Raw genomic sequence first — 115,343 nt, 5'->3', positions numbered from 1 at the left:
GAATCACCAGTCCGCGCTGGTAAACCGCCTGACCGCTATCGGTTAGATGCAGTTTGCGGCCCTCGCGCAGCAGTAAGGTGCAGCCGAGCTCCTCCTCCAGCTGGCGCAGCATTTTGCTGATGGTCGGCTGCGTCACGAACAGCTTCTCAGCGGCGCGGGTGAAGCTTTGCTGGCGCACCACCTCAGTGAAGTAGCGCAGGGCGCGCACATCCATAGACATTCCTTTTTGGCATAGTTTGAATAATTTTAATTCATTTCTTTCACAGTTTGCGGCGGATTTATACTGGTCACCTCAATTCTTCATCCAGGTAACAAGCAATGATGGCATTAAGTCCGCGCAGAACGGATCTCCTGCAACGTACGTTTGTTCCGCTGCAGCTGGTGCTGTATGTCGGTTTGTTTATTTTCAGCGACAGGCTGGTGAGCTGGCTGCATCTGCCGCTGCCCGCCAACGTGGTGGGCATGGTGCTGCTGCTGGTGTTGATCATGACGCGCATCGTGCCGCTGCGCTGGGTGAAAGCTGGCGCCAACTGGCTGCTGGCAGAAATGCTGCTGTTCTTTATTCCTGCGGTGGTAGCGGTAGTGAACTACAGCGATTTGCTGCGCAGTGAAGGCTGGCGCATCTGCGTGGTGATCGGCGTCAGTACCTTGCTGGTGCTGGCTTCGACGTCACTGGTGGTTGACCGTTTATATCGCTTCGAATTGGCGCGCGCCGCACGCAAGCAGGCGCATCATGAATGATCTGCTGATTAGTCTGCTGTGTCTGGCGTTCACGCTGCTGGTCTACTACCTCAACAAAATTCTTTATCGCCGCTGGCGCACGCTGCTGTTGATGCCGCTGGTATTGACGCCGCTGGTGCTGGTGGCGCTGTTGCTGCTCACTCACGTCAGCTGGAAAAATTACATCGCTGAAAGCCACTGGCTGATTTGGCTGCTTGGCCCGGCGACGCTGGCATTTGCCGTGCCGGTGTATGAGAACCTTGAGATCATCAAGCGTCACTGGCTGTCGCTGAGCGTGGGCGTGCTGACGGCCACGCTGGTGGCAGTATGCAGTTCGGTGTGGCTGGCGCGCTGGCTGACGTTACCGGAAACCATTCAGCGCAGCCTGGCGGTACGCTCAATCACCACGCCGTTTGCGCTGGCAGCCGCGCAGCCGATTGGCGGCCAGCCGGATCTGGTGGCGCTGTTTGTGGTGATCACCGGCGTGTTTGGTATGGCGGTGGGCGACGTGCTGTTTCTGCGTCTTGCCATCAAGCAGGGCGTGGCTAAAGGCGCCGGTTTTGGTGCTGCATCACATGGCGCAGGCACCGCGCGCGCGTATCAACTCGGCCAGCAGGAAGGCGTGGTGTCGAGCCTGGTGATGATGCTGTCTGGCGTCGTCACCGTCATTCTCGCGCCGCTGTTAAGCCACTTACTGTGGGTATCGTAATCCGCTGGTTTTGAGTCATTGCTCATACTGCCACCCCATCGCTTTGCTTATTGTTTGCCCGCTTAAACGATAAGGAAGCGATAAATGAAAAGTCAGTATTTTGCAATGGGGCTCCTGTTGGCCTCCGCTGGGGTAACTGCTCAGGAAATCGGCGTGAAGGGGGGCAGTGATTTCTTTGCGGCCGCCATCAACAGCCAAAAAACCGCGCCAGGCCTGCAATATGGCGTGGAATACGTGAATGCTAAACATCAGTCAGAATTGCTGGACGCCAATCTGGGTTACGGCGTGGCTGTAGGCGCAATGCGCATTGTGCCGCGCGTCGGTTTGTTCTGGGCTGAATTGAACCACGATAAAACGTCCAGCTACGGCGTTAACGCGGGTATACGCGCGATGGCTCCACTGCCACAAGCGCGCCATACCTGGCTCTATCTCGATTTCAGCATGGCGCCTAACTTCAGCACCTATAAGCTGGATCATCTGCATCAGTTTGAGGCCGGAGTTTACTACCAACCGGCCCACTGGTTAACGCTGAGTTCCGGTTACCGCTATCTCGGCAGTGGCTTGCACGAATATAAAACCCATCGTGCGATTGATGGTCTTTTTATCGGCGCAGCCTGGCGCTTCTAATCTGAAAAGTGGCCTTTAAGGGCCACTTTTTTCCCCGCCGTAATCCATTTTTACGTAAAGCTTTCCAAATAATGTTGTCTCTCGTCGCCAGGCTGGTACCCTTGCCGCCGAATTAATTGTCCTTCATGGAGTGGAATCACATGTTAAAGCAACTTGTTACTGGAAGCGTTTTGGGTCTGGCACTGCTGAGCAGCGGCGCACAGGCAATTGAGGGCAGTGTTGACGTGGGTGAGCATAGCACCAACCTGAACCTTGGCCTCGGCACCACTTCACCGGGCCTGTTCCTGAAAGGCAACTGGCTGCGCAGCGATCACGATGGCAGCACCTACGGTGCGGGCCTCGGCTATAACATCGACGTGGGTGATTTCCGCATTGCGCCTACCGCGAAAGCGCTGTTCACCCATCCGGAAGATGGTCGTGATGGCTTCACCGTGGCAGTCGGTGGCGCAGCGCAATACAGCTTCAACAGCATGTGGGGCCTGTACGGCGAATATTACTATGCGCCAGAAGCGTTCTCTGATCGTCTGGATAGCTACCAGGAAGCCTCAGGCGGCCTGAGCTTCACGCCGATTTCGCTGCTGAACCTGCGTGTGGGTTATCAGTATATTGAGCTGAACAACAAAGGCAGCCGCAAAGATAACGTACTGGTCGATGGCCCGTATGTTGGCGCATCACTACGTTTCTAATTGTTTAAATTAGAATGAAAAATGGCGGCCCAATGGGTCGCCATTTTTGTTTGGGTGCGGTCTGTCCCTCATCCCGGCCTTCTCCCGCAAGCGGGAGAAGGAGAAAACGCGCCGATCGGTTCCCTCTCCCATCTATGGGAGAGGGTTAGGGTGAGGGGAAGCCAGCACGGACTTAATGCGATTTCCCCTGCGAAATCCCAATCCCCGTCTGTGAGCGAATAAACTGCCCACGGAAGCGGGCACGTTCCTGGGCACCGCGTGCAGAATGGTCGGTAATTGAGAACAGCCAGATACCGATAAATGCCGCCAGCATTGAAAACAGCGCCGGATACTCATACGGATAGATCGGTTTCTCATGCCCGAGCACCTGCACCCAAATCGTCGGGCCAAGGATCATCAGCAGTACCGCAGTAACGAGTCCCAGCCAACCGCCCACCATCGCGCCGCGCGTGGTCAGTTTTGACCAGTACATCGACAGCAGAATAATCGGGAAGTTACAGCTGGCAGCAATCGAGAACGCCAAACCGACCATAAAGGCAATGTTCTGTTTCTCAAACAGAATCCCCAGCGCAATCGCCACCACACCTAACACCAGCACGGTGATCTTCGAGATGCGCAGTTCATCGCGTTCCGTCGCTTTACCTTCACGGATCACGCTGGCATAGAGATCGTGTGAAACTGCAGAAGCCCCCGCCAGCGTCAGACCTGCCACCACCGCCAGAATGGTGGCGAAGGCCACGGCCGAGATAAAGCCGAGGAACAGGCTGCCGCCGACCGCGTTCGCCAGATGCACCGCTGCCATGTTGGTGCCGCCGAGCAGCGCGCCGCTGGCGTCTTTAAAGGCTGGATTCGATCCCACCAGCAAAATCGCGCCGAAGCCAATAATAAAGGTCAGGAAGTAGAAATAGCCCATAAAGCCGGTGGCCCAGAACACGCTTTTACGTGCTTCACGCGCATCGGCCACGGTGAAGAAGCGCATCAGAATATGCGGCAAACCGGCGGTACCGAACATCAAGCCGAGACCCAATGACAACGCCGAGATGGGATCTTTCACCAGCCCGCCCGGCTGCATAATCGCCGCGCCTTTCGGGTGCACCGCCATCGCTTCGGTGAACAGCGTATTGAAGCTGAAGCCGGTGGCTTTCATCACCATAATCGCCATAAAGCTGGCACCAAATAGCAGCAGCACCGCTTTGATGATCTGCACCCAGGTGGTCGCCAGCATGCCGCCGAACAGCACGTACAGCACCATCAGAATCCCGACCATCACTACCGCGATATGGTAATCAAGGCCGAACAGCAGCTGAATCAGCTTACCGGCACCCACCATCTGCGCGATCAGATACAGCGCCACCACCACCAGCGAGCCGCAGGCTGACAGCGTGCGAATCGGTTTCTGCGCGAGGCGATAGGAGGCGACATCGGCGAAGGTGTAGCGCCCAAGGTTACGCAGACGTTCGGCAATCAAAAACAGGATCATCGGCCAGCCGACGAGGAAGCCGAGCGAGTAGATCAGCCCGTCGTAACCTGAGGTGTAAACCAGCGCAGAAATACCGAGGAAAGAGGCGGCGGACATAAAGTCACCGGCGATGGCGAGGCCATTCTGGAAACCGGTGATATTGCCGCCTGCAGTGTAGTAATCGCTGCGCGAGCGGGTGCGTTTCGAGGCCCAATAGGTGATGCCGAGCGTCGCCGCGACAAACACCACGAACATAATGATGGCTTCATAGTTAGTGGCTTGCCGTTGTACCGCGCCGGTAATGGCATCGGCGGCAAACACGCTGGCGGGCACGATGGCTAAAAATACCGAAAGCAGGCGCTTCATGATTTCACCTCGCTCAGGATCTGTTTGGTCAGACGATCAAACTCGCCGTTGGCGCGCCACACGTAGACGCCGGTCAGCACGAATGACATCACGATCAAACCGACACCAATCGGAATGCCGCGCGTAACGTTAGTGCCCGCGTGCAGTGGCGTACCGAGCCAGGCGGGCGCAAAAGCGATCAGCAGAATAAAGCCGATATAGAGCACCAGCATGATTACGCTGAGCAGCAGCGCAAACGCCTGGCGCTTATGCACCAATTCATGAAAGCGCGGATTATTCTCGACTTGTTGCCAGACTGCTTCCTGTTCAGGGGTTTCGTTCATCACATTTTCTCCAGAGGCAAGGCAGACAGATATCTCACGATAAAGTGATTTAACTGGCTGAATATTCTAGTTATATAAGTTGTGCGAACTCAGAAATACGTGGCATATAAGGGCGGCCAAATGGTCGCCCCTACAACAGAAGCCGGTTACGGCATGGTGATGGACTGTTTCTCCTCCAGCAATTTCTCTACCACGCCCGGATCGGCCAGCGTAGAGGTATCGCCGAGATTGCTGGTATCGCCCGTAGCGATTTTGCGCAGAATGCGGCGCATAATCTTGCCGGAGCGGGTTTTTGGCAGCGAGTCGGTCCAGTGCAGCACATCCGGCGTGGCAATCGGGCCAATCTCTTTACGCACCCAGTTACGCACTTCGGTATACAGCTCTGGCGACGGCTCTTCGCCGTGGTTAAGCGTGATATACGCATAGATTGCCTGGCCTTTGATGCTGTGCGGAATGCCCACCACCGCCGCTTCGGCAATCTTCGGATGCGACACCAGCGCCGATTCAATCTCGGCGGTGCCGAGACGGTGGCCGGAGACGTTCAGCACGTCATCGACGCGACCGGTGATCCAGTAATAACCCTCTTCATCACGGCGCGCGCCGTCACCGCTGAAGTAGCGATTTTTGAAGGTGGAGAAGTAGGTCTGTTCGAAACGATCGTGATCGCCATACAGCGTACGCGCCTGGCCTGGCCAGGAATCGACAATCACCAGGTTTCCTTCGGTGGCACCCTCGAGCGGATTGCCTTCGTTATCCACCAGCGCTGGCTGCACACCGAAGAACGGTTTAGTAGCGGAACCGGCTTTCAGTTCGGTCGCGCCCGGCAGCGGCGTGATCATGAAGCCGCCGGTTTCGGTTTGCCACCAGGTATCGACAATCGGGCAACGGCTGTCGCCAATCTTCTTGTAATACCACTCCCAGGCTTCCGGGTTGATCGGTTCACCCACCGAACCCATGATGCGCAGGCTGCTGCGATCGGTGCCTTCAATCGCTTTATCGCCTTCGGCCATCAGCGCGCGAATCGCGGTTGGCGCGGTATACAGCAGCGTCACCTTATGTTTATCTACCACTTCCGCCATGCGGCTCGGCTTCGGCCAGTTCGGCACGCCTTCAAACATCAGCGTGGTCGCGCCGCACGCCAGCGGACCGTAAATCAGATAGCTGTGGCCGGTGATCCAGCCGACGTCGGCGGTACACCAGTAAACATCATCAGGATGATAATCAAACACGTACTTAAAGGTGCTGGCGGCATATACCAGATAACCGCCGGTAGTGTGCAGCACGCCTTTCGGCTTGCCGGTGGAACCGGAGGTATAAAGGATAAACAGCGGATGTTCGGCATCGACGGCGACCGGTTCATGCTGATCGCTGGCCTTCGCCACTAAATCGTGCCACCACAGATCGCGGCCGTCACGCCAGCCGGTATCTTTACCGGTGCGCTTAAACACCACCACATTTTTCACCGTGGTGACGTTTGGATTGTTCAGGGCATCATCAACGTTTTTCTTCAGCGGGATACTGCGTCCGGCGCGTACGCCTTCATCGGCGGTAATGATCAGTTTGGCGTTGGAATCGACCACGCGTCCGGCGACCGCTTCCGGTGAGAAGCCACCGAAGATCACCGAGTGCACCGCGCCAATGCGCGCACAGGCCAGCATCGCAACGGCGGCTTCAGGCACCATCGGCATGTAGATCGCCACCACGTCGCCTTTCTTTACGCCCAGGCTGCCGAGCACATTGGCAAAGCGGCAGACGTCTGCATGCAGTTCGCGGAAGGTAATGGTTTTGCTTTCGCTGGCGTCGTCACCTTCCCAGATGATGGCGGGATGGTCGCCACGCGTGGCGAGATGGCGATCGAGGCAGTTCGCGGCGAGGTTCAGTGCGCCATCTTCATACCAGCGAATCGAAATATTGCCGGGGGCAAAGGAGGTATTTTTCACTTTGCTGTAAGGCTTAATCCAGTCGAGGATTTTGCCTTGCTCACACCAAAAGGTGTCGGGATCGTCAACCGATTGTTGATACAGCGCCGCATACTGATCGGCATTAATGAGAGCATTCGCTGCAATGGCAGCGGGTACGGGATGCTTGTGTATTTGGCTCATGGCTGACCTCCTTGAAGATGTTAATCATATGTCAATCAATGGTTAATTGAAGACTACGACAGGGCTTTGTTTCTGTTTTGTAGTCTGGATCACGACCTTTTATCACTGCCAAATCCCCGGCGAACGGCGGGCAAAAACGCCGCGCCAGCAGAGTGATCTTCTGCTTTAAGCCTAAGAGATCTCTGCCTCTGCTGTGCAAATAATCAGCAAACGCGCCGGGCTGCTTTTTGCGCAATATTGCATAGCTATGCTGAAACTTATCGAATTAACACTTTTCATAACAGCGAGTTATGGCCGTTAACCTTCGTCAGCATTTTATGCTACTAACCTGAATAAGATTTGCGCTATCGCGCCGGGGGTTGCATTTACTGTAGTGAAAATGGTACTTATCTCGGCCCTGTTCAGCAGGTATCAACTCAGACTGCATCACCCCGCAGGCGCAAAATGCCTGCACAGCTGTAACCGACGTAGTCATAAATAACCCTCTATTTTATCGGGCTTTTGCTCACTTCCCTGTGTGACATTTCTCCTGCACCTTCGCAGCAGAGCAAAGGGGTTTTTAACTGAGGAAATAACGCGTTATGAAAGGTTTTAAGTTCACCCTTGCATGGCAGATTTTAGTCGCGCTGATTCTGGGCGTGATTGTGGGAACCGTGCTGCATAATCAGCCCGACGATCGTGAATGGTTAATCACTAACATTCTGACGCCAGCGGGTGACATCTTTATTCATCTGATCAAGATGATTGTGGTACCGATTGTTATCTCCTCACTGATTGTCGGCATTGCTGGCGTGGGTGATGCGAAAAAGCTCGGACGTATTGGTGTTAAAACCATTATCTATTTTGAAGTGATCACCACCCTTGCCATTGTGGTCGGCATCACGCTGGCCAACGTATTCCAACCCGGCAGCGGCATTGATATGTCAACGCTGGCAACGGTGGACATCTCTAAATACGAAGCCACCACCGAAGCGGTTCAGGGTGCACCGCACGGTCTGGTCACCACCATTCTGTCGCTGATCCCACAGAACATCTTCGCCTCGCTGGTGAAGGGCGACATGCTGCCGATTATCTTCTTCTCGGTGCTGTTTGGTATGGGCCTGTCGGCGCTGCCATCGGAACATCGCGATCCGCTGGTCACGGTATTCCGTTCGATTTCCGAAACCATGTTTAAAGTGACGCACATGATCATGCGTTATGCGCCAGTCGGCGTGTTTGCGCTGATTGCGGTCACCATTGCGAACTTCGGTTTTGCGTCGCTCTATCCGCTCGCCAAGCTGGTGCTGCTGGTGTACGTGGCGATTCTGTTCTTTGCTTTCGTGGTGCTCGGCACGGTGGCGCGCTTCTGTAAGCTGCGCATTACCACGCTAATGCGCATTCTCAAAGATGAGCTGATTCTTGCCTATTCTACCTCCAGCTCAGAAACCGTGCTGCCGCGCATTATGCAGAAGATGGAAGCCTACGGTGCGCCGAAAGCCATCACCAGCTTCGTGGTGCCGACCGGTTACTCGTTCAACCTCGACGGTTCAACGCTGTATCAGAGCATCGCGGCGATCTTTATCGCCCAGCTGTATGGCATCGATCTGTCGCTGACCGACGAGATCATTCTGGTGCTGACGCTGATGGTGACCTCGAAAGGCATCGCTGGCGTGCCGGGCGTCTCCTTCGTGGTGCTGCTGGCAACGCTGGGCAGCGTGGGCATTCCGCTGGAAGGCCTGGCATTTATCGCTGGTGTCGATCGCATCATGGACATGGCGCGTACCGCGCTGAACGTGATCGGTAACGCGCTGGCGGTGCTGGTGATTGCGCGCTGGGAAGACCAGTTCGACACCAAACAAGCTGCCGCCTACGAGCAACAGCTGCGCACGCAAAGCGCCAGCTAATCTTCCAGGTGCGCATGAATGCGCACCCTACGAAAACCTCGCCATTCATGGCGACCGCTACGCACAGAAACCCGCTTCGGCGGGTTTTTTTATGTCCGCTGCGGCAAAAAACAAAAAAATCCCGCGCAGCAGAGGAATTAACAATTCTGTGTGATATATAGTTTTACGAATAAATTATTCTTACACAGGAGTGTCTCATGCAGATCGATCTGAGCCAGATGATCACCGAAGGTCGTAATCCCGCCAGCCACAACATTGATGAGCTGACCACCGAAGCGATGCTGCGGGTGATCAATGATGAAGACAAAAAAGTGGCGCTGGCGGTGGAAGCCATCGTGCCGCAGATTGCGCAGGTGGTGGATGCCATCACCCACGCCTTCAGCAAAGGCGGTCGCCTGATCTATTGCGGCGCAGGCACGTCGGGTCGTCTGGGGATTCTGGATGCCAGCGAATGTCCGCCGACCTTCGGCACGCCGCGCAGCCAGGTGGTTGGGCTGATTGCCGGCGGCCACACCGCGATTCTGCAGGCGGTGGAAAACGCCGAAGACAACGTGGAGCAGGGCGCGCAGGATCTGCGTGATATCAATCTCAACGCTAACGATGTGCTGGTCGGGATTGCCGCCAGCGGCCGCACGCCCTATGTATTGGGCGCGCTGGCGTATGCGCGTCAGCAAGGCGCATTTACCGCAGCGTTAACCTGTAATCCCAACAGCCCAATGTCGCAGGCCGCAGATGTGGCGCTGACCCCGGTGGTCGGCCCGGAAGTGGTCACCGGTTCTTCGCGCATGAAAGCTGGCACGGCGCAGAAGCTGGTGCTGAATATGCTCACCACCGGCGCGATGATTCGCAGCGGCAAGGTGTACGGCAATCTGATGGTCGATGTGGAAGCCACCAACCAGAAGCTGGTGCAGCGCCAGGTGAACATCGTCAAACAAGCCACCGACTGTGACGATGCTACCGCGCAGCAGGCGTTGGCGGCGAGTAATGGGCACTGTAAAACCGCGATTGTCATGGTGCTGGCGGGATTAACGGCCGATGAAGCAAAATCGCTGCTGAGTCAGAATCAGGGCTTCATTCGCAACGCTTTGCGTGACGCAGGAGCGCAATAATGGCGGCCATTACCGAAGATCTGGTGCGCGACATTTTGCTGGCGGTGGGCGGCGCCAATAATGTGGTGCAGTGCGGCAACTGCATGACGCGCCTGCGTCTGACACTAAACGATGCCGCGCGAGTGGATAGCGCCACACTCAAAACGCTGCCGGGCGTGCTGGGCGTGATCGACAGCGATGCGCAGCTGCAGATCGTGCTCGGTCCCGGTAAAGCGCAAACTGCAGCAGAGAAAATGCAGGCACTGCTTAATCAACAGGCGCCGGGCGATCTGCAGGCCATCGCCAGCGCGCAAAAGCAGCAGATGAAGGCAAAGCAGACCAGCGCATTGCACCGTTTTCTCTCCTGCTTCGCCACCATCTTTACGCCGCTGATCCCCGGTTTTATCGGTGCCGGCTTGCTGCTGGGTTTCGCCACGCTGATTGAGCAGATCTTCCACCTTAATCAGCCTGGCGATCATGCACGCTGGCTGGTGGATACCGTGGCGTACATGAAGGTGTTCGGCAAAGGGTTGTTCACCTTCCTGAGTATTTTGATTGGCTATAACGCGCAGAAAGCCTTTGGCGGTACCGGCGTCAACGGGGCCATTATCGCCTCGCTGTTTGTGCTCGGTTATATCCCTGACGCGAAGGTCGGTTATTACAGCGGGATGCAGGATTTCTTCGGCATGGTGATCGATCCGCGCGGCAATATTATTGGCGTGCTGCTGGCGGCAATATTTGGTGCCTGGGTTGAGAAACAACTGCGAAAAATCATTCCCGATAATCTCGATATGATCCTGACATCGTTGCTGACGTTATTAATTACCGGCGCGGTGACTTTCCTGGTGATTATGCCAATCGGCGGCGAATTATTTAAAGGCATGTCGTGGTTGTTCATTCATCTAAATAACAATCCGTTTGGTTGCGCTATTCTGGCCGGACTGTTTTTGATCGCGGTGATGTTTGGCATTCATCAAGGCTTTATTCCGGTCTATTTCGCGCTAATGGAAACCCAGGGCTTTAACTCGCTCTTCCCAATTCTGGCGATGGCCGGCGCCGGGCAGGTCGGCGCGTCACTGGCGTTATGGTGCAAAGCGGATAAAGACTCACTGCTGCGTAAACAGATCAAAGGCGCCATTGTGCCGGGCTTGCTCGGTGTCGGCGAACCACTGATTTATGGCGTCACGCTGCCGCGTCTGAAACCCTTTATCACCGCCTGTTTTGGCGGTGCGCTGGGCGGCTTCTTTATCGGGCTGGTGGCATGGCTGGGATTACCAGTGGGAATGAACACCGTGTTTGGCCCTTCAGGATTAGTCACATTGCCGCTAATGACCTCATCGCAGGGCATTTTTGCCGGCATGGCGGTGTATCTCGCCGGGCTGATCGTGGCGTGGATTGGCGGGTTCGTCTTTACCTGGTGGGGCGGCACCCGCAATGTGGATTTAAGTTAAGTGAAGTACGGATATCGACCAGGTCGGCATAAAGCGTGACCTGGTCTAACCGTGATCACGATCACGCTTTTAAACTCTCTCAAGTCGCTTAACCCGTCACAGCCACATTCACTGCTTAAGTACCGTTTGTAAGTAAAGCGTTAGCAAAAAATAAAGGTTTTATTAAGGAGATAGAAAGCCAGACCTAATATTTAAAATGGCCTCAAATTATTTAGAATATCCAACCTGCATCGCAATTAATTCCCCGAGATGACAATAGGTTACTCATAATTGTCTTTTGCACTCACCAGCGAAAAAGTCTATACCTAAAGCCAATTAATCTATAACAACAATTCCATCCCTTTTTTCACTGCACCGTATTTCTTCACACAGTTGTTCTCAAATTAGATTGCTACACGGGATTGGTCATTATCTGCCGCTTTATCCCCACGCGAAGAATTTAACGCTGTTGCAATAACAGCGCGGACGCTGCACGCCCACTGGAGGAAGTATGAGGTTTACATTAAATCCTATCGCATTAGGGATGTTGGCGGCGCAATTGCTGATCTATCCAGCAATGCAAAGTCAGGCTGTTACGTTGGGGACTTACACACCAGAAAATAATGACAACCAAACCGGTAAAATTACCGTTAGCAGCGGCAATGAAACTTTGACCGGCAATCAGGCATTCACGGCAGGAACGGATGGCGCGGTCACCACCACGCTCGGGCAAGTGGCGATCACCTCGGGATCGCAGTATCTCAATCAGGATCGCCTGGATCCCGGCCCGCAAAACTTTGCGATCACTACGCCCGATCCCGCAACCGGCACCAACAGCACATTCCAGGTATATAACTCCGCCAGTCTTGTCGCCTTAGCGCCCGTCACCAGTGCCACCAGCGTGCCGGATGTGCAGAACGTCAATGATGCGCAGTACATCGATGCGCGCATTGCGGATGTCACCGGCGGCACGCTGGATGTGAATATCGGCCAGGCGAATGCGCTCAGCAGCGCCAGCACCAACAGCTGGACCATGGCCGCCAAACAGACACAGCTATTTGATGTGAGCGGCACCGGCACGGTGAACTGGAACAGCAATAACCGCATCAGCTTTTTCGGTGCCACCGCCACGCCGGACGGCGCGGGATCGGCCACCAGCAGCTATCAGGTGCAAAACCTCGCCACCTATAACGGCGCATTCAGCGTGCAGACGCTGGATGGCAAAAGCACCAGCTTTACCGTCACCAACGCCAGCCAGCTGCAAAACTACAACAACTGGCTGATCGGTCAGCTGCAGGCGGGCAATCTTGATAAAACCCGTTATCTGCCTGAGTTCAATAAAGCTGTCACCTTCACCAATGCCAACATCGTCTACAACGTTAGCGCCACGCCGCCAGACGAGGTGACGCAGGCGATCGGCAATCGCATTGTGATCAATGCCAATGGCGCGGACGCGAGGGTCAATCTGGCGGCGGGTAAAACGCTGGAAGTGGTGGGCGCGACGGGCGGTGCGATCAAAGCCTCCAACGGCGCACAAGCGGTGATTGATGGCAAACTGGCGAGTCGCGGCAGCATCACCAATAACGGCACGGCGCTGGTGTTAACCGATAACAGCAGTGGAACCAATAATGGGGTAATTAACGGCGGCTTCCTCAATCGTCAGGATGGTACCGGCATTGGCTCGACCGGCTACGGTGCCAACGGCGTAGCCGTGCAAACCGGTAGCACCTTTAACAACAACGGCATCCTCAACCTCGCCACCACCGGCAGCAATTCACAGTATGGCGTGGCGGGCATCAATCTTGGCGTGTCCTCCACCGCCAATAACAGCGGCAATATCAACGTCGGCGTCAACGGTTCGAGCGCGCGCGGCACCGCGTCTGGCGTGTTACTGACCGACGCCACTTCCAGCTTCACCAATAACGCCAGCGGCAATATCTACATTGGTCGCGGACCGCAAAACAGCCTTGGTGAGGCGACGGCGGATACCGCGATGAACCAAAGCGGGTTGACCAGCGGTATCGCTCTGGTCGCCAACGGCAACGCGGTTAACAACGGCAACATTACCCTCGGCACGAGAACGCAGAACGCGGCGGGGATGTCAGCGACCGGTGCGAATAACGCCACCATGATCAACACCGGCGCCATCAATGTGAACGGTGCGGCTGCCACCATTCCGCGTGAAAACGTCGGCATGCTGGTGACCAACAGTGCCGGCAACATCAATAACGCGGGTACCATTAACCTGAATGGCGTGAACGGCACCGGCCTGAAAGTGCTGGCGACCAATGGCAACACCGCCAGCGCCACCTCAACCGGCACCATCAACGTGGCAGGCGGCGCCGATCCGGCCAGCGGCACGCGCAACTATGGCGTGTGGGTGGAAGGGCAAGGTGCAACCGGCACGGCGCAGGCCACCGTTGATGGCCCGATCAATCTCAGCGGCAATGGCGCGATCGGCGTGCATGCGCGCGGCAATTCTACGGTGACCGTGGATCCGGCTGCCGTGCCGACCTTTTCTAACGGCACCAATCAGATCGCCTTCTTTGCCTACGGCCCCAATGCGCTGATTAACGTGCTGGGCAACAATCCGTTTGATGTGACCACGCAGAACTCCACGCTGTTTCGTGTTGAGCAGGGCGCAGACTTCAACGGTAACGCCTTGTCGCTCACCGCGTCGGGTGCCGGTTCTACCGCCGTGCTCGGTAGCGGCGCAGGCACCGAAGTGAGCAGCGATGCGGCGGTGATCAACGTCAGCGGCAGCGGTGCCAATGGCATTACGGTGGAAGGGGGCGCAACGGGTGTTATTGATGCCGCAACCACCATGAATCTCACCGGTAGCAACGCAATTGGCGCGATCGTTGACGGACAAAAACACGATATCTTTGGCAGAAACAGCGGCTCGCCGGTGACCAGCACCCGCCTGAACTCTGCGGCGTCATTGAATGCGTCACAGAGTGGATTGACCGGTTACCTGGCCCGCAATCGCGCGCAGTTGACCAACAGCGGCGATATCACCTTCAGCGGCGCCAACGCCACCGGCATTCGCGTCGAGAGCGGTGCGACCGGCACCAACAGCGGCAATATCAACATCAACGATGGCGGCACCGGCATCGCGGTGAACAGCGGCAGCAGCACCTTTGCCACCACCGCCAATAACACCGGCACCATCAATGTTAATGGCGGCAGCACCACTAACCGCAGCCGAGGCGTCAGCGCCAGCGGCAATCGCGCGGTAGCCAACCTGAACGCTGGCACGCTGAATCTCAACGGCACCGGCGCGATTGGGGCGGAAGCGCTCAACGGCGCGCTGGTGAATATCGCCGCCGGTTCAGCGCCGGTATTCAATAACAGTGACCAAATTGCCTATCACGCGGCGGGCAGCGGATCGCGCATTAGCTCCGCCACCAATGCGTTAAATATCAACAGTAGCGGCTCAACCGGCTATCGCATTGATGACGGCGCGGCGCTGAGTTTCACCACGCCGACCACCCTCACCGCCAGCGCCAGCAACAGCACCGGCGCGATTATCTCCGGCAGCGGCAGCAGCCTGAATAGCAGCAACGCCAACTTCACCGCCAGCGGCCAGGGCAGCACGGCGATCCGTGCCGAAGGCGGTGCGAACGCCACGCTCGATAGCGGCAGCAGCATCAATCTTAGTGGCAGCAACGCGGTCGGCGTGCTGATTAATAATCTGCGTACCGATTTGAGCAACGCGCTGGATGGCACGTCAGCGGCCACCCGCGTTACCAGCAACGGCAATGTGAGCGGCGCGGGCAATGGCGCGATGGGTTTTGATGTCACTAACGGCGCAGAGCTGGTCAACAACGGCAATGTGAACCTCACCGGCAGCAACAATATTGGGATCCGTTCGCGCGCCGGCAGCACGCTGACCAACAACGGCGTGGTCAACGTAGCCAACGGCACCGGGCTGGATGTCTCCGGCAGCGGCAGCACGCTGGCGAAAGGCGGCACCATCAATGTCGATAACGGTATCGCGGGCGTGCGCATCAGCGACGGCGCGCAGCTGGCGCTTACCGGCAGCGACACGGTGATCACCACGCGCGGCAATGCGCACGGCATCCTGCTGGACAGCGGTGCGACCGCTCTCAGCGCCAGCGACGCCACGGTGAACGTGCTGGGCAGTGGCAACGGCATCGAAAACCGCGCCGAACTGAGCAACGTTGGTCTGAGCAATCTCACCATTAACGTCGGCGACGGCAACGGGATTCGCACCGCCGTGCCATTTGATCCGGCTTCGACGGTGACCACCAACGTCTCCGGCAGCGGCAGCGGCCTGAATATCGCCAATGCCGATGGTTCCACCACCCGCGGCGATCTGACGTTGGGGTCGGGCTATCAATTTAATGTTACCGGCGCAGGCGGCACCGGTATTCGCGCCAATACCACCGGCAATGTCACCACCGCTGCCAACGTCAATATCGACAATGCGGCGGGCGGATCGGCGCTGGTCTCCAGCACAGCGGGCACCATCGTCAATACCGGCAACTTCACCTCCAACAGCCTGACGGCGCCGGTGGTGGATCTGCGCAGCGGTAAAACCATCTTCGAGAACCTCGGCAACATCATCACCGCTAATCCACAAACCGTGGCGGTAGCGGGCAGCAACGCCGATGACGAAATTCTGCTGACCGAAGGCGCGGTGCAGGGCGATATCAATCCGGGCGGCGGATCGGATCGGTTCCGCTGGACGGGCGGAACGCTCAACGGCAGCCTGACCATGGGCAACGACAACAACAACACCGCTGAAGTGAGCAATGTCGATCTCGGCACCACCTACCATCTCACCAGCGGTAATGGCACCGGCAACACCTTGACCTTCAATCAGATTGGCGCGCGCGGCGGCAGCTTCAGCGCCGACGATCTCAGCAAAGGCGTTAATCTTGGCAGCGGCTGGAGCACCATCAACTTCGCCAATACCCAATGGACACTAACCGATAACCTGCAGCTGGCGCACAGCACCATCAATGTCGATGCGGATTCCACGCTGTATGCCGGCGATAACGTGCATCCGACGCTATCCGGCGGCACCGCCGATTCGCTGGTGGTGAACAACGCCGGTACGCTGGATCTCACCAACGGCGCGGGTTCACCGGGCAACACGCTGGATATCGCTGGATCGCTGGCGTCGAGCGGCGGCCAGCTCAATCTGGTCACTAACCTCAACCAGGGTGGTGCGCTAAGCAATCAGTTCACCGACCACATTAACGTCACCGGCAATGCCAGCGGTACCACGCTGGTGAATGTGAAACTGGCGGATGCCAGCACCGGCGCACTCACCGATCTCAATCAAAATGGAGGGGTAGAGGGCAACGAAGGGATCTCGCTGGCGCAGGTGGGCGGTAATGCCAGCGCCAACAGCTTCGCGTTGAAGGATGGCTATCTCGGTGCCGGGCCGTGGCAATATCGGCTCTACACCTTTGCACCGGGCAGCAGCGATCCTAACCAGCGTTTAGTCAGCGGCAGCGGCAATAACTATTGGGATTACCGTCTGGCGAACTACTACGTGTGTGAGGATAGCGCTAACTGTCAGCCGACCTTCGTCACCGATGCCTTTGGCACGCCGCAAAGCTACGATTCGCGTCCGGCGGTGGTGCCGCAGGTGCCATCTTATGTGTCGGCACCGGTTGGCCTGGCCTATTACACCTCGGCGATTATCGACGATCTGCATAAACGTCTTGGTGAACTGCGCCACGAGCAGACACGTCCGCAAGGCAACGGCGGCGAGATGTTCCTGCGCTATATCGGCTCGAACCTGAAGTACAAGAGCGATAAAAGTTTCCGCGACTTCGGTTATGACTTTGACCTCGATTACAGTGCGGTGCAGGTGGGCGGCAATCTGCTGCGACTCGATGGCGAGCAGGATAGCCTGCGCGGCGGTTTAGCCTATACGCGCGGTAATACGCGCATTCGTCCGCATGCGGCCGACGGTTACAGCAGCACCACTTTCGACAGCGACAGCCTGGCGTTTTACGGCACCTGGCAGCGTCAGAGCGGCTTCTATCTGGACGGTGTGTTGTCATTTGACTGGCATCGCGGCGAAACCGATATCGCCCGCACGCAAGAAGTTGCGAAGCTGAAAGGCCACGGCTGGACGGCATCGCTGGAGAGCGGCTATCCGTTTGCGTTGGGCGATGGCTACAAGCTTGAGCCGCAGGCGCAGCTAATGTACATGAAGCTGAATATGAATGATTTCACCGATAAAGACGGCAACAACGTGCGTTATGGCGACTATAACCAAACTATTGGTCGTCTCGGCGCGCGCCTCGACCGTACCTGGACCGACGACAGCAATCGTCAATACACCCCTTATCTGCGCGCGAACTACTACAAAGGTTGGGGCGGCAGCGCAGATACCTCGGTGTCATCGGAGGATAATCCGGCATTTGGCGCCACCTTCAGCAGCGGCAAGTTTGGACAGATGTGGGAAGTGGGCGCCGGCGGCACCGCAACCTTGCAGAAGGATGTGTCACTCTACGCCGAGGCGGATTATCGCAAAGAGATTGATGGTAATGGTGCCAAAGGGTGGCGGTATAACGTGGGGGTCCGCTGGCAATTCTGATTTCCCTGCGCCCTTTGCGCCGCAGGTGCGTTGGCTGCAACACAAATGGCTTTGAGACACTCCATTGCCGTTCGCCCTGCAGGTCTGATGAATGCGTTTAAATTAAAGATTGATTTGGTTTATTGTAAAACCCGGTTAATCGATGAGCTAAGTGAAAAAGTGTGAAAGCCGCTGCAAAGCGGCTTTTTTATTGCCCTGAATTTGAAACTGGTGCTAAAGCTCAAGCCGTACGATGCCGAAAAGATAAAAAAGTATTATCGATTGCTTCTTTTCGCCTGCGTATTGCAAGGACACACACATGCGTAACAACCAGCCCGTCACTCAGCGTGAATTCGCTTTTGACGATGACGCCACATTGATGTCGACTACCGATCTCAACAGCTACATCACCTATGCCAACGATGCCTTTATTGAAGTCAGTGGCTTCAGTCCAGAAGAGGTGAATGGCCAGCCACACAATATGGTGCGCCACCCGGATATGCCGCCGGAAGCCTTTGCCGATATGTGGGCGACCCTCAAACAGGGCGAGCCGTGGACGGCGCTAGTGAAAAACCGGCGTAAAAATGGCGATCACTATTGGGTGCGCGCCAACGCCATTCCGGTGGTGCGTGAAGGCAAGGTGCAGGGTTTTATGTCGGTGCGCACCAAGCCGTCGGTGGAGGAGGTTCGCCAGACCGAAGCGCTGTACCGCGACTTCCGCGAAGGGCGCGTCAAAGGACGCCGCTTCCATAAAGGCTTGATGGTCGGCACCGGCTGGCGTCGCCTGGGCTCGATCCTGAAAACTCTGCCGCTGCGCTGGCGCATCCGCTCAACCTTATTAACGCTGCTGCCGCTCTCGGTGATTGGCGTCTGGCTGCTGGGCCTTGCACCTCTTGCCGTTGGCTGCTTTGCCGGCGGCATGGCGGGCCTTTTACTGCTGGCGAGTCTGTGGCTGGAGCAGCAAATTTCACGTCCGATGGAGCGCATGTGCCGTCAGGCATTGAGCGTGGCGACCGGCGCCAGCCATAAAGTGGAGCAGATCGACCGCGTCGATGAGATTGGCGTGACGCTGCGCGCCATCGGCCAGCTTGGTCTGATGTTCCGCTGGCTGGTGGATGATGTCAGCGGCCAGGCGATCAACGTGCTGAGCGCCAGCGATGCCATTGCGCGCAGCAACGACGAATTGAGCCGCCGCACCGAACAAGCAGCGGCTAACGTGCAGCAAACCGCCGCCACCATGAACGAAATGACCGCCACGGTGAAGAGCAACACCGATACCGCCAAAGAGGTCAATGGGCTGTCGGAAAACACCAGTCATGCGGCGATCAAAGGCGGCGAAGTGATGCAGGAGATGGTGGGCATGATGGCGGAGATCGCCGACAGCTCGAAGCGCATCGCCAACATCACCAGCGTGATTGACGGTATCGCTTTTCAGACCAATATTCTGGCGCTTAACGCCGCAGTGGAAGCCGCGCGCGCCGGTGAGCAGGGCAAAGGCTTTGCGGTGGTGGCCGGTGAAGTGCGCAATCTCGCACAACGCAGCGCCAAAGCCGCCAGCGAAATCAAACATCTGGTGGAAACCAGCGCCAGCCGCGTGCAATCGGGCAGCGATCACGCCGATGCGGCTGGGCACACCATGCAGGAGATTGTCGATCAGGTGCAGAATGTCACTGCGCTGATCGCGCAAATCAGCGGCGCGACCGCCGAGCAGGCCATCGCGCTGACGCAGGTCAGCACAGCGGTGGAAGATCTCGACGATATCACCCATCGAAACGCCGCGCGCGTGGCGGAAAGCGCCGAAGCGTCCGGTCGCATGAAGCATCAGGCCAATCGTCTGGTGGAAGCGATCAGCGTGTTCCGTTAACGCATGTCGCGTTCGGCGCGCAGTGCGCCGGGTGGCGTGCCAACAATGCGTTTGAAGGCGCGGCTAAACGCCGCCAGCGAACCGTAACCGAGGTGGAAGGCAACGCTTTCCACCGCTTCGCCCTCGTTCACGATACGTTCCACCGCCAGCCGCATGCGCAGCTCGGTAAGATAGCGCAGCGGCGTCATGCCGGTTGCCGTCTGGAAGCGCGCGGCAAACACCGAGCGTGAGCTGCCGGATTCGCGCGCCAGCCGTTCCACCGTCCAATTTTCGCCGGGTGCGCGATGCATCGCCGCCATCGCCAGGCTGAGACGCGGATCGCGCAGCGCCTGCACCAGGCCGCTGCCTTTGCCGCAGCCGTTCTCCACCCAGCCCCGCACAATTTGCGCCGCCACCACATCCGCCAGCCGCGACAAAATCCCGGCGAAACCGGCTTTGCGCTGCCGCGTTTCGCGTTCCATCGCATCAAGAATCGGCTGAATTTCCGGATACTGCGCCAGCAGCGTACTCACCAGCATCACGTCGGGCATGGTGTGCACCAGCGGCTGCATGCCGCCCAGTTCAAACGCCATGCAGGCGCTGAACAGAATCACATCGCTGTTATCCGGGCAGAGTTCGGTGCTGTCGTCGATGGCGCAGACGCTGGCGCAAATCGGGCGGCTATTAAACGTCGAAATGGGTTCGCAAACGGCCTCTTCGCTGGAGATCAGCGCGTGCGGTTTGCCGTGCGGGATCAGCAGCGCATCGCCCGCCTGCAGCGGATAAATCACGCCTGACGCCGAGCGAATCAGTAACGATCCGCGCCCAACAAAATGCAGCTGCGCGCGACCAGGCGCGTCGTCATATTGCAGGCCAAAAGGCGCGTGCAGCGCGATACGCTGGTATTTGACGCCGTACAGGCGCATGCCCATTAGCAATTCACTGGTCAGATCTTCATAGCGACTCATACCAATCCCAGACGAATAATCAAAAAACAAAGTTTCTGCATCATAGATCGTCTGGTGATCAGTCACTATGCTTAACGCTAAATATTTTGTGATGGGGATCACAGATGAGCCTGGATACTGAAATAGTCGAAACACCGTTAGACGTGGATAAACCGGCGTGGGGCGCGGTGTTTGCCATGGCCTTTGGCGTGTTCGGCCTGATTACCGCAGAATTTCTGCCGGTTAGCTTGCTGACGCCGATCGCCGACACGCTGCGTATCAGCGAAGGGCAGGCGGGACAAACCGTGACCGTGACTGCGCTGGTGGCGCTGCTCACCAGCCTGGTGATTGGCAACGTGACGCGCCAGCTCGATCGTCGCGTGGTGATGCTGGCCTTTACGCTGCTGCTGATTGCCTCGGCGCTGTTGGTGGCTTTTGCCGAGAATCTGCCGATGATTCTGCTGGCCCGCGTGCTGCTGGGCGTGGCGATTGGCGGCTTCTGGACGCTCTCGACCGCGATTACCATGCGTCTGGTGCCGAGCGATCAGGTGCCGCGCGCGCTGTCCATCGTGTTTAGCGGTATTTCGCTGGCGACCATTATTGCTGCGCCGCTCGGCAGCTATCTGGGCGGCATTATTGGCTGGCGTAACATCTTCATTCTGACCGCTGCATTAGGCGTGCTGGCGCTGCTGTGGCAGTTCTTCACCTTGCCCGCGATGCCGCCGATTAATAAAGCGCGCAGCGGTGGCGTGCTGGATCTGCTGCGTAGAAGCGTGATGCGCTGGGGCATGCTGGCGGTGATCATGATGTTTACCGGCCACTTCGCCTTCTTTACTTATCTGCGTCCGTTCCTCGAAGGCAGCGCGCAGCTGAACGTCAATCAGCTGTCGCTGGTGCTGCTGGCGTTTGGCGTGGCGAACTTCTTCGGTACTTCGCTGGCAGGATATCTGGTGACGCGCAGCGTATCGCTGACATTAACCGCGATGGCGCTGGTGATGAGCGTGACCGCGCTGCTGCTGGTGAGCTTCGGCGAGGTGTCGTGGCTGGTCGCGGCGGGCGTGGCGCTGTGGGGCCTGGCGTTTGGTTCGATGCCAACCGGCTGGTCAACGTGGATATCCCGCGCGGTGCCGGACGATGCGGAATCAGGCGGCGGTTTGCTGGTCGCCACCATTCAGCTGGCGATCACCGCCGGTGCCGCAGCCGGCGGCTGGATGTTTGATCTGCAAGGCGCTGGCGGCGTGTTCCTCGCCAGCGGCGTGCTGATGCTGCTGGCGGCCATCACCATCTTCACCCGTGTTCGTCATCACGGCTGATGCGTCTGCAATCCGTAGCGGCGCAATTTATTGCGCGTCTTTGACCTTATATAAGGCAGAAAGGTGCGCGATTAATCGCGCCGCTACAGAGATGTGCGCTGTGCCTATCGCAGCCATATATCCTGCCTTTTAATTAAATGTCAGATTTTTAACCCTTTGCACAAAGGTTAATCCAAACGTGCTTTTTATGTTCAAAATATTCGAATGACAACGGCAAATCTCTCCGCTTTTTACTGATCAATTCTGCGCCTATTATATCTCTCAACAAGGCGATGACGCCTTACTCAATCAAACGTACATTAAGGAATTGACCATGAAAACCATCAAAACTTTTGCTGCTGTTGTTGCTCTGACCGTTCTGCCATTCGCTACCTTTGCGCAAAGCATCACTGCAACCGCTTCAACGCTGGATGGAGCAGAAGCGCAAATCGCTGCTCAGGCGCATGAAGCTGGTGCTTCGTATAAAGTGACCGAAGCCAACTTTAACAACGGCGTGCACATGACTGCGGAACTGACCAAATAAGTTGCATTAACGTTCTGTGCTGACAGGGTGCCTTCGGGCGCCCTGGCGGCGTTGGTAAGCCGATAAAATCCTGTCACTTTCCCTTCGAAATGATTACTATTCTCAAAAAGTAGCACCCTTCGTCGGCTCGCCTCGGGCTGTCTTTTTAACATTGGTTGTAATGTCGGGCTTTCACTTCACTGCCATCAGGCGGTGTTTTTGCTATGGAGAAGTTATGAAGGCGAATAAAAAATCGTGGGCGCTGCGTCCACTGCTGCTGGCAACAGCGCTGTTCTCAACCTCTGCGGTGATGGCGGCGGAGTCTCAGCCGTTGAACCAGGCGATCTCAAAAGGCGCTTACGAGTTGGCGTTCAGCAACAGCGATAATGCGCTGTTCCTGGCGACCGCGCAGAGTACCACCGACAAAAAAGGCGGCACCGTTTATCGTCTCGATCCGCAGGATCTGGCGGTAAAGCAAACCATCAACACCGATCTGCCGACCTTTGGCGCGGCGATCAACCAGAAAACCAACATTCTCTATTTCGGTAACACCCGCGATGCTGCACTGACTGCAGTGGATGCCACCAGCGGCAAGGTGATCAACACGCTGGTGCTGGATGGTCGTCAGCGCAGTGAAACCGTGCGTCCGCTGCAGCCGCGCCAGTTGGCGGTTGATCCGGCGACCAATCGCGTTTACATCACTGGCCTCGGTGAGCAGAGCGTGGTTTGGGTGGTGGATGGCAAAACCCTGCAACTGATCAGCACCGTGCCGAACACCGGCAAAATGGGCACCGGTTTAGCGATCGATTCTGCGGCGCAAAAACTGTACGTCACTAACTCCGATGGCGAACTGGTGACCATCAATACGCGCCTGAACGCGATTGAAAAGCGTCAGAAAATCGATGGCGACAACGATCACTTCTTCCTCAATATCTCGCTGGATACCAAAGGCCATCGCGCCTTCCTCAGCGACTCAAAACAACCGCAGGTGCTGGTGCTGGATACCCGCACCCAGCAGGTGATCCACAAGATCGATGTGCCGGAATCGCTGGCGGTATTGTTTAATGCCGATCGTGATGAGCTGTACGTCACGCACCGTAAAGCGGGCGAAATCAGTATCATCGACGCCAGCAGTTACAAAGTAAAACGCACGGTGAAAGCGCCGGGCCTGCCAAACAGCCTGGCGCTTTCCGCCGATGGCAAAACCCTGTTTGTCAGCATCAAGCAGCCGGGTTCACGCAAAGAACCACCAAAGAATCCAGATAGCGTGCTGCGTATCGCTTTATAAGCGGTAATAGTCTGAATTAAAGGGCGGCTTGTGCCGCCCTTTGCATTTCCGCACTTCGCTGCGCCTATTCTTTACGCACATACGCTACCTTGTAGGACGACAACACCAATGGAGAGGATGCAATGAGCCAGTTTTTTATGCATGAGAAAAACGATCTGGTTAACGAAGCCATCGAAGGGGTTTTGCTGAGTACGCCGTGGCACAACCTCAGTCGCCTCGATCTCGGTGATGAGATTCGCGTGGTGGTGCGTTCGGACTGGGATAAAAGCAAAGTGGCGCTGATCTCGGGCGGCGGTTCTGGCCATGAACCGGCGCATGCCGGATTTGTCGGCAAAGGCATGCTGACGGCGGCGGTTTGCGGCGATATTTTCGCCTCGCCGAGCGTCGATGCGGTGTTGAACGCCATTGTTAACGTCACCGGCGATGCCGGTTGCCTGCTGATTGTGAAGAACTATACCGGCGACCGTCTTAACTTCGGACTGGCGGCAGAGAAAGCCAAAAACCTCGGCTACAAAGTTGAGCTGGTGATGGTGCAGGATGATATCGCGCTGCCGGAAAACCCGCAGCCGCGCGGTATCGCCGGGACTGTGCTGGTGCACAAAATCGCTGGCTTTGCGGCGGAGCAGGGACAATCGCTGGATGAGGTCAAAGCGCTGGCACAGCGTGCGATTGATGCCATATCGTCCATTGGTTTGGCTTTCGCCACTTGTCATGTGCCGGGCGAAAAACGCGATGAGCGCGTCGAGCCCGGGCACAGCGAGCTCGGCATGGGCATTCACGGCGAGCCGGGTGTAATCACGCTGGATACGCAAGACAGCCGCCAAATCACCAGCATCATGACCGATAAACTGGCGCAGGCGCTGCCGGACGGCAAGCAAGCGCTGTTGCTGATCAACAATCTCGGTGGCTTCTCGCAGCTGGAGCTGGCGCTGTTAACGCGTGAAGTGTTGCAGTCGCCGCTGGCGGCACGCATCACGCATCTGCTGGGGCCGGCAACGCTGGTCAGCGCGCTGGATATGAAAGGTTTTTCGCTGACGCTGCTGGCGCTGGAGGAGCCGTTCCTTGAAGCGTTAAACGCGCCGGTTCAGGTGCTGGGTTGGGTGCCGGTGTATGACTTTGCGCCGATCAGCCTGCAACGTGCAGAGAAAATCGGCAGCGTGCTGGATTTTGATGCCTCTGAGAATGCGGAGGTGGCACGCATCGTCGCCAGCGTCACGCAGACGCTGATCGATCTGGAAAGCGAGCTGAACGCGCTGGATGCCAAAGTGGGCGATGGCGATACCGGCTCAACCTTTGCCGCCGGGGCGAAGAAAATTCAGCGCGGCCTGCAGGAAAAACAGCTGCCGCTGGATGAGCTGCCAACCTTGCTGGCGCTGATTGGCGAGCAGCTGGCGACGGTGATGGGGGGATCGAGCGGCGTGTTGATGTCAATTCTGTTCACCAGCGCCGGCCAGCAGCTGGAAGAGGGCAGCGCGCTGCCGCAGGCATTGATGCACGGGCTGGAGCGCATGAAACATTACGGCGGCGCGCAGCCGGGTCATCGTACGTTGGTGGATGCGCTGCAACCGGCGCTGGAAGCGTTAGTGGCGGGCGAGTCGCTGGCTGCGGCGGCAGAAGCGGCGCAGAAAGGCGCCGACGCCACTGCGCAGATGCAGAGCGCCAAAGCGGGGCGTTCCGCGTATCTGAACCAGCAGAGTCTGGATGGCGTGAAGGATCCGGGCGCGTACGCGATTGAGAAGGTGTTTGCGGTGCTGGCGGGTTAAACAGAGTGCGCCTGGCCCCTCACCCTCACCCTAACCCTCTCCCGCAAGCGGGAGAGGGGACTGACCGAGCACATATTTAACATTTGGCAGCGTCTCCCTCTTCCCGTGGGAGAGGGCCGGAGTGAGGGCACCAGACCGCACCGCACTACCACCTTACTCCGCGGCTTCGCGCATCATCTCTTCGTGTGGAATATCCTGCAAAATCTGCTCGAAACTGCGCAGACGTTTATAGATCGACATCAGCGTAATCAGCGTTGACCACGACGTGATCAAATACTGGAACGACGAGCGCACCTGATCAAACACATTGGTGATCTGGTTCAGCAGACCGAGCGTAATGGTACCCGCCACAATCGACGGGAACAGCACAAACAGCCCGAACACGTTATCCACCTGCAGATACATAATGCGGGTGATGTTGAAGTACAAATAGTGGAAATAGAGGCGGAAATAGTTCTGACGCACGCGGCTAAACAGCTCCTGCACCGTCGGCGGTGAGGCGCGTTCAGGATCGTCTTCGCCATATACCAGCTCTTTACGGTAGGCCGCTTCCACCCGCTGATTGCGGAACTCCAGCCCCGGCAGTTTAATCCCCACCAGCGCCAGCAGCGCGGTACCAAACAGCGACCACAGCAGCGCGGCAATCACCAATGCATACGGAATGCTGCCAAGAATGGGCACCTCTTTCACATGGTGCGACAGCGTGACCAGCACCGGCAGGAACGCCACCAGCGTCATAATCGCCTGAATAAAGTTGATGCCCCAATCCTGCAACGTGCCAGCGAAGCGCATGGTGTCTTCCTGTACACGCTGTGCCGCCCCCTCAACCAGACGCAGACGCTGCCAGTTGTGCATGTAGTAATTGTTCATCGCGGTACGCCAGCGGAATACCCAATGGCTGACGAAGAACGAGTTCATCACGCCAATCACTACCGCAATCAGCGCGATACCGAGAAACGCCAGCACTTGCACATAGAACTGGTGGATGGCGACGGAACCGGCTTTGGTCAGCGCCTGTTGAATCATGTCGTAGAACGGGCCGTACCAGGCGTTAACGCCCACGCCGACCTGCACGCCAAACCAGGTGACAAAGATGATCAGAATTGAACCCCAAACCGACCAGCGCTGCCACGGATGGTTATCAATCACGCGCCACGCCAGCGCAAAGAGGCCGGCAACGATCCAGTAATAGGCGTAAAACCACAGTTGGCTGATGTGAATAAAACGGCTGGCATTGGTTGGCAAGGGTTCGTGCATCGCCGCCTGTAGTGCAGGCCAGCGCGCCGGGAAATCACTGAAAAAGCCAAACCAGGCAAAAATCGCCAGCAAACTCCAAATCGCAGCTGAGCTGAAAAACAGCGTTGGCCGCGGAAAAAAGGACTTAAACATAGGCACTCCGCTGTTGTGTGTACGCTTTTATACCGCTTCAGACCTCTATCTGTCTGTTGTGGGTTGTATCTGACGATGTCAGTTTCGCCGCTGCGATGTAAAACGACAGCGGCAATTGTTAAGTAATTAGTGCGAATTTGTTTCTAACAACTAAATTATCCACAGCAATGGTGTTACAATATTTGCACTGTTACCGGTAACAGTGCTGCTGTATCCCTTAAGCTATCAATAAAAAAACAATACAACGCAACTACTTAACTTTCATGCCGCATTATATGTGGTACTGAGGCAATGTCATGTCAGAACAAAAAAATGGTCACACTCGCAGGGATTTTCTGCTGAGAACCATCACCCTGGCGCCGGCAATGGCGGTGGGCAGTACGGCGATGGGCGCACTGGTGGCACCAATGGCCGCTGGGGCAGCAGAACAAAACGCATCACCACAACAGGCGCGTAGCTACCAGCCCACCTGGTTCACCGCCGAAGAGTTTGCCTTTATCACTGCGGCCGTGGCGCGCCTGATCCCCAACGACGAACGCGGTCCTGGCGCACTGGAAGCCGGCGTGCCGGAATTTATCGATCGTCAAATGAACACGCCGTATGCCACCGGTAACAACTGGTACATGCAAGGTCCGTTCAATCCCGATCTGCCAAAAGAGTTAGGTTATCAGCTGCCGCTGGTGCCGCAGCAGATCTACCGTCTCGGCCTCGCCGATGCCGATGGCTGGAGCAAAAAACAGCATGGCAAAGTGTTTGCCGAGCTGACGGGCGAACAGCAAGACGCGCTGCTGACCGCGTTTGAAAGCGGCAGCGCCGAGTTCCCGCAGCTGCCGGCGAAAACCTTTTTCTCCTTCCTGCTGCAAAACACCCGCGAGGGTTATTTCAGCGATCCCATCCACGGCGGCAACCAGGGCATGGTGGGCTGGAAGCTGATTGGCTTCCCAGGCGCGCGCGCTGACTTTATGGATTGGGTGGAACGCGGTGAACGTTATCCGTTCCCGTCAGTGGATATTCGCGGGGAGAGGACGTAAGCGTGGCAAATGAATTGAAAAAAGTGGATGCGGTCGTCGTCGGTTTCGGCTGGGCGGGTGCCATCATGGCGAAAGAGCTGACCGAAGCGGGCCTGAATGTGGTGGCGCTGGAGCGCGGTCCGCATCGCGATACCTATCCGGATGGATCCTATCCGCAGTCGATCGATGAACTGACCTATAACATCCGCAAAAAGTTGTTCCAGGATTTGTCGAAAAGCACCGTAACGATTCGTCACGATGCCTCGCAAACCGCCGTACCTTATCGCCAGCTGGCGGCGTTTCTGCCCGGCACCGGCACCGGCGGTGCAGGTTTGCACTGGTCAGGCGTGCATTTCCGCGTTGACCCGGTAGAACTAAATCTGCGCAGCCATTACGAGCAGCGTTACGGTAAAAACTTCATTCCGGAAGGCATGACGATCCAGGATTTCGGCGTCAACTATGACGAGCTGGAACCCTTCTTCGATCAGGCCGAGAAAGTGTTCGGCACCTCGGGCAGCGCCTGGTCAATCAAAGGCAAACTGCTGGGCAAAGAGAAGGGCGGCAACCCGTACGCGCCAGATCGTTCCAGCGACTTCCCGCTGCCGGCGCAGAAGCGCACCTACTCGGCGCAGCTGTTCGCGCAAGCGGCGGAATCAGTGGGTTATCACCCTTATGATATGCCGTCGGCCAACACCTCAGGCCCCTACACCAACACCTACGGTGCACAGATGGGCCCGTGCAACTTCTGCGGTTTTTGCAGCGGTTACGCCTGCTACATGTATTCCAAAGCCTCGCCGAACGTCAATATCCTGCCCGCGCTGCGTCAGGAACCGAAGTTCGAGCTGCGCAACAACGCCTACGTGCTGCGCGTCAATCTGACCGACGATAAAAAGCGCGCCACCGGCGTGACCTATCTCGATGGTCAGGGCCGCGAAGTGGTGCAGCCTGCGGATCTGGTGATCCTGTCGGCGTTCCAGTTCCACAACGTGCATCTGATGCTGCTCTCCGGCATTGGCAAGCCGTATAACCCGATTTCCAACGAAGGTGTGGTTGGGCGTAACTTCGCCTATCAGAACATCTCGACGCTGAAAGCGCTGTTCGACAAAAACACCACCACCAACCCGTTTATCGGTGCCGGTGGCGCAGGTGTGGCGGTGGACGATTTCAACGCCGACAACTTCGATCACGGTCCGCACGGCTTCGTTGGCGGTTCGCCATTCTGGGTGAACCAGGCCGGTACCAAGCCGATCTCGGGTTTGCCAACGCCGAAAGGCACGCCAAACTGGGGCAGCCAGTGGAAATCTGCGGTCGCGGATACCTACAACCATCACATCTCGATGGATGCGCACGGCGCGCACCAGTCGTATCGCGCCAACTATCTCGATCTCGATCCGAACTACAAAGATGCCTATGGCCAGCCGCTGCTGCGTATGACCTTTGACTGGCAGGATAACGACATCAAGATGGCGCAGTTCATGATCGGTAAGATGCGCAAAATCACCGAAGCGATGAACCCGAAAATGATCATCGGCGGCGCGAAAGGGCCGGGCTCGCACTTCGACACCACCGTGTATCAAACCACGCACATGAGCGGCGGCGCGATCATGGGTGAAGATCCGAACACCAGCGCGGTGAACCGTTACCTGCAGAGTTGGGATGTGCCGAACGTGTTTGTGCCAGGTGCGTCGGCTTTCCCGCAGGGACTCGGCTACAACCCAACGGGCATGGTCGCCGCGTTGACCTATTGGTCAGCCAAAGCGATTCGTGAACAGTATCTGAAGAACCCCGGCCCGCTGGTACAGGCATAAGGAACACGGCGATGATCAAAAGCATTTTAGCCCTGTTTCTGGGCACCATGACGTTCGCCGCAGTGGCGGACGAAGCAGGTTCGGACGCGTTGGTGAAGCGCGGTGAGTATCTGGCGCGCGCGGGCGACTGCGTGGCCTGTCACAGCGCGCAGGGCGGCCAGCCGTTTGCCGGTGGACTGCCGATGGCGACGCCGATCGGCACCATTTACTCCACCAACATCACGCCGGATAAAGCCACCGGGATTGGTGACTACAGCTACGACGATTTCCAGAAAGCGGTGCGTCACGGCGTAGCGAAAAACGGCGACACGCTTTATCCGGCGATGCCGTATCCGTCTTACGCGGTGGTCAGCGATGACGACATGAAGGCGCTCTACGCCTACTTCATGCACGGCGTGCAGCCGGTGGCGCAGGCCAACAAAGAGAGCGACATTCCGTGGCCGCTGTCGATGCGCTGGCCGTTAGCCATCTGGCGCGGCATCTTCGCGCCGGATGTGAAAGCGTTCCAGCCGGCGGCACAGGAAGATCCGCAACTGGCACGCGGTCGCTATCTGGTGGAAGGTCTCGGTCACTGTGGCGCTTGCCATACGCCGCGTAGCATCACCATGCAGGAAAAAGCGCTCAACAATGGCGAAGGCAATAACTATCTCGCCGGCAGCAGCGCACCGATTGATGGCTGGACCGCCAGCAACCTGCGTGGCGATAACCGCGATGGCTTAGGCCGCTGGAGCGAAGAGGATCTCAGGCAGTTCCTGCGCTTTGGCCGCAACGATCACACTGCGGTGTTTGGTGGCATGACCGACGTGGTGCAGCACAGCCTGCAGTACCTGAGCGATGACGATATCAGCGCGATTGCTAAGTATCTGAAATCCCTAGGCGCGAAAGATCCGAATCAGGCAGTATTTAAGCAGGATGATGCGGTGTCTCAGGCGTTGTGGAAAGGTGACGACAGCCAGCCGGGCGCATCGACTTATGTCGATAGCTGCGCGGCGTGCCACAAAACCGACGGCAGCGGCTATCAGCGCTTCTATCCGGCGCTGCGCGGCAATCCGGTGGTGATGGCAGATGATCCGACCTCGCTGATTCACATCGTATTGGTCGGCGGCACTTTGCCTGGCGTGAAAGGCGCACCTACGGCGATCACCATGCCGGCGTTCGGCTGGCGTCTGAACGATCAGCAGGTGGCGGATGTGGTGAACTTTATCCGTGGCAGCTGGGGCAATGGCGTGAAGTCGAGCGTGTCGGCGAAAGATGTGGCCGAGTTGCGTAAAGACGAAACCGTGCAGCCAAAGCAGGGTAATGCGGATATTAAGGTGTTGGAAGGGCAGTAATATTAATGGAGGCCGGTATGGCCTCCATTTTTTAATCATGTACACTTATCAAAATATCCTCACTCCTTTAATATTATCTTACTTTAAGTATTTATGTAAAATTAAATGTGGTTTGTTTGATTTTTACATAATTAAATTTTTTATATATTGGTATGCTTTTTTTAATTTTGCGATAGTGAGGGATAATGTGAAGCGATTAACTTTGAGTATTGTTTTTTTATTATTATATTATTGATTGCTCTTCTTTTTTTAAGACCGTTCTGTTATTTTATTATTATGTGATTATTTAAAATCCTGACCTCAAGATGAGTTTATATAATTTGTTAACAAATTAACACAAGGAGTTGTTATGTTAAAATCTTATGATCCCACTCTGCCAGGTCTGGAAATTTGGGTAAACACGCCATATCAATACTGGAAAGGAAATTATATTGATGTAAAAAATGGTACCGTTGAGTTTACTATTAATGGAAAAACATTCCGGACCAAAGTTGCAGAAAACGGTGATTGGGAATTCCAGTTGCCTCTCCAACTGGCTGAAGGTGGACATAATGTTGCCATCCGTTTTTATGATGCAGCGGGTAATCGTGGTGATGTTTATCAATCACGCATCAATGTTGATCTCAGCGCACCGGATAAGCCTGGTATCACAAGTGTTATGGATGATGTGGGGAGTGTTAAGGGGCCAGTTGGAAATAAGGGATTTACTGATGACCCTAAGCCGACGATTTCTGGTTATGCCGAGCCAGACAGTATTGTTCGTGTATACAGCAATGGCATCTTATTGGGTAGTGTGCAGGCTGAGAAAAATGGCCAGTGGACAATGGAACCTAAATTGAGTGATGGTGAACACCGTATCTACATCACCGCTACCGATCGTTTTGGTCAAGTCAGTGAAGATTCTGATGTCTTCACGCTATTTATCAATGAACCCACCATCAATAAACCTCAATTGCTGGAGGTGTATGACAATTACGGCCAGGAAACCGGTGTCATCAAACATGGCGAAAATACAGATGATCTTCGTCCATCACTGAGTGGTAATGCGCCAGTTGGCGCCGAATCCGTACATATTTATGTTAATGGAAAGCGCGTAGGGATTGCTCCGGTTGAGAATGGAAAGTGGGATTGGGAAGCAAACTCAGATGTTCTGCACTATGGCAAAAACAGCATTACTCTGCGTTCGCAGAACAACCGAGGTGAATTAAGCCAGCCAACCGCAGCGTTTGACGTGATTGCAGTTGCCCCCACTACCGTGAAGATTGAGTATGCATGGGATAATTTCGGTAATTCGCAGGGCAAACTCGCTTCTGGTGCTGACACCGATGATTTTACGCCATCCTTTAGTGGCAGTGCTGAAGCTCACAGTATTGTCTACCTTCATGCGCGTCATCAAAATGGCAGCTGGTCCCTTAAAGGCAGTGCCGTAGCCGATGCAAACGGATTCTGGAATATTGAAGTAGCTGAGCTGACTAACGGCAATGGCGTGTATGATTTCCAGGCATCTAACTCAACGAGTTATAACGGTAAGAGTGGCGAATTCTCTCTCCAGATCAATGCATATGTGCAACCAGTCATTGATTCCGCCTACGACAATAATGGCTACGTTCAGGGCACTATCCAGAACGGTGGTCGTACCGACGATTTGACGCCAACCCTGAAAGGGCATGCCACTGCTAACAGTATTGTCTACATTCATACTAAACATGAAAAGGGCACCTGGGTGGTCAGCGGCAGTGCGAAGGTCAACGCTCAGGGAGAGTGGACATTTGATTTACCGCAGCTTTCCGCCTATGGCAACTACGATTTCGAGGCCTCCAGCAGCGCGACACGCGATCCAAAAGCAGCGACTTTCACGTTGTATGCGGGCCCGGACGTGCAGATTACGCCGGTCATTGATTCTGCCTACGACAATAATGGCTATCTTCAGGGCACCATCCAGAACGGCGGGCGTACCGACGATCTGACACCAACCCTGAAAGGGCATGCCTCTGCTGGCGCGATTGTCTACGTTCATACTAAACATGAAAACGGTACCTGGGTGGTCAGCGGCAGTGCCAAGGCCAACGCCCAGGGGGAGTGGACATTTGATTTACCTCAGCTGTCCGCCTACGGCAACTATAATTTCGAGGCCTCTGGCAGCGCGACACGCGATCCAAAAGCCGCGACTTTCACGCTGTATGCGGGCCCGGACGTGCAGATTCCACCGGTCATTGATTACCTCATCGACAACAACGGTCTGAGGCAGGGCACAATCGAGCATAATGGCCGAACCGATGACCTGACGCCAACTCTGAAAGGGCATGCCTCTGCGGGCGCAATTGTCTACATTCATGCCAAGCATGAAAGCGGCAAATGGTGGGTTAGCGGCAGTGCGAAAGCGGATGCCAAAGGTGAGTGGTCATATGATATGCCGCAACTGCCTAATTACGGCATCTACGATTTTCAGGCTTCGGGCAGCGTGACCCACGATCCCAAAGCCGCTACTTTCACGTTGTATGCGGCTCCTGATGCTCCGGTGATTGATTCCGTTTACGACAATATTGGCCTGATCAAGGGCACCATTGCGAACAGTGGACGTACCGACGACCTGAAGCCAACCCTGAAAGGCAGTGCCCCTGCTAACGATACCGTCTACGTTTATGCTAAGCATGAAAATGGCACATGGTGGATAAGTGGCAGCACGAAAGCCAACGCCAAAGGAGAGTGGGCATATGATATGCCGCAGTTGACTGCCTACGGCACCTACGCATTCCAGGTCTCTGGCCGTGAAGTACGCGATCCCAGCGCCAGCATTTTCTCGCTGTATGCCGCGCCTGATAGTTTGGTTGTTCCGGTCATTGTTTCTGCCCATGACAACAATGGTCTGCTCCAGGGCAGTGTTGAGAACGGTGGCCGGACTGACGATTTGACGCCGACCCTGAAAGGCTATACATCGGCTAACAGCACCGTTTACATTCATGCCAGGCATGACAACGGCACATGGTGGATCAGTGGCAGTGCGAAGGCTAATGCCAATGGCGAATGGACATTTAATGTGCCGCAGCTCACCGCATACGGCAGGCACGATTTCCAGGTATCCGGCAGCACGGTACGGGATCCTAAAGCGACTATTTTCACCTTTGACGCCAAACCCGATAGTTTTACATCCGAAATGAATGGCATTTCATACGATTACTCAGCTGACTTACTCGCTACCAGCAGCCAAAAATCGATTGTGAATATGGCTAATAGCACTGCTGGGAATACACTGAGTATTAATGTCAGTGACATCCTTAGCGCGGGTAGCAAAGATCTCTTTATTCAGGATGGCAAAACGCAAATGGTGGTGCACGGCAATAAAAATGATGTCATTAAGCTTGATGATTTGTTAGGCAATGGCATTGATGAAGGTGATTGGCATCGGCAGAAAGGAAATGTATCAGTGGCAGGCTTGAAATATCAGATATATACCCACGACGGCTTGGATGTTGAATTACTGGTAGAACAAGGCGTGAAAATCGATCTGGTTTAACCGCGTCTAATCATGGCGGCAATATTGGCCGCCATTTCTTTATTAGTCTTCAAATATTCTCCAAATCCATCCCACGGGTCTTCGGCCCGTAAATCCCCACCGACAGCATCACAATCAGCATGCTTAGCACGATAAAGGCGATCACGCCCTGGCTGCCGGCATACTGCAAAATAAGGCCAATCAAAATACTGCTGAACACCGTCGACAGGCGGCTAAACGAGTAGCAGAAACCCACCGCGCGGGCGCGAATGTGCGTCGGGAAAATCTCGGTCTGATAAGCGTGATAGCTGAAGGTTAGCCATGCATTGCTGTAAGTGATCAGGAAACCACAGATGATCATCAGCACCGGATGGGTCATAAACGCAAACAGCGTGCCGAACACCACCGTCATCAGCGATGAAAACACGATCTGCCATTTATTCTCGAGCTTATCGGCGTAGCGGCTGCAAATCAGCGAGCCGAGCGGGTAGGCCAGCGTAATGAAAAACGCATACAGCAGGCTGTGCGTGACGGTGGCGCCTTTGCCCGACAGCAGCGCCGGCAGCCAGTTGCCGAAGCCAAAAAAGCCGATCGCCTGAAAGAAGTTCATCACCACCAGCATCAGCGTGCGCTGGCGATAGGCCGGTGCCCAAATCTCGCTGAAACGCCCTTGCTTAGGTTGCTCAGGTGCGAACTGTCCCCCATCCCGGCCTTCCTCCGCAACAGGGGGAAGGGGAGAAGCGATACCACAGCGCTTTTCCATCGCACTCAGCACCTGATGCGCTTCCTGATGTCGTCCTTGTTGCGCCAGCCAGCGCGCCGATTCGGGCAGGTTTTTTCGAATCAGCCAGATCACCAGCGAGCAGACCGCACCGGCAAGCACCACCCAGCGCCAGCCTTCAAGACTGAGAATGGTTTGCGGCACCAGCCACCACGACATCAGCGCCACCGTCGGCACCGACAGAAACTGGATAAAGAAGGAGAAGGCGAACGCGCGGCTGCGCAGATGCGCCGGCACCCATTCGGAAAGATAGGTATCGATGGTCACCAGCTCGACGCCGAGGCCAATGCCGACCAGGAAGCGGAACAGGATAATCATCTCTGCGCTCTGCTGGAACGCCATCAGCAGCGAAAACGCGCCGTACCACGCCAGCGCGCACATAAAGGTCAGGCGGCGACCAAAACGGTCGGCGTAGGGCGCAAGCAAACTCGCGCCGACAAACAAACCGAGGAAGGTGGCCGAGGCAAATGCGGCCTGGTCGGCGATGCCGAACACGCCCGCAGAACCGGTATGAAACACGCCCGCCGCCACCAGGCCGGAGCTGATGTAGCCGGTTTCGAACAGATCGTAGAGCTCAAAGAAGCCGCCCAGCGCCAGCAGCGTGATAAAGCGCCAGAGACCGGCGGACGAGGGCAGCGCATCAATGCGCCCGGCTAAGGTGCGGCGATCCGCGCTCATGTGATCGTTCGCCATCCCTGTCGACGTGATGGTTGTCATTATTATGTATACCTCGGTGTTTGCAGAACCCGCTGACGGCTGAGATGGGTTTTAAAAATAATTAACCGTTAGCAAGCGAAGGAATAGCAGGATAATAAATTCGCTGAGAGTTGCCGAGAGGCGGGACGGTGACATTTTGGCAACATACGTTGCAGTTCACAGAAAAGTGATCGCCATCCGTGGCGCAGGCTTAGTGCAGGCTTGGGTAGACGCCGGGACCGATCGGTAAACCCAGCGCGTACCACGCCAGCAGCAGCACAATCCAGGTGGTGAAGAACACCAGCGGATAGGGGAAGATCAGCACGTAATAGGTGCCCAGTTGCGCATCTTTTTGATAACGCTGCAGGAAGCCGAGGAACAGCGGCAGGAACGGCGACATCGGTGCCAGCGGCAACACCGCAGAATCGGCGATGCGGAAGATCATCTGGGCAAACGCCGGATGGAAGCCAAGCAGCATAAACATCGGCACAAATACCGGCGCCAGAATCGACCAGATCGCCGATCCGCTGGCGATAAACATGCACAGGAACGCCGACAGGAACATCAGGCCCATAAACGCCGGTGCGCCGCTGATGCCCGCGCTCTCCAGCACATCGGTCAGGCCGATGGCCATAAACTTGCCCATGTTGCTCCAGTTGAAGAAGGCCACGAACTGCGACAGCGGAAACACCATCACAATAAAGCCCGCCATGCTCTTCATCGGATCCACCAGCAGCTGCGGGATATCATCCGCGCGGCGAATCTGCTTGGTTACCGCGCCATAGGCAATCGCCACCACAAAGAAGAACAGGATGATGATTGGCACAATGCCCTGAATAAACGGCGAGGGAATAATGCCGCCGGTTTTTGGATTGCGCAGCGGCGCGTGTTCCGGCACCACCAGCAGCGCCATCAGCGCGATAAACACCAGCGCGGCGATGCCGGCGGCTTTCAGGCCGCGATTCTCCAGCGCGGTGAGCGGCGGCAGACGATCGCTATTGCCGCCGTTCCACGCGGGCAGGCGCGGCTCGACAAACTTATCGGTTAGCAGCGCACCGGCGATGGTCAGCACAATCACCGAGCTGGCCATAAAGTACCAGTTGTCGATTACGCTAACGTGTACGGTGTCGCTCACCGCTTTGGCGGCTTCGCTACTGATGCCGGACAGCAGCACGTCGGTGGTGACAATCAGCAGGTTGGCGGTAAAACCGGACGCCACGCCCGCGATCGCCGCCATCAATCCCGCCACCGGATGACGTCCCACCGCGAGGAAGATCAGCGCGCCGAGCGGCGGCATTACTACCAGCGCGGCATCGGACGAAATGTGGCTGAAGAAGGCGATAAACAGCACCATGTAGCTGGCGTAGCGACGGCTCACGCGCGAAGCCATCTTCACCATCAGCGACTGCAGCAGGCCGACTTTTTCCGCCAGGCCAGCACCAATCACCAGCGCCAGAATCGATCCCAACGGCGTGAAGCCACTGAAGTTTTTGATGATATTGGGCAGGATCCATTGAATCCCTGCCACGCTCAGCAGGTTATTCACCCGCACCAGCTCGCCGTTGGCCGGGTTTTTCACCGCCACGTCGAGGCTGCTGAGCACGGCGGTGGCTACCATCAGCACCACAATCAAATAGACGAACAGTAAAAACGGGTTCGGCACTTTGTTGCCGACGCGTTCAATCCAGCTAAACAGCTTTCCAGGGCTGCGGTTCTCCGTTGTTATTTCCATGGCAGGTCCTCATCAGTCGTCTTATTGTGTTTGCAAGCCCGCTGAGGGCTATATTTTTTTATGTTTGGTCTTACAAATTTGCACATACCGTAGCGGCGCAATTCATTGCGCATTATCTGGATGGGCACGGAGCCGCCATTGATATGCGCGATGAATCGCGCCGCTACGAATGGTGCGGGTTGATGCTTTACGACGTTAACTTCGACGGTGTGACATCCGCTGGAATCGGGCAGACGTAAGGTTGCTCGCGGCGTACGCGCTGGAACTCGTCGCGGCAGCGCGCCAGCGCCGCGTCATCCTGCAGCAAGGTCAGCGCGGTGGCGGCCATCACTTTGGCGGCCAGACACATGCCTTTGTGCGCAATGGACGTGCGGCCCTGCGCCACCAGCTGCCAGGTGTGCAGCGGCGTGCCGAAGGCGAAGCAGGGCGCAAAGCATTGCGCGGTGGGCGTCACCCAACTCACATCGCCAACGTCGGTTGAGCCGTAAAGGATCTCGCGCGTCACTGCATAGGGCGCCACTTCATCCATCAAAATCTTGTCGCCCAGCGCCGCTGCCCAGGCAACGCCCGCTTCACCGCCGGTGCGCGCCGCATTGAGACGCGCGTTACGCAGATCGTCTTTGCTTAGCGTGGAGCGCATCTCGGCGGCAAACGCCTGTTCCGCTTGACTGTAGTCAGGCAAACCAAACTGATGCAAATAGCGCTCCATCACGCTTTCCAGTGCGCGATTCGGCACGTAATTGGAGCAGGCTTTATCGAAGCGCACCGTCATCTGCGTGTCGGTCATCAGCGCCGCGCCTTTGGCGATGTTGATGACGCGCTGATAGATATCCTGCGCTTGATCGAGCTGCGGCGCGCGAATCAGGTACAGCACTTCGGCATCGGCTTGCACCACATTGGGGGAGACGCCGCCGGCATTGGTCACCGCGTAGTGCAGACGCGCTTCCTGCACGATGTGCTCGCGCAGAAAGTTGGCGCCGGTGTTCATCAGCGTCACCGCATCCAGCGCGCTGCGCCCTAAATGCGGTGAGTTGGCCGCATGCGCCGCTACGCCTTTAAAGCGGAAGGCGGCCTGAATATTGGCCAGCGTGCTGAGGTTGAACATGCCGCTAAAACCTTCGGGATGCCAGGTCACCGCCGCGTCGACATCGTCGAACAAGCCTTCGCGCACCATAAAGGTTTTGCCGGAGCCACCTTCTTCGCCGGGACAGCCGTAAAAGCGCAGCGTGCCGCGCTGGCCGTGTTGCGCCCACCAGGCTTTGATGGCGAAAGCGGCGGCCAAACCGGCGGTGCCGAGCAGATTGTGTCCGCAGCCGTGGCCGTTGCCGTTTTCCACCAGCGGCTGTGGCGTGGCGCACCCCGATTGCTGGCTTAAACCGGCCAGCGCATCGAACTCGCCGAGAATGGCGATCACCGGTTTGCCGCTGCCAATGCTGGCGATAAACGCGGTATCGATGTTGCCGACGCCGCGCTCCACGCGAAAACCTTCTTGCTCCAGCGCATCGGCCAGCAGTGCGGAGGACTTTGTCTCTTCAAAACGGGTTTCCGGTATGTCCCAGATGGCATCGCTGAGGGCGGCAAAACGTGGCTGATTTTGATTGATGTAGCGATCTATAAATTCGCTGTGGCTCATCGCTGGCCTCCAAACTGTGCGTGATTGAGGGCCAGCGTCGCCAGCGTTTGCACCGCGGTCGCCATGATCGCTTCGTCAAAATCGAACTTCGCGTTGTGATGGCCCGCCGCCAGATCGCAGCCGAAAATCACGTAGGAGGATTGGCCGCCGCGCTGCTGCACGCGTTCCAGCATGTAAGTGGCATCTTCCGAGCCCGCCGCCTGCTGTTTCGTATCGACCACTGAGGTGAAAATGCCCAGCGCCTCGGCCTGCTGATGGATGAACGCCACCCACGGCGGGCTCGGTGTGCAGCTGCGCGCGCCGCCCATCAGCTTGACCTCATATTCCACGCCGTACATCGCTGCCGCACCGCCAATCACGCGCAGCGCCTGCTGATAGATATCATCGTTGACCTGATTGCTGACGCCGCGCGTTTCCACCTTCATCAGCGCGCAGTCGGGCACCACGTTGCGCCCGCTGCCCGCCTGCAATACGCCGACGTTGACGCGCGCCACACCGCCGCTGTGCTGCGGCAGGTTGTGCAGCGCCAGCGTGGCCTGCGCCGCCGCCAGCAGGGCGTTGCGGCCCTCTTCTGGTTTGCCGCCGGCGTGCGCGCCGACGCCGGTGAAACTGACGTCGAGTTTGGTGGTGGCGAGGAAGCTGTCGCTGCCACAAACGATTTCGCCGGCGGGCACGCCGGTACCAAGATGAATGGCGGTGAACAGATCGACATCATCCACCACGCCAGCGGCCACCATCGCCTTCGCACCGCGTACGCCTTCTTCCGCTGGCTGGAAAATGATTTTGATGGTGCCGCTCAGCTGCGCTTTCATCTCCATCAACACGCCCGCCAGTGCCAAACCGATGGTGGTGTGGCCGTCGTGACCGCAGGCGTGCATCATGCCGGGATTGCAGGAGGCAAAGCCTTCGCGCGTTGGCAGATGATCGGCGGCGCGGCTTTCGTTCTGATCGAGCGCATCCATATCCACGCGGAAACCCATTACCGGGCCGGGACGACCGGTTTCCAGTGTAGCGACCACGCCACAAAATCCGCCGGAGAAGTGTTTAATCCACTGCGGCAGCGCGCCTTGTTCCAGCGCGCGCGCTTCCTGCTGCGCCAGCACTTCATCAGAGGGCAATCCCATGCGCGAATCGGCATCGATCACCTCGCGGCCCAGCTTGAGTTGATAACCAAGACGATGCAGCTCTTCTGCCACCAGTGTGGCGGTGCGGAACTCCAGCCAGCCCGATTCGGCAAAGTGGTGCAGATCGCGTCGCCAGGCCTGCATCTGTGGGATGCGCGCGTTGACGAGGTCAGAAAGGGTTTTCATCGGCATTTCCTTTGTGTTGGTTTTTTATGCATTCATCCGAATCTACACATTGGTTTTGCCGCGCATAAGATGCGAATATCTTGCTACTGATAAACAACGGTTATCACCAAACTATGTCTGCGAACCTCAAACTTCATCAGCTGCGCGCTTTTGTTGCTGTGGCGCGTCAGGGCAGCATCCGCGCCGCCAGCCGCTTGTCCGGGCTTTCACAGCCTGCGCTGACCAAAGCGATCCAGGAACTGGAGCTGGCGCTGGGCGCGCGCCTGTTCGAGCGGCGACAGCAGGGCGTTACGCTGACTGATATCGGTGATAACTTTTTCAAGCATGCCAGCCTGGTGCTGGAAGAGTTGCGGGTGGCGCAGGAAGATATTCAGCAGCGGCTGGGATTGGCCGGCGGGCGCGTTAATATCGGCGTGGGTGGCAGTATTGCGCGCACCGTCATGCCGCAGGTGATCAATCAGTTTCATCGCGAATATCCGCTGGTCAAGGTGCGGATTGTTGAAGGTCAGCTGGTTTCGATGGTGCATGAACTGCGTCAGGGCGAGCTGGATTTCACCATCAATACCTACGATAAAAATCATCTCGATCAGGAGTTAGTTTTTGAACGGCTGATGGAGCGCGATTATCAGGTGGTGATGCGCAAAGGGCATCCGATGGCGCATGCGCGCACGCTGGCCGAGCTGCAACACTGCGACTGGACCATGCCGACACCGCAAGGGAGCTATTATCGGCTGCTACACGATCTGTTTGGCGAGCGCGGCATGGCGCCGAAAATCGTCGTCACCTGCGAGACCTTTATGGCCTGCACCAGCCTGGTGGCGCAGAGCGATTTCGTCAGCATTATTTCGCGCGACGTGATTGAAGATCCTACACACGGCGGCCAGCTGATTTCTCTCGTTCTCGACGAACCTTTACCGAAAGCCACTTTCTATCTTATCCAGCGCAAAGACACCGCGTTGACGCCGATGAGTGCCTACATGGCGCAGCTGTTCCGGCGCTACTGTCAGCAAAGGTAAGAGTGCGGCCCGGCTCGCAACCGATTAAATAATGCGCACTACACTTGCAGTGGACATTCCCTTTATGGAGAACAGACCATGCAAGTTACCCCGTATGTGTTTTACAGCGGTCGCTGCGAAGAGGCGATTGCCTTCTACCTCGATGCCACCGACGGCGAGCTGCTGTTCAAGATGACCTATGGCGATATGCCGGATGAAACGCCGGTGGAGGATGAAGGTTGTATCTCGGGCGTGAGCTTTTCGCCGGAGCAGATCATGCATGCCCATCTGCGTATCGGGCAGGGTGAATTGATGATGAGTGACGGCGCACCGCAGGCGGCGTATGGCGGTTTTGCCGTGAGTTTATCCACGCCGGATGAGGCGCAGGGCAAGCGTTGGTTTGATGCGTTGTCAGCGGGCGGTGAGGTGACGAAAAGCTGGGCGCCGACGTTTTGGGCTAATGGCTTTGGCATGTTGACCGATAAGTTCGGCGTGCCGTGGATGGTGAATGCGTATAAGCCGCAGATTTGAGTAGAGGGTGCGCGCTGGCCCTCACCCCAGCCCTCTCCCGCAAGCGGGAGAGGGAGTTGGTAGGGGCACGATCTGTTCCCTCTCCCACTTGTGGGAGAGGGTTAGGGAAACCAACTACTTAGAAGTTGTAACCCACCACCAAATAGTAACCCCAACCGGTTGATTTCACTTCAAACGGGCCGTTACCGAAGTTCAGCTCCTGGCCGTCAGCCCACTGGCCGCCGTTGTGGAAGTAACGCGCCACGGTAGAAACATGCCAGTGATCGTAGTTCAGCGACAGAATGTGGCTGGACGCAATCGAGTTGCTGGTGCGTGAACGATCGGACTTATCACGCAGATCTGAACCCCAGTCGAAGTTGGTGAAGCCGATATAGCTCAGCTTGCCGCCCCACAGATCGGTAATCGGCACAAAGTATTTCACCTTAAAGCGATAACCATCCCAGCTGTTTTCGTTCGCCGCACCGTAGTTTTCCCACTGGTATTTAGCGTAAACGTTCAGCGACAGGCCGATATCGCTGTGCGTATCGATGTCGGTGCCAAGACCCATGTACCAGGTGTTCTGACGGTTATCGCTGTTGCGACCCATGTCATAGATGTAGTTGTTAGCGAAGTACCACTCTTTAAACGGACCAAAAGAGAGATCGGTGCCGGTCAGCTTATCGATGGAGAAACGTGGCTCAATTTCCATGAACATCGGCGAACCGTGGTCGAACACGCCGTTAGCGTTGCTGTTGCCCACGCCGAAGAAGTTGGTCAGATCGAGGTAGCCATAGAAATCGAACCAATCCTTTTTGGCAAAGGCTTCATATTCCAGGTACACGTCGTTGTTGAACTGGGGTCCAAAACGGGTGTGGTAGCTGCCCACCACGTTCACGCTCTGATGCCACCAGTCAGAAACGTACTGCGGATCGCTGTCTGCTGCTTGTGCCGCACCAGTCCAGCTGCTGGCCAATAAGGCCCCTGCTATCAACGCTTTATATTTCATTATTGTTAACCACATGCTTTTGATCGCCGGGCCGTCGCCGCGATCGGGTGAAATTGATCCCAGGGGATGGGCAGTGAGTTGTCGTATCCGGTCTGCATCGCCAGATTTTCAAGCTTGCGTAATGTGCCTGTAACAGAGGCATAGAAAATAGATTTTGGTCACGTTTGTCAAAAAGTGTTGCAGTTTGATTCACTGGAAATGTGATCGCTATCACATTAATCCCGTGTAGCGAACGGAACCCCGCAACCGTTTACGTGTCGCGTACAGCAGGGAAAGTTATTGATGTAGGGAAAGGATGTAGCGGCGCGATTTATCGCGTTGTTTTGATGTCGCACCGTGCCCACAGCAACTTTGCGCAATAAATTGCGCCGCTACGGCACGGTGAAGTTTATGGCAATGTCACGCGTACCTGCAGGCCGGCAATCTGGCCCTGCGGATCGTGGCGGTTCGACAGCGCAACCTGCATCTGATGTTTCTGCGCCACGCTGCGCACAATCGATAAGCCCAGTCCGCTGCCTTGCGCCTGCACATCCGGCGAACGGGTGAAGCGGTCAAAGGCGCGCTCGATAAAGGATTCCGCCATGCCGGGACCGTTATCGACGATATCCACCACGGTGTGATTGCCGACGCGATGCAGCAGCACATCGACCAAACTGCCTTCCGGCGTATGCAGCATCGCATTGCCAATCAAGTTATCGAACAGGCTGCGCAGATCGGAGCGGCTGGCGTGCAGGCGATAGTGTGTGGTGCCGTTGAAGCCGATATCGATGCCGCGCTTATCCGCCACCACCATCAGCTGCTCAATGCTCTCTTTCAGCAGGTCGTCCAGTTCGATGCTTTCCACTGTGGCGACCACCGATTGATCTTCCTGACGCGAGATATTCAGCAGCTGCGTCACCAGATGGCGCGTGCGCGTCACGCCCGCTTCCAGCTGGTCAAACTGGCGGCTGGCTTCACCGGGTTGAATATGTTGCCGCAGATTCTCCAGCTGCAATGTCACGGCGGTGACCGGCGTGCGCAGCTCATGCGCCGCATCTTCAAGGAACTGGCGCTGCGATGACCATGCCGCGCGCAGTCTATCCAGCAAGGCGTTGTAAGCTGCCACCAGCGGCAGCACTTCATCCGGTAAACCATCAGGTGAAACGCTATGCGGATGCAGGGTTTCCTGCGCTGCGATATGGCGTGACGCCACGCGTAAATCGCGCGTAATAGCACGCACCACCAGCCATATCACAATCAGTGAGAGCGGCATCATCAGCACCAGCGGAATGATGGCGGAGAGCGCTCGCTTGACCATGATACTTTTCATGTAGCCGATATTGTGTAGTACCTGAATGTTGCCAATTTCACTGCCCAGCTCGCCGGGTCGCGTATAGACACGCCATTCGCAGTCGTCGCCACAGTCTCCGACTTTCAGATCGGTCCAGCCTTTTTTCAGCTGCAATGGCGCATGCAGGCCCGGCCAGGAGCTGGCGCGCAGATGATTGCTTTCGTCCCACAGCTGAACGATATAGGTGCTTTTCAGTTTCTCTTCATGCATCACCATCGGCATTAGGGCCGGCATACGTTGGCTGCTGGCCCACGCATCGGCGATCTTGGCGAGCTGGTCGTCTTTCATGGTGCCCATCATGTCGCCGTAGCAGTGATAGAAATACCAGGTGACGCCGCCAATCATCGCCAGATGCAGAATCACCAGCGTGGCGAGCAGCTTGTTACGCAGCGAGCGCATAAAGGTGAAAGGTTTCATATTGCCGGTACCCGCCAGCCAAGTCCGCGTACGTTGCGGATCACTTCGTTATCCAGTTTGCGACGCATTCCGTGGATCAGCACATCCACCGCGTTGCTGCTGACCTCTTCGCCCCAGCCGTAAATGCGGTTTTCTAACTGTTCGCGCGAAAGAATGGCGCCCGGCCGCTCCAGCAAGGCGTAGAGCAGGGCATATTCGCGTGCGGTGAGCTGTTCGCGCTGGCCTTTGTACAGCACTTCGCGCGTCATGATGTCGATCTGCACATCGCCGCTGCCGAGCAGAGAATCTGCTGCACCGTGGCGACGGCGGGTAATGGCGCGCATACGCGCCAGCACTTCTTGCAGATCAAAGGGTTTCAGCAAATAGTCGTCGGCGCCGCTGTCCAATCCCTGAATACGTTGCTGCACGGTATCGCGGGCGGTGAGCACCAGCACCGGCGTCATGTCGCCGCGCGTGCGCGCACGACGCAGCACCTGCAGGCCATCTTCACGCGGTAAGCCCAGATCCAGTAACACGCAGGTATAGCCGCCTTCAGCCCAGGCATTGCTGGCATACACGCCGTCGCGTACCCAATCCACCGACCAACCTGCCGCTTCCAGCGCTTGCTGCAGATTCGCGCCAATCATTTCGTCATCTTCTACCAGCAGCACACGCATGATGCCCTCCAACTTAACTGAACGCAGTGTAGCGACAGATAATTAGGCCAGAATTATACCCGTCTTCCCGCTTGCTAATTCTGCGCTAATTTTCTGCTAATTAAGGGATAAATTTAACGCGCTATTGTGGCGGCACTGGACATATTGCCAACGCAGGAGAATCCCATGAATCAGCGCGAATTTATCCGTAGTTTGCTGGACTGGATAGAGAATAACTTAGGGCACGATCTGCATCTGGATGAAGTTGCACGCCGCTCGGGATACTCCCGCTGGCATCTGCAACGTTTGTTCCGTCAGCACACCGGCTTTTCACTGGCCGAGTACATTCGCCAGCGCCGGTTAACCGAATCTGCGCTGACGCTGATTAACAGCGATGAGGCGATTTTGCAGGTGGCGATGAGTTACGGCTTCGATACGCAGCAGGCTTATACTCGCACCTTCAAAAACTACTTCATGGTGACGCCAGGCCAGCTGCGCCGCCAGCGTCGCGTCGAGCCGGATCGTTTATTGTTCCCATTGGCGATGGCGAGTTGATGTATGCCTATGCGCATCATTCGTAGCGGCGCAATTTATTGCGCAATATCTGGATGGGCTCGTTGCCATCATTGATAAGCGCGATGAATCGCGCCGCTACGAAATGTACGCTGATGGACTAATGACGCCTTTTGCTTTTAAGCTGCTGTTCTCACTCTCTTAACTGCCAGAGAACATGGATAACAGCGACAATCTCTCCGCCATGATGCTGTTTGCACGCGTCGTGGAACGGCAAAGCTTTAGCGAAGCCGCACGCACCTTAGGCGTCTCCAAATCGCACGTCAGCCGTGAAGTGGCGCGGCTGGAAGTGCGCCTCGGCATCAAGCTGTTGCAGCGCACCACGCGCAAAGTGGTGCTGACGGAGCTCGGCCAGGCTTACTATCCGTTCTGCGTGCGCATGCTGGAAGAGATGCATCGCGCCGACGCCTTTGTGCAGCAGGTACATCAACTGCCCGCAGGCAACGTACGCTTGCAGGCGCCGATCACCTATGGCTGTCAGTGCGTGGTGCCGACGCTGAATGACTTTATTCGCCGCCATATTCACATCAACGTCGATCTCGACCTCACCCCCAGCGATGACCCGCAACCCAGCGCCGACGTGGCGATTGTGATCCGCGCGCGTGCGCCCGACGCAGCCAATTATCGTGAACTCGCCAGCATTGATTGGGGCTTGTACGCCACGCCAGATTATCTGGCGGTGCATGCGCCCATCGATCATCCCGACCGCCTGATGCGTCACGACTTGCTGCTGTTTCACGGCCCGGCGCACACCGCCGCGCTGCCGTTTCGCCGTGATAAACAGCGCCTGGCGCTGGATGTGCACAGCCGTTTCCGCGCCAACAACAGCATGGCGCTGCTTAATGCCGCACTGGCGGGCACCGGCATCGCTTATCTGCCCGCTTATATGACGCAAGATGCCTTAGCGCGCGGCGAAATCCAGCAGGTGCTATCAGATTGGCAAATGGACCGCCTGCACAGCTATCTGTTGCTGAAAGAGCAGCCGCAACCCTCTTCGCCGGTCACCTTACTGTGCGATGCGTTAATCAACACCCTTGGCACAGCGTAATTGTTGTTATCTGGCAACAATGCTGCGCCGCCTGGCAATTATCCGCGCTACTCTATTTTGTGCGCAGCGTCACTGTTAGCCTGCTAAAAAAGCAAAAAACAGGGATATTACCATGCAGCAACCTCCACTCGCGTTAGCGCCCGAACAGCAACACTGGAAGCGAAATTTATGTGTCTGCGTGCTGGGTTCGTTCAGCACCATTGTGGCTATGACGCTGCTGTTGCCGTTTCTGCCGCTCTATGTGCAGCAACTTGGCGTGCAGGAACCGGCGGCGATTGCGCGCTGGTCGGGTGCGGCCTACGGCGCCACCTTCCTCAGCGCCGCCCTGACCGCGCCGTTATGGGGCAAACTGGCCGATCGCTATGGCCGCAAACTGATGCTGATCCGCGCCAGCCTCGGCATGGCGATTGCCATGTCGCTGATTGGTATGGCCACCGCGCCGTGGCAGCTGGTGGCGCTGCGTTTGCTGGCGGGTTTGCTCGGCGGCTACGCCTCGGGATCGACCATTCTGGTGGCGGCGCAAACGCCGAAAGAACAAACCGGCTGGGCGCTCGGCGTGTTGTCATCCGGCATTATGGCCGGCAACGTGGTGGGGCCGCTGCTGGGCGGCGTATTGCCGCCGCTGATTGGCATTCGTCACACCTTCTGGCTGACCGGCGCGGTGATTTTCCTCGCCTTCCTCGCAACCACCTTTTTGCTGAAAGAGGTGCCGCGCTCCTCTGGCAAGAAAACCCCACAGAAGATTGCTGACGATGCGAAGTCACTCAATTTGCCGGTGGTGCGGCTAATGTGGCTGTCGGGCATGCTGCTGATTTTCGCCAATATGTCGATTGAGCCGATCATCACGCTGTATATCGGCCAGTTTGTTAACGGCGATCACGCCATCACCGTCACCGCCGGATTGGTGATGGCCGCCGCCGCGCTCGGCAGTATTATTTCCGCGCCACGTCTGGGACGGCTGGCCGATCGCGTCGGGCATGGTCGTGTGCTGGTGTATGGGCTGATAGTCTGCGCGCTGCTGCTGATCCCGCAGGCGTTTATCCGCGAAGCGTGGCAATTAGTGGTGCTGCGTTTTCTGATGGGTATGGCGCTGGGTGGATTGATGCCGTGCGTCACCGCGCTGATTCGTTACAGCGTACCGCAGTCGCAGGTGGGCAAGATGCTGGGTTATTCAACTTCGGCGCAGTATGTCGGCCAGGTTTCAGGCCCGCTGTTCGGCGGCTTTATTGGCGGCGCGTTTGGTATGCGTCCGGTGTTTCTGGCGACCTGTGTGATCATGGCGCTGTGCGCATTGCTGAACGCGCGAGTGCTGCGTAAAACCTAACATGTAGGGCGCCATTCATGGCAACCGTTAAATATAAAAAAAGCGGGCCTAAGCCCGCTTTGTTATCTCAACGCGAAAACTTACTTCGCATCAGGCAGTGCATAAGCAATCACATAATCGCCCAGCTTGGTGCCAAACGAACCGTGACCACCGGCAGCGATAACAACGTACTGCTTGCCATCCACTTCATAGGTCATCGGCGTTGCCTGGCCGCCTGCTGGCAGACGTGCCTGCCACAGCATTTCACCGGTGTTGGTGTCGAATGCACGCAGGTAGTTATCTGCGGTAGCACCAATGAAGAACACGTTACCGGCGGTGGTGATTGGGCCGCCCAGCATTGGCATACCCATTTTGAACGGCAGTGGCACTGGCGCGCTATCGCGAACCGTACCAATGCGTTTTTTCCACACGGTTTCGTTGGTCTTCAGATCAACTGCGGAGACATAGCCCCACGCCGGTTGTTTACATGGCAGACCAAACGGTGACAGGAACGGATTCAGCTCCACGCCGTACGGTACGCCGTACTGTGGCTGGATACCGGTTTCGGTGCCTGAACCGCCTTTGTCGTCAGCCGGTGGCTCGATCGGGTTGCCCGGACCGCGCGGAACCAGCTTGGACACAAACGGCAGCGCCATTGGGTTAGCAATCGCAATCTGACGATGTGGGTCAACTGCGATACCGCCCCATTCGAACATGCCAAGGTTGCCTGGGAACACCAGCGTTCCTTGCTCAGACGGCGGGGTGAACGGACCTTCATAGCGCAGACGCTTGAAGATCACGCGGCATACCAGCTGGTCGTACATCGTCGCGCCCCACATGTCCTTGTCCGTCAGATTCTGTTTCGGACGGAAGGTCAGTTCGGAGTACGGCTGAGTAGGCGCAACGTGGTCACCTTTAGCGGCACCCTGTGGAACCGGAGTTTCCGGCGCAGGGACAACCGGCTCACCGGTACGACGATCCAGGACAAAAATGTTACCGGTTTTCGCCGGTGCATAAATCACCGGTACGGTTTTGCCATCTTTAGTCGTGATATCGGCCAGCGTCGGCTGCGACGGCAGGTCCATATCCCACAGATCGTGATGCACGGTCTGATACGACCACACCAGTTTACCGGTGGTGGCGTTCAGCGCCAGTACGCTGCTTGCATAACGTTCCTGCTCTGGTGTGCGGTTGCCGCCCCAGATATCTGGCGTTGACACACCCATCGGCAGGTAAACGATATCCAGTTTCGGATCGTACACCGCCGGTGCCCATGAGTTCGGTGAATTCATGGTGAAGCTGTGTTCGTCCGCTGGAATCGCGTTTGGATCTTTGGCACCCGGATCGAACACCCACAGCAGTTTACCGGTGTTAACGTCGAAGCCACGGATGGCGCCTGACGGCTCACGGGTAGAGTAGTTATCGGTGACCGCACCCGCGACCACGATGGTGGTGTCGGTGATGACCGGCGGCGACGTCGGCTCATACTGGCCTGGCGTCAATACCGGCTGCTTGTGCTGCAGATCCAGTTCACCGTTGTTGCCAAAGGCAGCACAACGTTCACCGGTTTCCGCATCCAGCGCGAACATGCGGCCATCATTCACCGGCAGGTAAATGCGGCGTGAGCACAGCGCAGGCTGAGTATTGGCCGCATCGGCCGCAGCAGGCACTTCGTGATAAGAAACGCCACGGCAGGTCACGTGCTGGAAGGTTGGATTCGGCTTCAGGCCCGGATCAAATTTCCACTTCTGCTTACCGGTTTTGGCATCCAGCGCAAACAGAATCTGGTGCGGTGAGCAGAGATACAGGGTGTCACGGATTTTGATTGGCGTGACTTCATCGGTGATTTCGCCCGGATCGTTTGGCGTCTTCAAATCGCCGGTCTGGAACTGCCAGGCAACCTGCAGCTCTTTAACGTTACCGGTGTTGATCTGCTTCAGCGGGGAGAAGCGGGTGCCTTGCTGGTCACGCGCATACGCCGGCCAGTCAGCATCAGCGATGTTGCTCAGCGGCTGTGCCTGCGGAGCATTGGCTGCTGTCGCTGGAATTTCACCGTTCAGCTCTTGCGGATCGTGGAATACCGCCCACGCCAGCACCAGTACGCTGGCAAGCAGCGCCACTGACAGCAGCGCCAGAGCGCCTTTGCCGGCATTATTCAGACCGCGATACACAAACGGCAGAATCAGCCAGATGCCGAAGATCACCAGCACATCGGTACGCGGTGCCAGCGCCCAGAAGTCGAAACCGACTTCCCACACGCCCCACACCAGCGTTGCCAACAGCAGCAATGCGTACAGCAGTAATGCTGAGCCGCTACGGCGCCACAGCAGAATAGCGGTGATCAACATGACCACACCGCCAATAACGTAGTACCAGGAACCACCAATGGCGGCTAACCAAACGCCACCAACCAGCATAAACGCGCCCGTCAGCAGTGCAAACAGCACTGTGAGAAAACGGATTACGCCAAAAGATGAGGAAGCTTTCCCCATAATATTGACCTCTTTCTTTGCCATTAAAAACTAAAAAGGAAACAACGCGTTGGGTTGCTTCCCGACATAGAGTACGAAATAACGAAACGGTTCGAGCGACGCTTTCCGTGCGGCGAGATGTTCCCTTTGCGTTAAATTTTATCTTAAAAACGTTAAAGGGTTTGATATTTTTAGTGCTTTGCACTCGTTGAAGGGAAGTACTGCGACATTTTATGAGGGAATAAAGGTGTTATGTCCGGTTAGATCGGGCCACAACACCTAAGAGCAACACATTGTGTAAACGTTTACCCTTCAAACAGCGTGCTGCTGGTGCGTTGTTCCTGCCAGCCGCTCAAATTAAGTTGCGCATAGTGCTCAGCGGGCAACGTTAACTGTGGCGTGCGTAATATTACTTCCACTTCTCTTTCACGACAGGATTCCAGCAGAAAAGGAAAGCTGAACTTGAGATAATTATCGTGAAAAAACTCGTCGGTCAGCGCAATACCGCTAAATGGAAACGCAGCGATATTCTTCCAGCAGGTGCCGGGCGGTGCCAAATCATAGAGCCAAAATGAGAAACGCTCTGCGGCCCTACGTAAAGCACTATCTTGCTGAACTAAATCGGCATAATTGATTGCCAGCTGTACATTCTCATCCTGCAGGCTGGAATAAATTTCCGGATCCTGTAAAAAACGCATAAGGTTATTTCCCGTTAACGGGATGATTATTAATTCGGGTGTATCCGGCAACTGATTATGCAGCGAAATTATGTTGCGTCCATTAAGTATTGCTGTGTTTTCCTGTTCGCAATGCATAAAGGGGGCTGAATAACACACGCCAGCTAGCGCCCCGTCGAAGCGATGGATGCGCTCAGTAACATAAGGATTATAAGAACTGTTTTCCATTTATCTCTGTGAATAAATTAATTAACTGGAGCGTCTTAATTATTATAAGGACGGCGGGATAATGAAATCTAAACACAGTCAATATAGATCGTTTTGTTTATCAAGATCACCTTTTTTTAACTGTCACTGATAGAGAGATATTAGGCGCCACGCAGGATGAATTAATCGACTATTGCCATATTGGGAAACTTTTGGATATTTTCATCTCATAACCATCAGCCTGCTAATATTAAGAGCTCCATGCTTAGCTAATTTTTGGATAAGCTTCTGTTTTTAAACAGCACGGCTAGCCATTGCCTGGCTCAGTAAGATGCCGCACTCTGTGGCCTGAAAAAATAAAGCGGAAGCCGCAACGTGGCTTTTCACCAGGTTGGTGCAACGACGCTAACCGATGTAATTGTTTAGGATGGGATAAAACTATGGGTTCTCGAGTCTCCGCAGCAGAGGATTCATTGCTGCGGCACAGGTCGTTTGTCGCCTTTTGGCTGGCGCGCACCTGTTCATCGTTTGGTTTTCAAATGTTTTCGGTCGCGGTCAGCTGGCAAATCTACGCGTTGACCCACAGCGCGATGGCGCTCGGCATGATCGGTCTGATGCAGTTTCTGCCTTCTGTACTGCTGGCGCTGCCCGCCGGGCATCTGGCCGATCAGCTTGACCGTCGTCGTATCGTATTGCTCGGACAATTTATTGAGTGGCTGGCGCTGCTGGGGCTGGTTGCGCTCACGCTGATGAACTGGGCGGGCAAGATCGAGATTTGGGGATTGGTGTTTCTGATCTCCGTCGCCAAGGCGCTTGAGTGGCCAGCGATTACCTCGATGCTGCCGGCGCTGGTGCCGCCACCGATTCTGGCGCGCGCCATGGCCGCCAGTTCGGTGGGCGGACAGGCGGCGGTGATTATCGGGCCAACGCTCGGTGGCTTTCTTTATGTCGCCGGTCCGGAAGTGGTGTATGGCGTCTCGGCGCTGTTCTATCTGTTCTCCATCGTGCTGGTGAGCCGACTGCGCTATGAGCGGCCGCCGCAGGCGCGCTTGCCGATGAATCTGCCGAACCTGTTTGCCGGCGTGCGCTTTATCCGCGATCGCAAAGATGTGCTCGGCGTGATTTCACTCGATCTGTTTGCCGTGCTGCTGGGCGGCGCCACCGCGCTGCTGCCGATCTTCGCGCAAGATATCCTGCATACCGGGCCGTGGGGCTTGGGTATCCTGCGCGGCGCGCCGTCGGTCGGTGCGCTGCTGGTTGGCGTGTGGCTGAGTCGTCACAAGCTGGAAAAGAACGTCGGCATGATCATGTTCGGCTCGGTGGCCGGTTTTGGCGTGGCGACGCTGGTGTTCGCGCTCTCCACGCAGCTGTGGCTGTCGGTGATCGCGCTGGCGGCATTGGGCGGCTTCGATATGGTCAGCATGGTGATTCGCGGCGCGCTGGTGCAACTCGATACGCCGGATGACATGCGTGGCCGCGTGAATGCGGTCAACGCCATCTTCATTAATACCTCGAATCAGCTCGGCGAGTTTGAGTCAGGTTTACTGGCGGCATGGATGGGCGCAGTGCCCGCGGCGGCGATTGGCGGCATCGGCACGCTGATCGTGGTGGGCGTGTGGATGACGATTTTCCCGCATCTGCGTAAGCGGCAGAAGCTGGAAAACGAAACCGTTACCTAACTTCAACATCGCGCGATGAATCGCGCCGCTACGGATTGTATAACGGTTTGTAGCGGCGCAATTTATTGCGCGTGTCTTACGCGTTTGCTGCTTTCCCCAGGTTGGCGTCAAATTTTTTCCAACTCTCCGTCATATCCACCACGGTTTTCGATTTTCGCGCTTCATCGATTTTGATCGCAGTGAGGCCCGCTTCCAGTGCGTCCACCACTGAAACCTTTAGCGGCGTTCCCTGTGTAATGTGTTTCACAATCTCTTCGGCCATCAGCGCATCTGCGCCGTAATGGCCGTCATAGGCATTGCCGTCATACTCGGTATCCACTTCGCGCGCACCGGTGCGCGCGTTGTGCACGCGGAAGTAATTACGCACGAAGTCACCTTCGGCCATGCCATCGGTGCCCATCACGCAGAAGCGGCGGAACTCATCCGGTACATTAAGGTTGGCGTGGAAGGCGAGGGTCGCGCCACCGGCATACTCAATCAGTGCGGTTTGGTAATCGACGATGTCGGCATCGCCGTCAAACACCGCATCGGTACTCGACCAGCCGCTCGGTTTAACGTGATACACCTCTGACTGCGCTGTTACCGCACCTTTAGGCGCGTGCTGCGGGGTGAAGTTTTTGCGTCCGCCAAAGCTGGCAACACGTACCGGACGCTCGCCGACCAAACCCTGGTAAAGATCGATATCGTGGCAGCATTTTTCCAGAATATACGGGCCGGCGTACTTCTCCAGACGACGCCAGTCGCGCTGGAAGAACGCACCGTGATACGGCTTGATGTGTTCGGTGGCTTCAATTGAGGTGATTTCGCCGAGGCGATTTTCATCACGCGCGGTGAGCAGGTCGCGATAGAGCGGCGAGTAACGCAATACCAAGCCGACCAGAATGCGCTCGTGACCATATTGCTGCACCAGCTGCGCCATCGCCATGGTCTGCTCTTCGTTGATCACCACCGGCTTCTCGGTGAACACCGTGTAGCCTGCTGCTAAGCCCTGACGAATGTGTTCAAGGTGCATAAAGTTCGGCGAACCCACCAGCAGCAGATCAAAGCCGCCGTGTTGCAGCAGCGCATCCACACTAGCAAACGCGGTGCCCGCGTCGATGCCAAAGCTGTGCAGATTCGGTAATCCCGCCGGAGCCGGATCGACATAACCCACCACGGAAAACGCTGTGTCGGCTTTGTTGAACTCTTTCACCACATGGGAAAGACGAAAGCCCAGACCAATAATGCCCACTTTCATATTGTACCCCTGAAGCCCGTTGCCTTTGAGCCGCCCGACCTGTCAGGCTGCTGATAATCTGACCGCTAACTTATTACGCCAGAAAAACTAATGTCAATCCGTGTGGCTGATCTCAATTGGTGAAAAATTGTTATTTATATGATTTATATATATTTTAATTAACTATACGGATTGCCTATTTATTTATTATTGCGATTTAAGTTTTTTTCCCCTATCTTTCGCACATCTATAAGCGTCATACCGTTTCGGGCTGGCAGGAGGAAGCGCGTGCAATCACTAATGCTGGGTATTGATGGCGGTGGTACGCACTGTCGTGGACGCCTGACCGACAGCGCCGGACGCCTGCTGGCGGAAGCCAAAGGCGGTCCCGCTAACGTCTGGTCGCAGTTTGATGCCGCCATCATGGCCATTGATCAGGTCATTGACGATCTGTTTACGCAGGCGAATTTACCCGCTGAAGCGCGCGACCGCACGGTGATCGTCGCCGGTTTGGCGGGCGCGAACGTCGCCTCGGTGCAAAGCCGTCTCGCCAGCTGGCAGCCACGCTGTCAGGCGCGCTATCTGTTTACCGATGTCGAAATCGCCTGTGCCGGTGCGCACGCTGGTGCGCCAGGCGCAGTGTTTATTATTGGCACCGGCAGCCAGGGCGCGGCCTGGGATGGCACGCACTTCACGCTGCTCGGCGGCTGGGGTTTTGCCCTGTCAGATGCCGGTTCGGGTGCGATTCTCGGCCAACGCGCGCTGCGGCTGACGCTGCTGGCGCACGAAGAGATTGTGCCCACCTCGGCGTTAACGCAGCGCATCATGGCAAGCTATCAAAACAGTCCGGAACAGCTGCTGATGTGGTCGAAACAGGCGACACCCGCTGATTGGGGCCGCGTGGTGCCTGAGGTGTTCGCTGCCGCGCAGCAGGGCGATGTGCACGGCACAGCGCTGGTGCAGCAATCCGCCGCGGATATCGTGCAGATGGTTCAGCCGCTGCTGGCGTGCAGCCACGGCAAGCTGGCTTTGATGGGCGGATTAGCCGCGCCCATTCAGGCGTGGCTACCGGCGGATATCGCCGCGCTGCTGGTGCCGCCCCAGGGCGATGCCCTAAGCGGTGCGCTTCGCCTGGCCACGCAGTTCAGCCTGACACTTCCCGCTTAACTTCAGATAAAGAGGCTCATGAGCGCTCCCAACGTAACCGCGCGCATTCTGCGGCTGATTGTCGAAAATGCGCCTATTAGTCAATCCGATCTCAAAGTGCGCAGCGGCCTGAGCATGTCGACGGTGTCGCAAGCCACCAATCGTCTGCTGACCGGCGGCATCGTGCAGGAGCTGGGGCTACGTCGCGTCTCGATGGGACGGCCCAAAACGCTGCTCGGCCTCAATCCGGATCACGCCAGCGTGGTGGGGATTCAGCTTAATGCCGAACGCAACCTGATGGTGCTGACCGATCTCAGCGGCAACATCATCGGCGAGCAGCAAATTCCTTCCGGCGCGATGACGCCCAAACAGCTCGGCGATGCGCTGGCGAAGTTTTTGCGTGGCGTTGAGGGCAAAAAGGTTGGGGCGATTGGTCTGGCGCTGTCGGGTTTGGTCGATGCCAGCAATGGCGTTTGCGTGCTGTCACGCGCGCTGGGCTGGGATAACGTGCCGATTGCCCGTCTGCTGGAAGAGCGCTTCTCGCTGCCGGTATTTATTGAAAATGACGCCAACGCGCTGGCGATGGCGGCGCTGGTGTTTGGTCAGCTCGGTCATGCGCAGTCGGCGGTGATAGCTACGTTCGGCAAAGGCATCGGCGCGGGGATTCTGCTCGATCGCCAGCTTTATCGTGGTCGTCACGGCAAAGCAGGGGAGATTGGCGTGTCGCTGCTGGGCGATGGTTCTGAGCGTCTGCTGGAGGATGTGGCGTCGTCGCAGGCGATTCTGCAGCGCGTGGTGGCCACCACCAAAGAAGAGGTGCCGCATACGCTGCGCGATCTCGATGCGCGTCCAACGCCGGAGGTGCTGAGCGCGCTGGCCGAGGCCGGGCAGCATTTGGGGATGTCGCTGGCGAATCTGTCGGTGGCTTACGATCCGGACGTGGTGTATCTGGCGATGGAGCCGCAAATGGCTTCGCGCATTCTGCTCGACCACGTTACGCAGAGTTTTCAGACCTACCGTTTGAAGCTGACGCCGCACATGACGCCGCTGCAGTTCCTTACGGAATCCAACCGCATGTGGGCGCAGGGCGCTGCCGGGTTTGCGGTGAATAAGCTGCTGGATTTGTTGGCCGCACAGGCTGATGAAGAGATCGCACCGCAATAATGAATAACGCGATAAATCCCCGCCCATTCTGTCGCGGCGCGATTTATCGCGCCGCGACGAAAAGATGCGGCTTTTACCTTATCTGAGTCGCAAACCCTGCTCATCAAACAATAAACAGTGCTCGGCACGCAGCTGATAACTCAGCCGCTCGCCCATCGCGTGTTCCGCCACGTTACGCTGCTCAATCACCAGCAGCTTCTCTTCGCCAATATCGAGATAGAGATAATTGGTGTGTCCCAGCATCTCGCTAAACGACAACTCGCCGCTAAAACTCAGGACATCATCGTTGCTGCTCACTGGCTGGAAATGCTCTGGACGTACGCCCAGCGTTATTTTCTGCCCTTCGCGGCACGACGCGGCGATCGGCAACGTAAGCTGATTAATGCCCAGCGCCGGCACGCGTAACTGCACCGCGCCCGGCGCGATCGCGGCCACTTCGGCAGTGAGGAAATTCATCTTCGGCGAGCCAATAAACCCGGCGACAAACAGGTTGTCGGGATCGCGATACAGCGCCATCGGTGCGCCGACCTGCTCAATGCGGCCCTGACGCAGCACCACGATGCGATCCGCCAGCGTCATCGCCTCCAGCTGATCGTGCGTCACGTAGATCATGGTGTTGCCCAGCGAAGCGTGCAGGCGAGCAATCTCGATGCGCATCTGCAAACGCAGCTCGGCATCGAGGTTCGACAGCGGCTCATCAAACAGAAAAATGCGCGGATGGCGGATTATCGCGCGGCCAATCGCCACACGTTGCCGCTGTCCGCCGGACAGCGCGCGCGGTAAGCGGTCAAGAAATTCGGTGAGATGCAGGCGCGCCGCAGTCTGTTTGATCGCCTGCTCAATTTCCGCTTTCGGGCGCTTCATCACTTCCAGCGGATAGGCCAGATTGCCGCGCACCGTCATGTTCGGGTAGAGCGCATAGGACTGAAACACCATGGCGATGCCGCGCTCGGTGGCGTGCTGATCGGTCATATCGGCGCCTTCAATCAGCAACTTACCGTCGGTGATCTCCTCCAGCCCGGCAATCATGCGCAGCAGCGTAGATTTCCCGCAGCCGGAAGGGCCGACAAACACCACGAATTCGCCGCTGTTAATGGTGAGATCGATGCCATGAATCACGTTTACATTTTCGTAGGACTTTTTAACGTTTTGCAGATGCAGGCTGGTCATGCGATGCCTCGAATCAGAGAAGTTGGCCCATATAAATGGCGTTGCTGCGCACAATCGGCGTGAAGCCAAGGCGCTGATAAAAGCCGCACACCTGCTCGTTTTGCAGACTGACGCCGAGATAAACGCCCGGCACGCCCGCGGCACGCAGATCGTGCAGCAGCTGTTCAATCAGCTTGCGGCCCCAGCCACCTTGCTGCGCGGCGGGTAACAGATTGATGTGCAGATGCGCAGGCCACTGCGTCACCAGCTGATCCGCTGCCGCATCGGGCTGATGAATCGCTTCCAGCACTTTGCTGTCGAGCGCCGCCTGCGGCGCGTAATCGCGATATAGCTGTTGCAGCTGTGGCCACCAATCAGTATTCAACTTTGCTTCGAAGGCGCGCGTATCGGGCGCGGCGACCGCGTAGCCGACTACCTCGCCGTGCTGTTCCAGCACATAAGCAAATTCGGGCGCAAAGCGCGCGTAGGGAATGACAAAGCGCAGGCCGGGCAGCGCGGGATCGGAGTAGAGCGCGCTGGCATCGGTGCCGGCATTGGCGGTCTCTAAGCAGATGCGCGACAAGGCGGGAAAATCTGCCTCGCTGGCGCGACGAATAACACCTTCAGCCGTCATGGTGGAGCCTCTGTGGTCAGGAGATGAACAGATTTTACGGTAAAGAAAGCCGACTTAGTTTTCAAGGTGTAATAATTGCGCTGGCGCACAAAGCTGATGCGAACTATAACCACAAAGCATGACTGGGCGGCTGACAAACTCACGCGCAACGCCGGTATGAGCGCTGGTTGAAAGCACATTGCCTTTCGCTTATCTATTGCTGTGATGATAACTATAGGATTTTCATATGCTCTATCAGTATGTTAAAGCAGCTTGCCTAGCTGAGTGATTTATACTGATGCTCAGGTTTTACTGCGCAACGCTGTCCGGTTTGCGCGCTGAATCGCAGCATCCTCTGCTGTTCTGGCGGCTTTTCTTCTTACTCTTTGCACTGTATCACAGAGCAAAAATTCCGCAGTGGTGATGTTTGACTTTCTTTTGTGAATAAAGTAAGTATGAATTATGTGCGTTGTCGCTGCTGAATCAACCTGCCGGGAATCGCAGGTGTCGAGATGAAGGGATGCCAGTCATCTGTTGGAGAAACCGAGCATGATGTGTGATTCAACCAATCGTCCTTCCCGTTTGCAAAGCTCACTGCGCACGGTGTCGCGTCTGGTCTCCGCCGGGATTCTGCTCGGTGCGACCATGGCAGCCGCGCAGGCCGTTACCCTGAATGAGTGGGACATTTACAACTATCCGCAGCAGACCGAAGCGGTGGATGAAGCGGTAAAAGCGTTCCAGCAAAAGAATCCGGGCATTGTGATTCAGCGTTCGGTGCACTCCTTCGAAGACACGCGCATTCCGCTTAAGCTGGCGCTGACCGCCGGTGACGGCCCGCAAATCGCCCAGGTGAATCAGGGCGGCGGCGATATGGGCTCGCTGGTGAAAGACAAGCTGCTGTGGCCGCTGGATGATTACGCCAAAACTTACGGCTGGACCACGCGCTTCCCGGATTCGATCCTGAAGCGTAACCGCTGGTCAGATAAACAAGATTTCGGCAGCGGCAAACTCTACGGCGTGGCGAGCCTCGGCGAGATGGTGGGTTTGTACTACAACAAAGCGCTGCTGGATAAAGCCGGTGTCGCGGTACCTAAAACCCTGCCGGAACTCGAACAGGCGATGGAGAAACTCAAAGCCGCCGGTACACCGCCGATGATGCTCGGCCTGCTCGACGGCAACATGGGCCAGCAGCTGCTCAGCACCTTGTGGGAAGCGCAGATTGAGAGCAGCGACCGGAAAAAACTCGACGATCTGATTTACGACGTGGGCGGCACGTTTAAAGACGACAAGCTGGTGAAAGCCGCCAATATGATGAAGGGCTGGAACGACAAAGGCTATCTGTTCCCCGGCTTCCAGGGCATTGGGCATGACGATGCGGCGACCCTGTTCCAGAATGGTCAGGCAGCGTTCCTGGTGAGCGGAACCTGGTATCTCGGCCAGTTTAAAGACAACAAAGATCTGCACTTCGCCGCGATGCCAGCGGGCGAGGGCGTGCAGCATCCACTGATGGTGGGCGGCACCGATCTGGCGTTCTCCATCACCAGCACCGCCAAAGACAAAGCGCAGCAGGATGCCGCAGCGAAGTTCATCGATTACATCGTCTCAGATGAGATGGCGAACCGCTGGCTGAAAGTGGGCTTCCTGCCGGCCGGCACCAGCAAAAATGCGCAGATTCCGGCGGATAACCCGCTGCTGGCAGAAGCGTATCAGGTGTGGGTGACGCTAAATGACAACGATGGTCTCGGCCATTATCTCGACTGGGCCACGCCAACCATGAACGCTGAGCTGAATCAGAATGTGCAGCTACTGCTGGCGGGACGTCAAACCGCCGACCAGATGGTGATCAACTTCGATAACAACTATCAACGTTACCTGAAAACCCTCAAGCACTGATGACGTACGGCCCGGCGCAAGTGGCCGGGCCGCGAACAGGCCCGCAAGCGAGTACGGTTATGTTGAATAAATCTGCCTGGCGCAATGCGCTCTATCTTCTGCCCGCGGTGCTGGTGTATGCGGTGTTTCTGCTGATGCCGCTGTTGGCCTCGTTAGGGATCAGCTTCACCGAATGGGATGGCACCTCGTGGCCGATTTTCATCGGCATGGGCAACTATCTGCGCATGTTCCAGGATCCGGTGTTCTGGGTGGCGCTCGGCAATAATGCCTTGCTGATGCTGTTCTACACGCTGTTTCCGATTGGCGTTGGACTGCTGCTGTGCAGCTTCCTGTATGAGACGCGCAATAACAAAGAGCGCAGCGTGCTGCGTATCCTCTTCTTCCTGCCGTACATCATGCCGATGGCGGTGCTCGGCGTGGTGTGGCGCTGGCTGTATAACCCGGCGTTTGGCCCTATCGATCAATTCCTGCGCGCCGTGGGTTTGCCGCAGCTGGCGAAGTCGTGGCTGGGTGATTTTACCTGGGCGCTACCCGCGGTCGGCTTTGTCGCCACCTGGTACTTCTTCGGTTTCTGCCTGGTGCTGTTTATGGCGGGCTTGCAACGCATGGATCCGTCGCTGCTGGAAGCGGCCGATCTCGATGGTTCATCACGCCGGCAGAAATTTATGCGCATTACGCTGCCGTCGCTGCGTCCGGAACTGCGTATCGCGCTGCTGCTGACGGTGATCGCCAGCTTGAAAGCCTTCGATCTGGTTTACGTGATGACGCAAGGCGGGCCGGGCACGTCCACTATGGTGACCAACATCTTTATGTATAAGCAGGGCTTTGACCTGCACTACTTCGGCTATGCCTCCGCCGTGGCGGTGTTCAGTATGCTGATTGTGTTAATGATCAACGGCTTAATTCATCTATGTCTACGGGAGCGTCACTGATGCGCGGCACGCCAACTGTCTCACGCGCGCTGATCTGGATTGTCGCGTTGATGACCATCCTGCCGTTTTTAATGGCGCTGATGACCTCGTTCAAAACCCAGATGGAGCTATTTCAGGGCGTGTTTACCTTGCCCTCGTCGCTCAATTTCAAAAACTACATCACCGCGTGGCAGCAGGGACATTTCAACGTCTACTTCATGAACTCGGTGCTGGTGGTGATTCCGGTGGTGATCTGCAGCATCCTGCTCGGCATTCTGGCGGGATTCGGTTTTGCCTGGCTGAAGATCCCCGGCAAAACGGTGGTTGCCGCGCTGCTGGGCCTTGGCATGGTGCTACCGAGTGAAGCCTTTATTATTCCGCTCTATCACGAGCTACGCTGGATGGGCCTTACCAATACCTATCTGGCGCTGATTCTGCCGCAAATTGCCTTGTCGCTGCCGTTTACCACGCTGATGATTGCCACCGCGTTGCAGCAGGTGCCGCGCGAGCTGGTGGAAGCGGCAGTGATGGATGGTGCCTCACGCCGCAAACTTCTCTGGGGCCTGCTGGTGCCGGCGATTTGGCCGACGCTGTCCACGCTGGCGCTGCTGCTGTTTATCTGGACGTGGAACGAGTTCCTTATCCCGCTAATTCTGGTGAATAAAGATGAGCTGCGCACCTTGCCGATCGGCATGATGTTTTTCCAGAACAAAAACACCATCGATATTCCGGTGCTGATGGCGGGCGCGATGATTGTCATCCTGCCGCTGGTGGCGGTGTTCCTGGTGTTCCAGCGCAAATTTATCAGCGGCGTCACCGAAGGCGCGGTGAAATAACCATCTTGTCCACCAGCAAAAGGTTTTGGTCATGCGGCGCGTGCTGCAATAGCGCATCGCCGCTATTCAGGAGAACCGCATGCACGTTTCACTGGCTGATTTCTACCCCATCGCCGATGGTGAAACGCTGGATACACACTGCTTCCAGCGCGCACTCAATCATCTGGCAACGCGCGGCGGCGGCACCTTATCAGTGCCGCCTGGCCGCTATCATCTCGGCACGCTAACGCTGGGTTCCAACATTAATCTGCATCTCGAAGCGGGCGCCACGTTGCTCGCCAGCTCACGCGTTGAGGATTATCAGCAGCAGCTGGCGCAGAGCCAGGCTGAACTGTCGCAGCATGTGCTGCTGTACGCCGTCGGGCAGCGCAATATCAGCATCAGTGGCAAAGGGGTGATCGACGGTAACGGCGATGCGTGGTTTGCTGCGGAAAAGGACGAGCAGGGTTATCGCCTGCCGCGTGCGCAGCGCCCGCGCATCGTGGTGTTTGAGGATTGCGAGCAGGTGACGCTGCAAGATTTCACCATCATTCAGGCGCCGATGTGGACGGTACATCTGGTGAGTTGCCGCCATGTACATGTCGACCATCTCACCATCAATAACAGCATGAGCATGCCGAACACCGATGCGCTGGATATCGACAGCTGTGAAGCGGTGTTTGTCAGCAACAGCTATCTGAGCGCGGCCGATGATGCCATCTGCATCAAAACCAGCCAAAAACCCGCGCATCTGCGACGTGCCGCGCGACAAATCATGATCAGCAACTGCCTGCTGCGTTCCTACAGCTGCGCGTTCAAAATTGGCACCGAAACCTTCGATGACGTGGAAGATGTCACCGTCTCCGGCTGCACCCTCTTTGATTCCAACCGCGCGATTGGCTTGCTGTCGCGCGATGGCGGCCAGTTCCGCCGTTTGCTGTTCAGCAATATCACGCTGGCCTGCCGTCACGCGCCGCCGTGCCATTGGGGTAAAGCCGATGCGCTGTTTGTTTCAGTGCGCGCGCGCGATCCGGCGATAGCGCCGGGCAGCATTGAGCAACTGCAATTCAGCAACGTCAGCGGTGTGATGGAAGGAGCAATTAACCTGCATGCGGAACAACCGGGACAGATCCGTGATGTGATGCTGGCGAATGTGCAGCTGCGGCAAGTGGTAGCAGCAGGTGCGGATCAAGGGCATTACGATGTGCGCCCGCCGTGTAACCCCGAATCGCCGACCGGTATGGGGTTGGACAATGCGTACAAACTGGATAGCGCATCGGGCTTAGCGTACGGTGTTGCCGCCTATCCGGATGGCTTGCCGGGCGTGTTTGCGCGCGGCGTGGAGAATCTGCAGCTGCATAACGTGGTGATTACGCGCCCGCAGCCGTTGCCCCACGGCTGGCATGCGGAAACAGTGCAGATTCTTTAGGGCACGCCTGGATGTTACAACGCAGCAGCGATAGCCGCGCCCAGCTCCTCGGTTGACGCGCGGCCGTCGAGCTCGCGCGTCAGGCTGTTGCCCGCCGCCAGCGTAAGCTCGATGGCATCCAACACCGCTGCGCCCGCTTCGGCGTAATCGAGGTGCTCCAGCATCATCGCGCCACTCCAAATCTGACCAATCGGGTTGGTCACCCCTTTACCCGCGCTGTCGGGTGCCGATCCAAAGGCGCTGTAATAAATGCGTTGATTTTGATTATTTGTAATCATATTTGATGCTTTGTGAGCAACATCAAACAAATTAAGCCCTTTTTAGCCTATAAAACGCCTCTAATATGCGTAAATTCATTCTTATTTGAGCGAAATGAATCATAAGCATAAGTGGGGTGGCGAAGTGCGTAGACACGGTGAATAACAACATCGGCCACCTCATCAACGGGACGCGTGAAGCCCAGCGCGTTCCACGACCCTACGTTATCGATGAGGCTGAAATGAAACAATTCTCTACAGAAGGGATGGTGATTATTGTCGGGATTGTCATTGCGTACATCCTGTTCACCACCTGGCTCACCTGGCGTCTGCGCAGTAAAAACAGCGGCGACTTTATGGCTGGCTCCAATGTGATGCCGGCATTTGTGGTGGGCGTGATGCTGATGTCGGAATACATCGGCGCCAAATCCACCATCGGTACGGCTCAGGCAGCTTTCGAAGATGGCTTTGCCGCTTCATGGTCGGTGATTGGTGCCGCTATCGGTTTCCCGCTGTTTGGTTTTTTGCTGGTAAAGCGCATCTACAATACCGGCAAAATCACCATCTCTGCGGCGATCGCTGAACGTTATGGCAACTCCACCAAAAACATCATCTCGCTAATCATGATCTATGCGCTATTGCTGGTTAACGTCGGTAACTACGTGAGCGGTGCGGCGGCGATCTCCACGGTGCTCAACCTCGATCTCACTACCGCTGCGGTGATCACCGCGATCGTCAGTACGTTCTATTTTATGTTCGGCGGCATGAAAGGCATCGCCTGGGTCACGCTGCTGCACAGCGGACTGAAATATATCGGTATTCTGATCATTCTCGGCGTGGCCCTGCACATGACCGGCGGCGTCAGCCCAATGATTAAAGAGATGCCGCATTTCTACTGGACGTGGGACGGCAACGTTGGCGGCAGCACTATTTTCGCCTGGATGATCGGTACTATCGGCTCGATCTTCTGTACGCAGTTTGTGATTCAGGCGATTGCCTCGACCAAAAGTGCCGAGTCCGCCAAACGTGCAACCTGGGTGGCGTTCTTCTTCTGCATGCCGATTGCCATTGCTATCGCGCTGATTGGCGTGGCGGCGAAATACCTGCATCCCGATATTAAAAGTCTCTACGCGCTGCCGGTGTTCCTGCAGGACATGAGTCCCTGGCTGGCGGGGATTGTCACCACCTCACTCGTGGCGTCGATCTTTGTCAGCGTCAGCACCGTAGCGCTGGCGATTGCCTCGCTGGTGGTAAAAGATTTCTACGTGCCCTATCGCAATCCGACACCGGAGCGCGAGTTCCGCATGACGCGCTGGCTGTCGCTGCTGATCGGTTTCCTGCCGCTGATTTTCGTGCTGTTCGTGCCGGAAGTGTTGAAGCTCTCCTTCTTCACCCGCGCTATTCGGCTGTCGATTTCAGTGGTGGCAATCATTGCCTTTTACCTGCCGTTCTTTAAAAGCACGCGCGGCGCCAATGCAGGCCTGATTGGTGCGTGTGTCATGACGTCAGTGTGGTATCTGCTCGGCGATCCATTAGGTATCAACAACATGTACGTGGCGTTGATCACGCCTGCGGTCATCATGGTGATTGACCGCCTGATCCCTTCAAGCCAAACCCATGTGAAAAAAGCCCCGAAATCTTCAATGCAAAACAGTGGAGCCTGAAATGAGTGATTTAACCCTTACCGTTGAACGCAGCGGTAACCTCCATCCGCACGCGCAGGATGCGCAACAGCTCACGGCGATGCTGCCTTCGGTCTGCCCGCAGAACCATGCGGCGAATCTGCTGCCGCTACCCAATGGCGACTTGCTGTGTGTGTGGTTTGGCGGCACGCAGGAAGGGATCGCCGATATTTCTGTGTGGTGCTCGCGGCTGAAAAGCGGCAGCACACAGTGGAGCGAGGCGGAAAAACTCTCAGACGATCCCACGCGATCGGAGCAAAATCCGCTGCTGTTCCTCGATCCCGAACAGGTGCTTTGGCTGCTGTGGACGGCGCAGAAATCCGGCAATCAGGACACAGCGATTGTGCGCTATCGTCAGTCACGCGATTTTGGCCGCAGCTGGGGGGCAATCGACACCTTGCTCGATCAGCCCGGCACCTTTATTCGCCAGCCGATTGTGGTGCTGCCAAACGGTAACTGGCTGCTGCCGGTGTTTTATTGCCGAACTCAGCCTGGCGTGAAATGGGTAGGTAACGATGATATCAGCGCGGTGAAAATCTCCAGTGATAAAGGCCAAAGCTGGCGCGATGTGGCGGTGCCAGACAGCCTGGGCTGCGTGCATATGAATATCACGTTGCTGCAGGATGGCAGCTTACTGGCGCTGTATCGCAGCCGCTGGGCCGATTTCATCTATCAAAGTCGTTCCACCGACGGCGGCGAAAGCTGGAGTGCGCCACTGGCGACTGACTTGCCAAACAACAACTCGTCGATTCAGGTCACGACATTGCACAACGGCCATCTGGCGCTGGTGTTTAATGCCATGAGCGCCAGAGATGCCAGCGAGCGCCGCTTATCGCTGTATGACGAAATTGAAGATGAAGAGGATGACGGCAATGTGGCGGTGGCGGCCGAGCCGCTGGTGCACAGCGGACGCACCGCGTTTTGGGGCGCACCCCGCGCGCCAATGACGCTGGCGATTTCCGCCGATGGCGGCAAAAGCTGGCCATGGCAGCGTAATCTCGACGAGGGCGACGGCTACTGCATGACCAATAATTCGCAGCAAAAGCTTAACCGCGAGTTCTCCTATCCGAGCATCAAACAAAGTGACGATGGCGCGCTGCATGTGGCTTACACCTATTTTCGTCAGGCGATTAAATATGTGCGCGTCGATGAAAGCTGGGTGAAAGGATGAGCAGGCAGCGACACGCGCTGGTGACGGGCGTCAGCTCTGGCATAGGCGCCGCCATCGCCGATCATCTGTTGCAACAAGGTTGGCAGGTGACCGGTTTTAGCCGCACGTCGGTGCAGAACGATCATCCAGCGTTCACCTCGGTCAGCGTGGATCTGTTGGATGCCAATCTGCTGAAGCAGGCGCTACTGGCGCTGCCGAAGGTGGATGCGCTGGTGCATGCCGCAGGCATGATGGCGGCTGCGCCGCTCGGTGAGCTGGATGAGAAGCAGAGCGCGCGTTTGTGGTACCTGCACGTGCAGGTGGCGGAGATAATGGCAAATGTCTTACAGCCGCAGATGACACAGGGCGATCGTATCTTGCTGGTTGGCAGCCGCACGTCACGCGGCGCGGCGAATCGCAGCCAGTACGTGAGCACCAAGGCGGCAATGGTGGGCATGGCACGCAGCTGGGCGGCGGAACTGGCACCCAAAGGCATCACGGTGAATGTGATTGCGCCGGGGGCGACGGAGACGCCCATGCTGCTGCAGCCCGGCCGCGCCAGTTCACCCCCAAAGCTGCCGCCGATGGGGCGCTATATCAAGCCACAGGAAGTGGCGGCGCTGGCAGGGTTTGTGCTGTCGCCTGCCGCCGATGCGATTACCGGGCAGGAGTTGGTGATCTGTGGTGGGGCGTCGTTGTAGTTTTTTCCCTCACCCTAACCCTCTCCCACAGGGAGAGGGAATTGAATAGTGCACCGACTAGCTCCCTCTCCCAGTGGGAGAGGGCTGGGGTGAGGGCAACAAGTCGCACCTAACCGCGCCGCAATCCCGCCACATCCACCTGCCACTGATGCAGCTTGTTATACAGCGCGGTGCGTGAAATCCCCAGCAGCTGCGCGGACTGGCGCAGGTTACCTTTTTGCTCACGCACCACCTGCATCACATGCTGGCGCTCATTCTCCTGCAGCGAGGTCAATTCGCTGGCGACAGGCGCGTTACGCTGCACCATCTCTTCCGGCAGATCGTGGCGCTCAATCTCCAACCCTTCACACAAATTCACCATGCGCTCGACCAGATTCTCCAGCTCACGCACGTTGCCGGGCCAGTGCCACGCCTGTAAACAGCGCATCGCCTCAGCGGAAAGCTGCGGCGCGATGCGCTTCAGCCGGGTGCAGAGCGCCTGAATAAAGGTATTCACCAGGCAGGGAATATCCTCCTGACGCTCGCGCAGCGGCGGGATCTCCAGCGAAATCACATTCAGACGATAGTAGAGATCGCGGCGGAATGCGCCTTTTTCCACCGCATCCAGCAGATTGCAGTGGGTAGCGGCGATGATGCGCACGTTGACCTTGATGGGATGGGCCGCGCCGATTCGCACCACTTCGCCCTCCTGCAGCACGCGCAGCAGGCTGGTTTGCGCCTCGAGCGGCATCTCGCCAATCTCATCAAGGAACAAGGTGCCGCCATCGGCCAGCTCAAATTTGCCTGCCGAGCCGCCGCGTCGCGATCCGGTAAAAGCGCCGTCGACATAGCCAAACAGTTCGCTCTGCACTAAATCACGTGGCAATGCGCCGCAGTTCAGCGCGATAAAGGCTTCCTGCTGGCGCGGGCTGGCGTTGTGAATCGCCTGCGCGAACAGCTCTTTACCGGTGCCGCTTTCGCCGGTTAATAATACCGTGCTGTCGCTGCGGCTGCTGGCGCGCGCTTTCTGAATCGCTTGCAGCACGCGCGGCGCGTGCCCGCGAATCATCTCAAAGGTGTAGCTGGCGCCGACGCCCATCACGCGGCGCGTAATGGCGCGGATACGTTGATTCTCGCGCAGCGACAGCACGCGGCCGCCGTCTGGCGCGGGCATCAGCGAAATAAGGCAGGAAAGGGGATGCACGCCATCCGGCATAAATTGCAGCTCGCGGTCATTGCAGAACGGCATGGTGAGCAGCGATCCGCCTTGCGGTTGCAGCAGCACGTCGATCGGTCCGGCGCTGGGATCGAGGCCGCTAAAGATCTGGCGCGCATAGCGATTCAGCGTTTTGATGCGACCGTGACGATCGCAGACGATCACGCCTTCGTTCAGGGTTTCGAGGATCGACTGCTGCTCGGCCAGCAAACGGCGCAGCATCAGCTGCTGACCAACCGCTTCCGCTGCCGCCTGCACCGTGCCGAGCGTATGCGCATTAAAGTTGTCAGGCGTGGCGGTAAGCGTGAGCACGCCAAGCAGCTGGCCGCTGGCATCGCGCACCGGTGCGGCAGCACATTGGCGATGGCGTTTGCGCAGATCCAGCTTCCAGTTTTCGCCGCTCAACACGTACACCAGCCGCTGCTCAATCAGGCAGCGCGCGGTGCAATTGGTGCCGAGCACTTCTTCGCGCAGGATGCTGCCGACCGGCGTCAGATCCGCGCCGCAGAAGTGCAGCGTCACGCCTTGCGCATCGGTCAGATTGATGTGGCCATCCGGGTTATACGCCAGCAGGTTTTCCATGATGCTGCGCGCCGCGAGGATCAACTCGGCATTGTGCTCAAGGATCGCCGCTAGTTCCGCAGCGGGTGGCGAGACATAGGCAAAGGTGGCGGGATCGATCGCGCGCTGCTGCGATCGCCGCCACGACTGCAAAATGCTGTGCCGCATCCAGCCGGGCTGTTCACCGCGTTCGAAGCTGTGCCAGCCCTGCCACAACAACGTATCCCATTCGCCCACCTCCGCGCTGTCCGGCAAGCTGAAGATCGGATCGCTTTCATCTTTAAACGGCAAACGCTCACTGGCACGCATGTGACACTCCTGAACAAGATGGAATGTACATTTTATTGACATGTGAAGTTGACATGTAAATTTTGTTGCCAGATTGTGAGCTATATCTGTGTTATGCCTCACATAAAGCGGCGGATTGCAGTTGGCATCGCCTTTGCACTACCGATTGCACATCCCTGCGCTCGAATGAGCACATCCAAAACAATAAGGAATAGGTCATGACATTTCATCTTAAGCCAGTACGCGTCGGCCTGATTGGCGCCGGTCGCATGGGCAGCTTCCACGCGGAAAATCTGGCCTGGCGCGTGCCGGGTGCGATCCTCGCAGCGGTGGCCGATCCGCAACCGGGCGCGGCCGACGCGCTGACCAATAAGCTCGGCGTCGCTAAAGCCTATAGCGATCTGCATGCGCTGCTGCAGGATCCCGAAATTGAGGCGGTGGCGATTGCCGCGCCAGCGCGCACGCACGCCGAATGGGTGATCGCTGCCGCCGAGGCGGGCAAACATGTGTTCTGTGAGAAGCCGATGGCGGTAACGCTGGAAGAGGCGGATCGCGCGATTGCTGCCGCGAAAGCGGCCGGCGTGGTGTTGCAGGTCGGTTTTAACCGCCGCTTTGATTCCGGCTTTGCTGCAGCGATCGCGGCGGTGAAAGCGGGTGAAAATGGCACCACGCAGCTGAGCCGATCGCTGACGCGCGATCCGGGCCTGCACGATCCTTCGCGCATCCCGCAGTGGACGATCTTCCTTGAAACCCTGATCCACGATTTCGACACGCTGCTGCACTTTAACCCTGGCGCGAAGCCGGTGGAAGTCTATGCGCTGGCCGATGCGCTGGTGCGTCCGGATTTCAAAGACAAAGGCTTGCTCGACACATCGGTGGTTACCATCCGCTTTGATAACGGCGCGATCGCCACCGCTGAAGCCAACTTCCAGGCGGTATACGGCTACGATGTGCGCGGCGAAGTGTTCGGCAGCAAAGGCATGCTGCAGGCGGGCCACATCAACGTTAACAACTGTGTGCGCTATCACCAGGATGGCATCGCGATTGAAACCTCACGCATGGATTCAGACCTGCTGCGCGAAGCCTATGTGGCGGAGATGGCCGAGTTTGCCCGCTGCATTCGCAGTGGCGAAACGCCGCGCGCTACCGGTGAAGATGCACGCAACGCGCTGGTAATCGCGCTGGCCTGTATCGACTCGGTGCAGCAGCAGCAACCCATCAAATTGGGAGGTCGCTAATGGCCGGTTATCAGCTGTCGGTATGTGCCGAAATGGTGTTTCTCGATCTGCCTTTTGTCGAGCGCGTGAAACGCATTCATGCACTGGGCTTTGGCGTCGAAATCTGGGGCTGGGCCAACAAAGATATCGATGCGCTGGCGGCGACCGGCGCGCGTTTCACCTCGATGACCGGCTACCTCAGCGGCAACCTGACCGATGATGATGAGATTCAGCAACTGCTGCAAAGTGCTGAAGCGTCGCTGGCGGTGGCCGAGCGGCTCAACTGTCCGGCGTTGAACCTGCACGGTACCGGACTGGATAACAAAGGTTTGCCGGTTAAACCGGTTGACGTGGTGACCGGCGCGATGTGGCTGAAAGCGGCCGACACGCTGCGCAAAGTGGCGCAGCTGGGCGAGCGCGCCGGACGCACCTTCACGCTGGAGAACCTTAACTTGCCGGTTGATCATCCCGGTACGCCGTTCGCGCTGGCGGCCGACACGCTGGCGCTGGTGGAAGCGGTTAAAAGCCCGGCGCTGAAGATGAACCTCGACCTGTATCACGCGCAGATTGGCGAAGGTAATTTGATCGAACTGATTCGTCGCTGTGGTTCGGCGATAGGTGAGATTCAGGTGGCCGATGTGCCGGGGCGTCAGCAGCCGGGCACCGGCGAGATTAACTATCGCGCCATCGCCCGTGCGCTACACGATGTTGGTTATCAGGGTACCGTGGCGCTGGAAGGCTGGGCCAGCGGCGAAAGCGGCGCCGCGCTGCAGCAGTTTCGCGATCACTTCACGCTTTAACGGTTCCACCGCCGGGTATTCGCCTGTTTGCCGGCGTTAACTTCATGAAATGAATAATAATATCTTAACCCTACAGGACTAACCCATGAACATCAGAAATGTGATGCTGTGCCTCTGCGCGCTGCTGCTCAGCCTGAGCGTGAGCGCTAAAACCTTCACCGTCGGCGTCGCGCTGGCTAACTTCGATCTCAACTTCGTCTCGATTCTGCGCACCCAGATGCAGGCAGAGCTGAAAGCTAACCAGCTCAATAGCCAGTTTGTTGATGCCAAAGGCGATGTCGCGCTGCAAGTGCAGCAGGTGGATGATTTTGTTAATCAGGGTGTCGATGCCATCATCCTCAATCCGGTGGACACTCAAGGCGTATTGCCAATGATTACCGCGGCGAAAAATGCCGGCATTCCGCTGATCTTCGTCAATCGTAAGCCAGAAGTGAAACTGCCAACCGACATGGCGTATGTTGGTTCAGACTCGGCGTTGGGCGGAGAAATGCAGATGGAAGCGCTGGCGAAGAAGATGAATTACAAAGGCAACGTGGCGATTTTGATGGGCGCGCTGTCGAATGAAGAAGCGCGTGAACGCACCCGCGCGGTGGAAGCCGTGATTGCCAAATACAAAGATATGAAGGTGATTGAAAAGCAGAGCGCCAAATGGCAGCGCAACGAAGCGGTGGATGTGGTATCGAGCTGGCTGCTGAATCAGCGCCCGATTGACGCTATCGCAGCGAATAATGATGAAATGGCGATTGGTGCCATCATGGCGCTCAACCAGGCGAAAAATGAGAAGATTTTGGTCGCCGGTATCGACGGCACGCCGGATGGTCAGCAGTTCGTGAAGAACGGCAAAATGACGCTGACCATTTTCCAGGACGCGAAAGGGCAGGCGACCGGCGCGGTGCAGGTGACCAAAGCGCTGCTGGAGAAGCAAAAAGTGCAGGAGTTCAACTGGATTCCGTATCAAACCATCACGCCTGAGAACTATGCGCAGTTCGCGGCGAAATAACATTTTTATTTACCAAAACTCTCCTGCTCGCAGGAGAGTTTTACGCTGGAAACCCGATTTATTCCTCCTCCACTTCGCTTTATTTGCCTAACTCTGACTGATAAACTCCGGCTGCAACCAGAATTGTCTCTGGTTAATGATTGCTCAGGCATGATGCATTAACAGAACGCATGCTTTCGACCGGAGAGAAGTGCAGGATGGATAAAGAGATTCTCAACACCATAAATTCTCAGCACCTTTTTCCCGCGCACAGCGACCGGCATATTTTTTTTGGTGTTGATGGTAAATTCATTGGCCACTCGCTGATTACCATCATGTCGATAATCAAGCATGCCAATGATGTTCGTTATCACTTTCATCTTATCTCTTCGGAAATATCTGCAGTTGATACTGCGCGTCTGGAAAAAATATTCGCTGGATCGCCACATGGGTTAACGCTGCATCATATTCAGGATAGTTTGTTTAGCGCGTTCCCTACCACAGAGTTGTTCACTCGCGCGACCTATTATCGTTTTCTCGCTCCGCTTATCTTGCCGCATGCCACTAAATTGCTTTATCTCGATGCCGATATAGTGTGTCTGAATCCTCTTGATGAATTATGGCAGATTGCCATGCCAGCTGACGTTATTGCCTTGGTGGTTGGCGAGATTGAGGCATTGCAACCGCAGTTGGCTGAAAAGGTGGGCTTGCGTGGAAAGCGCTATTTTAATGCCGGCATGATGCTGATTGATGTTCAAAAGTGGAACCGCGAGCAGATCAGTGAACGCGCTTTTAATTTGCTTAGCGAAAAGGGAAAACAATTCCAGTATCTCGATCAGGATGCGTTGAATACGTTGCTTGAGGATCGTGTGATATTTACGGAAACGCGCTTTAATACCATCAATATGCTCTCACACGATGATAGCGGTTATACACAGGATGTGCCGAAAAATACCTGCTTATTGCATTATGCGGGTGCCGATAAACCCTGGCAGCGGTGGAATCAACAGCACGTTGGCCATTACTATCGCGATCTTTATCAGATTTCACCATTAGCCGACGTCTCTTTTGAAACACCGAAAAACGCGCAACAAGCGAAGAGAATGTACAAATTTTTGTTCCGTAGTCATCAATGGATGCCGGCACTCTATTGGCGCATTAAGTATTTTAAAATGAGGTATTTTTGAGTGCAGACTTTACGTTTAAAGCCGCTGTTAACCGAAAGCAATATTTATCAGCTGTGCTTTCTGCTGTTAACCCTGGCATTTGCGACCTCGTTAGTTATCCCCGCATATCCTAAGAAAACATTCTATCTGGTGGGTTATTTAACGCTATTCTTTCTGCTGGCCCAGGGAATAAAAAGAAAATTCATTATCGATAAGAGTGCTTTCATCGTCGCTATTCCCATTCTATTATTGGGCATAGTCAGGGTAATATGGTCGCGTATTTATGCCGATGCCTATTTTAGCGATGTAGTGGATAACTATTTTCAGGGCGGTAAACTTTTCATTATCTCCGCTTTTGTCAGCTATTTTTTCATTGCGTGGCGTCACTGTTTGTCAGCGAAAGTCCTGCGCATTAGCGTGTGCTTGTTAATTTTTGGCTTGCTGCTGACGCTGGGCGCCGGCTGGTACGAACATGCTCAGACGCAGCAACGCATCAAATTACTCACAGATTCAGCCGGTACCGTTTCATACCTGATGACGGCGTTAGCATTAACTGCCCTGTTTATTGTGAATAAGGTGATAGTTCGCCGCCTTAATCAAATTCTGCTGTTCACCGCTATCTTTGTGGTGAATATGCTGCTGATGTTCCTCACTGAGTCACGTGCGGCGGTGTTGGTGCTGCCCGTTTTATACTTGCTCTGTTTTTATCTGGTTCATCGCTGGGCAGGAAAATATTCGCTGGTGATTTTAGTTCTTTGCATTGCGGGGGGGCTGTTCTTCATGCCCAGCTCCATTATGCATCGGTTGGACAACATCCAGAACGAAATAGACAGCTATCAGAAAAATAATGATACCTCAATTGGTGCGCGCTTCTCGATCTGGAAAAGTGGCTATCACAGCGTTTCCTGGTCGCTGCTGGGGCAAAGTCCGGATGACAGAACGGATAAAGCGCGCGTTTATATTAAAACCTATGAACGCGCTAATCCTGAGGCTTATAAAAATGTGATGTATCACTTGCACGATGATTTTTTAGAAACGCTTTCGCTGCAAGGTATCGCGGGTGCTGTCACCCTGATTCTTTTTTATGTGGGTTTAATTGTGGCGGCAATACGTCGTCGGGCATTGGATGTTGCGCTGCTTCCTGTTTCCATTTTTATATTCGGTTTGACTGATACCGTATGGATTCAAAGCAGTTCAGTGTTTATTCTGATGGCATCGATTATTATGAGCTATGCGCTGATGCAGCATAAGCCCCGAACGCATATCTAATATTTGTCAGGTCGCCATTGAAGGCGACCGATTTTCTCAACGCTTCAGTTCATTCTCCGCAATTTCATTCTCAGATATTTTTTCTTCAAACTAAATCTGACTTTACTGTCCAGCAAAAATGAAACGAAAGAGACGTTTTCAATCGCCTGCTTCACCACCTGTTTCTCATGTTCATCGTTAATCAGCGGATAAAACTTATGCGCCAGATTGATCCAGTGACAAGCGAGCAGGTTGCGGTAGCTTTCACCGAGCACATTATCCATCTGTTGCGTGGCTTTGATCAGCATCGATATTTTATCGGCATCCAGCGCGCTGGAGAGACTTTTTTCTCGTTTGAAATAGAGATACGGGCTCTGCTTCGCTAAAAATATCGTCTGACTGGCTTTCAGAATCGAGGGGAATAAATACGCATCTTCGTAGCAACTGAAGTCAGGGAAATGGTTATCTTCCAACAGCGAGCGTTTAATAAACTGACCGATAAAATGCGCCTGGATATCACGATGGATGAGGAATTTTTCAATCACCTGATGTTGCGACAAGGCGTTAACCTGCAAACCTTTCCACTGCTGTAGTTTGGTCTTCTTTTCATAAATTTCATTCAGCGGCGCCAGCAGAATATCGGGTTGTTGCGCCTGCAAAAACTGCACGATGTCAGCAAAAGAGTTCGGCAAAAGCTGATCGTCGCCATCCAGCATCGTGACAAAGTGGCCGCTGCATTTGCTGACGCCAAAATTTCTCACTTTGCCGATGTTACGGAACATCACGTCAAAAATTTTCACCTGGCTGAATGAAGCGGCAAAGCTGTGCAGCAACTCGCTGGTGTTATCTGTGGATGCGTCATTCACCAATACAACCTCGACCGCATCCTCAACGCCAGAGCAGGCCTTTTTGAGGCTGTTTAACGTCTCAACAATGTATTTTTCGCAATTGTGAGCCGTGACCAGGACGCTGAGAGTGCAAGGTGAATCCATAGTTAGCATCTATCCGTTAATGTTCTGAGAGCATTCATTGCTAACAAGTCTATCGCTTTCTACGCTGAAGGGAATGAAATTGTGTTGCATGGTTTAGGTAATCATACTCACAGCTCTGCGCGTCGTTAATCAGCACAACTAAACTTTCCTCCCGCCTTGCCGATGTTTTTTACCACTGAGTCCGTGCGCTTTGCCCCACGATTTTGGGGCTCTACGATCAACTTCTGGTGTGGAAAAATGTCATGATCGCAACGCCCTTGTCAGGCCCGGCGGCTTCGCCGGTGGAGATGGTTTCGCTCAAACGTATCGCACAGCGCGCGGATAGCCTGGCGGTGATCCTCAGTTGGGCGCTGTTGCCGATTGCACTTGGCGTTGGCTGGCTAAATGACAGCGTGCTGGTGGCGCTAATAGCGGGTTTGGTATTGGCGCTGCTGGCGACGTTTTTCGGCACCGCGCTGCGCGGTACGCTCACGTCGCGGCTGGTATTATCCGTGCTGTTAATCGGCTGGGCTGGGCTGCTAATTCAGGTTGGCGGTGGCGCAACCGAGTACCACTTCTCGGTGTTTGTGTTGATGTCGGCGCTGCTGGCGTGGCGAGATGTGCGCCCGTTATTGATGGGCGCGGCGGCGGCAGCCACGCATCATATGTTATTCAATTATCTGCAGGAAAATGATCTGTTTGGCGTGGTGGTGTTTCATCATCCCGGCTGGGACATGGTGTTTTTCCACGCGCTGTTTGTCGTGGTGCAAACCGCGATGCTGCTGGTGATTGCACGCCAGATGGCAGCGGATGCGCGCTCGGCCAGCGAAGTGGCGCAACTGGCGGCACACATTAATCAGCAAGCCGGTTATCTCACGCTGCGTGCCGATACTCAGCGGAGTGAAACGCCGTTCGCGCGCACCTTCAGTACTACGCTTGGGACCCTACACGGCACTTTGCATCAGGTCAGCGACGGCGTCGGTCAACTGCTGGCGGAATCCGACAGCATTCTGGAGCGCAACGCCGCGCTCTCGACGCGTACCGACGAGCAGGCGCAAGCGCTGGAAGTGGCGGCCAGCGCCATGAGCGAAATCAGTATCGCTGCCAGCTTAACCCGGGACAAAGCGCAAAGCGCGTGCGAGCTGGCGAGTGAAACCCGCGCGGTGGCGACGCGTGGTGAAGAGAATATCCAGTCGGCGATTCGCTCGATGGAGAAAATCAGCGAAGAGTCGAGAAGGGTGAAGATCATCCTGGAGCTGATCGACGGCATTGCGTTTCAGACCAACATTCTGTCGCTGAACGCCTCGGTGGAAGCGGCGCGTGCCGGTAATCAGGGACGCGGTTTTGCCGTGGTCGCCAGCGAAGTGCGTAATCTGGCGATGCGCAGCGAAAGTGCGGCACGCGAAATTCGTCAACTGATGGATGCCAGTTCCACCAGCACCGAACACGGCACCGTGCAGGTGGAGCATGCGGCGCAAACCATGCGCGAGATTCACAGCAGTATTAGCGGGTTATCGCAGCTGGTGACGGAACTGTCGGCGATGAGTGAGCAGCAGAATTTGAGCATTGAGCAGATTCAGCAGAGCATCAATAGCATTGATCACAGCGTGCATCATAACGTGCAGCACGTGGCCGAAACGCTGCAAGTGGCGCAGCAGCAACAGCAGCAGGCCAATGCGCTGAAGCAGGCGATTTCGTTATTTAAGTTGGGGTAAGCGTGACCTTTGCAAAGGTCGCCATGAATGGCGACCTTACGTTAATTACTCTACGCCATTAACCAGCAGCACGCGGTATTTCGCGCCTTTCAGGCGATGCGCTTTGGCTTCCTGATACGCCGGGCTGAAATACCAGCCTTTCGCCGCCTCAGCATCCGGGAATTCGAGCACCACCACGCCTTCCGCTTCCGGGCCTTCCAGCGTTTCCAGGGCGCCATAAAACGCCAACGGGGTGATGGGATGGTCGCCGCGCGCCTGTCCGGCTTTCTCGGCATACGCCGTCAGCTCGTCCTGGTCTAAGGTTTCGTCCTTAATAAACACCACATATGCAGCCATTATTTCTCTCCTCTCGCCTAGCGTTTGTCTTCAGTGTTGTTATCGAAATCGGCGGCATCATGGCGCTCCAGCAGCTGATCCTGCGGCTCGGCACCAAAAGCACGATTCACTTTACGCCCGCGAATCACCGCCGGACGCTCGGCAATCTCTTTCGCCCAGCGCACCACATTTTTGTACGACTGCACATCAAGGAATTCGCTGCCGCCATATTGGTTGTTCAGCACCAGATTGCCGTACCACGGCCAGGTGGCGATATCGGCGATGGTGTATTCGTCACCGGCGAGGAAGCGATGGTCGGCCAACTGACGATCCAGCACGTCCAGCTGACGTTTAGCTTCCAGCGTGAAGCGGTTGATGGCGTATTCGATTTTCTCGGGCGCATAGTGATAGAAGTGACCAAAGCCGCCGCCGAGATACGGTGCAGAACCTTGCAGCCAGAACAGCCAGTTCAGGGTTTCGGTGCGGCCTGCCAGCGAGGTCGGCAGGAAGTGACCGAACTTCTCGGCCAGATAGAGCAGGATATTGCCGGATTCAAATACGCGCTGCGGTGGCGTGACGGAATGGTCGCTCAGCGCCGGGATTTTCGAGTTCGGGTTTACATCGACAAAACCGCTGGAGAACTGATCGCCATCGCCGATACGGATCAGCCAGGCATCGTACTCGGCGTCTTTGGCACCCACCGCCAGTAACTCTTCCAGCAGGATAGTAATTTTCTGGCCGTTTGGCGTGCCGAGCGAGTATAGCTGCAGCGGATGTTTGCCGACCGGCAAGGTTTTGTCATGCGTCGGCCCGGCGGTTGGACGGTTGGTTTTCGCGCCGTTACCTTTGGCTTCCGGGTCCCAGGTCCAGACTTTCGCGGGCTGATACTGATGTTCCGACATAGTGGTTTCGCCTTGTTGTGATTGTATTTTTGCTGCTACTGAGTGTAGCAGCGCGTGATACAGGCGATTTAACCGCGCTGGCGGTGGGACGCAAAGTCCGATTATGTAAAGTTCTCTTGCGTAAACAGCATAAAGTCCACTCTACCAGGCTGATAGGTGTCGGGGATGTCGCCCTCTTCCAGATGCCGCAGCATCAGCGTTAAGGCAAGCTGAGCATGGCGCAGGGTGTTTTGATCGAGGGTGAGGTTCAGCACGCGATCCTGCAACAGTCGGCGTGTGGTGCTGTACAACTCGTGCGTGACGTACAGCACTTTACCGTCGAGACGATGACGCGCCAGCGCTTCGTGCACCTGTGTGTTGCCAATGCCGGTGTTATACAGCCCGACAATCGGCGGCGAGGCGGCCAGCGTTTTTTCTAACAGGCGGCTAATGCGTTCGCGCTCATCCTGACCGGCAAGAATCTCGCGCAGGCGCAGCTGCGGAAAGCGTTCGGCCAGCACCGCCTGAAAGCCCTCAATGCGCAGGCGGTGGGCAGCGTAATCCGCGCGTCCGCTCATCAACACCACTTCACCCGGCTGCGGCAGCATGCTGCCGAGCATCAAACCGGCGGTGCGCCCGGCTTTGTATTGATCGATACCGACGTGGCACAGCCGCGCGGCATCGGGCAGATCGGCGACCAGCGTGATCACCGGCACGCCGCGCGCTTTACAGGCGGCGAGCGCATCGTAGATCAGCGGGTTTTGATGGGCGAAGACGATCAGCGCATCCATCTTTTTACTGCTGGCGGTGATATGTGCGGCGAGTTTTTCCGGTGCATTTTCCGGGATCAGCGTGCGATGCAGACGCAGGCGGCGATAACCGAGCTGGTCGGCGAGTTTGGCAAAGTCTTGCGCTAATTGCTGGAAGAAGAAGGAGGCGTTGCCGCTGAGCAGCACTTCGATCTGCCACGGATGGCGATGCTCCTCGGGCAGAATGCGTTTTAAACCGGCGTCACGCGCTGCCTGCAGGATTTTTTTGCTCATGGCGGGCGATACGCCACCGCGATCGTTGAGTACCCGGTCAACCGTGGCGACACCGACGCCCAGTTGTTTTGCCAGCTCGGCCAGCGTCACTGCTTTCATGTTACGTGCATTCCAATAGGGCGGGCCCTCATCCTAACCTTCTCCCGCCAGCGGGAGAAGGGACCGATCGAGCAAGCCGCACCATCCCGTTCCCTCTCCCGGTGGGAGAGGGTTAGGGTGAGGGCATCAGCGCGCACTCAACTATCCCAACAGCTCACGCTCAATCAGTTCGCGGGTTTCCACCGCCTGATACTTCATCTTCTCCGGATAACCGAACAGCGCCGCTGAGATAATCGACTCGCCGCCAACCTTAAAGGTGCGGTTGGCAAAATTCATCTCGCGCAGTGCTTCAAACAGCGCATCGAAATTCACTTCGCCTTCCCCGACCGCCACGTGCTGGTGGATGGTGGCATCCACGCCTGGCGGGTTGACGATATAACGGCAGTGTTTGGTGTGGTTCATGGTATCGGCGATCAGCATATGTGAAAGATCATCGCCGGCGTAATGCAGCATGTTCTTCACATCGCCCACACCTTTGTCGTAATAGAAGGTGTGCGGTGCGCTGTAGATGTACTTCACGTTTTCGCTGCGGAATGACTTCACAATGTCTGCAGTTTCGTTGCTCTGCTCGCAGAAATCCCACGGATGCGCCTGAATCTCGACGCGGATGCCTTCACGTTCGATGATCGGCAGCAGCTCTTCCATCGAACGATAGAACATCTCTTCACAAATTTCTGGCTCGTTGGGATTGCCCGACAGCTCGGTGTTGATCACCTGCACGCCCATTTCGACGGCAATCTCGATCATGCGTTTCCAGTTCTTCACCGCCGCCTGACGACGCAGTTCATCCGGGCCGGACCAGCGATATACGGTAATGAACGAGGAGATCTCCAGCCCGGTGGCATTCAGCGCGTTTTTGTATTCGCGCATGATTTCACGGCTGGCTTTCGGATGTTTATAAAACGGGTTGATCTGCGGGTGCGGCGACTGCTCGATGTACTTGTAGCCCCATTCCGCCACCTGATGCACCATGCGCGTGATGCCGAGATCCCTGATTACATCCACATCAAAAGCGATTTTCATTGTTTTCTCCTGAGCGTTAAGCGGTGCGGACTTTGATGATGACCATACTGATCTTTTTACGCGCTTCATCACGTATTCTGATGTGAAACCATCAGCCGGACCGCTTTGAATACGCACATGAATATCAAACATTCATTCTGAATGGTATTAAGATGAAATGAGTTATTTCATTTTTGCGAGAGCGATCAAAATAATGAGAGATTCTCTATCACTCGAAGCCAATTACTGATGATTTCTGTGCGGGATGATTGGTGATTTACCGCAGGTTAGGGCATTATTTTTGATAATTTATTATCATATCATTCAGGAAGTAGCGCATGAGTAAAATCACCATGACCGCGATTGCCGCCGCCGCAGGTGTTGGCGTGGCGACCGTCGATCGCGTGTTAAACCGTCGTGCACCGGTGCGCGCCGCAACGGAGCAGAAGGTGCTGGAAGCCGCTAATCGCCTCGGTTATCGCATCGGCAATGTGCCGCTGCTGAGCGGCACCGCGCCAGCCGCCAGCGTGACGCTGCGCATGGGCTTTATCCTGCTGTCAAAATCCTACTCGTTCTATCATTCCCTCACTGATGCGCTACGCCAGCATACGCAGCCGTTTCATCCGGCAGGCAGCGAACCGCTTTTTACCTGGCACGACATTGATGATGTGGAAGCGGTGGTGGCCTCGCTGTATGCGCTGGCCGGGCAGGTGGATGCGATTGGCTTAGTCGCGCTGGACCACCCGCTGATTCGCCATGCGATAGAAAACATATCGCGTCAGGGCGTGCGGGTTTATGCGCTGTTTTCCAACTTTTCGCCGTGCGGTCACGCCGGTTATGTCGGTCTGGATAACCAGAAAGCCGGACGCACCGCCGCGTGGATTGCCACGCATCTGTTGCATCAGCCGGGTTCGGTCGGCGTGCTGGTGGGCGACCATCGCTTTATCTGTCAGGAGAGCAATGAGATCAGTTTCCGCTCCTATCTGCGTGAGCAGGACAGCGCGCGACGCGTGCTGGAGCCGCTGAAAACCAATGAATCGATTGATGGCGGCTACCGTTCCACGCGTCAGTTACTGGAAGAACATGCCGATTTGGCACTGATCTTCGCGCCTTGCGGCGGCATTGAGGGCGTGATTCATGCGTTGCGCCAGCAGCCGCAGCGTAAGGTGGCGTTGATATGTCATGGTCCGGTGAAAGAGGGCGAGCTGGCGCTGATTGATGGCACCATTACGGTGATGATCCGCAACCGCATCGACGAAATGGCCATGCGCCTGGCGCAGATGGTGCAGCAGCATCATGCGCAGCCGGGCGATCATTTCTCCCAGATCATCCTGCCGTTTGATATCGTCACGCGTGAAAACCTGTAGGCCGCGTCGTTGCTGTATTTGATATATTTCTATCATTTTAATGATGCGAAATACTATGATCGCTATCAAAAAATGAATGTTTCATGGTTGCTGATGATGAAATATTTATTTGATACTTGCGCCATCGACTACCGCAAGGAACGATCATGACTATCCATATTGCTAACGCGCCCTGTAGCTGGGGCGTTGATGACCCGAAAAATCCCTTCCTGCCGCCGTGGCAGAAAGTCCTGAGTGAAGCGTCGCAGGCCGGTTATAAAAGCATTGAGCTGGGCCCATGGAGCTATCTGCCGGTTGAGCCTGCCGAACTGCGTCAGCAGCTGGAAGCGCACGACTTGTCGCTGGTGGCGGGCACCATTTTTGATGATTTGGTGAGTGAAGCCAATTTCCCGGCGATGGTTGAACTGACGCACAACATCTGTCGTAACCTGTCTCTGGTACCGACCGCGACCAAAACCCATGCGGACAACAAGCCCGCACCTTATCTGGTGATTATCGACTTCGGTAATCCAGAACGCGCCAAATACGCCGGTCAATCCGCCAAGGCGCCGCGCCTGTCAGCTGAAGCGTGGCAGCGCATGATGCAGCACATCACCACGCTGAGCCAGATTGCCTGGAACGAATACGGCGTGCGTGCGGTGATCCATCCGCATGCCGGCGGATGCATTGAGTTCGCCGACGAGCTGCAACAGCTGGTGGAAGACATTCCGCATGAAGTCGCTGGTTTGTGCCTCGACACCGGCCATCTGTACTACTCCGGCATGGATCCGATTCCTTACCTCAGCCGCTACTGGGATCGCATCGATTATCTGCACTTTAAAGACGTTAACGATGCGGTATGGCGCGACGTGATTGCGCGCGGCGTCGATTTCTTTGCCGCCTGCGCAGAAGGCGTGATGTGCCCGATTGGCAAAGGGGCAATTGATTATCCAGCGGTGCGCGCCTTCCTGGCGGAGCGCAATTATCAGGGCTGGATCACCGTCGAGCAGGAGCGCGATCCGCGTGATGCCTACACCAGCCTGCGTGACGTCACCGCCAGCCTGCACTATTTGCAATCGGTCGGATTCTGAGGAGAACAACATGATCAACGGCATTAAGGCTCTGGATCGCTCGCTGCGCTGGGGCATGGTTGGCGGTGGCGGCACCAGCCAGATTGGTTACATTCACCGTTCGGCGGCCACGCGTGATAACAACTTCACGCTGCTGGCAGGCGCATTCGATATCAACGCCGAGCGCGGCCGCGCCTTTGGCACTTCGCTAGGTATCGAAGCCGATCGCTGCTACGCAGATTACGAAACCCTGTTTGCGGCAGAAGCGGCGCGTCCGGACGGCATCGAAGCGGTGTCGATCGCCACACCCAATAACACGCACTTCGCCATCTGCCGCGCCGCACTGAATGCGGGTCTCCATGTGGTGTGTGAGAAGCCGCTGTGCTTCACCGCTGCCGAGGCCGATGAGCTGGAACAGCTGTGTGCTGAGAAGAAGAAAATCATCGGTGTGACTTATGGTTACGCCGGACATCAGCTGATTCATCAGGCACGCGAAATGATTGCCGCAGGTTTGCTGGGTGAGATCCGCATCATCAACATGCAGTTCGCGCACGGCTTCCATAACGAAGCGGTTGAATTGCAGAACGAAAGCACCAAGTGGCGCGTCGATCCGCGCTTCGTCGGGCCGAGCTATGTGCTGGGCGATTTGGCGACACATCCGCTGTTTATCGCCGAAACCATGGTGCCGCATCTGCAGATCAAACGCCTGCTGTGCAGCCGCCAGAGCTTTGTCAAAACCCGTGCGCCGCTGGAGGATAACGCCTTCGTGATGATGGAGTACGACAACGGCGCAGTCGGCACTATGTGGGCATCGGCGGTGAACTGCGGTTCGATGCACGGCCAGAAGGTGCGGGTGATCGGTGAGAAAGCCAGCCTGGAGTGGTGGGATGAGCAGCCGAATCAGCTGCGCTATGAAGTGCAGGGCGAGCCGGTGCAGATTCTCGAGCGCGGCATGGGTTATCTGCATCCGAGTGCGCTGGCTGACGACCGTATTGGCGGCGGACATCCGGAAGGATTGTTTGAAGCCTGGTCCAATCTCTATCGCCGTTTTGCGCTGGCAATGGATGCCACCGATCGTAGCGATCAGGCATTCCTGAAAGACTTCTGGTATCCGGGCGCGCATGCCGGTTTGATGGGCGTGCGATGGGTGGAGCAGTGCGTGAAGTCTGCGGATGCGGGATCAGTGTGGGTGACGTGCTAAGGGGGCGGTAAAGAAAATGGGTCGGCATGTCCAGCCGACCCAAAATGAGCATACCGAATGACTTATCGCGTGCAAACAATGTAAACAGTAGGAGCTGTTGATTTTGAGGCGATATCTCCTACGGTGCCTAGGGTGGAATCGAAATTGCCTTTGAGGCCTTTCCAGCTATCACTCAATGCATACCAAGTGCTGATGAATCCACTTTGTGTTAACAGCGTTCTGGCTTCAACAAAGTCGCCGCCTTCCTGGGCAAATACGGCCAATTCTGCGGAACCAGCTAGATGGGCACCCATATTGTTACAAAAATCTCTCACCTCCTGAACAGGCGGTGTTACCCCAGTCGAGTCATAGGCAAGGGCAAGGTATTGATGATTGCCGGCTCTGTATACCGGAGTAATGGTCTGACTGATCGTTTTCTGAGAAGTGTTAGCCAGCAACGCTTGAACAGTGCCCTGTCTCTTATTGCTGTTCACATGCAAGCTATCAAGAGTGGCGGTCGCCGTACCTGTAGCATCAGTGAATGATTCGCTATCGATGCTACCAATATCGGTCGACCAGTTAACTTTGTAATTGGGTACCGCCTGATTTTGCGCATTTTTTACCACCACGCTAATCACTGGATTATCGCCACCAAAACCGTATACCGCGTTTTTAGAGGTTTGCATTGATGTAATCGTGGCGGTGGAGCTATCGACCACAAATTCGACTTCCGGTGCGGTAACTGGCGCGTTGGCTCCGACACTCACGCTGACAATCCCTTTGCCTGGTGCACCTGATTGCAAGGTATTATGCGATTTTCCCTCATCATCTGTGCGCTGTGTTTGCCCGTTAAGTTGGCCAAAGTTGGTGGTCCAGTTGATAAGCAGCCCTTTCACGGGATTGCCATAGCGATCTTTCACCAGTGCGGTATAGGTCGCTTTACTGGTGTTGTCCGCTGGAATTTGTCGTGCATCCACGGTCAGATCACCGGCGCTAAGGCTGGCGCTACTGGTCTCCGCCGTGAACTCCACCGCCGTCGCCGCCACCGCCGTGCCGCTACCCGGCTGCGCCGTGACGATAGCTGCTCCCAAAACCGTTGAGCTTAACGTTACCGTCGCCACGCCTGAGACGTTGGTTTTACTGCTATTCTGCGCCAGGTTGCCGCGGTCGGTGCTCCAGCTCACAGATAAATTGCTCAGCGGGTTGCCATAGGCATCCTTAATCGTTGCACTGTAAGTAATTTTCTCACCGCTATTCGCGATGGCGCTGACTTTGTCCGCCGTCACACCGCCATTGGCGATTTGTGCACTGGCGGTATCTGCCGTCACCGTCACTGGCGGTGCATTCACAGCCGCGCTGCTGTTGACGCGAGCGTTAACCTGCACGGTGCCTGCTAATGTGGCGGTGAGTGAGATAGTGGCCTCACCAGCGGTATTGGTGGTAGACGTCGTACCGCTCAGCGTTCCACCGCTGGTTGCCCAAGACACAGGCAGGTTGGCTACGGGGTTGCCGTGGGCGTCTTTCACTACGGCGCGGAAGATCGCCATGTCAAGAGTGCCCGCTGTGATGCTGGTTTTGTTTACCGTTAAATCACCGTCGCTGATGCTAGCCGAAGCGGCGTCAGCCTTGAAGTCAACCACCGGCGCATTAACCGCTGCGCGGCTGTTCACCACCGCCTTTACTTGCGCGTTACCTGCAGCCGTAGACGTTAACGTTATGGTTGCCTTACCGTCCGGACCAGTCACGCTGGCCGCACTGCTCAGCGTGCCGCGATCGCTACTCCATCCAACGGTTACGCCACTCACCAGGTTACCGGCGGCATCGATGACCCGTGCCGTATAAGACACGCTGTCGCTGCCGTTAGCCAGCGCGCTAGTTTTGTTGGCGGTGAGATCACCGCTGTCCAGACGGGCCGATGCCGCGTCGGCGACGATGTTTACCCTCGGTGCATTTGCCGGGTTGCCGTTGACCGCAGCGATGATCTGCGCCGACCCTACAGTGGTACCGGTGAAAGTAACCGTGGCCTCACCGTTGACGTTGGTGACAGACGTTGCATCGCTGAGTTTGCCAAGATTGCTGGTCCAGTTGACCTGCTGATGCGCCACTGGGTTGCCGTTAGCGTCTTTAACCACCGCCGTAAAGCGTGCTGCATCCGTGCCGCTACTCACAATGGTGGTTTTATCCACGGTCAAATCGCCGCTGCCGATTCGCGCGCTGCTGGCATCGGCGGCGAAAGTCACGAGGACGGCACTTAGCGCGGGTTTGCCAACCAGCGCTGCGCTTACACCCGCCTGGCCCATTTGGGTTGAGGTCAGCGTGACCTGGGTTTTGCCGTCTGGCCCTGTCACGCTTGTTGTCTGGCTAAGTGTTCCGAGTGAGGTCTGCCAGTTTACAACTTGTGCGGGCAGCGGGTTTCCGTTTTTGTCCTTCACAGTAATGGTGTAAGTCACGAGATCGCTGCCATCGGCCACGGCACTGGTTTTATCCACAATAAAGTCGCGCGCGTCGATGGTGGCGCTAGCGGCATCGGCGGTAAAGCTGATGACGGGTGCATCCACGGCGGCCTGCGTGCCAAGCTGTGCCTGTACCTGCACATCATGCGCCGCAGTATCTTTCAAGGTGACGATGGCAATACCGTTTTTGCCACTCTGACTCACAGCAGCACTCAATGCACCACCGTTACTGTGCCAGTTGAGCTTCACGCCCGGTACTGGATTGCCATTGGCATCCTTAATCAGCGCGCTGAAAGTGACAGAATCGCTACCATTGGCGATGGCAGTGGTTCGATCAACTGTAAGGTTACTCCTATCCAGTGCGGCGGTGGATGCGTCGGCAATGAAATTCGCCAGGGCGTTGGCGCTGCCGTTGGCGGTAGACGCGGTAACTGTAATGGTTTCTGCCGCGGTATCGGTAAAGGCGATTACCACCATGCCGTTGTCGTCGCTGATGGCCGTCAGGCTACTGCCTGCTGCGACTTGCGCGGAGCCACTCAATGCAAAGGTCACGGTCACACCCGCAACCGGGTTGCCCATGGCATCTGTCACGCGAGCTTCTGCGCGAGCAATGGCACTGCCGTTGGCCACTACATTATCCCGTGTCAGACGTAGATCGCCGTCAGCCACGGTGGCGCTACCGATGTCGCTAATTTGTTTAATGGTCAGCGGGCTCAGTTGCAGCGTATCGATGGTGGCGCTGAGTTTAACGTCTGCTGCACGCGTACCGGCGGTTAGCGTGGCGAGGTATTCGCCATTGCCTTTTTCTGTGACAGCACTCAACACCGGCGTCTTCGCGGCAGCGGTAGCCGCATGGGTGCTGGGGCGAGCACCAACACCGGCTTTCTCCGGGGCGTTGCTCAACTCGGTAGCACTTAGCGCGATGGACGCAGCCACATCGGTCACTGGCTGCTCGTTTTCATCGCGCAGCAGGATGCTGATCTGCGACGTGGCCTTACCGTCGGCAAGCAAAGTGGCAGGCGAGGCGCTCAGCGTGCTAGTGCTGGCATTTATCGCCGGGCTACTGACGTTGACCACAGTCGAGGAAACTTTCGAACGGTTATTACGTGTGTCTATGGCCACGCCGCTCAGGGTATAGCGGTTATGGCCGCCAGCGATAAAGCGCGGTAACACGATTTGGTATTGGTTGTTACCCAGGTCCTGAATGTGACCACCCGCAGCGACGATCTCGGCGTCGTTCCAGATAATTGATGCCAGACCGTACTTGCTGATGATCTTGTAATTCAGAGTCACGGTTTTACCGCTGCGACCATTGATTTCGGTCGGCAGGCCAAGTTGAATCAGCTCCTGTTTGCGATATTCCAGCACGATATTGTTATTACGCTCAACCAGCGCCATACGGTTAGCAGCTAAAGTGCGGTTTAGATTTACGGCGCTGGGATCGAGCTGGCTACTGAGCGTCTGACCCAATTGATAGTTGAACTGGAGGCCTAATTGGGATTCGCGCTGATGACCACTGGCTTTATGGTCCAGTGTGAACGACACCAATGGCACCGGGGTATAGCTCAAACCTGCGGTGAAGGCAGCAGGGTTACTTTGGCGCCTCTCTTTGCTGAACAATGCAACTTCGTCACCGTAGTATTTTTCGTACATAAAACGCCCGCCAATCGCCGGGTAGACGGGTAGCCAGGCCTCGGCCCGAAGGTCGAACCCGTTTGCCGGGCGAGCATCGTAGTCTTCAACATCTACAGAGTTGCGCCAGCTGCTCAGGCGATAATAACCATTTCCGGAAAGCTTGAGGTAGTCGCGCCAGGCTTCGGCACCAATGCCCATTCGTTTATGACTGCGACTGATGTTCTGGTCGTAAAAGGCGTTGTAGCCAAGCATCCAGCGGCTGGTGAAGTGGCGCTGGCCGAGACCGAAGTTACCAGTAAATTGACCGTCTTTATTGCGCAGGCCTTGTTGAGCGAAAAGTAGGCGGTCCGGCGTCTGATTGAGCGGTAACAGCAGGTCAAACGAGCCAGTCTGCGGCTTAAAGTGCTCATCCGTGCCAAGCTCGACGCGTGCGGTACCCCATTGTTTTAGCCATTCTTGCGCCTGGCCTACGGCGGCGCCAGTGACCTGCTGGCTGAGATAGCCGCTTAGGTTACCGGATTGATGCGCCTCAGCCAGTCCACTGGCCTGCTGGGCAGCGCTGCTGAGTGAGGTCTCTTCGCCCGGACGGATGGCGGCTTCAACAGATAATGCCCAAAAGGGGGTGAGTGCCATGCCCACCTGGACGGCAATCTGGGTAAAGATGAGCGGTCGCATCCAGCGGGATGAGGCATCGGCGCGTGACGCTGACGAACGTATGTTGTCCATAAAATTCTCGTGTTTTGGCTAAAAGGGGTCATGAAGTAGGTGAGGGGGAATTCTCACGCGGGGAGAAGTTGTTAGCGCTTGAGACGGGTCTTAAACCTTTTAAGTGATTTGAAAAAAGCAAGGCAGGAACGACTTGCGAGGAACAAGATTAAAAGGGGGATAGGACGAAAATACCGCTAGATGGACAACAACACATACGCTTACGAGGCGACCTGTAGATAGGCAAGTGTGTAAAGCGCTGGCTTGATGCGATATCAGTTCAGGCGTCATACTTGCCGTTTTTTTCACGCTTTACCTAAAAATTTGATGCCATTTTATCTTCGATTTCTCTGCGTTTTTACGCGCTTTTTGGCGCCTTTATGCGCTTTTATACCAGGCGTAGAACAATATTCCGTCTGCAACCAATAATCACACTCCTCATCATTAACCCAAAGCAATATAACAGTTTTATTTCTGTAATAGTTGAACCTGGCTTATAACTATTGTACAAATAAAAACCGTATTCATGCTGTCTTCCTGAAAATAAAGGGGCATCTTTGACGGTAATAGCAGAAAAAGAAGACATATCTTGGAGAAGTCGCATTTTGTCTCATTCGCATAAAATGCTGTCTTAGGTAATATTTTAGATCTTTAGATCGTTAAAATGCAAATGTTAAGTTTTTTATCCTAAAAAAAGATCTTAAAAAAGATCAAAGATCTGTAAATTAACCGTCGCGCTAATTTTTTTAGGGTTATATTTCAAATTAAGCACGAATAATCAAAAAAACTTTCAATAGGTTGAAAATTGTCATTTACTTAAAGCGGTCGAAGGGCTCCAACATTACTTCGATTAATGTTTTATCTGCTGTGGAAATGAAAGTTCATTGCTTGAGCAGAGACATTTTTTATGACGATTTTTGAGGCTTAATCATGAAAAGCAAGTTCGCAGTATTGGTTGCAATTACGGCTTCTCTTGGATTTATTGGCACGACAACTGCTGCTGATGGCACGATTAATTTCACGGGTACAATTACCGATAACGCTTGCACGGTGGATACTGGCTCTGCCAACCAAACCGTGAATCTGGGCACCGTTTCAAGCAAAACCTTCACCGGAGCCGGTGTCACCGCGGCACCGACTCGCTTCAACATTAATCTGACAAGTTGTCCTGCTGCGGTAACCTCGGCCAGCGTACGTTTCGATGGCGCAACCTCTGCGGGAAATAACCAAATCCTCGCTCTGAACTCAGGGCAAACTGCCACTAATGTGGGTGTCGCGCTGTATGAGCAAGACAGTTCCACTCTCATCCCTATCGCCAGCAAATCGGCTGATCGTCCAATCACGGCAGCCGGCCCTAATGTACTGACCTACATAGCGAAATATTACGCTACGGCCACGCCAGTTACTGCGGGTACAGCAAACTCCACGGCGACCTTCACCATTGCTTACAACTAAGTAGTTTCAGAGCCGCGTCATGCGGCTCTTTCTTTCGTCACGGAGAGAGATGGATGTTTAAAAAAAGTCTTTGGCCATTGGCCATGGCACTTTTGTGCCTGTCGCCTATGGCTCAGTCTGGTGTGCAGATTGGTGGCACACGCCTGGTTTATGACGGTAAAAACAAGCTGGCCGCGATAAGTGTGACTAATCCAGACGACCGTCCCTATTTGATTCAATCCTGGGTTAGCAGTCAGGAAGAGAGTGATACCGCTGATGACACTTTCATCACCACGCCCCCGCTCTTCCGCCTTGAGCCTCATAGCCAGAATTCGGTGCGCGTTATCTACAGTGGTCACACGTTGCCAGACGATCAGGAATCCGTGCACTGGTTGAATATCAAGATTATCCCGACGGTCAATCGTCAGGCCACTAACGATCTCGTTATCACCATTAAAAACAAAATGAAGTTATTTTACCGGCCCGCAGAGTTAAGCGGCGATCCCGCATTGGCTTTTACCAGGCTCAAATTTCGCCAGCGTGAGGGCAAACTCGCCGTGTTTAATCCCACGCCTTACAGCGTTTCGCTCTACGACCTGACCGTAAACGGTTCAACTATGACCAAACCGCCGATGGTGTTGCCTTCACAGGAAATCGTTCTTGGCCAAAAAGTGCACGTTGGCAATCCGGTGAGCTGGCGAGCGATTAATGATTTCGGCGGCATTACAGCAGAACAAACATTAAAAGTGGGCACCGATTAAAGGAGAGGGCCATGTCGATGAGACAAAATATACCTTTAACGCTGAGGCCTGCTTTTCAGCGCACCTTACTTAACATGGTAATACTGGCTGCAATACCCATTAATGATGTGGCTGCAGAGGATTATTTTGATCCTGACACGGTGGAACGACACAGCGGCCAGCGTGCAAATCTGGATCTTTCCACTTTTAGTCGCAGTGGGGGTCAAGCGGCGGGCGTTTACAACGCCGACGTTTACCTGAACGACAATTTTGTTGGATCAAAAAGCATACGCTTTGAACCCGGTGCGAAGGGTCTGCAGCCCCTATTAATGAAAGCCGATTTTATGCGGTGGGGCGTGAAAGAGAATGCCACACCCGCTTTCGTGAAAATCTCACCTGCGCAGGAAGTGACGAATATCGCTGCCATCATCCCGCAGGCGCAAACCCGCTTTGATTTAAACCAGCAACGCTTAAATGTCTCCATTCCACAAGAATATGTGCGACAAAACGCACAAGGGTATGTTGGCCCAGATGAGTGGGACGATGGTGTCAACGCGCTATTTATGAATTATGGCTATTCAGGTGCCAATAACTGGAGTGATTATCGTCAGGGAAGTGATAACAACGCGTATCTCAATTTGCGTAGCGGTATCAATCTCGGGGCCTGGCGCGCGCGCAATTACACCACCTATAGCCATAGTCAGGGTGATGATAAGTGGAACAGTATTAATACCTACGTTCAGCGTGACATCAAACCCTGGAAAAGCCAGCTGGTATTGGGAGAGAGCTATACACCCTCAGAGGTATTCGATAGCTTCCCCTTTCGCGGAGCTCAGCTCTACTCAGACGACAATATGCAGCCTGAAAGCTTGCGAGGATTCGCACCCGTTGTACGAGGCATTGCGCAGAGCAATGCGCAAGTTACCATTCGTCAGGACGGTAACATCATTTGGCAAGCCTATGTGCCACCCGGACCTTTCGCCATAAACGATCTTTATCCTACCTCGGCCAGTGGCGATCTTGAGGTGGTAATAAAAGAAGCGAATGGCAGCGTCCGACAGTTTGTTCAGCCATTTTCTGCGGTGCCTATCATGCAGCGTGAAGGGCGTTTCAAATATGCTTTCACGGCCGGGCAATATCGTTCAACCGGGGGATCGGCAAAAAAACCGGGCTTTATACAAGGCACAGGTATTTATGGTTTGCCTTATAGCTCAACCGTTTATGGTGGATCTATCCTGTCGGGTGATTACACGTCAGCATCGGTTGGTGTGGGGAAAGGTCTGGGGTTATTGGGTTCGATTTCGCTGGACGGAACATTCGCCAATGCTCGTTTAATGGAAGAAACTCATCGCGGTGGCTCATTTCGTTTTCAATATGCAAAAGATTTCGCAATGAGCGGCACCACTTTTACTCTGGCTGGCTACCGTTATTCCACCTCTGGTTATTACGATTTTAATGAAGCTAATGGCTATTACGCGAATACACTGCCGCCGGGTTTCCGGGGTAATCCCAACAACCGCAATGAAGTTGAACAAGCCCGACGCGAATGGCGAAACTGGCGTTATAGCCATAACAGACGCAGTAAATCCCAACTCAACGTTAATCAATCGTTGGGTGATTATGGCAGTCTTTTTCTCTCCGCTTACCAGCAACAATATTGGGGCGTGACAGAAAAGGAGCGCAGTTTGACGCTGGGCTATAACACCAGCTTCAACGCCATCAATTACTCCTTTAACTACAGCTATTCACAGACGCCGTTCTACACCAACCACGATCAAATTTTTTCGCTGGCGGTGCAGATTCCCTTTGACCGATTTTTACCCAAAAGCTGGCTGAACTTCTCGGGCAGCACCGACAATCGCGATAAAACCACTGGCGCGGTGGGGTTGTCAGGCACTGCACTGGCAGACAATAACCTGAGCTATAGCGTGCAGCAGGGTTACACCAATCAAGGGGTTGGCGCCAATGGCAATGCGTCAGTCAACTATAAAGCACGCTTTGGCGAATACCAGGCTGGCTATAACTACTCGCGGAATACCCGACAACTGAATTACGGCGCAACGGGCGGCATTGTGGTGCATCCCTATGGTGTGACTCTGAGCCAGCCGTTAGGTGACACCATGGCGTTAGTGCGCGCTGAAGACGCGGAAGCGGTTCGCGTGCTCAACCAAACCGGCGTGCTGACTGATGGCAGAGGTTATGCCGTCGTACCTAACGTAACACCTTATCGCCGCACCTCGCTTTCGCTTGATGCCAATTCGCTCGGCGATAACGTCGATCTGCTGAGTGACAGCCAAACAGTGGTGCCTACGCAGGGGGCCGTAGCATTAGCCAATTATCCCACGGTATCGGGGGCAAAAATGGTCGTCACCTTGCGTGGGCGTCAAGTGCCGTTCGGCGCACGTGCCAGCGTTGCCAACGGCGAAACCCTTTCGCATGGCATCGTTGATGACAAACAACATGTTTACCTCAGCGGCGTGCCCGCAGCGGGCGTGGTTAAGGTGAACTGGAAGGGCGGCGAATGTCAGGCTCCGTTTACGTTAGGAAAGGCTCAGTTTGGTGTCAATTCTGTGACGGCACAATGCCGCTAAAGGAAACATTTATGCGTTTATTTCTTTTATTACCGAGCATATTTTTTATTGGGTTGTACGTTAACTTTGCGCAGGCTTATACCTGTACTACCACCACAGCAGCGACAACAATTTCTCCACCTGCGATAGTGATTCAACGGGATTTACCGGTAGGATCGTTGATTGGCAGCCAGATCACCTCGGGTGCGGTGAACACGTTTAACTGTACTAACACGGCGCCGGCGTTGACTTACCAAAGTGTGGGCGTAAAAGGCACCGGTAACTATGTCACGACCATTGGAGGCAGACGAATTTACAGCACCAATATTGCGGGGATTGGCTTTGCTATCGGTGGCATTTCAGTGAACAACTGCAATAACTTTAGTGGCTGGGTTGATGGAACCAGTACGGGAGATGGTAATGCGAACAATAGGTTGCTGTGTTCGGTCAATGGCTTAATGGCGGGACAACCTCTGCGCGAGCAAGCGTTGCTGCAGTTCTATAAAACCGGACCAACCGGATCGGGGATGGTCACCGCGCAGCAGGCAGGATCGTTTATTTTGCATAACAACCAGGCGTTCTGGCATTCACCGGAATCAACTATTCTTATGAATGGTTTTAGTGTCACAACGCTGGCGTGTTCAGTCAGTAATACTGCCATCGCCGTGAATATGGGCAATGTGGATAAGCGTGCGTTCAGTGGGACGGGCAGTTCACCCGATGCCAGCTTTACGCGTAATTTTACCCTTCCGCTTAACTGTAATGCCGGCACCCGCATCAATGTGAAAATTGATGGAAATGCCCAAAACTCCGCCAATGGGGTATTAAATCTGACATCAGGTGCCAATACGGCAAGTGGAGTGGGCGTGCAGCTGCTGTTTAACAATGCGCCTGTGCAACTGGGCACTAATATTGTTGCCGGAACCTCGGCCAGCGCGGGGAATTATAACATTCCGCTTCAGGCGCGTTATTACCAAACGACCGCAACCATTACACCCGGCACAGCTAACAGTTCCGCGACTTTCACACTGACCTATCAATAAATAATCTTCCCCCTGGCGGGGGAAGATTGTCAGTGATGACTCACCGATAGATCACTTCAACAGCTTTAATATGACCCGATGATTGCACGCTGACATTGCCGAGTTGAAACGGCAGCGTCTGCTGTTGCTTATTGAATCTAATCTGACGCACTTTATCGACACCATTCTGGCTACATTGAACTGCGGCATGCTGGCTATTGGTCGTCGTCGTACAGGCAGGCTCAACTATCGCACCGGTAAAGGAAACGGTACCGCCCTCAGCCAGAACGGCTTGGGCAAATAGCAAACCAGAAAATAATACGAATGCTGTTTTCATCGGTCTTCTCCTGGTGGTGGCATAAAGAAGAACGACAAGTTAGGACCAAACTTTAATTAAAAATGGCGATAGTGAAAAAATATCCCCCTTAATGCGATCGCAGGTCGCTGAGGAAGCGCTGCGCGCGCGGGTGCTGCGGCTGGGTGAAGAACTGTTCTGGCTGTGATTTCTCCAGAATCTGTCCCTGGTCCATAAACCAGATGGTATCCGCCACCTCACGGGCAAAGTTCATTTCGTGGGTCACGCACATCATCGTCATCCCTTCCTGCGCCAGACCGCGCATCACTGACAATACTTCGCCGACCATCTCCGGATCGAGCGCCGAGGTCGGTTCATCGAACAGCATCACCGGCGGCTTCATCGCCAGCGCGCGGGCAATCGCCACGCGCTGCTGCTGGCCGCCGGAAAGCTGCGCCGGATAAGCATCGGCTTTATGCGCTAAGCCCACGCGCTCCAGCAATTCACCCGCCTGACGACGCGCTTCGCTGCGCTTTACGCCCAGTACTTTCATCGGCGACATCATGATGTTCTCGGCCACCGTCACATGCGGGAACAGGTTGAAGCTCTGAAACACAAAGCCGATGCGCGTGCGCAGCTGATTGAGGCGCGTGCTGCTGCCGTGAATATCGGTGCCATCAAACACAATCTGGCCGTCATCGATCGGTTCTAAACGGTTAACGGTGCGGATCAGCGTCGATTTGCCCGAGCCGGAAGGGCCGCACACTACCACCACTTCGCCGGGATTAATCTCGGCGCTCAGGTTGGTCAGCGCCTGATACGCGCCGTACCATTTATTAACCTGATTAAACATGATCATCGGTCCCATGCGGTTTCCTTATTGCGAAGAGGTTTTAGTCAGCATCACTGCGGGCGCCATGCTGGGCGTTGGCTGCGGTGCTTGACGACGTTTCTGCGCAATGTGCGCTTCGAGTTTATTGGCCAGCCAGGTGAGGCTGAAGCAGATGAGGTAATAGCTCAGCGCCACAATGGCGAACACCTGAAACGGTTTGGTCAGCAGCTGATTACTCACCTGATTGGCGGCAAAGGTCAGCTCCGGCACGTTAATCACATAGCCCAGCGTACTGTCTTTGATAATTGACACCAGCTGGCTAACCAGGCTGGGCAGGGTGTTGAACAGCGCCTGCGGCAGGATCACCAGACGCAAAGTTTTCAGATGGCTCATGCCGAGCGCGCGTGAGGCTTCGTATTGGCCGTGCGGCAGCGCCTGAATGCCGCCGCGCACGATCTCGGCGATATAGGCACTCTCATAAATCACCAGCGTACACAGCATGGTGGCGAAACCGCTGATGTTGTGGCCAATCAGCAGCGGCACACAGAAGTAGGTCCAGAACACCACCATCATTAGCGGGATGCCGCGCAGCAGGTAAACCCAGCCGGTGGCGGGCCAGCTCAGCCAGCGCCACGGCGACAGACGCGCCAGGCCCAGCAGCACACCAATCGGAAACGCCAGCAGCACCGCCAGCACCGAGATCAGCAGCGTACAGAGCACGCCGCCAATCGGACCGTTCGGGTATTGGCCCATCAACAGCAGCATGCCGTTGTCATGCAAAATGGTGAACATCTCAAACATCGCCATTACCTCGCATAGACGCGCTGGAAGCGGCGGGCCAGCAGTGCGCCAAGGCCCATCAGCAGCAGGGAGAAGAACAGATAGCCCACGGTCGCCACGATGTAGGATTCGAAGGTACGGAACGTTTGGTTCTCAATATCGCGCGTTACATAGGTGAGATCCGCCACGCCAATCACCATCGCCAGGCTGGTGTTTTTAAACAGCAGCACCGTGTGGTTGATCATCGCGGGCATCGCATTGCGAATGCCCTGCGGCAGAATAACGCCGTGCATGGCGCGCACGTAGCTCATGCCGAGTGCGCGCGCGGCTTCGTTCTGCCCGTCGGGAATGGCGCGCAGGCCGCTGCGGATATCTTCGGAGAAGTACGCCGCCTGACATAGACCCAGCGCGGTGAGGGAGAACAGGAACTCGGCGTTGTAGTTGTTGATCCACATCTGCAGCGCTTCCGGCAGCAGCGTAGGAATGGCGAAGTACCACATCATCAACTGGATCAGCGTCGGCACATTGCGGTGATAAGAGACATAGGCTTTGACCAGCCCAACCGCGATGCGGTTTTCAGTCAGGCGAATCACCACCAGCAGCAGCGCCAGCACCATCGCCAGCAGCCAGGCACCCAACGCCAGTTCAAGGGTGAACACCGTTCCGTCAACGATCATCTGGCCGTATTGGCCGGTTATCACACTGCTGAAATCGAGAGCCATTCTGTTACCTCATCTTCGCCTGCTACGCGCTGTGCTCGCCCGGTCGCATGGTGGAAAGACCGCCCGGCACCTGTAATGTCGGGGTGATTTCGATGTTGCCGATATTTACCGCCAGCGGTGCCGCGAGCGCGAAAGCAACGCAGTCGGCGATATCTTTGGCCTGCGGCAGTTCAAAGCCATCAATGAAGCGGCGGCGCGCCTCTTCGTGATCGCCTGACACGTTGCCGAAGATATCGGTGGCGACGCGGCCCGGACAGATTTCGGTGATGCGCACGCGCGCGCCGTAGCAATCGACGCGCAGCTGGCGCGAAAGGGCATGCACGCCGGCTTTGGTGGCGTGATACACCGAGTTGCCGTTGAAGTTGTAGATGGCAGCAATCGAGGTGATGTTGAAGACGTGGCCACGATCGCGCGCCACCATGCCCGGCACTAGCAAACGGCACAGATGCAGCACCGCGCGCAGATTGACGTCCACCTGGGTTTCAATCACGTTCTCGTCTGCATTGAGGATCGAGCCCGGATGCGACAGGCCAGCGTTATTCACCAGAATGTCGATTTCGAGATCCTGGCACAGCGCGGTCAGCGCCTTTATGTCACTGACATCCACCGCATGCGGAATACAGCCGGTACGATCGGCCAGCGCTGCCAGCTGCTCTTTACGGCGCGCCACCGCGTGCACGGTGATGCCCTCCTGGCACAAGCGCTCAACAATCGCTTCGCCCATTCCCGCCGATGCGCCGGTCACCAGCGCGGTTTTGTAATCTGAAAATGGCATCTGCCTCTCCTCGTTATGGCGTCTTTTGACTGTATGCAGTTATGCCGCAAGGGCATAAGACATAAAAATTTTGAGGCAATAAGCGCCCCTTATAACCCCGCAGGGCTGCCATTCATGGCGACTGAAACATCAACACGTCCTCGCCATACTCCACCGCAGACAAATGCTCTACCGCGAACGACTGCACCGTGCCGCTATCCGGGCTGATCACCGGCACATACAGCGGGCCAACCTGCACCAGCGCCACCACCGCACCGGCCTCGATGTGCTGGCCGGGCGCGACAAAATCCTGCGGACTATGCGGATGGCGGCGCAGCAGCGTGCCGGGCATCGGTGCGACGATGCGTTGCGGGATGAGGGGGTTTTCAGCGGCGGGAAGCGTGACAGGCGCGGGCGTGGCTGGCGTGGCGGCGAAGGTCAACCGCACTGACCAGTGCTTGCCATCGAGCGCCAGGCTGTTCAGCCCGGAGGATTGCATCTTGCGCGCCAGCGCACGCAGCGTCGGCAGCGGTATTGCGGTTTTATCCATGGAATTCCCGTCAAAGCGAAACACGCCCGCCTGAGCGGGCAAAATCGTAATCTAGCGCGTTCGAAATACGGGCAGTAAGAGGGTTTCGCTTTGCGGCAATAAGCGGGACTTATCCCACCAACGTCAAAGGATGATTCTCAACGTTGCGGCGCGACATCAGCGACAGCAGGATCGATTTCACCGCTTCAGCCGGCTGTGACAGCGGCAAGTGATCCGACATGCAGAACGACAGCGACACCTGCACATCCGGATCGACGATCTTCGCCATCCACGCATCGCCGCTTTTCAGCATCGCGCGCGCGGCGGATTCCGGCATGATGGTGGTGCCGAGACCGGCGCTCAGGGCGGCATTCAGCGTGGTTTGCGACTCGATCTCGCATTTCACGCGGTACTGCAGATTGTTGTGTACGAAGGCATCGTCGAGCACTTTGCGCATGATGTTGTAGACGCGCGGCAGGAACAGATCGTATTGCGCCACCTGCGCCAGCGGGATCTCTTTCACCGGTTGCGCGAGGCTGAACGGACAGACGAAGTAGAGATCCTCTTTCATCAGCGGCATAAAGCGCAGACCGTGAATGGTGCGGTGATCGTAAATTACCGCCATATCCATGCGACCATTCATGATCAGTTCGCTCAGCGTGGTGCCGAAGTTCTCATTGAAGTAGAGCACGATGCCGGGATGTTGCTGCTGCACTTCCATCATCAGCGGTAATGCGAGGTTTTGTGCCGCGGTGCCCGGCGCTAAGCCCACTGAGACGCTGCCGCTCAGTGACGCGCCGACCAGCTCAATGGCACTTTGTGCCTGCTCGCACTGGCGCAAAATCGCCTGCGCGTGGGAATAGAGCGTTTTCCCGGCTTCGGTCGGCGTTACGCCGCGCTTGGTACGAATGAGCAGTTGCTGATTCACTTCCCCTTCCAGCGTAGCCAGCTGCTGGCTCAGCGCGGGCTGGGCAATATGCAAAATATCGGCGGCCTGGGTCAGGCTGCCCACATCAACAATTTTAACAAAGTACTTCAGGCGACGAAGATTCATGAACGCTTCCTCCAACAGAACGCATAGCGGGTATCAAGCAAAGTTGATGCCAAATAAGCTTTCGCGAATGAACTCAGACAGGAGGGTAGAGCCACAGTGCCTCCTACGGCAGGTGCTGAGTTGGACAGTTGCCGAGACGGCGAGGCTAAAACAGCGACCTTTGCACTGGTATGGTGCGATTCACTCATTAGATTTGGCGATGATAGGAGTGAGTAAACGGGCGTTACGCGCTGTTAACCGGCACTCAAAGTAACACTCTATTAACATTGCGTCAGGCGCTAGCGCGTGACCTGCCGCGCATTTCCACATCAGGCTCGCCATCTTTATGGCGAAAGTGTGCGGTCGGTTCAGTCATCGCTTTGTGTTATATCACCACAACAAAGCACTATTAACCGCCGCTTCGGGCAAAAACCTATCCTCTGGTAAACGTCGTGTTTGCAGCTTGCTGCAAACCGTTCATGCTGACACTGAGCCAGGATTAACCCATGCCCGAGATAGCCGATCGATTAAAGAATGTGACCGTTTCTGCCTCCGTTGCCATGACCCAAAAGGCCCGCGATCTCGCGGCGCAGGGCATTGATGTGGTGGCGCTTTCTACCGGTGAACCCGATTTCCCCACGCCACCTCACGCGATTGAAGCCGCTTATGCCGCTGCGCGCGCCGGGGATACGCGCTATCCGCCCACCGACGGCACGCCGGCGCTGCGCAAAGCGATCCAGCTGAAGTTCAAACGCGATAATCAGCTCGATTACGACGTCAGCCAGATCCTCACCGCCGGCGGCGCTAAGCAGATCATTTTTAACGCGATCCTCGCGACCATCAATCCGGGCGATGAAGTGGTGATCCCGACGCCGTCGTGGATCAGCTATGCCGATATCGTCAGATTCGCTGGTGGCGTGCCGGTGGCGCTACCCTGCACGCAAGAGAACGGCTTCAAACCGCTGCCGGCCGATTTAGACGCCGTCATCACCGACAAAACCAAATGGCTGCTGCTCAATTACCCGAGCAATCCCACCGGTTCGGTGGCGAGCCAAGCGGAGCTGCACGCGCTGGGCGAGGTGCTACTGCGCCATCCGCAGGTGTGGATCATGACCGACGATATCTATGAACACCTGATTTATGACGATGTGCGTTTCTACACGCTGGCGCAGGTTGAGCCGCGCCTGGTTGACCGCGTGCTGACGGTGAACGGCGTGTCGAAAGCCTGGTCCATGACCGGCTGGCGATTGGGCTTCTGCGGCGGCCCGGCGCCGTTGATCAAAGCGATGAGCAACGTGAATACCCAGAACAGCGGCGGCGTTTGCACCTTAACGCAGGCCGCGGCGGTAGCGGTGCTGGAAGGCCCGCAGGATCTGCTGCAGGAGCGCGCGCGCATCTATCGCCAGCGCCGTGATTATGTACTGGAGCGCCTGACGTCGATTGATGGCCTGCGCTGTCACAAACCGCAGGGCGCATTTTATCTGTTTGTGAATATCGCGGGCTACATCGGCAAAACCAGCGCCGGTGGCAGATTGATCACCAACGATGCCGATTTTGTGCTGGCATTGATCGAAGAGCAGCACGTAGTGACGGTGCAGGGCGCGGCGTACGGCATGAGTCCATTTATCCGGTTGTCGTATGCCACGAGCATGGAGCGGTTAGAGACGGGATGCGATCGCATTGCGGCGTTTTGTGGTGGATGTGTTTGATTCATTGAAATAATTATCGCGCCGTTGCGGAGAGATGCAAAAACTGTAGCGGCGCAATTTATTGCGCGATAAATCGCGCCGCTACGTATCGGTGCGATGGATAAGCAGGCCGCTAATCAATGACCACCTCCGCCGCCGGGGCTACCTGATGGCCGCTGGCTTCGATTTCGCTGCGCACAATGGTGGCGAGCGCCAGGGAGCCTGGCGTGTCGCTGTGAACCAGAATCGAGCGCGCACGCACCGCAATCTCTTCACCCTCAATCGTCGTCACCGTGCCGTGCTGCAAAAACTGGCGCACGCGGGCGCGCAGCGCGCTTTCCTCGTTGATCACCGCACCGGCAATGCCGCGCGGCACCAGACGGCCTCGCGCGTCATAGGCGCGGTCAGCCAGAAACAGCGTCAGCGTTTTCAGGCCAGCCGCCTGCGCCGCGACTTCAATGATCGTATCGGGCTGGGCGAAGATGATCAGATCGTTATTAATGCGCGCCACTAACTCCATCACCTGTTGCGCCAGGGTGGCATCGCGGTTGACGATGTTGCCCATCGCGGCGTGGAAACTGAAGTGGGAAACGTGGGTGCCTTCCGCGCGGGCAATCGCCGTCAGCGCGCCGAGCTGATAGGCCACCTGCTGACAAATCTCTTCGGCGCTAAACGGCAGTTCACGGCGGCCAAAACCCTGGCGATCCGGCAAGCCGGGATGCGCGCCAATGCCCACGCCATGTGCCTTCGCCAGCCGCACCATGTTGGTCATGATCGCCGGATCGCCAGCGTGGAAACCGCAGGCGATATTGGCGGATGACACCACTTTCATTAGCGCGGCGTCATCGCACAACTGGTAAACGCCGAAGCCTTCGCCCATATCGGAATTCACATCAATCTTCATGTCTGGTTTCCTTGTGCGGATTAAACGGTAAGCGCTTTACGCAGTGGCTGGCAGCTGAAGCGCAAACGGCTCAGCCAGCGCGCCACTTCCTGTTCGATGGCGATCGCTTCATGCACATCGCTGTGGATCAGCTGGATCGACTGGCCCGGCAGCACTTGCCCAAGCCGCCACAGATCCTGCTCGATCACGCCAGCGATCTTCGGATAACCGCCGGCGGTATTGGCATCGCTTAGCTGGATGATCGGTTCACCACCCGGCGGCACCTGCACAATGCCGGGGATCAGCCCGTACGATCGCATCTCAACGGTTTCTGACGGGAAGATCGGATCGCCTGAAAGCCGATAGCCGGTGCGATTGCTTTGATTTGATACCTGCCAGGATTGCTGCCAGAAGCGCGCGGCATCGGCGGCAAACAGCGGGTATTCGCCGGAGGGAATGGCGCGCAGCTGAATGTCTCCGGCGCTGTTGCGGGGAAAAATGGCGTGTAATGCGCTGTTTGGCGGTTCAATGCCGATGCCGCTGTGTGGAAGTGCCGGGCCGCGATTTTCGCCGAGCGCCAGCCGATCGCCACGCTGCAGCGGACGTCCTTCAACGCCGCCGAAGCCACCGCGCAGCGCGGTACTGCGCGAGCCAAGCACCAGCGGCACATCAATGCCGCCAGCAACACACAGATAGCCACGCGCGCCGCTGCGTGGATAACGCAGTTCCAGCACTTGCCCGGCACGCACGCCGCAGCCCCACCACGGCGGCAGCGGCGTGCCATCCAGCGTGGCGCGGCAATCCGCGCCGGTCACCGCGATGCTGCTGTTTTGCAAAAATCGCACGCGGAACGGGAACAGCTGCACTTCAATTGCCGCCGCATTTTCGTCGTTGCCGAGGAGTAAATTACCGGCACGCAGCGCCAGCGGATCCATCGCACCGCTCACCGATACACCGATGTGGCGATAGTTGAAGCGACCTAAATCCTGCACCGTGTTGAGCGCACCGCTCTGTTCGATCTCAATCACAGCTCAATCCTCTGCGGCAGAAAACGGATGCGATCGCCCGGTGCCATCAGCGCGGGCGATGCGGCCAGCGGGTCAAACACCGCCAGCTCGGCAAAACCAATCGCGTTCCAGCCGTTCGGGCCGGTCAGCGCCGAAACGCCCGCCTGCGCGCCACCGATGGTGACGGTGCCTTTCAACATGCTAAGCGACGGCACTTTCTTGCGCGGTGTCGCCAGCAGCGGATCCAAGCCGTGCAGATAGCCGAAGCCCGGCGCGCTGCCCAATGCAAACACCGTGTATTCGCTTTGATGGTGCAGACGCACCACATCGCGGGGGCTCAAACCGGTATGGCGGCACACCGCCTCGAGATCGGTGGCGTGTTCACCGCCGTAATGCACCGGAATTTCAATCAGTTTGCCCTGCGGACTGATCGCCTGCGCCTGATCCCATGCGGCATGCAGCTGCATACGCACGGCGATTTCATCAGCTGGAATATGGCGGAACAGTACCAGCAGATTGGTGACGCCGGGGATCAGCGCTTCAATCGCTTCATCGGCATGCAGCAGGCGCGCCAGCGACCAGATGCGGCGCTGCGCCGGGAGATCGAAACCGCCTGGCGCTTCCACCAGCCACGCGCGTGCGCCGATGGTGGAGAGCTTGATAGCAGAGGAGCAAGCCAGCGCGGGAACGCTGGCAGGCTGGAGAGCAGAGTGCGACTTCACGGGCATGGTTATTCCAGCGGTTCAAATTTCAGACTGGAGAGCGGCTGTACGCGCTCTTCGCGCACCATTTTGTATTCGGTGTTGGGCCCAATCCACGTATCCCAGATTTTGTCGATGGTGCCGTCATCGTCCATCGCCTTCAGGCTGCTGTTGACGCTGGCCAGCAGCGCCGGTTCATCACGCTTCATGCCGACACCAATCGGCTCCAGCGCCATCGGTTCTTTGATCATCGCCAGATTGATGCCGTCTTTTTTTGCCTGCGAAATGGTTTTGATGCCGGTCATGGTGTTGGTGACGAAGCCCACCGATTTGTTCTGCTCCAGCGCGAGGAACGCGGAGGCTGAATCCTGGAAGGTCACCGCTTTGCCGCCTTTGATATGGATTGATTGCTCAGAAGTGGTGCCTTTGGTGGCGCTGATGCGTTTGCCCTTGAAATAGCTCAGCGGCTTGTCGGCCAGCGGTGCTTTGACCAGCAGCATCTCCCTGGCGACGTAATAGGGATCGCTGAATTGAATCTGGTTGCCGCGGGTTTTGGTGTAGGCCAGATTGGCGATCAGTACGTCGGCGCGGCCGGTAGCAATCACCGCAATACGCGCTTCCACCGAGGTGGGCACCAGCGTCAGTTTGACGTTCATCTGCTTCGCCAGCGCGTTACATAGATCGATATCCATGCCCGCCAACTGACGTGTTTTCGGATCCGGAGAAGAGAAGGGCGGCACGTCCGAATAGACCGCGCACTTTAGCTCGCCGCTGGATTTGATGTTGGCCATCATGTCGGCATGCGCAGCCGAAATAGCCAGCAGCGGCAGCAGTGCCAGCCCGATGGTGGTAGGTCTTTTCATGGTCATGTGAACTTCCTCAATGATGAATACCACGGCGTCACCGGGACGGAGCGCCTGCGTTCTCGCTTTTCTGGACTATATCGGCTTTGTTTTCAGGCGAAAAAGAGGGAAACCCTGTCGTGCAATAGCAAAAAAATATGGCTAAGCGGCGCATAAGTTCTTTCTATTCGGGCAGAGCAAAAAAGTGTTATCCAGCGCACACTTTTCTCGCCAGGCTGATTGCAAGTCCTCTCGGCAGTCCCGCCGATTGCATGTGGTAGAGAGAAGTGAAAAAGCATGAATGCCCGATTAGGCGTGTTACTGAAGATACTGGCCGCGCTGTGCGCCACCTTGATGCTGGCGTGTGTGAAGGGGCTGAACGGCACCCTTCCCACCGGCGAAGTGATTTTTTTCCGCAGTTTTATCGCGCTGTTGCCGCTGCTGATTTGGTTGAAAATGCAGGGCGACGTGCTGGAAAATCTCAAGACGCGTAACCTATCTGGTCACTTTATTCGTGGCTTCTCCGGCACCGGCGGCATGTATTTTAACTATCTGGCGCTGGTCTATATTTCGCTGGCCGATGCCACCGCGCTGAGCTATGCGGCGCCGCTGTTTACCGTAATCCTGGCGGCGATGCTGCTGAAAGAGCGGGTGCGGGTTTCGCGTTGGGTCGCCGTGGTGGTGGGATTATCCGGCATTTTGATCATGCTCTCTTCCAGCCTGAGCACCAGCGGCGCGCTGTTTTCCTATGGGGCCAGCAACGCGACGACGAGTATTGGTGTGGCATGTGCGTTGCTGGCGGCGCTGTGCTCCGCGACTTCTAACGTGCAAATTCGCTTCCTCAACGGCATCGAGAAGCCGGGCGCGATCGTGTTCTATTTCTCACTGATGACTACCGTAATTGGCCTGGCGACGGCGCTGTTTGGCTGGAGCAAACCCAGCGCGGTACAGCTGCTGTTGCTGGTGTGCTGCGGCCTGTTTGGCGGTCTGGCGCAGATTCTGGTGACGCTGAGCCTGCGTTACGCCGATGCGTCACTGCTGGCACCGTTCGATTACACCACGCTGGTGTGGTCGATGCTGATTGGTTATCTGTTCCTGAACAGCCTGCCGGGCAGCACCACCTTGCTGGGCGCATCGATTGTAGCGCTGGCCGGGATATTTGCGGTGTGGCGTGAGAATCGCCAGCGCAAACTGGCGATGGTGAGCAGTACGCCTTAGCGTTGCGCAATAATTTGCGCTGCGACAAATAGGTGTACGCATCCGTAGCGGCGCGATTTATCGCGCAATGAATTGCGCCGCTACACATAGGTGCACGCATCGGTAGCGGCGCGATTTATCGCGCGGTTTTGTTTCTAACGAAACACATCATCAATGATTTCAACCTGCTTGGTGCGTAGCGTCTCATCCAGCCAGCTGCGTTCGAGTGAGCCGGTTTTCGCCAGCTCGAAGTTGTGTTCATCAACGATTAAATACGCCTGCGCCGCTTCGAGAATGCGTGCTGCATCCTGGCGAGGAATCACAATCACACCATCCGCATCGCCCAACACGATATCGCCCGGTGAAACGTGAATTTTACCGCAGGCAATTGGCACGTTGATCTCGCCCGGACCATCCTTGAACGGGCCGCCCGGCGTGTGACCGGCGGCGTAGATGGGGAAGTCCATGCGTGACAACCCTTCGATATCGCGGACCGGTCCGTCCAGCACAATGCCTTCCATACCACGCTGTCTGGCATAGGTCGCCATCACTTCGCCCATCAGCGACTGACTGCGATCGCCCTCGTTCGACAGAATAATCACATCGTTTCGGCCCGCCATATCCAGCGCTTTGTGCAGCATCAGGTTGTCACCGGAACGCGCTTTAACCGTCACCGCCAGGCCACACATGATCGGTTGGCGCGGCGCGGTTTTCAGGCTGATCTCGGCCGACAAGGCGGGCAAACGGCTCATGCAATCCGCCACCACCGCAGCCGGTAACCGGCGAAAAGCTTCCAACAGCGGTTCGGCATCGGCGGGACGACGTAAATAGATTCGGTTTCCTGCGCTCATGGTTATTTTCCTGTAGGGAGTGATTTAATTAATCGCGTTGTGTTCCTGGATAAATAATTAAATGTAAAAGTAAGAATTTTTATTTTTGTTTTTGATGAGTCATTACTTCATTGAATAGGGTGTTCAGCTAACAAGCTGAATCATCGGATGATTACTGGCACGTGATTAAGCTTACGCGATTACGCAGATGTTACGCAGGGGATGTTACGACTAACCGAGACAGGATCACGAATTATTATTTCGGATGAATTTAACTCACTGATAATTAATTTTATTGGGTTTTATTATGGGGAGATAGATTAAAAGTATTAGCTGGAGATAAATATATTGGCATCGATCAATGCTGGATAATCAGCATGTATAGAGGGAAGGGAGGCAGTAGCTGAGATGAGCAAACGCAGAAAAGCAAAAACCCAGCCATAAGCTGGGTTTTCAGAATGTTGGTGCCCGGACGCGGAATCGAACCACGGACACGGGGATTTTCAATCCCCTTGTACAGACTTTAGGATTGATTCTGGGCGGGAAAATAAGTCGTTAAACGGGTTTTTACATAGTTGACGAGATGCATATCCGAACTTACTTCGGATGTGCGAAATGAAAATACTTCCCGTAATTTCCACCAAAGGTGGAGAAGGCAAATCTACGCAAGCCGCGAACCTCTGTGGCTTCCTCGCTGATGCAGGTTTGAAGACGCTTTTAATCGATGGCGACTTCGGCCAGCCCACTGCCAGCAGCATTTATCAGCTCACCTATGAAGCGCCGTGCGGTCTATACGAACTGCTGATGCAGACCGTGGATCTGAGCGATGCGAGCAAGATAATTTCCCACAGTTTTATCCCTAACCTAGACGTCATCATCTCCAACGACCCGCAGGCTCATTTGCTGACGGCCATGCTGCACGCGCCGGACGGTCGGTTACGCATGCGCAATATTCTGCAGCATCCACTTTTTAGCGAATATGACGCGATCATCATTGATTCGCAGGGCGCGCGCTCTGTGATGTTGGAATTGATAGTGCTCGCTGCGACTGATTCCACCATCGGCATCGTGAAGCCAGTGCTACCAGATATTCGTGAGTTCCTGCGCGGTTCAATAGCGATGTTTGAGCAACTGCGTTCACTTTCATCTTACGGTATAACACTTCCCGCCGTTCGCATTCTCGTGAACTGCATGGATTACACGTCGCTGGCCAAAGCCACGCTGTCGCAGTTGGAGACAATTGTCAGCGAAGGGAAATACAGTCCCTATGCTCACGAAATTCCGGTATCGCTGCTGAATACCCAAATTTTCGATCTCGACATCTATAAAGCTGGGCATTTTGCTGGCGAACCTGCACACCGGCTTGAAACGCAGACACGACGCAAGAGCGATTCTGCCCTGCAAACCATGCATAACCTGGCATGTGAATTATTCCCGGAATGGCAAAGCCAGTTTGATGCGCTTCTTTCACGCTCGGTGAAGGAGGTGAACCATGTATAAATCCAGCAATTACCCAATCGATTTGCCTCATTCCATTGATGCCGAACAGGCAGTGCTGGGTGCGCTGATGCTCGATAACGACCGCTGGGATGATGTGGTCACCTTGATTCAACGCGAAGACTTCTTCTCTGGACCGCACCGCTCGATTTTCAAAGGCATCGACGAGCTAGCCAGAGGCAATAACCCATTTGACCTGATCACGCTCAGCGAACTGCTGGAACGTCACAACATCATTGACCAGTGCGGTGGATTTGCTTATCTCGCCGAGTTAAGCAAGAACACGCCGAGCGCCGCTAACATCCTCGCTTACGCCCGAATAATTGCCGAAAAGAGCCAGCTACGTCAGCTGTACATGCTCGGCAACCAACTCACGCGCGATGTGCAACTCTCCAACGCCGCCGCCAGCAACATCACTGAAGTCGCTGAAAGCCAGCTGTTTAACCTCGCCGAAAAAGGCCATGCACGCCAACACCAGGAAATCACCGTGCTCGATGGCATGTCGCAGCTGCTTACCCGATTAGAAGAAACCACCGGCGGCAATGGCATCACCGGCACGCCGTCGGGTTTTCGAGAGCTCGACCAGATGACCTGTGGCTTGCAGGCGGGCGATTTGATTCTGCTGGCCGCGCGTCCCTCGATGGGTAAAACGGCACTGGCATTAGCGATGTGCGAATCGGCGCTGGATGCGCTGGAGAGCAATTTAGTTTTCTGCTTCAGCCTGGAAATGCCCGCCGAACAGCTGATGATGCGGCTGGTTGCGATGTTGGGTCAGGTTGAGCTGAATTTGCTACGCAGCGGCCAGCTCGATGATGAATGCTGGGCCAGAATCAGCATGGCGATGGAGCGCGTCACCGCCTGGAAAGATCGGCTGATCATCGATGAAAACAGCGACCAGACTCCGGCGCTGTTGCGTGCCCGCGCGCGGCGCTACATCCGCAAATACGGCCAACCCAGTCTGATTCTGGTCGATTACCTCCAGTTGATGCGCGCGCCTGAACAAGAGAATCGTACGCAGGAGATATCGGAGATTTCGCGTTGCCTGAAGGCGCTGGCCAAAGAGCTGAAATGTCCGCTGGTCGCACTATCCCAGTTAAATCGGCAGGTGGAGTCGCGCCCCAATAAGCGGCCAAACAACGGCGACCTACGCGATTCCGGCGCGCTGGAACAGGACGCCGACCTGATTCTCTTCATCTATCGCGATGAAGTTTATAACGAGAACTCCACCGAAAAAGGCATCGCCGAAATCATCATCGGCAAGCAACGTCAGGGGCCAATCGGCACTGTTAAAACTGCCTATGATGGCCGTTATACGCGGTTTTCTAATGCCGAAAACAACTCCTATCACTTCGGTTATGGGAGGGCTCAGGCATGACAGCGATGGCAAAACAGCGCACAACCGATCTGACAGATGCGCTTTTAAAACGCGGTCGTCAGGCTGAAGCAACACTAACCGTGGCAACGCCAGACGCGCCTGGCAGCGAAATGCCAATGGTGCTGACCCTGGATCAGTTGCGCCCCAATCCTGATAACCCACGAACCAGCCGCAACCCACGTTTCGACGATATTAAGTCATCGATTCGCGCGCGCGGCCTCGATACTGTTCCGAAAGTCACGATCGATCCCGACAATCCCGGTTCATACATCTTCAGCGACGGCGGCAATACGCGTTACCAGGCGCTGAGTGAGCTGTGGGCAGAGACGCATAGCGAACATTTCTACCGTGTGCATTGCCTGTTCAAACCCTGGCCGGGACGCATCAAATGCGTGATTGGTCATCTGGCGGAAAACGAGCTGCGCGGTGAGCTGAGCTTTATCGAGAAAGCGATCGGCATCCGCAACGCACGTCAGATCATTGAAGATGAATCGGGCAAAGCGGTTTCCCTGCGCGAGCTGGCAACGGCGCTAACCGAGCAAGGTTATCCGGTTAGCTACTCAAGCCTTAGCCGCATGGACAGCTGCGTTCGTCATCTCTATCCACATTTACCGGCGCTGCTGGAATCAGGTCTTGGCCGTCCACAGATCAACGCGTTGTTGGTGCTTCGCAGCGATGCCGAGAAATTATGGAATCACTATGCGGCTGAAGCCAAACCGGCAGTGACGTTTGAAAACGTGATGACCAAAGTGTGCCCGCATTTCAATTCACCGGAAAGCTGGTCGCTGGAGATGTTCCGCGACGAGTTTATCGGCGAGCTGGTCAGCGCGTTGCCACATCCATCACTCAACTACGACCGCTGGCTGATTGAGCTTGATCCCAGTGAACAAAACCGTCGCCAGCTGTTTGGCGAACCTGAACCGGTTGCACCGCAGCTGCAGCAGCAAAACCAGCAGCCTGAACCAGAAGCAGTAACGCGCGCGCCTGCGCCGGTTCGCAAACCAACTCCAGCACCAACCACACCAAGTGTTGCCAGTGGCAACACTTCCGAACTGAATTCCACTGTTGCCACTGGCAACACCTCCGAGCCGAGTTCTACTGTTGCCACTGGCAACACTTCCGGGGCGGTTTTTGCTGTTGCCAGTGGCAACACTCAATCAGCCGCACCAGATTTCTGGACCATCCCCACTCTGCAGGATGACGCCGATCACCTGCGCAATATCGCCTTTCGTCTTGCCTTTGAGCTGGCTGATTCGGATAGCGATGGCGAAGCCGTCATGCCAGATAACAGCGTTGATTCAGCTGGCTATCGTATTGACGAAGAACTCAGCGCCTCGCCGATTTCATGCCTGCTTTCCTCACTGACTGGCGGTGCATGCGATGAGGACTTACCGGACCTGATGCGCGAGCTGCTGATCGGCAGCACCGATGCCGCGCCGCGCTTTGATGATGACCTCACCCAAACTTTCATGAAGTTAATCCGCACGTTGCGGCGGCTGCGCGAACTGCAGCGCCAAAGCTGAGCGGCATGTTTAGTCGATTGAGATTACTGAAAACCGGAGATAACCATGATGAGTAACAGCTTGTCTCAGGCCACCAACGGTCTGCTTACCCAGTTAGTGATGGAACTCAAATCAGGCTACATCCGCCGCTGCGAAGCGGTGGGTTTGATGCCCGAGGAGATGCAGATGCTTCACGGGCTAACCATTGAAGATCTGCACTACCTGATGAACAGCCCCGTATCAGTGCTGACTTTCCGCATCCACCACGAAAACCTGTCGTTGATGTTGCAGCAGGCACGCCGTGAGCAAAGACGCCTGCAGCGTATTGATCGCGCGCTGGCGCTGAATGGCTCTATCGAGTTGATGCAGCACTACTTTGGCCTTTCCACTGTGGAAGTCGCCGCACGCCGCCGCATGGCCGGTATCGAAGTGCGCAAGGGGCGCGGCGTGGTGCTCAACGATGAGGATAATGCCGAGATCTGGCGCAAGTGGCAGAAAGCCAGCATTGACGATCCTGACAGCGCCGATGGCCTCGACGTGATGATGCTGTGTGCTGAGCAAATGGATCTGTCGCTTACTGCTATCTGGCACGCCGTGCATGGCTGGCACAGCAATAAAAAGTCTGAGCCCGCCATGCGGAAAATGGCATGAGTCATCGCCACCAAACGCTAACTGAAGGACTTGTCGCACCGGTCAACGTTCCAGAGCCTTACCGTCGAAAAGCGGTTAAGCAGCTGACTTTGTTCCGGTGCGGCCAGAACAACTTCACGCGTATCAAAGCGAAAGGATCTGATTATCTCAAAATCGACATTGGCCTGTTCTGGCGGCTGTTGAGCAAAAACAGCGGCAAAGACTGGGAACTGATGACGCATGAGAGATACAGCAAAGCGATCTGGAAATAGTGAGTGTTGTCACTCTGTATCCCGCGCGGGGTGCAGCAATAACAGCATTTACCCGATGGCATGTGGCGATCGGCGGCAAAAGGAAATGACATGAATCTCCCCTCTGACAGCTTAATCGCTTTCACGATGGAAAAAATGCAGGCGCGTCTGGCGGAAAGATCCAGTGAAGATGGCGTTTCGCAGTTGCGCAGCGGTTTGCTGTATCTCGGCAATGTGCAGGATGCTTATCCGCGCCAACTGCTGCTTGATACGCGACTTTCACCGCTCGATAAAATGGCGTGGATGATGATCAGGCTGTACGCGCAGCAGAACCATGGTGCAGTGTTCCCCAGCTATGACGAACTGCAGCTGCAGCTCGCTTCACCGCATAAAGGCAAGGCATCGCGCGAGACGGTAAGCCGCGTGTTGCTGATGCTGCGACTTACCGGCTGGCTCAGCCTGTGCAAGCGCGTTCGCGACGATCAGGGCCGTGTGCGCGGCAATATATATGCGCAGCACGACGAACCGCTAACCTGCTGTGACGCCGAAATTATGGACCCGGCGTGGCTCGATACCGTCGCTGAAGCGTGCCGCAGCGGCAATAAAACCATCCATCAAACCGCGTTGCAGGTGCTGGATGAAATTAAAAATGACCCGCAGATGCGCCACTGCAAAAGCCATATTAGCCAGATCGAAAGCCGTTTGGGCAAACCCCAAACGCCGCAGGAAATGGCCGCAGTCAGGAAGCTCCCTCACCCGAATTCGGTTTCCGAACCGGGTATAAAAACGCCGAGTTCGGTAGCCGAACCCAGCTTACCGAAGCATTCAAATTCACTGAGTTCGGTTTCCGAATCCTCGCTGATACCAAGGCTTCATCCCGGAGTTCGGAATCCGAACGGTAACGTACGTTGTTTTACACAAGGTGTGAAAAAAAACACGTATACACCGACTGTGCCAACACCGGAGATCATCCCCGAACGCTACCGGCAGTGTTTCAGCCAGGAAGACATAGCCATGCTTGAACAGCGTCTTGCCGCTTTGCCCGCTGGGCAGTCGCAGCAGCTGGTTCACCAACTTGGCCAGAATCTCGATGCTGGTTCAATCCAGAATCCAACAGGCTGGCTGCTGGCGGTCATAAAAAAAGCGAGAACCGGCCAGTTCACTCACGTTACCGATTCGCCATCTATGGCTGCTACTGCCCAACCAACACAACCTGAACCGACAGCGAGAGCTGCCAGCTCCGCCGCTGACATTGCCGGAATTGTTCAATCGATACGGCAACGCCTGAACAGCTGACGAGCCAGATAACTGGCATCTGTGTGAATGGTTTTACGATAGATGTTGCCTTAACGCTCCTGAAAACTGGCGAAGCATCATCAACTATATGGAGTGGGAAATGGCTGAAGAAAAGAACGAAACCGATACGGCCAAAGCAGGCGCGTTGCGCTCCTCTTTGACCATTGAACTGCACTCGCATTATGCGATTCGATTATGGGAAGGTCGTCGACGCCAGCCTGACGATTTGCGCGAGCGCGGCAGACCTCAAATTCTCAGCATGCCGCGTGTGATTCAGCGCGCTGGTCTGATGAGCCGTGATGCTGAGGGTGACAATCCTTACGCAGATATGGCGCTGCTGAAGCTTGAGAACGCACTCGATTTGGCGACCTCAGAGATCCAGAAATTGGTCGATGAGTTGGAAGCGACCTTAAAAGCTATCCCCGCGCGTATTTCACTAACGGATGTGTCTTCAGTATCGCCGCTCAACATTGGCGTGTTCAGCGGTACACCGTTGGGTTATCGCTGTGTATGGCTGCTGGTTGGCTACGATCAATTGGCGCTCAAAGTCTTTCAGGCATCCCATTACGGTCTGATTACAGGCAAAGAACGCGATGAGATGTTGAGCAATGGCGGCCATCTGGTGCGTAAAGTGTATGGCGTGGCGCAGCACTATCGTTCGCTCGCCGTGACGCGCAGCGATCTTGCACAGAAGACAGTAATTGCCAGTGAAGCCATCAAGCTATTGGGTGAAGTCGATCAGGATGTGATGAGTGGCAAATTACTCTCCACCTTTTCTCCGAACCTGAAAAAACTGGCGGCAAATAGTGAAGCTTCTGAATAACTTTCTGGCGCTTCACCAAAGCCTTTTATGTCCTCAGCGATGCTGATAAGGTTAACAGGCTTCGATGTAGCACCCCGTGACTGCGGGATGGTTGGATGTCTTTTACGGGGACAGAAAATCATCAGTCCGGCAGGCAAATCACCGCACATCCGATTTGGTCTGTAAGGCGCACGCCCTCCGTGAAAACCGCGCCGGAGCTTCAACTCCCGGAGTAACGAATACACCACCGGTCTGCGTGCGGACCCTGAGCGCTGGCAATTGCTGGCGCTTTTTTATTTTCATTTCCGCAAAACCACTTTATCGCTGACATCCGCTTTTAGCGGCAGGACACTGGAACGGCATTATTGTTGTTGTCTCAACAACCAGCCAATGTTTCAGCAGCCTGAGAGAGACGGTTATGCCGTTGCCATCTAAAACTTCATGACCTGAGAGAAGTGCTGCTTTTGCAGTGGTCGATCCGCTCAACCTCT

92 protein-coding genes (1 of these 92 running past the window's edge) are annotated in these 115,343 nt (G+C 55.9%); 54 read left to right on the top strand and 38 right to left on the bottom strand.

Annotated elements, in window-relative coordinates; genetic code table 11:
* Nucleotides 1-214, bottom strand: the start of a protein-coding gene (locus KVT28_RS21795; protein ID WP_217550052.1) for a LysR family transcriptional regulator. It extends 689 nt beyond the left edge of the window; 214 of the gene's 903 nt are visible here — the first part of the coding sequence; its start codon is at nucleotides 212-214; the stop codon falls past the left edge of the window.
* Nucleotides 215-318: 104 nt separating this feature from the next.
* Here KVT28_RS21795 and KVT28_RS21790 point away from each other — a divergent pair, with 104 nt between their 5' ends.
* From KVT28_RS21790 to KVT28_RS21775, 4 genes are all read left to right on the top strand, one after another.
* The gene (locus KVT28_RS21790) at nucleotides 319-741 is read left to right on the top strand and encodes a CidA/LrgA family protein (RefSeq protein ID WP_008109984.1); all 423 of its coding nucleotides are present in this window, start codon (nucleotides 319-321) and stop codon (nucleotides 739-741) included.
* Nucleotides 734-1,429 carry an LrgB family protein gene (locus tag KVT28_RS21785; RefSeq protein WP_101763044.1) on the top strand — a complete coding sequence of 232 codons (696 nt, stop codon included), beginning with the start codon at nucleotides 734-736 and terminating at the stop codon, nucleotides 1,427-1,429. The genes KVT28_RS21790 and KVT28_RS21785 overlap by 8 nt, the downstream gene beginning before the upstream one ends.
* Before the next feature lie 84 nt (nucleotides 1,430-1,513).
* A complete protein-coding gene (locus KVT28_RS21780; RefSeq protein ID WP_192412665.1) occupies nucleotides 1,514-2,056 on the top strand; it encodes a YfaZ family outer membrane protein in 543 nt (180 codons plus the stop codon).
* Nucleotides 2,057-2,196: 140 nt separating this feature from the next.
* On the top strand, nucleotides 2,197-2,742 hold the full coding sequence (locus KVT28_RS21775; RefSeq protein WP_008109987.1) for a YfaZ family outer membrane protein: 546 nt from the start codon (nucleotides 2,197-2,199) through the stop codon (nucleotides 2,740-2,742).
* Between the two features lie 172 nt (nucleotides 2,743-2,914).
* Here KVT28_RS21775 and actP read toward each other — a convergent pair whose 3' ends face one another.
* From actP to acs, 3 genes are all read right to left on the bottom strand, one after another.
* Nucleotides 2,915-4,567 (bottom strand): cation/acetate symporter ActP, encoded by a 1,653-nt coding sequence (gene actP, locus KVT28_RS21770; RefSeq protein ID WP_110868165.1) that lies wholly within the window; start codon nucleotides 4,565-4,567, stop codon nucleotides 2,915-2,917.
* Nucleotides 4,564-4,890, bottom strand: a complete 327-nt coding sequence (locus KVT28_RS21765) for a DUF485 domain-containing protein (RefSeq protein WP_008109989.1) — start codon at nucleotides 4,888-4,890, stop codon at nucleotides 4,564-4,566. The genes actP and KVT28_RS21765 overlap by 4 nt, the downstream gene beginning before the upstream one ends.
* A 146-nt stretch (nucleotides 4,891-5,036) precedes the next feature.
* Entirely contained in the window at nucleotides 5,037-6,992 is a 1,956-nt protein-coding gene (acs, locus tag KVT28_RS21760; RefSeq protein ID WP_217550050.1) for an acetate--CoA ligase, read from the bottom strand.
* A 581-nt stretch (nucleotides 6,993-7,573) separates the two neighbouring features.
* Between acs and gltP the strand changes: the two genes are divergently transcribed.
* From gltP to KVT28_RS21735, 5 genes are all read left to right on the top strand, one after another.
* Nucleotides 7,574-8,875 (top strand): glutamate/aspartate:proton symporter GltP, encoded by a 1,302-nt coding sequence (gene gltP / locus KVT28_RS21755; RefSeq protein ID WP_007888562.1) that lies wholly within the window; start codon nucleotides 7,574-7,576, stop codon nucleotides 8,873-8,875.
* A 197-nt stretch (nucleotides 8,876-9,072) separates the two neighbouring features.
* Entirely contained in the window at nucleotides 9,073-9,984 is a 912-nt protein-coding gene (gene murQ / locus KVT28_RS21750; protein WP_217550048.1) for an N-acetylmuramic acid 6-phosphate etherase, read from the top strand.
* The gene (gene murP / locus KVT28_RS21745; protein WP_217550046.1) at nucleotides 9,984-11,414 is read left to right on the top strand and encodes a PTS N-acetylmuramic acid transporter subunit IIBC; all 1,431 of its coding nucleotides are present in this window, start codon (nucleotides 9,984-9,986) and stop codon (nucleotides 11,412-11,414) included. The genes murQ and murP overlap by 1 nt, the downstream gene beginning before the upstream one ends.
* Before the next feature lie 490 nt (nucleotides 11,415-11,904).
* Nucleotides 11,905-17,976 (top strand): autotransporter outer membrane beta-barrel domain-containing protein, encoded by a 6,072-nt coding sequence (locus tag KVT28_RS21740; RefSeq protein ID WP_217550044.1) that lies wholly within the window; start codon nucleotides 11,905-11,907, stop codon nucleotides 17,974-17,976.
* A gap of 298 nt (nucleotides 17,977-18,274) precedes the next feature.
* Nucleotides 18,275-19,819: a PAS domain-containing methyl-accepting chemotaxis protein gene (locus KVT28_RS21735; protein WP_217550042.1), complete on the top strand. Its 1,545-nt coding sequence runs from the start codon at nucleotides 18,275-18,277 to the stop codon at nucleotides 19,817-19,819.
* Here KVT28_RS21735 and KVT28_RS21730 read toward each other — a convergent pair.
* Nucleotides 19,816-20,766, bottom strand: a complete 951-nt coding sequence (locus KVT28_RS21730; protein WP_101763127.1) for an AraC family transcriptional regulator — start codon at nucleotides 20,764-20,766, stop codon at nucleotides 19,816-19,818. The two genes, KVT28_RS21735 and KVT28_RS21730, sit on opposite strands and share 4 nt — an antisense overlap.
* Nucleotides 20,767-20,870: 104 nt before the next feature.
* Here KVT28_RS21730 and KVT28_RS21725 point away from each other — a divergent pair, with 104 nt between their 5' ends.
* From KVT28_RS21725 to KVT28_RS21710, 4 genes are all read left to right on the top strand, one after another.
* Nucleotides 20,871-22,058, top strand: a complete 1,188-nt coding sequence (locus KVT28_RS21725) for an MFS transporter (RefSeq protein ID WP_217550040.1) — start codon at nucleotides 20,871-20,873, stop codon at nucleotides 22,056-22,058.
* A 313-nt stretch (nucleotides 22,059-22,371) separates the two neighbouring features.
* Entirely contained in the window at nucleotides 22,372-22,581 is a 210-nt protein-coding gene (locus KVT28_RS21720) for a DUF1471 domain-containing protein (RefSeq protein WP_101763034.1), read from the top strand.
* A gap of 214 nt (nucleotides 22,582-22,795) precedes the next feature.
* Nucleotides 22,796-23,848 carry a YncE family protein gene (locus KVT28_RS21715; RefSeq protein WP_217550038.1) on the top strand — a complete coding sequence of 351 codons (1,053 nt, stop codon included), beginning with the start codon at nucleotides 22,796-22,798 and terminating at the stop codon, nucleotides 23,846-23,848.
* 122 nt (nucleotides 23,849-23,970) lie between these two features.
* On the top strand, nucleotides 23,971-25,611 hold the full coding sequence (locus tag KVT28_RS21710) for a dihydroxyacetone kinase subunit DhaK (protein ID WP_217550036.1): 1,641 nt from the start codon (nucleotides 23,971-23,973) through the stop codon (nucleotides 25,609-25,611).
* Nucleotides 25,612-25,764: 153 nt separating this feature from the next.
* On the opposite strand, the gene sbmA is transcribed toward KVT28_RS21710, so the two are convergent.
* A complete protein-coding gene (sbmA, locus tag KVT28_RS21705) occupies nucleotides 25,765-27,000 on the bottom strand; it encodes a peptide antibiotic transporter SbmA (RefSeq protein ID WP_101762366.1) in 1,236 nt (411 codons plus the stop codon).
* 296 nt (nucleotides 27,001-27,296) lie between these two features.
* Between sbmA and KVT28_RS21700 the strand changes: the two genes are divergently transcribed.
* The 4 genes from KVT28_RS21700 (at nucleotide 27,297) to KVT28_RS21685 (ending at nucleotide 34,663) form a co-directional block, all read left to right on the top strand.
* Nucleotides 27,297-28,031, top strand: a complete 735-nt coding sequence (locus KVT28_RS21700) for a gluconate 2-dehydrogenase subunit 3 family protein (protein ID WP_217550034.1) — start codon at nucleotides 27,297-27,299, stop codon at nucleotides 28,029-28,031.
* A gap of 2 nt (nucleotides 28,032-28,033) precedes the next feature.
* A complete protein-coding gene (locus tag KVT28_RS21695; RefSeq protein ID WP_192412642.1) occupies nucleotides 28,034-29,818 on the top strand; it encodes a GMC family oxidoreductase in 1,785 nt (594 codons plus the stop codon).
* Nucleotides 29,819-29,829: 11 nt separating this feature from the next.
* Nucleotides 29,830-31,149, top strand: coding sequence for a cytochrome c (locus KVT28_RS21690; RefSeq protein WP_217550032.1), 1,320 nt, complete (start codon nucleotides 29,830-29,832; stop codon nucleotides 31,147-31,149).
* Between the two features lie 349 nt (nucleotides 31,150-31,498).
* On the top strand, nucleotides 31,499-34,663 hold the full coding sequence (locus KVT28_RS21685) for an Ig-like domain-containing protein (RefSeq protein WP_217550030.1): 3,165 nt from the start codon (nucleotides 31,499-31,501) through the stop codon (nucleotides 34,661-34,663).
* A 49-nt stretch (nucleotides 34,664-34,712) separates the two neighbouring features.
* On the opposite strand, the gene KVT28_RS21680 is transcribed toward KVT28_RS21685, so the two are convergent.
* The 4 genes from KVT28_RS21680 to KVT28_RS21665 all read right to left on the bottom strand — a co-directional run bounded on the left by KVT28_RS21680 (nucleotide 34,713) and on the right by KVT28_RS21665 (nucleotide 40,794).
* Nucleotides 34,713-36,140, bottom strand: a complete 1,428-nt coding sequence (locus tag KVT28_RS21680) for an MFS transporter (protein ID WP_217550028.1) — start codon at nucleotides 36,138-36,140, stop codon at nucleotides 34,713-34,715.
* Nucleotides 36,141-36,330: 190 nt separating this feature from the next.
* Complete coding sequence (abgT, locus tag KVT28_RS21675; protein WP_192235968.1) at nucleotides 36,331-37,851, bottom strand: p-aminobenzoyl-glutamate transporter; 1,521 nt, start codon at nucleotides 37,849-37,851, stop codon at nucleotides 36,331-36,333.
* Between the two features lie 187 nt (nucleotides 37,852-38,038).
* A complete protein-coding gene (locus KVT28_RS21670; RefSeq protein WP_217550026.1) occupies nucleotides 38,039-39,484 on the bottom strand; it encodes a M20 family metallopeptidase in 1,446 nt (481 codons plus the stop codon).
* On the bottom strand, nucleotides 39,481-40,794 hold the full coding sequence (locus KVT28_RS21665) for an amidohydrolase (protein WP_217550024.1): 1,314 nt from the start codon (nucleotides 40,792-40,794) through the stop codon (nucleotides 39,481-39,483). Before KVT28_RS21665 ends, KVT28_RS21670 begins: the two co-directional genes overlap by 4 nt.
* A gap of 113 nt (nucleotides 40,795-40,907) precedes the next feature.
* Between KVT28_RS21665 and KVT28_RS21660 the strand changes: the two genes are divergently transcribed.
* Both KVT28_RS21660 and yjdN read left to right on the top strand, forming a co-directional pair.
* A complete protein-coding gene (locus KVT28_RS21660; RefSeq protein ID WP_101762356.1) occupies nucleotides 40,908-41,810 on the top strand; it encodes a LysR family transcriptional regulator in 903 nt (300 codons plus the stop codon).
* A gap of 78 nt (nucleotides 41,811-41,888) precedes the next feature.
* Complete coding sequence (gene yjdN / locus KVT28_RS21655) at nucleotides 41,889-42,320, top strand: VOC family metalloprotein YjdN (RefSeq protein ID WP_101762355.1); 432 nt, start codon at nucleotides 41,889-41,891, stop codon at nucleotides 42,318-42,320.
* Nucleotides 42,321-42,438: 118 nt separating this feature from the next.
* Here yjdN and KVT28_RS21650 read toward each other — a convergent pair whose 3' ends face one another.
* The 3 genes from KVT28_RS21650 to KVT28_RS21640 form a co-directional block, all read right to left on the bottom strand.
* Entirely contained in the window at nucleotides 42,439-43,305 is an 867-nt protein-coding gene (locus tag KVT28_RS21650; protein ID WP_101762354.1) for a nucleoside-specific channel-forming protein Tsx, read from the bottom strand.
* Between the two features lie 388 nt (nucleotides 43,306-43,693).
* The gene (locus KVT28_RS21645) at nucleotides 43,694-45,052 is read right to left on the bottom strand and encodes a HAMP domain-containing sensor histidine kinase (protein WP_137384992.1); all 1,359 of its coding nucleotides are present in this window, start codon (nucleotides 45,050-45,052) and stop codon (nucleotides 43,694-43,696) included.
* Nucleotides 45,049-45,708, bottom strand: a complete 660-nt coding sequence (locus tag KVT28_RS21640; RefSeq protein ID WP_008105599.1) for a response regulator transcription factor — start codon at nucleotides 45,706-45,708, stop codon at nucleotides 45,049-45,051. Before KVT28_RS21640 ends, KVT28_RS21645 begins: the two co-directional genes overlap by 4 nt.
* 165 nt (nucleotides 45,709-45,873) lie before the next feature.
* On the opposite strand from KVT28_RS21640, the gene KVT28_RS21635 reads away from it, so the two are divergent.
* The 3 genes from KVT28_RS21635 to KVT28_RS21625 all read left to right on the top strand — a co-directional run bounded on the left by KVT28_RS21635 (nucleotide 45,874) and on the right by KVT28_RS21625 (nucleotide 48,632).
* The gene (locus KVT28_RS21635; protein ID WP_101762352.1) at nucleotides 45,874-46,242 is read left to right on the top strand and encodes a helix-turn-helix domain-containing protein; all 369 of its coding nucleotides are present in this window, start codon (nucleotides 45,874-45,876) and stop codon (nucleotides 46,240-46,242) included.
* A 175-nt stretch (nucleotides 46,243-46,417) separates the two neighbouring features.
* Nucleotides 46,418-47,308, top strand: a complete 891-nt coding sequence (locus KVT28_RS21630) for a LysR family transcriptional regulator (protein WP_217550022.1) — start codon at nucleotides 46,418-46,420, stop codon at nucleotides 47,306-47,308.
* Between the two features lie 112 nt (nucleotides 47,309-47,420).
* Nucleotides 47,421-48,632 carry an MFS transporter gene (locus KVT28_RS21625; protein WP_217550020.1) on the top strand — a complete coding sequence of 404 codons (1,212 nt, stop codon included), beginning with the start codon at nucleotides 47,421-47,423 and terminating at the stop codon, nucleotides 48,630-48,632.
* An 80-nt stretch (nucleotides 48,633-48,712) separates the two neighbouring features.
* On the opposite strand, the gene KVT28_RS21620 is transcribed toward KVT28_RS21625, so the two are convergent.
* A complete protein-coding gene (locus KVT28_RS21620; RefSeq protein ID WP_217550018.1) occupies nucleotides 48,713-51,103 on the bottom strand; it encodes a glucose/quinate/shikimate family membrane-bound PQQ-dependent dehydrogenase in 2,391 nt (796 codons plus the stop codon).
* 284 nt (nucleotides 51,104-51,387) lie between these two features.
* A complete protein-coding gene (locus tag KVT28_RS21615; RefSeq protein WP_217550016.1) occupies nucleotides 51,388-51,987 on the bottom strand; it encodes a hypothetical protein in 600 nt (199 codons plus the stop codon).
* Between the two features lie 419 nt (nucleotides 51,988-52,406).
* Between KVT28_RS21615 and KVT28_RS21610 the strand changes: the two genes are divergently transcribed.
* On the top strand, nucleotides 52,407-53,645 hold the full coding sequence (locus KVT28_RS21610; protein ID WP_217550014.1) for an MFS transporter: 1,239 nt from the start codon (nucleotides 52,407-52,409) through the stop codon (nucleotides 53,643-53,645).
* Between the two features lie 76 nt (nucleotides 53,646-53,721).
* Here the strand turns inward: KVT28_RS21610 and KVT28_RS21605 are convergent, their stop codons facing one another.
* Entirely contained in the window at nucleotides 53,722-54,882 is a 1,161-nt protein-coding gene (locus tag KVT28_RS21605) for a Gfo/Idh/MocA family protein (protein ID WP_217550012.1), read from the bottom strand.
* A 267-nt stretch (nucleotides 54,883-55,149) separates the two neighbouring features.
* Between KVT28_RS21605 and KVT28_RS21600 the strand changes: the two genes are divergently transcribed.
* Entirely contained in the window at nucleotides 55,150-56,028 is an 879-nt protein-coding gene (locus KVT28_RS21600) for a BadF/BadG/BcrA/BcrD ATPase family protein (protein WP_217550009.1), read from the top strand.
* A gap of 18 nt (nucleotides 56,029-56,046) precedes the next feature.
* The gene (locus KVT28_RS21595) at nucleotides 56,047-57,171 is read left to right on the top strand and encodes an ROK family transcriptional regulator (protein ID WP_137384999.1); all 1,125 of its coding nucleotides are present in this window, start codon (nucleotides 56,047-56,049) and stop codon (nucleotides 57,169-57,171) included.
* 78 nt (nucleotides 57,172-57,249) lie between these two features.
* Here the strand turns inward: KVT28_RS21595 and KVT28_RS21590 are convergent, their stop codons facing one another.
* Together KVT28_RS21590 and KVT28_RS21585 are read right to left on the bottom strand one after the other, a co-directional pair.
* Nucleotides 57,250-58,341: an ABC transporter ATP-binding protein gene (locus KVT28_RS21590; RefSeq protein ID WP_217550008.1), complete on the bottom strand. Its 1,092-nt coding sequence runs from the start codon at nucleotides 58,339-58,341 to the stop codon at nucleotides 57,250-57,252.
* Between the two features lie 13 nt (nucleotides 58,342-58,354).
* A complete protein-coding gene (locus tag KVT28_RS21585; protein ID WP_217550006.1) occupies nucleotides 58,355-58,954 on the bottom strand; it encodes a GNAT family N-acetyltransferase in 600 nt (199 codons plus the stop codon).
* A gap of 528 nt (nucleotides 58,955-59,482) precedes the next feature.
* Between KVT28_RS21585 and KVT28_RS21580 the strand changes: the two genes are divergently transcribed.
* The 4 genes from KVT28_RS21580 to KVT28_RS21565 all read left to right on the top strand — a co-directional run bounded on the left by KVT28_RS21580 (nucleotide 59,483) and on the right by KVT28_RS21565 (nucleotide 63,981).
* The gene (locus KVT28_RS21580; RefSeq protein ID WP_217550004.1) at nucleotides 59,483-60,826 is read left to right on the top strand and encodes an ABC transporter substrate-binding protein; all 1,344 of its coding nucleotides are present in this window, start codon (nucleotides 59,483-59,485) and stop codon (nucleotides 60,824-60,826) included.
* A 59-nt stretch (nucleotides 60,827-60,885) separates the two neighbouring features.
* On the top strand, nucleotides 60,886-61,758 hold the full coding sequence (locus KVT28_RS21575) for a carbohydrate ABC transporter permease (protein WP_101762375.1): 873 nt from the start codon (nucleotides 60,886-60,888) through the stop codon (nucleotides 61,756-61,758).
* Nucleotides 61,758-62,573, top strand: a complete 816-nt coding sequence (locus KVT28_RS21570; protein ID WP_217550111.1) for a carbohydrate ABC transporter permease — start codon at nucleotides 61,758-61,760, stop codon at nucleotides 62,571-62,573. Before KVT28_RS21575 ends, KVT28_RS21570 begins: the two co-directional genes overlap by 1 nt.
* A 79-nt stretch (nucleotides 62,574-62,652) precedes the next feature.
* Nucleotides 62,653-63,981: a glycoside hydrolase family 28 protein gene (locus KVT28_RS21565; protein ID WP_101762340.1), complete on the top strand. Its 1,329-nt coding sequence runs from the start codon at nucleotides 62,653-62,655 to the stop codon at nucleotides 63,979-63,981.
* A 14-nt stretch (nucleotides 63,982-63,995) separates the two neighbouring features.
* On the opposite strand, the gene KVT28_RS21560 is transcribed toward KVT28_RS21565, so the two are convergent.
* Complete coding sequence (locus KVT28_RS21560; RefSeq protein WP_256448464.1) at nucleotides 63,996-64,289, bottom strand: isocitrate/isopropylmalate family dehydrogenase; 294 nt, start codon at nucleotides 64,287-64,289, stop codon at nucleotides 63,996-63,998.
* A 191-nt stretch (nucleotides 64,290-64,480) separates the two neighbouring features.
* On the opposite strand from KVT28_RS21560, the gene KVT28_RS21555 reads away from it, so the two are divergent.
* Genes KVT28_RS21555 through KVT28_RS21545 form a run of 3 tightly spaced genes read left to right on the top strand, consistent with a single transcriptional unit; the run spans nucleotide 64,481 to nucleotide 67,771 of the window.
* Nucleotides 64,481-65,902 (top strand): sodium:solute symporter family protein, encoded by a 1,422-nt coding sequence (locus KVT28_RS21555; RefSeq protein WP_101762339.1) that lies wholly within the window; start codon nucleotides 64,481-64,483, stop codon nucleotides 65,900-65,902.
* A gap of 1 nt (nucleotide 65,903) precedes the next feature.
* On the top strand, nucleotides 65,904-67,091 hold the full coding sequence (locus KVT28_RS21550) for an exo-alpha-sialidase (protein ID WP_217550002.1): 1,188 nt from the start codon (nucleotides 65,904-65,906) through the stop codon (nucleotides 67,089-67,091).
* Complete coding sequence (locus KVT28_RS21545) at nucleotides 67,088-67,771, top strand: SDR family NAD(P)-dependent oxidoreductase (protein WP_192235936.1); 684 nt, start codon at nucleotides 67,088-67,090, stop codon at nucleotides 67,769-67,771. Before KVT28_RS21550 ends, KVT28_RS21545 begins: the two co-directional genes overlap by 4 nt.
* Before the next feature lie 109 nt (nucleotides 67,772-67,880).
* Here KVT28_RS21545 and KVT28_RS21540 read toward each other — a convergent pair whose 3' ends face one another.
* Nucleotides 67,881-69,836, bottom strand: coding sequence for a sigma-54-dependent Fis family transcriptional regulator (locus KVT28_RS21540; protein ID WP_217550000.1), 1,956 nt, complete (start codon nucleotides 69,834-69,836; stop codon nucleotides 67,881-67,883).
* 197 nt (nucleotides 69,837-70,033) lie between these two features.
* Here KVT28_RS21540 and KVT28_RS21535 point away from each other — a divergent pair, with 197 nt between their 5' ends.
* The 5 genes from KVT28_RS21535 to KVT28_RS21515 all read left to right on the top strand — a co-directional run bounded on the left by KVT28_RS21535 (nucleotide 70,034) and on the right by KVT28_RS21515 (nucleotide 75,246).
* A complete protein-coding gene (locus KVT28_RS21535; protein ID WP_101762335.1) occupies nucleotides 70,034-71,053 on the top strand; it encodes a Gfo/Idh/MocA family oxidoreductase in 1,020 nt (339 codons plus the stop codon).
* The gene (locus KVT28_RS21530; RefSeq protein ID WP_101762334.1) at nucleotides 71,053-71,832 is read left to right on the top strand and encodes a TIM barrel protein; all 780 of its coding nucleotides are present in this window, start codon (nucleotides 71,053-71,055) and stop codon (nucleotides 71,830-71,832) included. Before KVT28_RS21535 ends, KVT28_RS21530 begins: the two co-directional genes overlap by 1 nt.
* Before the next feature lie 85 nt (nucleotides 71,833-71,917).
* Nucleotides 71,918-72,832, top strand: a complete 915-nt coding sequence (locus tag KVT28_RS21525) for a substrate-binding domain-containing protein (protein WP_101762333.1) — start codon at nucleotides 71,918-71,920, stop codon at nucleotides 72,830-72,832.
* 197 nt (nucleotides 72,833-73,029) lie between these two features.
* Nucleotides 73,030-73,998, top strand: coding sequence for a glycosyltransferase family 8 protein (locus KVT28_RS21520; RefSeq protein WP_217549998.1), 969 nt, complete (start codon nucleotides 73,030-73,032; stop codon nucleotides 73,996-73,998).
* The gene (locus tag KVT28_RS21515) at nucleotides 73,999-75,246 is read left to right on the top strand and encodes an O-antigen ligase family protein (protein ID WP_217549996.1); all 1,248 of its coding nucleotides are present in this window, start codon (nucleotides 73,999-74,001) and stop codon (nucleotides 75,244-75,246) included.
* Nucleotides 75,247-75,290: 44 nt separating this feature from the next.
* Here KVT28_RS21515 and KVT28_RS21510 read toward each other — a convergent pair whose 3' ends face one another.
* Nucleotides 75,291-76,217 carry a glycosyltransferase family 2 protein gene (locus tag KVT28_RS21510; protein ID WP_217549994.1) on the bottom strand — a complete coding sequence of 309 codons (927 nt, stop codon included), beginning with the start codon at nucleotides 76,215-76,217 and terminating at the stop codon, nucleotides 75,291-75,293.
* A gap of 242 nt (nucleotides 76,218-76,459) precedes the next feature.
* Here KVT28_RS21510 and KVT28_RS21505 point away from each other — a divergent pair, with 242 nt between their 5' ends.
* Entirely contained in the window at nucleotides 76,460-77,911 is a 1,452-nt protein-coding gene (locus KVT28_RS21505; protein WP_217549992.1) for a methyl-accepting chemotaxis protein, read from the top strand.
* A 45-nt stretch (nucleotides 77,912-77,956) separates the two neighbouring features.
* Here the strand turns inward: KVT28_RS21505 and KVT28_RS21500 are convergent, their stop codons facing one another.
* The 4 genes from KVT28_RS21500 to KVT28_RS21485 form a co-directional block, all read right to left on the bottom strand.
* Nucleotides 77,957-78,247 (bottom strand): DUF1330 domain-containing protein, encoded by a 291-nt coding sequence (locus KVT28_RS21500; protein ID WP_101762328.1) that lies wholly within the window; start codon nucleotides 78,245-78,247, stop codon nucleotides 77,957-77,959.
* A 17-nt stretch (nucleotides 78,248-78,264) separates the two neighbouring features.
* Entirely contained in the window at nucleotides 78,265-79,128 is an 864-nt protein-coding gene (gene yghU / locus KVT28_RS21495) for a glutathione-dependent disulfide-bond oxidoreductase (RefSeq protein ID WP_101762327.1), read from the bottom strand.
* 101 nt (nucleotides 79,129-79,229) lie between these two features.
* Entirely contained in the window at nucleotides 79,230-80,249 is a 1,020-nt protein-coding gene (locus KVT28_RS21490; RefSeq protein ID WP_192235920.1) for a LacI family DNA-binding transcriptional regulator, read from the bottom strand.
* Nucleotides 80,250-80,390: 141 nt separating this feature from the next.
* Nucleotides 80,391-81,272, bottom strand: a complete 882-nt coding sequence (locus KVT28_RS21485) for a sugar phosphate isomerase/epimerase family protein (RefSeq protein WP_007888450.1) — start codon at nucleotides 81,270-81,272, stop codon at nucleotides 80,391-80,393.
* Between the two features lie 317 nt (nucleotides 81,273-81,589).
* Here KVT28_RS21485 and KVT28_RS21480 point away from each other — a divergent pair, with 317 nt between their 5' ends.
* The 3 genes from KVT28_RS21480 (at nucleotide 81,590) to KVT28_RS21470 (ending at nucleotide 84,868) form a co-directional block, all read left to right on the top strand.
* Nucleotides 81,590-82,618 carry a LacI family DNA-binding transcriptional regulator gene (locus KVT28_RS21480; RefSeq protein ID WP_101762324.1) on the top strand — a complete coding sequence of 343 codons (1,029 nt, stop codon included), beginning with the start codon at nucleotides 81,590-81,592 and terminating at the stop codon, nucleotides 82,616-82,618.
* Nucleotides 82,619-82,764: 146 nt separating this feature from the next.
* On the top strand, nucleotides 82,765-83,688 hold the full coding sequence (locus KVT28_RS21475; RefSeq protein WP_217549990.1) for a TIM barrel protein: 924 nt from the start codon (nucleotides 82,765-82,767) through the stop codon (nucleotides 83,686-83,688).
* Between the two features lie 10 nt (nucleotides 83,689-83,698).
* On the top strand, nucleotides 83,699-84,868 hold the full coding sequence (locus KVT28_RS21470; protein ID WP_217549988.1) for a Gfo/Idh/MocA family protein: 1,170 nt from the start codon (nucleotides 83,699-83,701) through the stop codon (nucleotides 84,866-84,868).
* 62 nt (nucleotides 84,869-84,930) lie between these two features.
* On the opposite strand, the gene KVT28_RS21465 is transcribed toward KVT28_RS21470, so the two are convergent.
* A complete protein-coding gene (locus tag KVT28_RS21465) occupies nucleotides 84,931-89,661 on the bottom strand; it encodes an Ig-like domain-containing protein (RefSeq protein ID WP_217549986.1) in 4,731 nt (1,576 codons plus the stop codon).
* A gap of 909 nt (nucleotides 89,662-90,570) precedes the next feature.
* Between KVT28_RS21465 and KVT28_RS21460 the strand changes: the two genes are divergently transcribed.
* From KVT28_RS21460 to KVT28_RS21445, 4 genes are read left to right on the top strand one after another with little or no spacing between them, the layout of a single operon-like run.
* Nucleotides 90,571-91,095, top strand: coding sequence for a fimbrial protein (locus KVT28_RS21460; protein WP_101762319.1), 525 nt, complete (start codon nucleotides 90,571-90,573; stop codon nucleotides 91,093-91,095).
* 53 nt (nucleotides 91,096-91,148) lie between these two features.
* Nucleotides 91,149-91,835, top strand: coding sequence for a molecular chaperone (locus KVT28_RS21455; RefSeq protein ID WP_101762318.1), 687 nt, complete (start codon nucleotides 91,149-91,151; stop codon nucleotides 91,833-91,835).
* An 11-nt stretch (nucleotides 91,836-91,846) separates the two neighbouring features.
* Nucleotides 91,847-94,405 carry a fimbria/pilus outer membrane usher protein gene (locus tag KVT28_RS21450; RefSeq protein ID WP_217549984.1) on the top strand — a complete coding sequence of 853 codons (2,559 nt, stop codon included), beginning with the start codon at nucleotides 91,847-91,849 and terminating at the stop codon, nucleotides 94,403-94,405.
* Between the two features lie 11 nt (nucleotides 94,406-94,416).
* Nucleotides 94,417-95,427: a fimbrial protein gene (locus KVT28_RS21445; protein WP_217549982.1), complete on the top strand. Its 1,011-nt coding sequence runs from the start codon at nucleotides 94,417-94,419 to the stop codon at nucleotides 95,425-95,427.
* 40 nt (nucleotides 95,428-95,467) lie between these two features.
* Here KVT28_RS21445 and KVT28_RS21440 read toward each other — a convergent pair whose 3' ends face one another.
* The 7 genes from KVT28_RS21440 to nac form a co-directional block, all read right to left on the bottom strand.
* Nucleotides 95,468-95,743 carry a hypothetical protein gene (locus tag KVT28_RS21440; protein ID WP_101762315.1) on the bottom strand — a complete coding sequence of 92 codons (276 nt, stop codon included), beginning with the start codon at nucleotides 95,741-95,743 and terminating at the stop codon, nucleotides 95,468-95,470.
* 88 nt (nucleotides 95,744-95,831) lie between these two features.
* Complete coding sequence (locus KVT28_RS21435; protein WP_101762314.1) at nucleotides 95,832-96,569, bottom strand: amino acid ABC transporter ATP-binding protein; 738 nt, start codon at nucleotides 96,567-96,569, stop codon at nucleotides 95,832-95,834.
* Nucleotides 96,570-96,578: 9 nt separating this feature from the next.
* Nucleotides 96,579-97,334: an amino acid ABC transporter permease gene (locus KVT28_RS21430; RefSeq protein ID WP_101762313.1), complete on the bottom strand. Its 756-nt coding sequence runs from the start codon at nucleotides 97,332-97,334 to the stop codon at nucleotides 96,579-96,581.
* Nucleotides 97,335-97,339: 5 nt separating this feature from the next.
* A complete protein-coding gene (locus KVT28_RS21425) occupies nucleotides 97,340-98,035 on the bottom strand; it encodes an amino acid ABC transporter permease (protein WP_217549980.1) in 696 nt (231 codons plus the stop codon).
* 22 nt (nucleotides 98,036-98,057) lie between these two features.
* The gene (locus KVT28_RS21420; RefSeq protein ID WP_101762312.1) at nucleotides 98,058-98,810 is read right to left on the bottom strand and encodes an SDR family oxidoreductase; all 753 of its coding nucleotides are present in this window, start codon (nucleotides 98,808-98,810) and stop codon (nucleotides 98,058-98,060) included.
* 112 nt (nucleotides 98,811-98,922) lie between these two features.
* Complete coding sequence (locus tag KVT28_RS21415; RefSeq protein ID WP_101762311.1) at nucleotides 98,923-99,339, bottom strand: acetyl-CoA carboxylase biotin carboxyl carrier protein subunit; 417 nt, start codon at nucleotides 99,337-99,339, stop codon at nucleotides 98,923-98,925.
* Nucleotides 99,340-99,448: 109 nt separating this feature from the next.
* On the bottom strand, nucleotides 99,449-100,372 hold the full coding sequence (gene nac, locus KVT28_RS21410) for a nitrogen assimilation transcriptional regulator NAC (protein WP_049851333.1): 924 nt from the start codon (nucleotides 100,370-100,372) through the stop codon (nucleotides 99,449-99,451).
* A 485-nt stretch (nucleotides 100,373-100,857) separates the two neighbouring features.
* Between nac and KVT28_RS21405 the strand changes: the two genes are divergently transcribed.
* Nucleotides 100,858-102,060, top strand: coding sequence for a pyridoxal phosphate-dependent aminotransferase (locus KVT28_RS21405; protein ID WP_217549978.1), 1,203 nt, complete (start codon nucleotides 100,858-100,860; stop codon nucleotides 102,058-102,060).
* Nucleotides 102,061-102,172: 112 nt separating this feature from the next.
* On the opposite strand, the gene KVT28_RS21400 is transcribed toward KVT28_RS21405, so the two are convergent.
* From KVT28_RS21400 to KVT28_RS21385, 4 genes are read right to left on the bottom strand one after another with little or no spacing between them, the layout of a single operon-like run.
* Complete coding sequence (locus tag KVT28_RS21400; protein ID WP_217549976.1) at nucleotides 102,173-102,943, bottom strand: 5-oxoprolinase subunit PxpA; 771 nt, start codon at nucleotides 102,941-102,943, stop codon at nucleotides 102,173-102,175.
* A 20-nt stretch (nucleotides 102,944-102,963) separates the two neighbouring features.
* Complete coding sequence (locus KVT28_RS21395; RefSeq protein ID WP_217549974.1) at nucleotides 102,964-103,950, bottom strand: biotin-dependent carboxyltransferase family protein; 987 nt, start codon at nucleotides 103,948-103,950, stop codon at nucleotides 102,964-102,966.
* Entirely contained in the window at nucleotides 103,947-104,657 is a 711-nt protein-coding gene (gene pxpB / locus KVT28_RS21390) for a 5-oxoprolinase subunit PxpB (RefSeq protein WP_217549972.1), read from the bottom strand. The genes KVT28_RS21395 and pxpB overlap by 4 nt, the downstream gene beginning before the upstream one ends.
* 2 nt (nucleotides 104,658-104,659) lie before the next feature.
* Entirely contained in the window at nucleotides 104,660-105,499 is an 840-nt protein-coding gene (locus tag KVT28_RS21385; RefSeq protein ID WP_217549970.1) for a transporter substrate-binding domain-containing protein, read from the bottom strand.
* A gap of 270 nt (nucleotides 105,500-105,769) precedes the next feature.
* Here KVT28_RS21385 and KVT28_RS21380 point away from each other — a divergent pair, with 270 nt between their 5' ends.
* Nucleotides 105,770-106,690: a DMT family transporter gene (locus tag KVT28_RS21380; protein WP_217549968.1), complete on the top strand. Its 921-nt coding sequence runs from the start codon at nucleotides 105,770-105,772 to the stop codon at nucleotides 106,688-106,690.
* 134 nt (nucleotides 106,691-106,824) lie between these two features.
* On the opposite strand, the gene KVT28_RS21375 is transcribed toward KVT28_RS21380, so the two are convergent.
* Entirely contained in the window at nucleotides 106,825-107,520 is a 696-nt protein-coding gene (locus KVT28_RS21375; protein WP_101762304.1) for an RraA family protein, read from the bottom strand.
* Nucleotides 107,521-108,114: 594 nt separating this feature from the next.
* Between KVT28_RS21375 and KVT28_RS21370 the strand changes: the two genes are divergently transcribed.
* From KVT28_RS21370 to KVT28_RS21340, 7 genes are all read left to right on the top strand, one after another.
* A complete protein-coding gene (locus tag KVT28_RS21370; RefSeq protein ID WP_217549966.1) occupies nucleotides 108,115-108,999 on the top strand; it encodes a ParA family protein in 885 nt (294 codons plus the stop codon).
* Nucleotides 108,992-110,371 carry an SPI-7-type island replicative DNA helicase gene (dnaB-PI, locus tag KVT28_RS21365; protein WP_217549964.1) on the top strand — a complete coding sequence of 460 codons (1,380 nt, stop codon included), beginning with the start codon at nucleotides 108,992-108,994 and terminating at the stop codon, nucleotides 110,369-110,371. The genes KVT28_RS21370 and dnaB-PI overlap by 8 nt, the downstream gene beginning before the upstream one ends.
* Nucleotides 110,368-111,894: a ParB family protein gene (locus KVT28_RS21360; RefSeq protein WP_217549962.1), complete on the top strand. Its 1,527-nt coding sequence runs from the start codon at nucleotides 110,368-110,370 to the stop codon at nucleotides 111,892-111,894. Before dnaB-PI ends, KVT28_RS21360 begins: the two co-directional genes overlap by 4 nt.
* A 48-nt stretch (nucleotides 111,895-111,942) precedes the next feature.
* Nucleotides 111,943-112,524, top strand: coding sequence for a DUF2857 domain-containing protein (locus tag KVT28_RS21355; RefSeq protein ID WP_217550109.1), 582 nt, complete (start codon nucleotides 111,943-111,945; stop codon nucleotides 112,522-112,524).
* A complete protein-coding gene (locus tag KVT28_RS21350) occupies nucleotides 112,521-112,775 on the top strand; it encodes a hypothetical protein (protein ID WP_217549960.1) in 255 nt (84 codons plus the stop codon). The genes KVT28_RS21355 and KVT28_RS21350 overlap by 4 nt, the downstream gene beginning before the upstream one ends.
* A 90-nt stretch (nucleotides 112,776-112,865) precedes the next feature.
* Entirely contained in the window at nucleotides 112,866-114,050 is a 1,185-nt protein-coding gene (locus KVT28_RS21345; RefSeq protein ID WP_217549958.1) for an STY4528 family pathogenicity island replication protein, read from the top strand.
* Between the two features lie 100 nt (nucleotides 114,051-114,150).
* Complete coding sequence (locus tag KVT28_RS21340; RefSeq protein WP_217549956.1) at nucleotides 114,151-114,873, top strand: PFL_4669 family integrating conjugative element protein; 723 nt, start codon at nucleotides 114,151-114,153, stop codon at nucleotides 114,871-114,873.
* Nucleotides 114,874-115,343 lie beyond the last annotated feature (470 nt).

Source organism: Pantoea sp. GbtcB22 (assembly GCF_019091025.1).
Classification (GTDB): domain Bacteria; phylum Pseudomonadota; class Gammaproteobacteria; order Enterobacterales; family Enterobacteriaceae; genus Pantoea; species Pantoea leporis.
Note: the sequence above shows the minus strand (reverse complement) of the source record. Positions and strands in the feature narration are given on the sequence as shown.

Excerpts from the sequence above, each read along its gene's own strand:
- KVT28_RS21790 (WP_008109984.1), top strand. The coding sequence starts at position 319 with ATGATGGCATTAAGTCCGCGCAGAACGGATCTCCTGCAACGTACGTTT.
- KVT28_RS21785 (WP_101763044.1), top strand. The coding sequence starts at position 734 with ATGAATGATCTGCTGATTAGTCTGCTGTGTCTGGCGTTCACGCTGCTG.
- KVT28_RS21780 (WP_192412665.1), top strand. The coding sequence starts at position 1,514 with ATGAAAAGTCAGTATTTTGCAATGGGGCTCCTGTTGGCCTCCGCTGGG.
- KVT28_RS21775 (WP_008109987.1), top strand. The coding sequence starts at position 2,197 with ATGTTAAAGCAACTTGTTACTGGAAGCGTTTTGGGTCTGGCACTGCTG.
- actP (WP_110868165.1), bottom strand. The coding sequence starts at position 4,567 with ATGAAGCGCCTGCTTTCGGTATTTTTAGCCATCGTGCCCGCCAGCGTG.
- KVT28_RS21765 (WP_008109989.1), bottom strand. The coding sequence starts at position 4,890 with ATGAACGAAACCCCTGAACAGGAAGCAGTCTGGCAACAAGTCGAGAAT.
- acs (WP_217550050.1), bottom strand. The coding sequence starts at position 6,992 with ATGAGCCAAATACACAAGCATCCCGTACCCGCTGCCATTGCAGCGAAT.
- gltP (WP_007888562.1), top strand. The coding sequence starts at position 7,574 with ATGAAAGGTTTTAAGTTCACCCTTGCATGGCAGATTTTAGTCGCGCTG.
- murQ (WP_217550048.1), top strand. The coding sequence starts at position 9,073 with ATGCAGATCGATCTGAGCCAGATGATCACCGAAGGTCGTAATCCCGCC.
- murP (WP_217550046.1), top strand. The coding sequence starts at position 9,984 with ATGGCGGCCATTACCGAAGATCTGGTGCGCGACATTTTGCTGGCGGTG.
- KVT28_RS21740 (WP_217550044.1), top strand. The coding sequence starts at position 11,905 with ATGAGGTTTACATTAAATCCTATCGCATTAGGGATGTTGGCGGCGCAA.
- KVT28_RS21735 (WP_217550042.1), top strand. The coding sequence starts at position 18,275 with ATGCGTAACAACCAGCCCGTCACTCAGCGTGAATTCGCTTTTGACGAT.
- KVT28_RS21730 (WP_101763127.1), bottom strand. The coding sequence starts at position 20,766 with ATGAGTCGCTATGAAGATCTGACCAGTGAATTGCTAATGGGCATGCGC.
- KVT28_RS21725 (WP_217550040.1), top strand. The coding sequence starts at position 20,871 with ATGAGCCTGGATACTGAAATAGTCGAAACACCGTTAGACGTGGATAAA.
- KVT28_RS21720 (WP_101763034.1), top strand. The coding sequence starts at position 22,372 with ATGAAAACCATCAAAACTTTTGCTGCTGTTGTTGCTCTGACCGTTCTG.
- KVT28_RS21715 (WP_217550038.1), top strand. The coding sequence starts at position 22,796 with ATGAAGGCGAATAAAAAATCGTGGGCGCTGCGTCCACTGCTGCTGGCA.
- KVT28_RS21710 (WP_217550036.1), top strand. The coding sequence starts at position 23,971 with ATGAGCCAGTTTTTTATGCATGAGAAAAACGATCTGGTTAACGAAGCC.
- sbmA (WP_101762366.1), bottom strand. The coding sequence starts at position 27,000 with ATGTTTAAGTCCTTTTTTCCGCGGCCAACGCTGTTTTTCAGCTCAGCT.
- KVT28_RS21700 (WP_217550034.1), top strand. The coding sequence starts at position 27,297 with ATGTCAGAACAAAAAAATGGTCACACTCGCAGGGATTTTCTGCTGAGA.
- KVT28_RS21690 (WP_217550032.1), top strand. The coding sequence starts at position 29,830 with ATGATCAAAAGCATTTTAGCCCTGTTTCTGGGCACCATGACGTTCGCC.
- KVT28_RS21685 (WP_217550030.1), top strand. The coding sequence starts at position 31,499 with ATGTTAAAATCTTATGATCCCACTCTGCCAGGTCTGGAAATTTGGGTA.
- KVT28_RS21680 (WP_217550028.1), bottom strand. The coding sequence starts at position 36,140 with ATGACAACCATCACGTCGACAGGGATGGCGAACGATCACATGAGCGCG.
- abgT (WP_192235968.1), bottom strand. The coding sequence starts at position 37,851 with ATGGAAATAACAACGGAGAACCGCAGCCCTGGAAAGCTGTTTAGCTGG.
- KVT28_RS21670 (WP_217550026.1), bottom strand. The coding sequence starts at position 39,484 with ATGAGCCACAGCGAATTTATAGATCGCTACATCAATCAAAATCAGCCA.
- KVT28_RS21665 (WP_217550024.1), bottom strand. The coding sequence starts at position 40,794 with ATGAAAACCCTTTCTGACCTCGTCAACGCGCGCATCCCACAGATGCAG.
- KVT28_RS21660 (WP_101762356.1), top strand. The coding sequence starts at position 40,908 with ATGTCTGCGAACCTCAAACTTCATCAGCTGCGCGCTTTTGTTGCTGTG.
- yjdN (WP_101762355.1), top strand. The coding sequence starts at position 41,889 with ATGCAAGTTACCCCGTATGTGTTTTACAGCGGTCGCTGCGAAGAGGCG.
- KVT28_RS21650 (WP_101762354.1), bottom strand. The coding sequence starts at position 43,305 with ATGAAATATAAAGCGTTGATAGCAGGGGCCTTATTGGCCAGCAGCTGG.
- KVT28_RS21645 (WP_137384992.1), bottom strand. The coding sequence starts at position 45,052 with ATGAAACCTTTCACCTTTATGCGCTCGCTGCGTAACAAGCTGCTCGCC.
- KVT28_RS21640 (WP_008105599.1), bottom strand. The coding sequence starts at position 45,708 with ATGCGTGTGCTGCTGGTAGAAGATGACGAAATGATTGGCGCGAATCTG.
- KVT28_RS21635 (WP_101762352.1), top strand. The coding sequence starts at position 45,874 with ATGAATCAGCGCGAATTTATCCGTAGTTTGCTGGACTGGATAGAGAAT.
- KVT28_RS21630 (WP_217550022.1), top strand. The coding sequence starts at position 46,418 with ATGGATAACAGCGACAATCTCTCCGCCATGATGCTGTTTGCACGCGTC.
- KVT28_RS21625 (WP_217550020.1), top strand. The coding sequence starts at position 47,421 with ATGCAGCAACCTCCACTCGCGTTAGCGCCCGAACAGCAACACTGGAAG.
- KVT28_RS21620 (WP_217550018.1), bottom strand. The coding sequence starts at position 51,103 with ATGGGGAAAGCTTCCTCATCTTTTGGCGTAATCCGTTTTCTCACAGTG.
- KVT28_RS21615 (WP_217550016.1), bottom strand. The coding sequence starts at position 51,987 with ATGGAAAACAGTTCTTATAATCCTTATGTTACTGAGCGCATCCATCGC.
- KVT28_RS21610 (WP_217550014.1), top strand. The coding sequence starts at position 52,407 with ATGGGTTCTCGAGTCTCCGCAGCAGAGGATTCATTGCTGCGGCACAGG.
- KVT28_RS21605 (WP_217550012.1), bottom strand. The coding sequence starts at position 54,882 with ATGAAAGTGGGCATTATTGGTCTGGGCTTTCGTCTTTCCCATGTGGTG.
- KVT28_RS21595 (WP_137384999.1), top strand. The coding sequence starts at position 56,047 with ATGAGCGCTCCCAACGTAACCGCGCGCATTCTGCGGCTGATTGTCGAA.
- KVT28_RS21590 (WP_217550008.1), bottom strand. The coding sequence starts at position 58,341 with ATGACCAGCCTGCATCTGCAAAACGTTAAAAAGTCCTACGAAAATGTA.
- KVT28_RS21585 (WP_217550006.1), bottom strand. The coding sequence starts at position 58,954 with ATGACGGCTGAAGGTGTTATTCGTCGCGCCAGCGAGGCAGATTTTCCC.
- KVT28_RS21580 (WP_217550004.1), top strand. The coding sequence starts at position 59,483 with ATGATGTGTGATTCAACCAATCGTCCTTCCCGTTTGCAAAGCTCACTG.
- KVT28_RS21575 (WP_101762375.1), top strand. The coding sequence starts at position 60,886 with ATGTTGAATAAATCTGCCTGGCGCAATGCGCTCTATCTTCTGCCCGCG.
- KVT28_RS21570 (WP_217550111.1), top strand. The coding sequence starts at position 61,758 with ATGCGCGGCACGCCAACTGTCTCACGCGCGCTGATCTGGATTGTCGCG.
- KVT28_RS21565 (WP_101762340.1), top strand. The coding sequence starts at position 62,653 with ATGCACGTTTCACTGGCTGATTTCTACCCCATCGCCGATGGTGAAACG.
- KVT28_RS21555 (WP_101762339.1), top strand. The coding sequence starts at position 64,481 with ATGAAACAATTCTCTACAGAAGGGATGGTGATTATTGTCGGGATTGTC.
- KVT28_RS21550 (WP_217550002.1), top strand. The coding sequence starts at position 65,904 with ATGAGTGATTTAACCCTTACCGTTGAACGCAGCGGTAACCTCCATCCG.
- KVT28_RS21545 (WP_192235936.1), top strand. The coding sequence starts at position 67,088 with ATGAGCAGGCAGCGACACGCGCTGGTGACGGGCGTCAGCTCTGGCATA.
- KVT28_RS21540 (WP_217550000.1), bottom strand. The coding sequence starts at position 69,836 with ATGCGTGCCAGTGAGCGTTTGCCGTTTAAAGATGAAAGCGATCCGATC.
- KVT28_RS21535 (WP_101762335.1), top strand. The coding sequence starts at position 70,034 with ATGACATTTCATCTTAAGCCAGTACGCGTCGGCCTGATTGGCGCCGGT.
- KVT28_RS21530 (WP_101762334.1), top strand. The coding sequence starts at position 71,053 with ATGGCCGGTTATCAGCTGTCGGTATGTGCCGAAATGGTGTTTCTCGAT.
- KVT28_RS21525 (WP_101762333.1), top strand. The coding sequence starts at position 71,918 with ATGAACATCAGAAATGTGATGCTGTGCCTCTGCGCGCTGCTGCTCAGC.
- KVT28_RS21520 (WP_217549998.1), top strand. The coding sequence starts at position 73,030 with ATGGATAAAGAGATTCTCAACACCATAAATTCTCAGCACCTTTTTCCC.
- KVT28_RS21510 (WP_217549994.1), bottom strand. The coding sequence starts at position 76,217 with ATGGATTCACCTTGCACTCTCAGCGTCCTGGTCACGGCTCACAATTGC.
- KVT28_RS21505 (WP_217549992.1), top strand. The coding sequence starts at position 76,460 with ATGATCGCAACGCCCTTGTCAGGCCCGGCGGCTTCGCCGGTGGAGATG.
- KVT28_RS21500 (WP_101762328.1), bottom strand. The coding sequence starts at position 78,247 with ATGGCTGCATATGTGGTGTTTATTAAGGACGAAACCTTAGACCAGGAC.
- yghU (WP_101762327.1), bottom strand. The coding sequence starts at position 79,128 with ATGTCGGAACATCAGTATCAGCCCGCGAAAGTCTGGACCTGGGACCCG.
- KVT28_RS21490 (WP_192235920.1), bottom strand. The coding sequence starts at position 80,249 with ATGAAAGCAGTGACGCTGGCCGAGCTGGCAAAACAACTGGGCGTCGGT.
- KVT28_RS21485 (WP_007888450.1), bottom strand. The coding sequence starts at position 81,272 with ATGAAAATCGCTTTTGATGTGGATGTAATCAGGGATCTCGGCATCACG.
- KVT28_RS21480 (WP_101762324.1), top strand. The coding sequence starts at position 81,590 with ATGAGTAAAATCACCATGACCGCGATTGCCGCCGCCGCAGGTGTTGGC.
- KVT28_RS21475 (WP_217549990.1), top strand. The coding sequence starts at position 82,765 with ATGACTATCCATATTGCTAACGCGCCCTGTAGCTGGGGCGTTGATGAC.
- KVT28_RS21470 (WP_217549988.1), top strand. The coding sequence starts at position 83,699 with ATGATCAACGGCATTAAGGCTCTGGATCGCTCGCTGCGCTGGGGCATG.
- KVT28_RS21465 (WP_217549986.1), bottom strand. The coding sequence starts at position 89,661 with ATGGACAACATACGTTCGTCAGCGTCACGCGCCGATGCCTCATCCCGC.
- KVT28_RS21460 (WP_101762319.1), top strand. The coding sequence starts at position 90,571 with ATGAAAAGCAAGTTCGCAGTATTGGTTGCAATTACGGCTTCTCTTGGA.
- KVT28_RS21455 (WP_101762318.1), top strand. The coding sequence starts at position 91,149 with ATGTTTAAAAAAAGTCTTTGGCCATTGGCCATGGCACTTTTGTGCCTG.
- KVT28_RS21450 (WP_217549984.1), top strand. The coding sequence starts at position 91,847 with ATGTCGATGAGACAAAATATACCTTTAACGCTGAGGCCTGCTTTTCAG.
- KVT28_RS21445 (WP_217549982.1), top strand. The coding sequence starts at position 94,417 with ATGCGTTTATTTCTTTTATTACCGAGCATATTTTTTATTGGGTTGTAC.
- KVT28_RS21440 (WP_101762315.1), bottom strand. The coding sequence starts at position 95,743 with ATGAAAACAGCATTCGTATTATTTTCTGGTTTGCTATTTGCCCAAGCC.
- KVT28_RS21435 (WP_101762314.1), bottom strand. The coding sequence starts at position 96,569 with ATGGGACCGATGATCATGTTTAATCAGGTTAATAAATGGTACGGCGCG.
- KVT28_RS21430 (WP_101762313.1), bottom strand. The coding sequence starts at position 97,334 with ATGTTTGAGATGTTCACCATTTTGCATGACAACGGCATGCTGCTGTTG.
- KVT28_RS21425 (WP_217549980.1), bottom strand. The coding sequence starts at position 98,035 with ATGGCTCTCGATTTCAGCAGTGTGATAACCGGCCAATACGGCCAGATG.
- KVT28_RS21420 (WP_101762312.1), bottom strand. The coding sequence starts at position 98,810 with ATGCCATTTTCAGATTACAAAACCGCGCTGGTGACCGGCGCATCGGCG.
- KVT28_RS21415 (WP_101762311.1), bottom strand. The coding sequence starts at position 99,339 with ATGGATAAAACCGCAATACCGCTGCCGACGCTGCGTGCGCTGGCGCGC.
- nac (WP_049851333.1), bottom strand. The coding sequence starts at position 100,372 with ATGAATCTTCGTCGCCTGAAGTACTTTGTTAAAATTGTTGATGTGGGC.
- KVT28_RS21405 (WP_217549978.1), top strand. The coding sequence starts at position 100,858 with ATGCCCGAGATAGCCGATCGATTAAAGAATGTGACCGTTTCTGCCTCC.
- KVT28_RS21400 (WP_217549976.1), bottom strand. The coding sequence starts at position 102,943 with ATGAAGATTGATGTGAATTCCGATATGGGCGAAGGCTTCGGCGTTTAC.
- pxpB (WP_217549972.1), bottom strand. The coding sequence starts at position 104,657 with ATGCCCGTGAAGTCGCACTCTGCTCTCCAGCCTGCCAGCGTTCCCGCG.
- KVT28_RS21385 (WP_217549970.1), bottom strand. The coding sequence starts at position 105,499 with ATGACCATGAAAAGACCTACCACCATCGGGCTGGCACTGCTGCCGCTG.
- KVT28_RS21380 (WP_217549968.1), top strand. The coding sequence starts at position 105,770 with ATGAATGCCCGATTAGGCGTGTTACTGAAGATACTGGCCGCGCTGTGC.
- KVT28_RS21375 (WP_101762304.1), bottom strand. The coding sequence starts at position 107,520 with ATGAGCGCAGGAAACCGAATCTATTTACGTCGTCCCGCCGATGCCGAA.
- KVT28_RS21370 (WP_217549966.1), top strand. The coding sequence starts at position 108,115 with ATGAAAATACTTCCCGTAATTTCCACCAAAGGTGGAGAAGGCAAATCT.
- dnaB-PI (WP_217549964.1), top strand. The coding sequence starts at position 108,992 with ATGTATAAATCCAGCAATTACCCAATCGATTTGCCTCATTCCATTGAT.
- KVT28_RS21360 (WP_217549962.1), top strand. The coding sequence starts at position 110,368 with ATGACAGCGATGGCAAAACAGCGCACAACCGATCTGACAGATGCGCTT.
- KVT28_RS21355 (WP_217550109.1), top strand. The coding sequence starts at position 111,943 with ATGAGTAACAGCTTGTCTCAGGCCACCAACGGTCTGCTTACCCAGTTA.
- KVT28_RS21350 (WP_217549960.1), top strand. The coding sequence starts at position 112,521 with ATGAGTCATCGCCACCAAACGCTAACTGAAGGACTTGTCGCACCGGTC.
- KVT28_RS21345 (WP_217549958.1), top strand. The coding sequence starts at position 112,866 with ATGAATCTCCCCTCTGACAGCTTAATCGCTTTCACGATGGAAAAAATG.
- KVT28_RS21340 (WP_217549956.1), top strand. The coding sequence starts at position 114,151 with ATGGCTGAAGAAAAGAACGAAACCGATACGGCCAAAGCAGGCGCGTTG.